Below are 115,343 nucleotides of genomic sequence, written 5' to 3'. Positions count from 1 at the left end.
GACGAGAGATCATGTATAACGACTTCGTGCTGATCGGCCCGCTGAGCGATCCTGCCTCCGTGGCCCTTGCGGGGTCGGTCCGTGATGCCCTGGGGCGGATCGCCAGAGAAGAGCCCGCCTTTGTCAGCCGCGGCGATGACAGCGGCACCCACAAGAGGGAACTGGCCCTGTGGCAGGAGGCTGACTTTGACGCAGCCGGGTTCGGAAGCTGGTACAGAGAGGTCGGCGCGGGCATGGGCGCGAGCCTTAACACTGCCGCCGGTCTGGACGCCTATATCCTCGCGGATCGGGCCAGCTGGCTCAACTTCGGCAACAAGGCGGGTCTGACGCTTCTCTACGCGGGCGATCCCGCGCTCTTCAACCAATACGCCTTCCTGCCCGTGAACCCAGAGCGCCACGACCACGTGCGAGCCGACCTCTCCGCGCAACTGGAAGACTGGCTCACCGGACCCCGGGCGAAGGAGCTGATCGACGGGTACATGATCGACGGCGAGACGCTGTTTACCTTCAACGCGGAGGTGGAGTGATGGATGCGGGTGGCGGGTGGATCTCCTTGGACGATACCCAAAGGATGCTTTTCATCATAGTGATCTGATGTCAGTTTCGAATTCTAAATGTAGGAGCATGCACGCATGTCATGGGAGGAGACTTCGATCGAAGACTGGACCGAGATTATATCTGACGCTTTTGATCAATTAGACGATCCTGTCGGTCTGAGCCTTGCTCGGTTCAACCTAATTCCGCTCGGATTTGAGGGCAGTTGCTTGACGCATAGTGGATCGCTTCGCGTTGATGGTGACTTTACCCCATCTAGTCGAGCAACCGCTATTTTTGGTGATCTTGAGGTGAGCGGACGTATCTCCACCGAGGAGGTCGACGGTGGAGATGGCAATGCAACCCTCCTGGTGTTGGGTAGACTAACTTGCAAGACGCTGGTTAACGACTGGGCAAGCCTTATTCTGGTTTCTCAAGATGTCGTTGTTAGTGAGTGGGCACTGGCCAGCCGTGAGGATTCGTCGTTCGTAGTAGGGGGTGATTTCAGCACACCGCTTTTTGTTGGCTATGATATCCCTGTTACCGTTAGGGGTGATGCCAACATCAAGGCTGGGATCGGGTATGCTATGAAGATGGATGCAAAGGGGGACGACGATTTTGACCGCCGTACCCTGCCAGAACTTGACAGCGAAGCAACCGAGCGAGTGCTTAAACTGGGTCCCGACGATTGGCTCGATGATCGGTTTTACGAAACTGGGACAATTCTTCCTCAAGACTGACGGTCTGCATGGTGAAGTCAGCGACATTGGCGGTTTGAATTAGAAAAAACCCGCTGTCATGAAATCTCAAAGATCGCTTTGTCCGCAAAACAAGCCTCTACACAACTAGCAATCAAGTAAAATGCAGCGGGACACCCCCTAGAGCTCAGTGCCCCGGTTCGTCGTCCAGTGATCCATGGATGGCGAATTGCTCGATCCCGGCCTCCTGTGGCGCGATCACTCGGTAGCTTTCCTTGACACCGGCCTCCGTCAGCTCTCGTGTCACCGTGAGCAGGGTGTTGGTGTCCTGATCTTCGCAAAGCGCCATCATCTGCGCGATCTCTTCCCGGGCCACGCTGGTGGCCGCGTCAAGTGACGGGGCGCCGTAGACCTCTACGAAATGCTGCGCCAGCGCCTCTGCCAGTGCATCACGCTCGACAGGCTCGATCGCGGTCACGGCGACGCAGCTTGCGCGGCCAAAGGTCTCAACCCCCAGCCAGCCGTTGGTGAAGGCCTGTTTGGCCTTCCCGGTCAGATCGCCGTCCGTCCAGTTGGAGAACTCGAACCCGCCCGAGATGCACCATTCCCCGGTGCGCGCCGGGCTGTGAAAGACGCGGGTGTCGCTGTCGTCGAAATGAATGGCGCGGGCGAGCTTCACGAGGTCTCCTCCAGTATATCCGTCAGCGGGATGATCTGCGCATCCCCGTCTTGCTGCAACAGCAAACCGAAGTCTTCGTCAATGCCGCGGAAGGTGCCGCTGTAGGCCGACAGCGACAGCATATCACCCAGCCCATGGGCGAGACCCGTCCAGGTGTCATGGACCGGGCGCACGCCTTCCGCCTCCCAACGGTTGATCCACACCAGCGTGTGGCGCAGCCAGGCCCCGAGCAGATCGCCCGGGTCAAGATCGCCGCATCCTTCCGCAGCCAGCGTGGTCTCATCCGGTGTCAGCCCGGTCTCCTCCGTGTCGGAGCGCATATGCAGGTCCAGAGCCACGACAAGCCAGCTGGGCAGGGCGTCGGGATCGCGGGAGGCGGCGGCAGAGCGCAGCGCACCGCAGCGTGCGCCATTCAGGCGCAACCCGCCCTGCCATTCCAGATGCAGTGATACCTCGGGAGGCGCCACTGCACCGAGCGCGTTCTGAAAGCCGATCCCGCAAATGGGCTGCATGATCATCGCCTGCCGAAGCGGCACCTCGGGCGCAAAGACGATGGCCGCGCGCAGTGTGTCGGGGCCAATATCGTAAAGCACCAGCCCCGCATCACAGCCCGCTGCGGCCTCGGTGCAGGCCGCGGCAAAGGGATCGGCACCCGCCGTTGCCCGACCGTCAAAGAGCGGCGGAAACAGCGGTGTCATCATGCCTTGTCATCGGCCAGCAGCGCCCGGGCCACCGCGCGAAAAGCGCCTGCCTGCGGGCTGTCGGGCTTGGAGACGACGATGGGCGCGCCGCCGTCTGCGGCGAGCCGGATATCCAGATGCAGCGGGATTTCCGCAAGCAGCGGCACGCCCAGCTTTTCCGCCTCCGCCGCGACGCCACCATGGCCAAAGACGTGTTCCTCGTGACCGCAGTTGGAGCAGATGTGGGTGGACATATTCTCGATCATCCCAAGGATCGGCGTGCCCAGCTGGTTAAACATGTCGATGCCCTTGCGCGCGTCCAACAAGGCCACGTCCTGCGGGGTAGAGACGACGATGGCGCCATCCACCTGCGCCTTTTGCGCCAGTGTCATCTGTACGTCGCCCGTGCCGGGCGGCAGATCCACGATCAGCACGTCGAGCGCGCCCCATTGTACCTGGGTCAGCATCTGTTGCAGCGCGCCCATCAACATCGGACCGCGCCAGACGACGGCCTGATCATCATTGGTCATCAGACCGATAGACATCATGGTCACACCATAATTGCGCATCGGCAGGATGATCTTGCCATCGGGGGAGGCGGGCCGCCCGGAGACGCCCAGCATCCGCGGCTGGCTTGGCCCGTAAACATCCGCATCGAGCAGGCCGACCCGGCGCCCTTCGGCGGCCAGCGCGCAGGCCAGATTGGCCGCAACCGTGGATTTGCCCACGCCGCCCTTGCCCGAGGCGACGGCAAGGATCCGGTCGATGCCGGGGACCTTTTGCGGACCTTTGGGGGCCGCGCGCTGCGGCTTGAGGTCGGGCGGTGCGGCAGGCGTGCTGTGCGCTGTCATTACGACAGAGACGGTTCCCACCCCGTCAAGCGCTTTGACGGCGGTTTCGGCCTCAGCCTGCACCGGCGTGTAGAGATCGGCTTGGGAGGGCGGTACTTCCAGCACGAAACGCACCGCGCCCTCATCCCCGACGGTCAGCGCCTTGATCAGCCCGGCGGCCATGATGTCGCTGCCCGAAATCGGGTCGCTGACCGTCTTGAGCACAGTCAGCACGTCTTCTCGTGTCGGATGCATTCAGCCAGCCTCGTCGCTGCGACCGGTGATGTGTCCTGTCACCACATGCTCCAGATCCAGCCCGTCTATGCTCAGCACGACCTTTGCCTCGTAGGTCTGACCGGCGGTGTCGCCCGCGGTGCGCATCGCCTCTTCAATGGCCTGCTGCGAGGTCACGCCGACCTGCTTGAGAAACTTGCGCATGGACATGTTGAAATCATCGCTCATGGGATGGCTCCTTTGGGTTGGGGATCTGTCGGGCGGCCGAACCGCTCAGTGATCCTTGCGTTTGGTGAAATAGTCATCCGAGGTGCGCACCCGGGGGCGCGGCGCACCGGCAAAGGGCGAGTTTTCCGAATGGGCCTGTGCCTGGATGCGGCAAGTGTCGCACATCTGGATCATTCGCGCGGCCTCGCCGCTGGCGAACATCGCGTGTTTGCCGGCAAGTTTTTCCATGATCCGCTCCACCGTCGATTTCGACCCAAAGAGCTTGCCGCAATCGACGCAGGCAAAGGGCTCTTCTTCATGCACCACCCGCTGCGTAAAGGCGGCATCGGTCAGGTCCAGTTGCGGTGCGAGCGTGATCGCGTCCTCCGGGCAGATGGTGGCGCAGATGCCGCATTGCAGACAGGCATCCTCCTGAAAGCGCAGCTGCGGTTTGTCGGAATTGTCGCCGAGCGCGCCCGCAGGGCACAAAGACACGCAGGACAGGCACAGCGTACAGGCATCTTTGTCCACCAGGATGGCGCCGTAGGGTGCCGCATCGGGCAGGGCAATCTGCTCCGCCTCTGGTCTGAGCGCCTTCGCCGCGAGACGGGTCACCTGACGGCGGTTTCCCAGCGGCAGGATTGGCTCGGTCGTGGCCACGGCGGAGGTCTGTGCATAAAGCGCGTCGCTCAGCGCATCGGGATTTGCCACATCCAGTAGCCGCAGCGTCTCGTCACCGGCGATGGCGCAGGCCAGTGCGGCTTCGCGGGCGAGCGTCTCGCGGTCGCTCTTGGGGGCTAGCAACACCTGCACCTCCGTAAAACCGCTGGCGCGTGCGGCCAGCATCTCCGCATGACCGAAACTCGCCAGCGCAGGCAGAGACAACGGCACCACGTCGGCGGGCAGCCCGCGTCCGTGACGCGCGGCCAGCGCGATCATCTCGCGACCAAATACGTCATCGTGGACGAGCAGCCGCGGGGCTTCTCCGCCCGCCGCCCGGAAGGTGCTGGCCAATGTGTGCAAACGGGCAAACACCGACGCCACCGGTGGCGCGTCATAGCTGATTGCACCGGAGGGGCAGAGCGCCGAACACGCACCGCAGCCAGCGCAAATGAGCGGGTCCACCGACACGTGGTCGCCCGCTGATGTAATCGCGCCCGTCGGACACACATCGAGACAGTTGGAGCAGCCCGTTTGCTCGGCCCGTGAATGGGCGCAGAGCGTCTCTTCCAACCGGACATAGAGCGGTTTTTCAAACGTGCCCACCATCTGTGAGGCCTCGAGCACGGCGGCAGCCACTGCAGGTTGGCTGCCGGGGTCTGCGCGCAGATAGCCGTCGCGTTTCTCATGTGCGGGGAACAACGGTGCACCGCCGCTGAGATCGAGGATCAGATCACACGCGCTTTGGGCGCCGTCGCGGGGTTCCGTCCAGCTTGCCTGTCGCCCGCCTGCGACCTGTTGACGAAAGCCGTCGATGCGCAGCGCAAACTGACCCAGTGTTCCCTGCGCGCGGGCGAGCGTCCCCGACACCACATCAAAGGGCTGGCCCGGGTCATTTTCGGGGAGCGTCGTCGACAGCAGGGTCACCGCCAGCACGCCGCTGAGGTCGCGCGCCGCTTTTTGCGCCACCTCGCCGGACCCGATGATCAGACACACGCCTTCGGACACGATATCAATCGTGCGCTCCGGGGGAGAAGTGATCAGTGCTTCCGCGGCGAGTGCTGCCATCTTGGGCGCGCTGTCGTCACCTTCATCACTCCAGCCCGCGCGGTCGCGCAGATCGACGAACCTGGGAGCTGGCGCATCTGCATCAACCGCCAGTTCCTCGAAAAACCGCGCCTCCTGCTGGCAGGCCATCACCACCGGCCCCTCGATCATCATCTCAGCGACGTGGGCGGCATCGGCACCGCAGGCATGGGTCAGGATCCGGCTGCAGGACACACCTGCGGCCTCTGCGATCGTCTCGCCGTCCACAGGCTGGCTGCTCAAACAGTCGCACAGGATCAGTTTCGGCGTCATTGGTTTCCCCCCGGCGATATGCTCGTTTTGGCATACCGCTCACATTCGGCACACAGAAAGGCAGGAAATCCCGCCATGGTAAACCGGAAAAGCCACGCGAACCGTCATATCAACGCGCATGAGACGCCAGCGCGACCCCAGGTCGCGGCCACGTCCCCCGAAAATCGATAAAATTCAACCGTGTCGCGTCGTTAAAGCAGGTGCTGCGGGTGCATCTACTACTAAAGATGTAGAGCGGTGAAAATGATTTTGGTGAATACTGCTGCATACCCGCCAATGCGCGGTCACAGTGCGAATTCTCCAGAGGTGTAATGCCTGCAATCGTTTATCCAGATGCGCAATCTATCGCGCTCGGTGTTGTAATGCGCCGCGCACCCGGCGTCACCGCCTGGGTCAAGTGGGTCTGGCGGGCTTCCGCGGTCCTGCCAGGGGCCGCGCAGGCCGACTGGAAGCTGTTGCGTGAAGAGGGCAAGGCCGCAGAATACCACGCGACGACGCGTGACGTCTGGCTTTATGTTTCTGATACCGAGGCCTACGCGCATGAACTGCAAGCGGCGGTCCCGTCGGTTTACGTGATCCTGCGGCCCGATACTGCGGGCCGGGCGTCCGGCAAACCGGATATCCTGACCGTCACGGCCTCACCCTACGAGGCGCAGGATTACTCGGACAGTGGCGAAGAACAGGTGGAACGGGTGGCCATGCCGCCTGCCGTTCTTGGCTGGGTTCAGGCGTTTGTCGCTCAACACCATGCGGAGGAGTCCTTCGTCAAACGCCGCCGCGACAAGCTGCGGACGGACAAGTGGCAGGCCGGGATCGGTGATGCGAGGATCTCGCAAACGGCGGATGTCTACCGGGCACCAATGTCACGGCTGCCGGGGGGCGATACATGACCGCCGCTGGATCCTTCTGGACACGCCGCCGCGAGGCGGTTGCCGCGGAAGCCGCCGCCGACGCTCAGGCCGAGCGGACAGCCGCGGCGGAAGCCGAGCGTGCGACACTGGCCGAGCGGGACGATGCGGAGGTTCTGGCGGAGATGGGCCTGCCTGACCCAGCAGAAATGGCAGCGGGCGATGATTTTGCGGCCTTCATGACCGAGACGGTGCCGCGGCATCTGCAGAACAGGGCGCTGCGTCAGCTCTGGCGCAGCAATCCGGTGCTGGCCTGTGTCGACGGTCTTAATGAATACGACGACGACTACCGCGCCGCGATGCTGGCAGGGGGACCGATCCAGACTGCTTACCAGGTCGGCAAGGGCATGAAGGCACATCTGGAGAAAATGGCGGAGGAGGCGCGCGAGGCGGAACGCGCCGCTGAGAATGAGGTAGCGGAGGAAGAGATGGAAACGACGGAGCTTTCGCCTGTCGTGGCCGAGACATCGGATACCCAGGACCCACCCGAGGCAACTGTCGCTGTTGAGCCGGTTGAGGACCCAGTTGCGGCGGCACCAGATGAGGCCGCACCGCCCCCGATGCCGCGCCGAATGCAATTTCATTTTCAAGGAGATGAAGCATGAATGTCGCCGCGCAACCCATTGAGATCGCAGAAGAAGATCGTCTCCGGGCAGATATCTACAACTATCTGGGACTGCTCTTGGCGCGCCCCGCAGATCAAATGCTGCTCGACCAGACAGCGCATCTGCAAGGTGATGACAGCGCTCTTGGTCAAGCGATCAGTGGCCTTGCGCGGGTGGCAAAGGTCTCCAAGCCTGCTGCGGTGGAGCGCGAGTTCACAGCGCTTTTCATCGGACTGGGGCGGGGGGAGCTTTTGCCCTATGCCAGCTATTACCTCACCGGGTTTCTCAACGAGAAGCCGCTGGCGCAGTTGCGCCGGGACATGGCAGCGCACCAGATGACCCGTTCCGAGACCTGTTTTGAGCCCGAAGACAGTATGGCGGCCCTGATGGAGATGATGGGGGGCATGATTGTCGGCCGGTTCGGCGCTGCGGCATCGCTGGCGCACCAGCGAAACTTCTACAATAGCCATATCGCCCCCTGGGCCACGCATTTCTACAGCGATCTGGAGGCGGCGAAATCGTCGATCTTCTACGCCAGTGTCGGTGCCGTGGGTAAGGCCTTTATGGAGGTCGAGAAGGAAGCCTTCCGAATGACCACATCGTAGATCACATGATGACCGCGGGACGCCGCGTATCAGAGATAAAAGGAGACTGAGAATGAGCAAGAAACCACAGGATGAGGCAAGCCGCCGGGACTTTTTGAAGCTGGCGGGCACCGCAGCACCCGCCGCTGCTGCCGTGGCGTTGGCAAGCGGCGCACCGGCAGAGGCCGCAGAGGTCAATCCGGCGTCGGATACCATGCAGGACACGGCTCATACCCGCGCTTATTTCGACAGCGCGCGCTTCTGACAAATTAAGGGCGCGGACACCCGCGCCCTGACTTTTACATTTCACGACCCAGCCACCTGATGAGGGGCAGCAAGGGAGGATACAATGCTTAGAAAAAAGACCAATTCGGTCACTCAACGCGCGGGCCGGACATCCGTTCTGGATAAAGCGGCGAGCACATCGGTAGACCGGCGGGCATTTCTGCGCGGTTCCGGCCTTGCCATCGGTGGACTGGCGGCGATTTCGGCCACGGGCGGCGCGGTCACACAGGCCTCTGCCGCGACGGCGGCGGCGGCAGGTACGGTTGAGACGATCAAATCGGTCTGCACGCATTGCTCCGTTGGCTGCACCGTGGTGGCAGAGGTGTCCAACGGCGTTTGGACGGGGCAGGAGCCCGGCTGGGACAGCCCATTCAACCTGGGCGCCCATTGCGCCAAAGGGGCCGCGGTTCGGGAGCACGCGCACGGCGAGCGCCGCCTCAAGTACCCGATGAAGAAAGAGGGCGGTGAGTGGAAGCGCATCTCCTGGGAACAGGCCATCGACGAGATCGGCGACCGGATGATGAAGGTGCGGGAGGAAAGTGGCCCGGACAGCGTCTATCTGCTGGGCTCGGCCAAATCGAATAACGAGCAGGCCTATCTCTTCCGCAAATTCGCGGCTTACTGGGGCACCAACAACGTCGACCACCAGGCGCGCATCTGCCACTCGACCACCGTTGCGGGCGTTGCGAACACGTGGGGCTACGGCGCCATGACCAACAGCTACAACGACATGCACAATTCCAAGGCGATGTTCCTGATCGGCGGCAACCCCGCCGAGGCGCACCCTGTGTCGCTGCTGCATATGCTGAAGGCGAAGGAGCAGAATAACGCCCCGCTGATCGTCTGCGATCCGCGGTTCACCCGCACGGCGGCCCATGCCGACGAATATGTCCGTTTCCGTCCGGGCACAGACGTTGCCCTGGTTTGGGGGATCCTGTGGCACATCTTTGAGAACGGTTGGGAAGACCAGGAATTTATCCGGACCCGCGTCTGGGGCATGGATCAGATCAAGACCGAGGTGGCCAAATGGACACCCGAAGAGGTCGAGCGGGTCTCAGGCGCACCCGGCAGCCAGTTGAAACGGGTTGCGCGGACACTGGTGAACAACCGGCCGGGCACCGTCATCTGGTGCATGGGTGGCACGCAGCACACCAACGGCAATAACAATACGCGCGCGTATTGCGTGCTGCAGCTGGCGCTCGGCAACATGGGCACGGCAGGTGGCGGCACCAACATCTTTCGCGGCCACGACAATGTGCAGGGTGCTACGGACCTCGGCGTTCTGGCGAACACATTGCCCGGGTACTACGGCCTCAAACCAGGCTCCTGGGCGCATTGGGCGCGGGTCTGGGAAGAGGATCTTGACTGGCTCAAGACCCGCTTCTCCGTCATGGAAGGCGCTGGCAAGGACGGCGGCGACCGTCTGATGATGAACGAGACGGGCATCCCCGTCAGCCGCTGGATCGACGGCGTGCTGGAAGATAAGGAGAACATCGACCAGCCTGACAATACCCGGATCATGTTCCTCTGGGGGCACGCGCCAAACTCGCAGACCCGTCAGAAGGAAATGAAGACGGCGATGGAGAAGCTCGACACCATGGTGGTGGTTGATCCCTATCCAACCGTTTCCGCCGTGATGCAGGACCGTGAGGATGGTGTCTATCTGCTGCCCGCCTGCACCCAGTTTGAAACACGCGGATCGGTGACGGCCTCGAACCGGTCGCTGCAATGGCGCGATCAGGTGGTGGAGCCGCTGTTTGAATCGCTGCCCGATCACACGATCATGTCCATGTTCGCCAAAAAGCTGGGCTTTCATGACAAGCTCTTCCGCAATATCGCGGTTGAAGGCGACGAGCCGGTGATCGAGGACATAACCCGCGAATTCAACAGGGGCATGTGGACCATCGGCTACACCGGGCAGAGCCCGGAGCGCTTGAAGACGCACATGGCCAACCAGCATACCTTTGACCGTACCACGCTGCGGGCCAATGGCGGGCCGGCGGACGGGGACTTCTATGGGATGCCATGGCCTGCCTGGGGCACTCCGGAGATGAAACACCCCGGCACCGCGAACCTCTATGATATGTCGCTGCCCGTGGCCGAGGGCGGTCTTGCCTTCCGCGCGCGCTTTGGTGTGGAGCGGGACGGAGAGAACCTGCTGGCCGAGGGTGTCTCCAACCCTGGTGCGGAGATCCAGGACGGTTACCCCGAGTTCACCATGCAGATGCTGCAGGACCTTGGCTGGGACGGGGATCTGACGGCGGAGGAGCGTCGGTCGATTGAACGTGTCGCCGGGTATCTGGAAGAGGAGCAGCCCACGGCAGAGGTTGGCGAGAACTCGCAACAGGGTCCATACCCGTCCGACTATCAGGACCGCGTTGGCGGTGTGAACTGGAAGACAGATCTCTCGGGCGGTATTCAAAGGGTCGCGATCAAGCACGGTTGTGCGCCCTTCGGCAACGCCAAGGCCCGCGCCGTGGTCTGGACGTTCCCGGATCCTGTACCGGTACACCGCGAGCCGCTTTACACCAACCGCCGCGATCTGGTGGCCGATTACCCGACCTACGAAGACAAGAAGTTCTGGCGCTTGCCGACGATGTACGCGTCGATCCAGCAGCAGGACTTCTCGGCTGACTATCCCATCGTGCTGACCTCCGGGCGGCTCGTGGAATACGAGGGCGGCGGGGATGAGACACGCTCCAACCCCTGGCTGGCTGAATTGCAGCAGGACATGTTCATCGAGGTCAATACGCGCGATGCCAACAACCTTGGCGTGCGGGACGGTGATGACGTCTGGGTCGAAGGGCCCGAGGGCGGAAAGGTCAAGGTGAAAGCGATGATCACCGAGCGGGTCGAAGCAGGCGTGGCCTTCATGCCCTTCCACTTTGGCGGGCATATGGAGGGGCGCGATCTTCGGGACAAATATCCCGAAGGCGCCGATCCCTATGTCTTGGGGGAGTCCACCAACACCGCCCAGACCTACGGCTATGACAGCGTCACCCAGATGCAGGAGACCAAAGCCACTCTCTGCAAAATCTGGGTCGCATAAGGGAGCATTGAACAATGGCCGCAAGAGCTAAATTTCTCGTCGACGCCGAGCGCTGTATTGAATGCAACGCCTGTGTCACCGCCTGTAAAAACGAGCATGAGGTGCCCTGGGGCATCAACCGCCGCAAGGTCGTCACGATCAACGACGGCTCTCCGGGCGAACGGTCGATCTCGGTCGCCTGCATGCACTGCTCGGACGCGCCCTGCATGGCCGTCTGTCCGGTGGATTGTTTCTACCAGAACGAAGAAGGCGTCGTGCTGCACTCCAAGGATCTGTGCATCGGCTGCGGATACTGCTTTTACGCATGCCCCTTCGGCGCGCCGCAGTTCCCGCAGGCGGGCAACTTCGGATCGCGCGGCAAGATGGACAAGTGTACGTTCTGCGCCGGTGGCCCGGAGGAGAACAACTCCTCCGCCGAGTTCGCCAAATACGGGCGCAACCGGATCGCCGAAGGCAAACTGCCCATCTGTGCGGAGATGTGCGCGACCAAAGCACTGCTGGCGGGCGATGGCGACACCGTCGCCAATATCTACCGCGAGCGTGTCGTGGCGCGCGGCTTCGGCTCCGGCGCCTGGGGCTGGGGAACCGCCTACGACCAGAAAGGCGGTTGACGCCGATCCCCGGGGCAGTGGAGAACCGCTGCCCCGATCATCCTTACCATTCAGGAAGCTTCGATGCTGCGTTTTCTAAGTGTTTTGGTGTTGTCGCTGTGTCTGCCACTGCTCGCGCAGGCACAGGAGGCAGGCGCTCCGCCGGTGGACAGAACGGCCACGGGTGGGGCGCAAACGCTGGAGGACATCCTGCGTCGTCAGGAAGGCATCCAGGTTGATGACAGCTTTCGCTCCGACCTGACGGGCGATCCGGCGGCGGCTGCCGCCACGACAGAGCAGTTGGGCACCCGTGGCGGGGCGTCCGACCCTGATCTGTGGCGCGGGCTGCGCTTTGATACCGCCGATGTCACAACGCAGGTGCGCGGCCCCGCGGCGGAGGTGCTGATCCAGGATGGCGGCATGTCCTGGCTTCTCTTTAGGGAGGGGCCGCTGCTGACCTACGGCGGCGCGCTGTTGGGCGGTATGATCTTGCTGCTGGCGATCTTCTACCTGATCCGCGGTCGGATCCGCATCGACGGAGAGAAGACGGGCAAGACGATTCTGCGGTTCAAGTCCATTGAACGCTTTGGTCATTGGCTGCTTGCGGGGTCCTTCATTCTGCTGGGGATCACCGGGCTGATTTCGCTGGCGGGGCGCAAGCTGCTGATACCGGCTTTTGGACATGAGGCCTTTGCCACTGTCGCGGTGGCGTCGAAATGGGTTCATAACAACGTCTCTTGGGCATTCATGCTGGCGCTGGTGCTCGTGTTCATCTTCTGGGTCGTGCACAATCTGCCTGACCGGACCGACATCAACTGGATCCTCAAGGGCGGCGGCATCTTCGGTGGCGGCCACCCGCCCGCCAAAAAGTTCAATGCCGGGCAAAAGCTGATCTTCTGGTCCGTGATCATCCTGGGTGCGTCGATTTCCGCCTCTGGTCTTTCGCTGCTGTTCCCCTTCGAGCTACCGATGTTCGCGGCGACTTTCGAAAAGCTGAACGCCCTCGGACTGCCGCAATTGATCGGGCTGGGAGAGTTGAACACGGCGTTGGCCCCGCATGAGGAAATGCAGCTGGCGCAGCTGTGGCATGCCATCGTCAGCTTTGTGCTGATGGCGATCATCATCGCGCATATCTACATCGGCTCGGTCGGTATGGAGGGCGCCTATGCGGCCATGGGCGACGGCGAGGTTGAGCTGCAGTGGGCCCGCGAGCATCACAGCATCTGGGCTGAGGAAGCCGAGCAGGAACAGACGAAGGCAGCTCGCACATGAGAGAGATGGTATTGGCAGCCCTTGCCATGGCGGTGATCTCCGTGGGTGCCTTTTACGGGCTGCATGAAGCGGGCTTTTCCGCAGCAGACCGTACCGCAGGCCAGGCCGTTCGGCTGAGCGACTAGCATCTCTCCAGATGTTCTGAGCGGCCAAAGCCCGGTTCGGGCAGCGGCGATGGGCCCCGGCATTGGGCGGGACAGCCATTGCGGTTGTCGGCTCGGGCCGCTCTGTCAGGTGAGGGGTTTGCGCGGCCCGTCGATGACCTTTCGATGATCACAAGAATGTTGACAGAACCCGGGTTGCGCTAAATGTTCGTGATATCGCCGGGCCTTACATCACCGGCAGTCTGGGAGGACATCATGAAAAAAACCCTGCTTTCCGCAGCGCTGGCTGCGGGCCTTGCATCCGTGTCGGTCACGGCTGAAGCGACCGAACTGCGCCTGTCGCATCAGTGGTCGGCACAGGACGTGCGTCATCAGGTGGCGCAGATGATCGCCGATGACGTCGGCGCGGCGGATGTGGATCTCGACATCCGCATCTTTGGCTCGCAGTCCCTCTTTAAGGCGCGTGAGCAGTATAAACCGCTCAGCCGCGGTCAGCTCGACATGACGGTGCTGCCGCTCAGCTACGCGGGCGGTCAGCAGCCTGCCTTCAACCTCACGCTGATGCCGGGGCTGGTGAAGAACCACGACCATGCGGCACGCCTCTCCGACAGTCCCTTCATGGAGGCGCTGGAGGCCAAGATGGCCGAGGATGACGTGATGGTGCTGGTGCACGGCTATCTGGCGGGCGGTTTCGTCGGCAAGGAAAGCTGCATCACCAGCCCCGATGACGTGGCGGGCCAGCAGACCCGCGCCGCTGGCAAAGCGTTTGAGCAGATGCTTGCAGGGGCAGGGGCCTCGATCGCGTCCATGGCCTCGTCCGAGATCTACAACGCCATGCAGACAGGCGTGCTGACGGCGGCGAATACCTCTTCGGCGTCTTTCGTCTCCTACCGCATTTATGAGCAGGTCGCCTGCTACACGCCTGCCTCCGACATCGCACTGTGGTTCATGTATCAGCCCTTGCTGATGAACAAATCCACTTTCGATGGGCTCAGCGAGGCGCAGCAGACCGCTTTGCTGGAAGCGTCTGCCAAGGCGGAGGCCTTCTATCTCGAAGAGGCCAAGAAGCAGGATGCGGAATCGGTCAAGGTGTTCGAGGATGCCGGGGTCGAAATTGCCCAGATGACGGCTGAGGATTTTGCCGCCTGGCAAGCGGTCGCGCAGGAGACATCCTTCAAGGCCTTCGTCGAGGAAGTCCCAGACGGGCAAAAGCTGCTCGACATGGCGCTTGCTGTAGATTGACCCAAGAGCGGGGCTGTCCGATGACCGCCCCGCCATCCTTTTGAGCATCAGGACATCCTCATGGCAGGTCATGACACCGCGGCACCCCCGCAGGTCGGCAACCATCCCTTTGTGCGCGCTGTCGCAGCCCTTTCCACGGTCGCCGGTTGGTGCTCTGCGGCGATGATCGTCGCGGCCGTTGGCATAACCTGCCAGATGATCTTTGTCCGGTTCGTGCTGAACGGCTCGACCGTCTGGCAGACGGAGATGGTTGTCTATCTGGTGATCGCCGCGACGCTGGTGGGGCTGCCGTACGTGCAGCGGTTGCGGGGCCATGTGAATGTGGATCTGATCCCGCTGGCACTGCCGATGGTCGCACGGCGAGCGCTTGCGGTGCTGACCCTGTCGCTCTCCATCATCATTATCGGGGTGATGCTGTGGTACGGCTATGACTACTGGCATTTTGCGTGGGACCGCGGCTGGCGCTCCGACACGGTCTGGGGCGTGCGGCTGTGGATCCCTTATCTGGCGCTGCCCGTGGGCTTTGGCCTGCTGTTGCTGCAGCTGATCGCGGATCTGGTGGGCGTGCTGACCCGCGCCGAGGCGCCCTTCGGTCTGGAGGACAGCTGATGGATCCGCTCGTCCTTGGGGTCTTTGTCGCGCTCGCCACCATCATCGTCCTTTTCTCCGGCGTCTCTGTCGCCATCGGCTTGCTCATCGTCTCGGCAGGGTTTCTGATGGTCTTTGACGGGATGCGCAGTCTGGAGCTGATGCCGGAGATCCTGTTTGGCAAGCTCAACAATTTCGCGCTTCTGTCGATCCCGATGTTCATCATCATGGGAGCCTCCATCGCGTCGACGCGGGCGGGGGCGGACCTCTACGAGGCGCTGGAGCGCTGGCTGACGCGGGTGCCTGGCGGGCTCGTGATCTCCAACCTCGGGGCCTGCGCGCTCTTTGCGGCCATGTCCGGCTCCAGCCCTGCGACCTGTGCAGCCATTGGCAAGATGGGCATCCCCGAGATGCGCAAGCGCGGCTACCCGGACGGGGTCGCCGCAGGCTCCATCGCAGCCGGCGGTACGCTGGGCATCCTGATCCCACCGTCCGTCACCATGATCGTTTACGGGATCGCGACGGAGACGTCGATTGGCCGCCTGTTTCTCGCAGGCGTCATCCCGGGGTTATTGCTGGTGGCGCTTTTCATGGTGTGGTCGCTCTATTCCACATGGGCGTCCGGCAACACCAGCGTACTGTCCTCTGGCAGCTATAGCTGGCGTCAGCGACTGGAGATCCTGCCCCGCGTGCTGCCGTTCATCGGGATCATCATCGGGGTGCTCTATGCCATGTACGGCGGCATCGCCACGCCATCGGAGACGGCGGCGGTAGGTGCGCTCCTGTGTCTGCTGATCGCCATGGTGATCTACCGGCTGTGGAGCCCGCGTGCGCTTTGGCACGTCTTGCGCGACAGCACCAAGGAAAGCGTGATGATCCTCTTCATCATCGGGGCGGCCGGCGTCTTTTCCTACATGCTGTCGAGCCTCTTCATCACCCAATCCATCGCCGAATGGATCGGCACGCTGGAGGTCAACCGCTGGGTGCTAATGGGCACGGTGAATGTGTTCCTGCTGGTGGCGGGGTTCTTTCTGCCACCCGTCGCGGTGATCCTGATGGCGGCCCCCATCCTGCTGCCGATCATCACCACCGCGGGGTTCGATCCCATCTGGTTCGCCGTGGTGCTGACCATCAATATGGAGATCGGGTTGATCAGCCCGCCCGTCGGCCTCAACCTCTATGTCATCAACGGGATCGCGCCCGACATCTCGCTGCGCACGATCCTGATGGGGTCGCTGCCTTTCGTGGCCTGCATGGTGATCGCGATTTTGCTGCTGTGCCTCTTTCCGGGGTTGGCCACATGGTTGCCCGATGCGGTCATGGGACCATCTTTCTAGGGCAGTCTGTGACAGGAAAGGACGAACGATGGCAAACCCGCTTTATGATGCGCTTTTTGCTCCGCACGCGGCGAGCGATGCGCCTTTTCTGATTGACGCAGAGGGGTCTATCCTGACCTACGGCGCTTTTCTCCAGATGGCGGGACGATACGCCGCCGCGTTTCACCGGATGGGGCTCGCGCCCGGGGATCGCCTGGCATTGCAGGCGGAAAAGTCGCCTGAGGCGCTGGCGCTCTATGCCGCGGCGGTTCAGACGGGCGTGGTCTTTCTGCCTCTGAATACCGGATACACGGTGGCGGAGCTTGAATACTTCGTAAGCAACAGCGGTGCGCGGCTGCTGATCTGCGATCCGGCCAAGTCGGAGGCTTTGGGCGCGGTAGCCGAAGCGGCTGGCGCGCGGTTGGAAACGCTTGACGCGCGGGGGCAAGGGTCGTTGACCGACAGGGCTGCGACCTTGAAGTCGTCAACAGAGACGGCAGCGCGCGCACCGGATGACCTTGCTGCTTTGCTCTACACCTCGGGGACAACCGGGCGCTCCAAGGGTGCGATGATGAGCCAGGACAACCTGTTGTCCAACGCCCGGACGCTGACCGACCTGTGGCAGTTTACAGCAGAGGACGTGCTGCTCCACGCCCTGCCGATCTTTCACACACACGGGCTTTTCGTGGCGAGCAACGTCACGCTGATGGCGGGCGGATCCATGATCTTTCTGCCGCGGTTCGATCTGGATCAGGTGATCGCGCTGCTGCCGCAGGCCACGACCATGATGGGCGTGCCGACCTTCTACACCCGTCTGCTCGACGACGACTGCTTCACCGGCGATCTGACGGCGCGGATGCGGCTCTTTACCTCCGGCAGCGCGCCGTTGCTGGCCGAGACGCACAACCGCTTTGAAGCGCGCACCGGTCACCGCATCCTTGAACGCTACGGTATGACAGAGACGAATATGATCACCTCCAACCCCTACGATGGCGCGCGCCGGGCGGGCACGGTGGGGGTTCCGCTTCCGGGGGTCGAGGCAAAGATCACCGACCCTGAGACGGGCGAGACATTGCCCGATGGTGAGATCGGCCAGATCGAGGTGCGCGGCCCTAACGTCTTTCAGGGGTACTGGCAGATGCCCGAGAAGACCCGGGAAGAGCTGCGCGAGGATGGCTTCTTTATCACCGGTGATCTCGCACTCGTGGATGATCAGGGCTACTTTCAGATCGTCGGTCGCAACAAGGATCTGATCATCTCCGGCGGCTACAATATCTACCCCAAGGAGGTCGAGGCGGTGCTCGATGCGCAACCCGGCGTCAAGGAAAGCGCCGTGGTTGGTGTGGCGCATCCGGATTTTGGGGAGACGGTCGTGGGCTTCATCGTGGCCGAGGGAGCGGCGGAGCCGGAGCTGGACGCCATCGCGGCAGAGGTCGCCGAGGCCTTGGCGCGTTTCAAGCATCCCCGCAAACTGATCGTGCTACCAGAGCTGCCGCGCAACACCATGGGCAAGGTGCAAAAAAACGTGCTGCGCGAGGAATACGCAGATCTCTTCACTGGCCGAGAGGCGCCGCGCCCCCAATCAAACGGGTGATCTGGGTGGCGGCATCCGCCACCATCCCCCCCAGTTCGGGTACACGCAGCGCATCAAACCGCGTGCTGGGCCCCGAGATCGACACACCCGCGCAGGGCTCGCCGTGCTCGTCGTAGATCACGGCACCGATGCAGGACATCCCACCATGCCGTTCTTCCCCGTCAAATGACCAGCCCCGCGCCCGGCTGACGGCGAGATCGGCAAAGAGCGCCTCGGCGCTCACCAGCGTCCGGTCGGTGAAGCGCGTGAGACCAGCCGACATCAAGAGCTTGCGCGCACGCGTCTCCGGCAGGGCCGACAGAATGGCCTTGCCGGTGCCGGAGGCGTGCATCGCCGTTCGAGTGCCGCGGGCAAAGAAGGCGCGGATGGGGTTGGCGGTTTCCACCTGCCCGACAAAGACCACCTCCGCCCCGTCCGGAATGGCGAGGTTTGCGGTCTCGCCCGTCTTTTCCATCAAGCTGCGCATGACAGGGCGGCTGACCGTGCTCAGGCCGGTGCGGTTCATGAAGGACGCACCGGTGCGATAGGCCTCGATCCCGATGGCCCAGGCCTGCTCCTCTTCATCGAAGGTCACAAAGCCGTGTTTCTGCAAGGTGGTGAGGATCCGGTGCGTCGTCGCGGTGGGTATGCCCAAAATCATCGCCGCATCGCTCAGCGTCAGGCTGCCCGCCTCTGCGACCGCGGTCAGGACGCCGAGGGCACGGTCGAGCGACTGCAGGGTTCCCGCGCTGCTCTCGCGAAAGACAGATTTGGGGCGCCCGCGGGGGCGTTTCTTTGGGGTCACGGCAAGCTCCTCATCGGCTTTTACAAACGATGACGCGATGAAAAATAATTTCAAGAGCGCTGATGAGACCGAAAATGAAAAAGGGATATGTCATCCAAAGCAAGGACATAGGTATTTTCGAACTATAGTGAAAAATATTTTCGAGAAAATTGCGACCCGGACGCTATCTGATATTCTACCGCTGGCTGAGGAGGAGATCGTGATGTCAGAGCAGAACCCCGTATTTATCCCAGGACCGACCAACATCCCCGACCGGTTGCGTGCTGCGATGAATATGCAGACCCGCGATCACCGCGCACCGGACTTTGTCGAAACGCTGGCGCCCGTGCTGGAGGATACCAAACGCGTTTTCGGAACGTCTGAAGGTCAGATCATCACCTTTCCGGCGAGCGGGACGGGCGGTTGGGAGGCGGCGATCTGTAACACGCTCAGCCCCGGCGACCGCGTTCTGGTGGGGCGATACGGGATGTTCAGTCACCGCTGGATTGATCTGTGTCAGCGTCACGGGCTCCAGGTTGACATCATCGACTGTCCTTGGGGCATGGGCGCGCCAGCGGATCAGTTCGAGCAGGCTCTCAGCGCCGATAAATCGCATCAGATCAAGGCGGTGCTTGTCACTCATAATGAAACAGCGACCGGCGTTGTGTCTGACATCGCGGCAGTGCGTGCGGCCATGGATGCGGCAAGCCACCCCGCGATGCTGTTTGCGGATTGCGTCAGTTCGCTGGCGTCCATGCCGTTCGAGATGGATGCCTGGGGGGTGGATATTGCCGTCTCCGGCTCGCAAAAAGGGTTCATGCTGGCGACCGGGATGGCGATCCTCGGCGTCAGTCCAAAGGCAATCGCGGCGATGGAGACCGCGCAGCTGCCACGGACGTTTTTTGACTTTCGCGACATGCTGACGTCGAACAAGGCCGGGGGCTATCCCTATACGCCGCCGCTGCAACTCATTTACGGGCTGCGGGAAAGCCTCTCGATGCTGTTCGAAGAAGGTCTGGAGAATGTCTACGCACGGCACTTTCGCCTCGCCGAAGGGGTCCGGCGGGCCGTTGATGCTTGGGGGATGCGCCTCGTGGCCAAGGACCGGTCGCTCTACTCGAATACGGTCAGCGCGATCTATGTGCCCGACGGGTTCGACAGCAATCAGCTGACCGATCAGGCCTTCAACGCCTATGGCGTGTCCTTTGGCGTGGGCCTTGGAGAGATGAATGGCAAGGCGTTCCGGATCGGGCATCTGGGCAGTCTGACGGATGTCATGACTCTGTCCGGGCTGGCCACAATCGAGATGGCGATGGCCGATCTGGACTATTCCGTTGAGCTCGGAAGCGGGGTTGCGGCAGCGCAGGGGTACTTCCGCCAGCACCGTAGCGCCTTTGTTCAAACTGCAGCCTGAAGGGAGCCCACATGCTTGATGTTTTGACCGGACCGGATCTGACGATTGCGCATGTGAAGGCGGCGCATCAGCGGATCAAGCCGCATATTCACTGCACACCGATCCTAACCTCGTCCTATATGAACGAGCTGACCGGAGCGGAGCTGTTCTTCAAATGCGAGAACTTCCAGAAGGCCGGGGCGTTCAAGGTGCGGGGCGCATCCAACGCTGTCTTCGGTCTGAGCGACGCCATGGCGGAGAAAGGGGTTGCCACCCATTCGTCGGGCAATCACGCCTTGTCGCTCAGCTACGCCGCTGGGCGCCGCGGCATCCCCTGTCATGTGGTCATGCCGCGCACCGCACCCGAGGCCAAGAAGGCGGCGGTACGCGGGTATGGCGGCATCATCACCGAATGCGAGCCTTCTACCACCTCACGCGAAGCTGTTTTTGCGGAGGTTCACGAAGCAACGGGTGCTGATTTCGTACATCCATACAATGATCCGCGCGTGATTGCCGGCCAGGCCACCTGTTCGCTGGAAATGCTGGATCAGATCGATACAATGGATGCGGTTATCGCGCCCATCGGCGGTGGCGGCATGATCTCGGGGACGTGTCTGACGCTCTCCAACCTCGCGCCGGGGATAGAGATCTACGCCGCTGAACCTGATCAGGCCGACGATGCCGCACGGTCCTTTCGTGCGGGACACATCATTGCGGATGATGCGCCGAATACGATCGCCGACGGGTTGAAGGTGCCACTGAAAGAGAACACATGGCACTTTGTATCGCAGTTCGTTACCGATGTGCTGACCGCCAGTGAGCAGGAAATCATCGACGCGATGAAGCTCACCTGGGAGCGCATGAAGATCGTGATGGAGCCGAGCTGTGCCGTGCCACTGGCCACGATCCTGCGCAACCCGGAGGTATTCCGTGGCAAGCGCGTGGGCGTGATCGTCACCGGCGGCAATGTGGATTTGGATAAACTGCCCTGGACCCTGGGCTAAGGAGGAGATGACATGAACAAGCAGGTCAATTTCGACGACTATGAGGTCGGCTACGATATTCCCGCCGCCATCGGCATGGACGAGGCCGACATTCAGACACCGTGCCTCGTGCTTGACCTTGATGCGCTGGAGCGCAATATCAAGAAGATGGGCGACTATGCGCGGAGCCATGGTATGCGGCACCGGGTGCACGGCAAGATGCACAAATCGGTGGATGTGGCGCTGTTGCAGGAACGTCTTGGCGGCTCGGTCGGTGTATGCTGCCAGAAGGTGTCGGAGGCGGAAGTGTTCGCCCGCGGTGGTATCAAGGACGTGCTGGTCTCCAACCAAGTGCGCGATCCGGCCAAGATCGACCGGCTGGCCCGGTTGCCCAAGCTGGGTGCGCGGGCGATCTGCTGTGTGGATGATCTCGACAACGTGGCCGATTTGTCTGAGGCGGCGTTACGCCACGGGACGGAGATCGAGTGTCTGGTCGAAATCGACGTCGGCGCGGGTCGTTGCGGCGTGCAATACGGTCAGCCCGTGGTCGATCTGGCCAAGGCCATTGACGCGGCCGAGGGTTTGAAATTTGCCGGTCTGCAAGCCTATCAGGGCGCGATGCAGCATATGGACAGCTATGCCGACCGGCAGGAAAAGACCCAGATTGCCATTGATCAGGTGCGCGAAAGCATCGAGATGCTGAAGGCCGAGGGGCTGGAGTGCGACATCGTCGGCGGTGGCGGCACTGGGTCCTATTATTTCGAGAGCAACTCGGGCGTCTTCAACGAGCTGCAATGCGGCTCCTACGCCTTCATGGATGCGGATTATGGCCGCATTCTGGACAAGGACGGCAATCGCATCGACGAGGGAGAGTGGGAGAACGCCCTATTTATCCTGACATCGGTGATGAGCCACGCCAAGGCCGACAAGGCGATCGTGGATGCCGGGCTCAAGGCGCAATCCGTGGACAGTGGTCTGCCGACGATCTACGGTCGTTCGGATGTGGAATACGTCAAATGCTCTGATGAGCACGGCGTTGTTGCCGACCCTGATGGCGTACTCAAGGTCAATGACAAGCTGAAACTCGTGCCAGGGCACTGCGACCCGACCTGCAATGTGCACGACTGGTACGTGGGGGTGCGCGGTGGCAAGGTCGAGACGCTCTGGCCTGTGTCGGCGCGCGGCAAGGCATACTGATCAAGTTTTCGGCATTGCCGGGCCGGGTACCGCCCGGCACGGCCCATAATATCACAAAAGACGAGGGGTAGAGCATGGCAGACGGGTTGTTGATCGTGACAGAGGAGGTCTGCGCGGAGGTCGTCAGCCGGGCGGAGGCCTTCACGGCTGTGGAAGCCGTGTTTGGTGCCATGGCCTCGGGCGACGCCTACAACTTCCCCGTGATCCGTGAGGCCATCGGCTACGCGGATGCGCTTTATGGCTTTAAATCAGGGTTCGACAGGGCCGGGAAGTCACTGGGTCTGAAATCCGGTGGCTATTGGCCCGGGAACGCCGACAAAGGGCTGACGAACCATCAGTCGACGATTTTCCTGTTCGATCCCGATACCGGAAAACTGCGGGCACTGGTGGGCGGGAACTATTTGACCGCTGTGCGCACGGCGGCGTCTTCCTCGGTCTCCATCGCGCATCTGGCGCGTGAGGATGCCAAGGTCCTGGGCATGGTAGGCGCAGGGCATCAATCCACCTTTCAACTGCGCGCCGCAGCAGAGCAGCGCAGCTTTGACCGGGTCGTTGCATGGAACCCGCACCCCGAGATGTTGCCAAAACTGGGTGCTGTGGCCGAAGAGTTGGGGCTGGGGTTCGAGGCGGTCAGCGCCGAAGAACTGGGTGCGCAGGCGGATGTCATTATTACGATCACCTCGGCGTTTGAGCCGCTGCTGATGGCAGAGTGGATCAAACCGGGCACGCATATCGCCTGCATGGGAACGGACACCAAGGGCAAGCAGGAGGTGGACCCGATGCTGCTCAGCCGCGCCACAGTTTTCACCGATGAGGTTGCGCAATCCGTCAGCATCGGCGAGGCGCAGCACGCGGTGGCGGCCGGTCACCTCAAGGAAGACGCGATAACGCCCATCGGCGCGGTGATCAACGGCGATCATCGTGGGCGGTCCACCGCAGAAGAGATTACGCTCTTTGACGGAACGGGTGTCGGGCTTCAGGATCTGGCTGTGGCGGCGGTGGCCGCGAAGATGGCCGAGGAAACCGGTCGGGCAACCACGGTCGCGCTCTAACGCAATCCGCGCGCACCGGATAGGGCCCGGGGCGCCGCATTCGAATGCGGCGAGGACCTCCGCCGTTTTGCCTAGGATCGCACATCATCGCGCCCGCGGCCAGCAGGTCTGACCGTCATTTGAAATGCGATCGCTCCCTTCAGATTTGGCGCGTAGGCGGTGTAAACCTTGGCTCTCCAAGCTGTTGCATCCGCCCGTGCGCGCGGTGTGGGCAGGCACACCGCATTCGAATGCGGTGGGGCCAGCGGGTAACCGCATTGAGAGGGATCACAGCCAAGGCCCGATGAAACTTTGGACAGAATCGTTTCGGTTGCCCAAAATGAGGGCAACTATTCGACGCAACGTCCCTGACACACGGCAACACGCTTCCCTTTGTGCCACCGGCTTCGGAGCATCGCGCAAACAAAGATAATGGAGATCACCATGACCCTTTCCCCCGTTACCACGCTGGCGTGCGCCCTCAGCCTCGGCGCGACCGCCGCCCTGGCAGACACCGACCTCACACCCGTCGTTTTCGGGACAAACTGGCTGGCGCAGGCAGAGCACGGTGGCTTTTATCAATCTGTCGCGGACGGCACCTACGCGGACTGCGGGCTGGAGGTCGAAATTATCTCGGGCGGGCCGCAGGTGAACAACCGTGCGCTGATGCTGGCGGGCCGCATTGATTTCCACATGGGTGGCGACATGCTGCAGGCCTTCAACGCGGTTAAGGAAGGGATCCCCGTTGTCTCGGTCGCGGCGATCTTTCAGAAGCATCCGCAGGTGATCCTGGCCCATCCCGGTGAGGCCGAGAGCTGGGATGACCTCAAAGACCTGACCTTGTTGATCGGCGACAACGGCTTCACCTCCTACTACCAGTGGATGATTGCGGAACACGGCTTCACGGTCGAGCAGCGCGAACCTTATACCTTCAACCCCGCACCTTTCATTGCCGATACTCAAAAGGGCATGCAGGGCTATCTCAGCTCCGAACCCTATGCCGTCGAGAAGGAAGCCGGGATCAAACCGGACGTTTTCCTGATCGCGGATGCGGGCTATTCCTCTTACGCAACCACGATTGAGACGATGGCGGACACCATCGCCGAAGATCCCGAAAAGGTCACCTGTTTCGTCGACGGATCGCTGACCGGTTGGTACAACTACCTTTACGGTGACAGCAGCGCTGCGGATGAGATGATCATGGCCGCCAATCCGGACATGAGCCAGGACAAGATCGACTTTGCCAAGAACATGATGCTGCAAGAGGGCATCGTGGACAGCGGCTCAGCGCTGGAGATGGGAATCGGCTCGATGACTGATGAGGTGATCGGCGATTTTTACGCCAAGATGGTTGCCGCGGGCGTGCTGGAAGACGGGTTGGATTGGCAGTCCGCCTACACGCTGGAGTTCACGAACAAATCCGTTGGCATGGACATCAAGCCCTGAGCGGGCGAGGCTGCACCCGCAGCCCGGCGCGGGATAGCTGTTTGGGGGATGTATGACAGCAGCGGACAGGCCGGGAACCGCCCGGCCCACGCTATTGCGAATGGAGCGGGTCGACAAAACCTTCGGCGGCGACGTGGTCGCGCTCAAGGGGATGTCGCTTGAGGTGCGGACAGGAGATTTCATCTCCTTGCTCGGCCCCTCGGGCTGCGGGAAATCGACTGCCCTGCGGCTTATCTCTGACCTGCTGCATCCCACCGCGGGGCGCATCACCTGGACCGAAGGGCAGGGTGTGGGCGATCTGGGCGTTGTTTTTCAGGAACCAACGCTTATGCCCTGGGCCACGGTTGCGCAAAACGTCTGGCTCCCTTTCCGTTTGCGCGGCCAACCCTACTCGTCGGTGCGGGACGAGGTGCTCGAAGCGCTCAAGCTCGTGGGGCTCGAGCGCTTCCAGTCGAGCTATCCGCGCGAGCTGTCGGGGGGCATGAAGATGCGGGTCTCTATCGCGCGCGCCATGGTCACGCGACCACGGCTTATCCTGATGGACGAGCCTTTTGCGGCGCTGGACGAGATCACGCGCTTTCGGCTCAACAATGATCTGTTGCGTCTCAAGGAAGCTATTGGCTGCACGGTCATCTTCGTCACCCACTCCGTGTTTGAATCCGTTTTCTTGTCGGATCGCATCGTTGTGATGGCCGCGCGGCCGGGTCGCGTGATCACGGAACTGAGCGTCGATGCCGCCTATCCGCGCGACGATGCCTTTCGCACCTCCAGCGAATATGCAGGCTACACCCGCCGCGCGACAGATGCGCTGCACGAAGCCATGGGAGAGGCCGCATGAGCATCGCAGAGCCCACGGAGCAGGTCACGGCGGTAGATCCCGACGAGGTCGCCCGGCTGCGCGCGCGTCGGCTGGAACGGTTTGGCAAGTGGATCCTGCCTGCCGTTGTGCTGGTGCTGATGCTGGGCCTCTGGGACCGCATTGTCGTCTGGAATGAGATCCCCCATTACATCCTGCCAGGTCCCGGGCTTGTACTGCAGACGTTGATCGATGATTGGGCGATGCTGTTCGAGGCGCTTCTGGTCACGGTGCAGATCACCCTGATGGCGCTTGCCGTTGCGGTGATCGGCGGGGTGGGGCTCGCGGTGCTTTTCACCCAGTCGCGACTGGTGGAGATGAGTTTCTACCCCTACGCGGTCATCCTGCAGGTGACGCCCATCGTGGCCATCGCACCCTTGATCTTCATTTATGTGGACAGCCGCATTGCGGGGCTGTTGCTCTGTGCCTGGCTGGTGGCGTTTTTTCCTGTGTTGAGCAACACGACGCTGGGTCTGAACTCGGCCGATCATAACCTGCGCGACCTTTTCCGCATCTACGGTGCCTCGCGCTGGCAGACGCTGCGGTTTCTGCAACTGCCCTCGGCGCTGCCGTATTTCCTCGGCGGCTTGCGCATAGCGGGCGGGCTATCGCTGATCGGCGCTGTGGTTGCGGAGTATGTGGCGGGCACGGGCGGGCTCAAATCGGGGCTGGCCTTTCGAATATTGGAGGCGGGTTACAGGCTCAACATCCCGCGGATGTTCGCGGCGCTGATCCTGATCGCTGTGACGGGCGTGATCATCTTTGCCGGGCTCAGCTTTCTCAGCCACATGCTGCTGCGCAAGTGGCACGAAAGCGCGCTGAGCCGGGATCGCTGATGGATTTCAAGGTCCTTCCCGCAGGTCACGTGACGCTGCAAAACCTCACTGTGCCGGGGTGTCTGATGGGCGATGGACGGGATCTGATACAGACCGATTTGAGCCTTTGCGATGGGCAGATCACCGATGCGCCCGGCCAACCGGTGGACATGAAGGGGGCGATGGTCTTTCCCGCCTTTGTGGACATGCACACGCATCTCGACAAGGGTCATATCTGGCCGCGCAGCCCCAACCCCGACGGCAGCTTTCCCGGTGCGTTGGACACGGTGGGGGCCGATCGGCAAGCCAACTGGACGGCGGAGGATGTGGCCACTCGGATGGATTTCGCCCTGCGCTGCGCCTACGCCCATGGCACCCGCGCCATTCGCACGCATATCGACAGTATCCCGCCGCAGGACGCGATTTCCTGGCCTGTCTTTGCGGAGATGCGGGACCGCTGGCGAGACAAGATCGCGTTGCAGGCCGCCTGCCTTCTGGGATGCGAAGGCGTGGGGCCCGGGACGGAGTTCAACCGGACGGCAAAGATCGTGGCAGAGACAGGCGGTGTGCTGGGCATGGTGGCCTACCCCGTGCCGGATCTGGCCGACCGGCTGCGCTATTTCTTCGATCTGGCAGGCAAGCACGGGCTTGCCGCGGACTTTCACGTGGATGAGACGCTCGATCCCAGCTCGGAGACGCTGCGGCTGATCGCCGAGACGGTGATCGAAACGGGCTTTGATGCGCCGGTGGTCGTTGGCCATTTATGTTCGCTCAGCACGCAGGAAGACGCCCGCGCCGGCGACACGATGGATCTGGTGGCGCGCGCGGGGCTGCATGCCGTCTCTCTGCCCATGTGCAATCTCTACCTGCAGGACAGGCAGGAGGGCACGCCACGGATGCGGGGCATCACCCTGGTGCACGAGTTGAAGGCGCGGGGCGTGCCGGTGAGTTTCGCCTCCGACAATACCCGCGATCCCTTCTACGCCTACGGCGATCTCGACATGATCGAGGTGATGCGGGAGGCAACGCGGATCGGGCATCTGGATCATTCGGACGGGGACTGGGCGCAGGCATTCACGACCAACCCGGCGGCGGCCTGTGGGCTGGAGGCGCCGGGTCTGACGCCCGGCGCACCGGCCGATCTGGTGATCTGCCGCGCGCGCAGCTGGACGGAGCTTTTCGCCCGTCCTCAGTCCGACCGGATCGTCCTGCGCGGGGGCCGCCAGATCGACCGGACGCTGCCCGATTATGCCGAACTTGACCATCTCATGAGGACGCCATGACCGCGAACATTGAAGCTGCCAAAGCCGCCCTTGCGCATCTGGATCTGGAAGACAGTGGCGCCGGGCTCAAGGCCAAGAGCCGGGATTTCTTTTGGTACTCGCCCGTGCTCAAGGCGCGGCTTGATGGGGTGTCGGCGGATTTCGTCGTGGCCCCTCGCACCGAGGCCGAGGTGATCGAGGTGCTGCGGGTCTGCTACGTCCATGACGTGCCAGTCACCACCCGCGGTGCGGGGACGGGCAACTACGGTCAGGCGATGCCGCTGGCAGGCGGCTGTGTGATGCACCTGCGCCACATGGCGGCCGTGAAGGAGATCCACCCGGGTCGCGTGGTCGTGGAACCGGGATGTTTGCTCAAGGATCTGGATGCCGCCTGCAAGGAGCACTCGGGCCAGGAAATTCGCATGTTTTCCTCCACCTGGGCCACGGCGACAATCGGCGGGTTTATCGCGGGCGGCTCGGGCGGGGTCGGTTCCTGCACCTGGGGATCCTTGCGCGATCTGGGCAACATCATTCGCCTGCGGGTGGTCACCATGGAGGAAGAACCCCGCGTGCTGGAGTTCCGCGGCGAGGAGCTTGCCCGCGTCAGCCATGCCTATGGCACGAACGGCATCATCACGGAGATCGAGATCCCGCTGGCACCGGCTTACGACTGGGTGGAGATGTTCGTTGCCACCGAGGACTTCATGCAGGCAGCTCAGTTTGCCGAGGAGCTGGCCAATGAAGACGGCATCCTGATCAAGCTCGCCACCGTGTTCGAGGCGCCCATTGCCAAGGACTACTTTCAGCGCGTCGCCCCGCATGTGGAAGCGGGCACCAGCCTGATCGCGCTGATGGTCGCACCTCAGTCCATGGACGGTTTCGAGACGTTCCTGGATCGGCGACCCGACGCGCGGCTGATCTATCGCAGCGACGCTTCCGACTGGGAGCGTGGACCGGGCACCATCTTTGAGTACGGCTGGAACCATACAACGCTGCGCGCGCTCAAGGTGGACCCCAGCATCACCTATCTGCAGGTCCGATACGGCGCGCCAGACCATCTGGACCTTGTGAAACAGCTGCGCGATGCCCTCAGCCCCGAAGTGCTGCAACATCTCGAAGTGCTGCGCGAGGGCGGCAAGGTGATCTTTGCCGGGCTCAGCCTTGTGAAGTTCACCACCGAGGCGCGCCTCGACGAGATTGTGAAGATGCATGAGGACGCAGGTGCGATGATCTTCAACCCCCACCGCTACACGCTGGAGGAAGGCGGGCGGCAGACCGTGGATGACCGCCAGCTGGCCTTCAAGCGCGAGGCAGATCCCAAGGGGTTGCTGAACCCCGGCAAGATGATCGCCTGGGACGATCCCGATTGGGCCTATGACCGGATGTATGCCTACCCGAACCTGCGCGCTGCAGAATGACCGCAGCGCTCGTCCTTTTTGCGCACCCCTGCGAGGAGAGTTTTTCTGCCGCGCTGCACACCCGCGTCGTGGATGGCTTGCTGGCGCGGGGCTGGGATGTGGACGATTGCGATCTGAACGCCGAAGGGTTTTCGCCCGTGCTGACCGCCGAGGAGCGGCGGGGCTATCACGATGCGCCGGGCAATACCGGTGCGGTGGACGAATACGTGGATCGCTTGCGCCGGGCCGAGGCGCTGGTGATGGTGTTTCCCGTGTGGAATTTCGGCTATCCGGCGATCCTGAAGGGCTTTTTTGACCGTGTTTTTCTACCGGGTGTGTCCTTTACCCTGGATCAGGGCCGCGTTCGCCCGAACCTGCGCAATATCCGCAAGCTGGCGGCTGTAACGACCTATGGCGGCAGCCGCATGCGGGCACTGCTGGTGGGAGATCCGCCACGGCGTGTGGTCACCCGCGCTGTGCGGCACGTGTGTCGCCCGGACAAGATGCGGTATCTTGCGCTCTATGACATGAATCGCGCGACGGATGCACAACGCGCCGGGTTTCTGGCCCGGATCGACGCTGAAATGGAGAGATTTTGAATGCGGGCCCTGATTGTGTACTGCCACCCGAAAGAGACCAGTTTCACCGCTGCGGTGCGCGACAGGGTGATGGATAAGCTGCGCGAGGCAGGTGCGGAGACGCGGCTCATTGATCTGTATCGCGGCGACTTCTCTCCGGTGCTGAGCTCTGGGGAGCTCGACATCTACGAGGATACCACCTGCAACCGTGCGCCGGTTGCGCAGGACGTGGAGCACATCCTGTGGTGCGATACGCTGATCTTTGTTTACCCGACGTGGTGGTACGGGCTGCCCGCCATGCTGAAAGGGTGGCTGGACCGGGTGTTGCTGCCCGATGTGGCCTTTCTGATGCCGGATGGTCAGAACGACAACATCCGGCCGGGATTGACCCACATCACCCGGCTGGGTGTCTTTACGACCTGTGGTGCCAGCTGGTGGCTGACGCAGATGATCGGTGCGCCGGGAAAACGGACGATCCTGCGCGGGGTGCGAGCCATCTGTTCGCGGCGCTGCCGGACGGTTTTTGCCGCGCATTACCTGATGGACAGCTCCACCCCCGCCAGCCGGGCAGCGCATCTCGACAGGGTCAGTGCGCGGATGGGCAGCTTCCTCGGCCTTCCCGGCGGGCGTGGCAAGGAGGTGCGCGCATGATCCCGGTTCTCGACTGGCGGCGGTTTGAGCACGACCGCGCAGGATTTCTGCGGGATCTGGGGGCGGCGGTCCGGGGGCCTGGGTTTTTCCTGCTGCAGCACCATACGGTGCCGGAGGCTCTGCGCGACCGCGTCTTTGAGATGGCGGCGGCGTTCTTCGCGCTTTCCGTGGCGGACAAGGAGGCGCTGTCCATCCTGAAGACGCCGCACTATCGCGGTTGGGCAGCACAGGGAGACGAATCCCTCGATGACACATCCGGTCAGGTGGACCGCAAGGAGAGCTTCAACATCGGGCTCGATCTGGAACCGGGAGATCCCCGCGTCAGGCGCGGGGATCCGTTCCGTGGGGTGAACGTCTGGCCTGAAATTGATGGGTTCCGGCAGACGATGCTGGATTACTATGACGCCGCACTTGCTCTGGGCGTGGACATTCACCGCGCCTTTGCCGCCGATCTGGGGCTGGAACCGGAGCATTTCACGTCCGCTTTTCAGGATCCGCTCGCCGCACTTCGCCTGCTGCACTATCCGCCCTCCACCGGGGCTACAGACGAGATCGGCGCTGGCGCACACACGGACTACGGGGCCATCACGCTGCTGATGACGGATGGCGAGGGCGGGCTGCAAGTGCGTCCGCGCGGAGGTGACTGGACGGATGTGCCGCATGTGCCGGGGGCTTATGTGGTCAACATCGGTGACTGCCTCATGCGCTGGACCAACGATATTTACGTCTCCACACCCCACCGGGTGCTGCCCCCCAAAAAACAACGGCGGTCCGTGGCCTTCTTTGTCGAGGCGAACCCCGATACGGTTGTGGCCGCTCTGCCCGGGACGGGGCAGGCAAAGTATCCGCCGGTTCGCGCGGCCGATTATCTGCAGTCGCGTCTTGATGCCACCTATCCGCCCAAGGCCCACGCATGAGCGGCGCGCGCGACTGGGCCGATTATCGCGCCCCGGATTTCGTGGATCTTGATCCCATGAAGACGATCGCGATCCTCCCCACGGCGGCGATCGAGCAGCACGGGCCGCATCTGCCGGTGGGCACCGATACGCTGATCGGGCAGGGGATGTTGGCCGAACTGCGGGTGCAGGCCCCGGCAGATCTGGATCTGCGTATCCTGCCGCTGCAAGCGGTGGGCAAATCGAACGAACATCTCTGGGCCGCTGGCACCCTGACGCTGAGTGCTGCCACGGCTCTGTCTGCCTGGACGGAGATCGGCCTCAGCGTGGCGCGCGCGGGCATTCGCAAGATTGCCATCATCAACTCCCACGGGGGCAACCTGGATCTGGTCTCTATTCTGACACGGGAGTTGCGGGTCCAGGCGGGCATGCTCGCCGTCAAATGCCAATGGGGCGCCTTCGGTGCACCCGCGCATCTCTACTCCGAGCGGGAGCAACGCTTTGGCATCCATGGCGGCGATGTGGAGACCTCACTAATGCTGCACTTTCGGCCCGAAACGGTTGATATGAGCAAGGCGCAGGATTTCCGCTCTACCGCGGAGGAGACGGCAATTTCACCCATTGGTCCGGTGTCCTACGGCTGGATTGCCAGCGATCTCAATCCCGAGGGCACCGTGGGGGAGGCCCATCTCGCCACGGCCGAAAAAGGGGCGGAGACGGCGCGGCATCAGGTGGCCGGGTTCGTGGATCTGCTGCGAAAGATGGAAAAGACGCCGCTGCCGCAGCATCCCTGAGCTCACGCGGCGACCACGACCCGCGTATCCCAGTCGGCGCACCGGCGCGCCAGATCCTGAGGCAACGGGTGGTCGGTAAAGACAGCCGACAGGACCTGCATGGAAGCGATGCGCGCCGGGGCGGTTCGGCTGAACTTGGACTGATCCGCCACCAGAAAAGCGTGGCGCGCTTGCGCGATGATGGTCTGGCTGACGCCGACCTCCTGAATATCGAAATCCAGCAAATCGCCGTCCGCGTCCATGGCGGAGCATCCAATGACTGCAAAGTCGAATTTGAACTGACGGATCGTCTCGGTCGTGAGCGGCCCTACGAGTCCGCCGTCGGAGCGCCGCAACGCGCCGCCTGTGACAATGATCTGGCATTCGGAATTGTCGGCGAGGATATTGGCCACGTTCATATTGTTGGTCACGACGAGCAGGTCGCGATGCTCCAGCAACTCCCGGGCGACCGCCTCGGTGCCCGTCCCGATGTTGAGGAAGATCGAACACCCCTCGGGGATCTCGCTGGCGCAGGCACGCGCGATGGCGCGTTTGGAATCCTGGTTCAACAACCGGCGCTCTTCGTATTCGATGTTGGTCGTGCCGGATGGTAGAATCGCGCCGCCGTGCACACGTTCGAGTTTGTTCGCTTCTGCGAGTTCGGTCAGGTCCCTGCGGATGGTTTGCAGCGTCACGCCAAAGCGCGTTGCCAGTTCTTCGACCGTGACCTTACCCTCTCGTTGGGCGATCTTCAGAATATCTGGCTGACGAAAACTCTGCGACATGACGACCCTCCCTATGTGTGAATAGTCGCATTGCCGATTATTTTCAAAGAAAAATATCCGTTGTCTTGCACGCAACTGCTGACGAGCGCAGCCGAGCCGACGGGCAGAGATCGTTGGCTCTGCTCAACGTCAAGCACCGCGACGTTCGAAAATGTTCGCCGCGAAAGTCGAACGCAAAAATCGAACATAAACGAAAAAGGCACTTGAACGGCATCAGGCGGTGCGCTACCCATTGCTCCAGCAGGAAATCGCTGGGTCAGGGGGGCCAGGTGACGTCATCGCAAACGCAATCCGAAACCTATGATCTGTTCATCATCGGTGGTGGCATCAACGGATGCGGCATCGCCCGGGATGCGGCGGGGCGCGGTCTTAGCGTGGCGCTTGCGGAGATGAACGATCTGGCCTCTGCCACATCCTCCGCCTCAACCAAGCTCTTTCACGGTGGTCTGCGATATCTGGAGTATTTCGAGATCAATCTGGTGCGTCATGCGCTGGCTGAACGTGAGGTGTTGCTGAAGGCCATGCCGCATATCAGCTGGCCGATGCGGTTTGTGCTGCCGTATCACAAGGACATGCGCTTTGAGGGGTCGACGCCCACGTCCAAGATCCTCAACACGGTCATGCCGTGGATGAAGGGGCGGCGCCCGGCCTGGCTGATCCGGTTTGGCCTGCTGCTCTATGACAATCTGGGCGGGCGCAAGATCCTGCCTGCCACCCGCACGCTCGACCTCACGCAGGGGCCCGAAGGTGCGCCGCTCGAGGACCGCTTGGCTAAGGCCTACGAGTATTCAGACTGCTGGATCGAGGATTCACGGCTGGTCGTGCTGAACGCGCGGGATGCCGAACAGCGGGGCGCCGATATCATGGTCCGCACGAAAGTCGTCAGCGCCGCGCGCGTTGATGACGTCTGGGAGGTCACGGTTGAGGATACCTACGCGGGCGAACAGCGCACGCTGCGCGCCAGGATGCTGGTCAACGCGGGTGGTCCTTGGGTCGGGGATATCATCCAGCAAAAGGTACGGATCAATTCCACCGAAGGGGTGCGGCTCGTGCGTGGCAGCCATATCGTGACGCGCAAGCTCTATGATCATGACAAATGCTACTTCTTTCAGGGGACAGACGGGCGGATCATCTTTGCCATTCCATATGAGACGGATTTCACGCTGATCGGGACCACCGACGCGGAACATGACGACCCCAGTAAAAAGCCTGAATGCAGCGATGGCGAACGTGACTATCTGCTGGACTTCGTGAACCAGTATCTCAAGCGTGATATCTCTGTTGACGATGTGGTATGGAGCTATTCCGGCGTGCGCCCTCTCTATGATGACGGTGCGAGCAGCGCGACAGCAGCCACACGCGATTACACCTTGAAGGTCGAGAATACCGGTGGCGCGCCGATTTTGAACGTCTTTGGTGGCAAGATCACCACCTACCGCAAGCTGGCAGAGGACGCGATGGACAAGATCGTGCCATTCTTTCCCGGCACGTCCGGTCACTGGACGGCGGAGGTCGCGCTGCCAGGCGGCGATTTTCCCGTCGATGGGTTCGACGCTCTGGTCGCGCGGTTGCAAAATGACTTCGCGTTTCTGGGCGATTTCTGGGCGCGCCGTCTGGTTCGGGCCTATGGCACCGATGCCTGGCATGTGCTGGGAGACGCGAAGGCAGCATCGGATCTCGGCCAGGACTTTGGCGCCAGCCTGACAGCGCGCGAAGTGCTGTGGCTGATGGAGGAGGAATATGCCTGCACCGCCGAAGATATCGTCTGGCGGCGCAACAAGCTTGGGTTGAGACTGACAAAAGAAGAAATTGCGGGACTGGAGACCTTCATGCAATCGCAGCAGAGCGAGCGCATGGCCAAAGCCGCAGAATAAACGTGGGGGAACGGACATGACCTTGATCTTGGAAGGGGTGTCTAAGACTGTCGGGGGGCAGACGCATATCTACCCCACCGACATTGCGCTCGAAAAAGGGACGATGAACGTCCTTCTTGGCCCGACGCTGTCGGGCAAGACAACGCTCATGCGTCTGATGGCCGGGCTTGATGTGCCTGCGACGGGGCGTGTGATCTGGAACGGCGAAGACGTCACTGGCATGCGGGTGCAGGATCGTAAGGTGGCCATGGTCTACCAGCAGTTCATCAACTACCCGTCCATGACGGTCTATGACAATATCGCCTCCCCGATGAAGCTGATGGGGCAGACCCGCAAGGAGATCGACGCCCGGGTGCGTGAAACGGCGGAACTGATGCAGCTGACACCCATGCTGCAGCGCAAGCCATTGGAACTCTCGGGCGGGCAGCAGCAACGCTGCGCGCTGGCGCGGGCGCTGGTCAAGAACGCAGGATTGGTGCTGCTCGACGAACCGCTGGCCAACCTGGATTACAAGCTGCGCGAGGAATTGCGCGCCGAGATCCCCCGGATCTTTGAGGAATCCGGTGCGATTTTCGTCTATGCCACCACTGAGCCGGAGGAGGCGCTGCTGCTGGGCGGCAATACTGCGGCGCTTTGGGAGGGTCGGGTGACGCAGTTTGGTCCGACACCCCAAGTATATCGCAAGCCGGTGAACGCGACCACGGCACGGGTGTTTTCCGACCCACCGATGAACTTTCTCAAGATCACCAAGCGAGGCGACCAACTGTCTTTTGGCGACGGTCAGTCTGTTTTGGCACCTGCGGGGGCATCGCAGCTGTCGGACGGTGACTACACCGCCGGGTTCCGCCCCAACCATCTGGAGCTGACGCCCCATGGCGCCGGGGCGATGCGCTTTTCCACACGGCTTTCCGTGACGGAGATCACGGGCTCCGAAACCTTCATCCATCTGGATCACCACGGTGAACGCTGGGTCGGGCTTGTGCACGGAATCCAGAGCCTGACACCCGGTCAGGAACTGGATGTGTTCCTTGATCCCGCCCATGTCTACCTCTTTGCGCAGGATGGCGATCTCGTTGCTGCGGCGCCCTATGCGGAGGCCGCCTGATGGCCAAGATCACGCTGGATAATCTGGCGCATTCCTATCTCAGCAACCCGACATCCGAAGACGACTTTGCGCTGAAAGAGCTCAACCACGACTGGGTCGATGGTGAGGCCTACGCGCTCTTGGGTGCGTCTGGCTGCGGAAAATCCACGCTTCTCAACATTATATCGGGACTTCTTCATCCAAGTCAGGGGCGCATCCTTTTCAATGACGAGGACGTCACCGGCGCGCCAACGGCGGAGCGCAACATTGCGCAGGTCTTCCAGTTCCCGGTGGTCTACGACACCATGACGGTGCGGGATAACCTGGCCTTTCCGCTGCGCAACCGTGGGGCGGATGCTGCCTATATCGCCGAGCGTGTGCAGCAGATCGGTGCCATGATCGGGATGGAAGCGGAGCTTGACCGCAAGGCCCGTGGGTTGACCGCGGATGCCAAGCAAAAGATCAGCCTGGGCCGCGGCATGGTGCGGGAGGATGTCAATGCGCTTCTCTTTGACGAGCCGTTGACCGTGATCGACCCGCATATGAAGTGGGAGTTGCGCACCCAGCTGAAATCGCTGCACCACGAGTTCGGTCACACCATGATCTACGTGACCCACGACCAGACGGAGGCGCTGACCTTCGCCGATAAGGTCGTGGTCATGTACGACGGTCGTGTGGTGCAGATCGGCACACCGCAGGAGCTGTTCGAGCGGCCCGCGCATACCTTTGTGGGTTACTTCATCGGCTCGCCCGGCATGAACCTGTTCGACGCGACCCTCGACGGCAGCAGCGCGCAGGTTGCAGGCAGCACGGTTTCGCTGGGCGCGGGCTATGCGGCACAGACGGGGCGCGTGCAACTGGGGGTGCGGCCAGAGTTCATTCAGCTAACCGCGGACGCTGGCATTCCCGCGCGGGTCAAGCGCGTGGAGGACGTGGGCCGGCACAAGATCGTCCGGCTGGAGGTGGACGGCCATGAGGTCAGCGCCATCGCGGGCGAGGGCGATACCATTGCCGCTGGCACCCAGCACATCCGGTTCGTGCCCGAGGGCATCAACGTCTACGCCGACGACTGGCGCGTCGCACCCTCAGAAAAGGCCGCGTGATGAACAAGACAGTCAATCAAAAGGCGTGGTTTCTGGTGCTGCCGGTGCTGGTGCTGGTGGCTTTTTCGGCGGTGATCCCGCTGATGACGGTTGTGAATTATTCGGTCCAGGACACCTTCGGCAACAACCAGTTCTTCTGGGCGGGGCTCGAATGGTTCCGCGAGATGCTTCAAGACGACCGAATGTGGGACGCGCTCTGGCGGCAGCTGATGTTCTCGGGCATCATTCTGGCGATCGAGATTCCGCTTGGCATATTTATTGCGCTGAACATGCCGAAATCCGGGTTCTGGGCGTCTTTCTGTCTGGTGGTCATGTCGCTGCCGCTACTGATCCCCTGGAACGTGGTGGGCACGATCTGGCAGATCTTTGGCCGCGTCGACATTGGCCTGCTGGGCTACACGCTGAACGAGCTGGGGATCTCCTATAACTACACCCAGGACGTCTTTGCGGCGTGGGTCACTGTAATCGTCATGGATGTCTGGCACTGGACCTCGCTCGTGGCTTTGCTGGCCTACGCCGGGCTGCAGTCCATTCCCAACGCGTATTATCAGGCTGCCAAGATCGATCAGGCAAGCCGCTGGGCCGTGTTCCGCTACATCGAGTTGCCCAAGATGGCAGGGGTCCTCATGATCGCGATCCTGCTCAGGTTCATGGACAGTTTCATGATCTATACCGAGCCCTTCGTGGTCACTGGCGGCGGGCCGGGCTCTGCCACGACCTTCCTGTCGATTGATCTGGTCAAGATGGCTTTGGGTCAGTTCGATCTTGGACCGGCAGCAGCCTTCTCCATCATGTATTTCCTGGTGATCCTGCTAATTTCCTGGGTGTTCTACACCGTGATGACAAACCTCGACAAACGGGATGGGGTGTGATGTCCGATACCGCTGCACAATCCGCAATACCCGGCAAACTGGTCCAAGGCGAGGTCAAGGTGGCACGACGCAAGACGCCGCGCGTCAATCGCTCGGCCATCGTGATGGGGCTCTATCTGCTGTTTTTGATGTTGCCGATCTATTGGCTGCTGAACATGAGCCTCAAGACCAACACGGAAATCCTGGGCCAGTTTTCGCTCTTCCCGCGGGAGTTGACGTTGCAGAACTACGTCAAGATCCTCACGGATGAGAGCTGGTACATCGGCTACATCAACTCGTTGATCTACGTGGTCATGAATACGGTGATCAGCCTCGCGGTGGCGTTGCCCGCGGCCTATGCATTCTCGCGCTACAGCTTCATGGGCGACAAGCACCTGTTCTTCTGGCTGCTGACGAACCGGATGGCGCCACCTGCGGTTTTTGCGCTGCCGTTCTTTCAGCTCTATTCATCTGTGGGGCTGTTCGACACACACATCGCCGTGGCGCTGGCGCATTGTCTCTTCAACGTGCCTCTGGCGGTGTGGATCCTCGAGGGGTTCATGCGCGGTGTCCCGAAGGAGATCGACGAGACGGCCTATCTCGATGGCTACTCCTTCCCGCGGTTCTTCATCCGCATCTTCACGCCCTTGATCGCGAGCGGTATCGGCGTGGCGGCCTTCTTCTGCTTCATGTTCTCTTGGGTGGAGCTGCTGCTCAGCCGGACGCTGACCACCGTGGACGCCAAACCCATCGCCGCGATCATGACCCGCACCCAAGGGGCGGCGGGCATCGACTGGGGTGTGCTGGCCGCAGCAGGTGTGCTGACCATCGTGCCGGGCGCGCTCGTGATCTATTTCGTCCGCAACTACATCGCGAAGGGCTTTGCCCTCGGGAGGGTGTGATGCAACGGTTTGTTAACCAGGACGCGGTCATCCTCGGGCTCGACCCGAGGATCTCCTGCCCAACAGATCCTCGGGTCGAGCCCGAGGATGACGTGAGGCACGCGGATGCCGAGAGAGATAGCTGTCTACATGGTGACCAATCGCCCCGGCGGGACCCTGTATATCGGCGTCACCAGCAATCTGCAGCACCGCATCTGGCAACATCGCACGCACGCCGCCACGGGTTTCACGGACAGGTACAATCTGGAACGGTTGGTTTGGTTCGAACTGCACTCCGACATGTCGGTCGCGATCCAGAGGGAAAAATCGCTGAAGCGGTGGCGGCGATCGTGGAAGGTGGCCCTTATCCAAAAGACCAACCCCGGTTGGCGAGACCTTTGGTCGGATATTGCGGCGGCCTGACAGTGAGAGATCCTCGGGTCAAGCCCGAGGATGACAGCCGCTTTTTGATTGGAGGACCTGATTAATGGCTTGGATGGCATGGACATGGCCGACAGCGATTTTCTTCATGGTGATCGCAAGCCTGCTGATCATCTTCACAATTCTCGCCATCAGATACCCGGAGACGCCCCGCGTGGGTATTCTGAGGATTGAAACAACGCGGGGGGATCGGCTTTTCATCACTCTGCTCGGCTCAGCCTTTATCAATCTGATCTGGCTGGGTCTGGAGATCGCGCCGCAGCCCTATGCGATGCTGGCGTGTCTTGTCTATGCTGCCGCGGTGTTCCGCTGGGTGTAGCACAAGGAGAATGAGGCATCCGGGCACGCATCGGGTGGCTCACCCTAAAAACAGTTCAATAATGTCTCGGGAGGACTCACATGAACTTTAGATTGAAATCAACCACAGCCGTGGGCGCGATGGTCGCGTCTTTGGCGTTGCCGGCCTGGGCCGACATGGATGCGGCGATGGCGTTTCTCGACAATGAGATCGCTGGCCTCTCCGTGCTGGACCGCGCCGCTCAGGAGGCGGAGATGCAGTTCTTCGTCGATGCCGCTCAGCCTTTCCAGGGGATGGAGATCAAGGTCGTCTCCGAGACGATCACCACCCATGAATATGAAAGCCAGGTGCTGGCCCCGGCCTTCACTGCCATAACCGGTATTCAGGTAACGCACGATCTGATCGGCGAAGGCGACGTCGTCGAGAAGCTGCAAACACAGATGCAGTCCGGCGAGAACATCTATGATGCCTACGTCAATGACAGCGATCTGATCGGCACCCACTGGCGCTACCAGCAGGTGCGCAACCTGACTGACTGGATGGCGGGTGAGGGCGCGGATGTGACCCTGCCGACGCTTGATATGGAAGACTTCATCGGCCTCAGCTTTACCACCGGCCCTGATGGCAAAGTGTACCAGATGCCAACCCAGCAGTTCGCGAACCTCTACTGGTTCCGCTACGACTGGTTCAATGACGACAAGAACAAGGCCGATTTCCAGGAAGCCTTTGGCTATGAGCTCGGTGTGCCGGTCAACTGGTCTGCCTATGAGGACATCGCAGAGTTCTTCACGGGCCGGGATCTGAGCCACATGGGTGTGGACGGCGAGGTCTTTGGCAACATGGACTACGGCAAGAAAGATCCATCCTTGGGTTGGCGCTACACCGATGCGTGGATGTCCATGGCAGGCATGGGCGACGTGGGTGAGCCGAACGGTCTGCCCGTCGACGAATGGGGCATCCGGGTGAACGAGAACTCGCAGCCGACCGGGTCCTGTGTGGCACGCGGCGGTGCGACCAACGCGCCTGCGGCGGTCTATGCGGTGACAAAGGCCATTGAATGGCTGCAGAAGTACTCGCCACCTGCCGCGGCCGGTATGACCTTCTCCGAGGCGGGTCCGATCCCGGCGCAGGGGAACGTCGCGCAGCAGATGTTCTGGTACACTGCCTTCACTGCCGCCACGGTTGAGCCCGGCCTGCCGGTGATGAACGAGGACGGCACGCCCAAGTGGCGCATGGCCCCCAGCCCGCACGGCGTCTACTGGAAAGAAGGTCAGAAGATCGGCTACCAGGATGCAGGCAGCTGGACGCTGATGGAGAGCACGCCGGTGGATCGCGCCAAGGCCGCATGGCTCTACGCGCAGTTCGTGGTCTCCAAGACGGTGGATCTGAAGAAGTCCGACGTAGGGCTGACCTTCATTCGCGAGTCCACCATCGACGCTGATCACTTCACCGAGCGTGCGGACAAGCTGGGCGGTCTGGTCGAGTTCTACCGCTCGCCCGCGCGCGTCGCATGGTCACCAACCGGAACCAACGTGCCCGATTACCCCAAGCTGGCGCAGCTGTGGTGGCAGAACATCGGCGATGCCATGTCCGGCTCCAAGACACCTCAGGAAGCGCTGGATGCGCTTTGCGCCGATCAGGAGCGGGTGCTGGAGCGTCTGGAGCGTGCGGGTGTCCAAGGTGATCTTGGTCCGGTCATGAACGAGGAAGAAGACCCCCAGGTCTGGTTTGATCGCGAAGGCGCGCCCTTCGCCAAGCTGGAAAATGAGGACGAAGAACCTCAGACCGTCAGCTACGACGAGCTGATCAAATCCTGGCAGTAAGCCAGTGATCCTTGGCCGGGGCGTGCAGAGATGCTGCGCCCCGGCCGTGCTCATTTGCCATCGTCATCCTCGGGCTTGACCCGAGGATCTTATGCCAACAGGTCCTCGGGTCAGGCCCGAGGACAGCGCAGATCAGAGGCTCGCCGCATGACACATATTCTCGCCATTGATCAGGGGACGACATCCTCACGTGCGATCGTCTTTGACGCGGAAATGCGGATTGTCACCAGCGCGCAAGAGGAATTCCCGCAGCACTTCCCCGACAGTGGCTGGGTCGAGCATGACCCGGGTGATCTGTGGTCCACCACCGCAGGGACCTGCCGGGCTGCGATTGAAAAAGCCGGTCTTGGGCCGGATGATATCGCCGCCATCGGCATCACCAACCAACGCGAAACTGTCGTGGTCTGGGACAAGGATACGGGCAGGCCGATCCACAATGCGATTGTCTGGCAGGACCGGCGCACGGCGGACTATTGCCGCCAGTTGCGCGCCGCCGGGCACGACCGGATGATTACCGAAAAGACCGGCCTGCTGGCCGATCCGTATTTCTCCGGCACCAAGTTGAAATGGATCCTTGACCACGTAAAGGGCGCGCGAGACCGGGCCGCGCAGGGTGAGCTGCTTTTTGGGACGGTCGACAGCTTTCTGATCTGGAAGCTGACGGGTGGGGCGGCCCATGTCACGGACGCCACCAATGCCGCGCGCACATCGCTCTATGACATCCACAAGGGACGCTGGAGCACCACCATTTGCGACCTCTTTGGCATCCCGCTGGAGATGCTGCCAGAGGTGCGCGATTGCGCGGCAGATTTCGGCATGACCCGGCCCGATCTGTTTGGTCGTGAGATCCCCATCCTCGGCGTCGCGGGCGATCAGCAGGCGGCCACCATCGGTCAGGCCTGTTTTGAGCCCGGCATGCTGAAATCGACCTACGGTACGGGCTGCTTTGCGCTGTTGAACACGGGCGACACGGCGGTGACCTCGCAGAACAAGCTGCTGACGACCATCGCCTATCAGTTCGATGGCACGCCGACATACGCCCTTGAGGGATCTATCTTCGTGGCGGGCGCCGTGGTGCAGTGGCTGCGCGACGGGCTCAAGATCATCCGCGAGGCTGCCGAGACTCAGCCCCTGGCGGAACAAGCCGACCCCAATCAGAACGTGGTGCTGGTCCCCGCCTTCGTGGGTCTGGGCGCACCTTACTGGAATGCGGAATGCCGGGGGGCTGTCTTTGGTCTGACACGCAACTCGGGGCCGGAGGAATACGCAAAGGCGGCGCTGGAAAGTGTGGGGTACCAGACCCGCGATCTGTTGGAAGCGATGCAGGCGGACTGGCCCAGCGACGAGGCAGGTGCGACCCTGCGCGTGGACGGTGGCATGTCGGCCTCCGACTGGGCGATGCAGTTTCTCTCCGACATCATCGGCGCGCCGGTGGACCGGCCCAGGGTGCTGGAGACAACAGCGCTCGGCGCGGCGTGGCTCGCCGGGCAGCGGGCCGGGATCTATCCGGATCAGGCGGGCTTTGCCAATAGCTGGGCGCTGGAACAGCAGTTCACGCCGCAGTTGGAAGAGGACAGCCGCGCCCGGAAGTACGCCGCCTGGAAACGCGCGGTTGAAGCCACCATGACGTTTTGAGCCTGACAGATTTCAGCTTTCTGACCGCGGGCCGGATCGTCTTTGGCCGCGGGGTCGCAGAGCAGGCGATCCCGCGTGCGCTGCAGTTCGGACACCGCGTCTTGCTGGTCCGGGGCCGGTCGGTCGTCTGGGTGGATCACGTGACCGAGCGCCTCGTGGCGCAGGGGGCGGACGTCGTTCCCATCTTCAGCAGCGGCGAACCCGATTTGCCCGCGCTGGAGACCGCGCTGGCCACGGGACGCGCCGCGGCCTGTGATGTCGTGATCGCCGTGGGCGGGGGAGCGGTGATTGATCTGGGCAAGGCGCTCGCAGCGCTGCTGCCGGGTGAGGGCAGCGTGCTCGACCATCTCGAAGGCGTCGGCCATGCAAAACCCCTGACAGCCGCACCGTTGCCTTTCATCGCCGTACCCACGACCGCCGGCACCGGGGCGGAGGTCACCAAGAACGCCGTTATCACCGTGCCCGATGCGGGCCGTAAGGTCAGCCTGCGCGATGACCGGATGCTGCCGGATCTGGCGCTGATTGATCCCGCGCTCACCGACCATGCGCCGCGAGCGCAGACGCTGGCATCGGGCCTCGACGCGCTGACGCAGGTGATCGAACCCTATCTCAGCCGACGGGCCAATCCGTTGACGGATGCGCTTTGCACGGCGGCGATCCCGCAAGGGGCCGCCGCCCTTGCCCGGCTGGCGGCCCAGGAAGACCGCGCGGCGCGGGACGCCATGGCTTTTGTCAGCCTTTCTGGCGGGCTGACGCTTGCCAATGCGGGACTTGGCGCGGTGCACGGGTTGGCGGGGGTGCTCGGCGGTCGGCTCGGGGCACCGCACGGGCTCATTTGCGGCCGGCTGCTGGGGCCGGTCATGGTGGCCAATCGTGCCGCACTGTCGCACTTGGGCATGGAGGTCAGCCGCTTTGATGCGGTGGCGCGCTGGATGGCAGAAGGGATGGAGCATGATCCGAACCGCCTGTTTCACGACTGGTCAGCCTTGCTCGACGGATGGCAGGTGCCGGGGTTGTCGGATTGGGTGGCTTCTGATGTGTGCCTTGAGAGCATCGCGGAAGAAGCCGCCACTTCGTCTTCCATGAAAGGCAACCCCTGCGCGTTATCCACAGCGACGCTGGTCGAGGTGCTGCAAGCGGCGCTTTGACCGCTCAGACCGCAGCGAGACCAGCGTTCATGTTCAGGAAAAACTGCGCAAAGATCGGCCCGCTTGCCGCGCCGATGGCTCGGGCGTGAAAGCCGATGGCACCTGCCTCGATCTTTGGCGGCAGCAGCCCACGGGTGTCCTGTGTCGCCAGATAGCGGCGCACGCGGTCGACCAGTTCGGCGCGGACCGGGTCCGGGAAGGCACCGTCGATCAGGATCGCTTCGAAGTCCACAACGGAGCAGATCGAGAGCGACGCCTTGGCAAGTTCCTGCGCGGTCTCGCCGATCCACGGATCCACATAGCGGCTGATCGCGGTCCAGTCCTGCGGCAGATGCCACAGCTGCTTGGGGTCGAGCCCAACCTCTATCAATCGCGCTTCCAGCAGATGCAGCGAGGCCACATCAATCAGCTGCTGGCTTTCGCCCAGCGGCCCCGTGGTGCGCAGCGAGCCCAGAGCGCCCGCGTTGCCCTGATTGCCTTCGAAAACGGTATGGTTCAACACGACGCCGCCCCCGATGAAGGACCCGATGTAGAAATAGGCGTGATCGCGGAATTTCTTGCCCAGTCCGTAAAGATGCTCGGCCCGGCAGGCGGCGGTGGCATCGTTGCACATGAAAAGCGGCAGCGGGCTGAAACGCGCGATCTCGGCCGCGAAATCCACATTCTGCCACTGGCTGAAATCATCCGTCGCCGGACCCGATTGGGTCCGCCACTTCCACAGCTCAAAGGGGCTGGCCAGCCCGATCCCGCACAGGCGCGCCTGTTGCGCCGGGCTAAGCGCGTTCAACAGCTGCGACATGCCATCGGCGAGAAAGCCGAACACCTCCGCCGGATCAGGCGCGCGGTAGGACAGATGTAACTGCCCGATCACAGTGCCGCTCAACGACAGCAGCAAAAGCTCCGCACTGCGCCGCCCGATCTTGAGGCCGAAGGAGAACACGCCCTCGGGTGCCAGATCCATCGGCACCGACGGCTTGCCGACCCGTCCGCGCTGTGGCGCGCCGCGCACCAGCAGCCCGTCACGTTCCAGTTTGCGCAAGATCACCGACACGGTCTGGGGGGATAGCCCGGCCTTGCGCGCCAGATCACTTCCCGGCATCGGCCCGTGCCGCATGAACATCGACAGCAGCAGACGTTCGTTATAATTGCGCACGCCGCGCTGGTTAACACCGCTGCTCAGCCCCGCAAGCTCTTGTCCGTCCATTTGGCGATCTATGCTTTTGTCCACGCGCGCAGTCTGTCCTGCCGTAATTAATAAATCAAGTTTACTTATTTATTGACACCCGGGAGTAAATATTGTGTGTTCGCCATGACCGGCGGCGCTAGACCGCGGGTCAGAACGCGACACGCGTCCTGAAAATAATGACCAAAAGACTTTCCTTGGGAGGAAAAACATGAAGAGACTTCTTGCCAGCACCATCCTGGGCCTCAGCGCAATGGGCGCTGTCAGTACCGTCGCGCTCGCGGACGGGCACAGCACCAGCGCGTGCCTCATCACCAAGACCGACACGAACCCGTTCTTCGTCAAGATGAAAGAGGGCGCAGAGGCCAAGGCCGAAGAGCTGGGCATGACCTTGAAGTCCTTTGCCGGCAAGGTGGACGGCGACCATGAGACACAGGTTCAGGCGATTGAGACCTGCATTCTGGACGGCGCCAAGGGCATCCTGATCGCGGCTTCCGATACGTCGTCCATCGTGTCAGCGGTCGAACAGGCGCGGAACGCCGGGTTGCTGGTGATCGCGCTGGACACGCCGCTAAGCCCGATTGACGCGGCTGACGCGACCTTTGCCACGGATAACTACAAGGCCGGTGTGCTGATCGGCCAGTGGGCGCGCGCGCAGATGGGTGATGATGCCGAAACAGCCAAGATCGCCACGCTGGATCTGAACGTGAGCCAGCCGACGGTGGACGTACTGCGCAATCAGGGCTTTCTCGACGGGTTCGGGATTGAGCTGGCGGATCCGAATGTGATCGGTGATGAGGACGATCCGCGGCTCGTGGGCAGCGACGTCACCGACGGCAACGAAGAAGGCGGCCGCCGGGCGATGGAAAACCTGCTTGCCCGTGATCCGGGTATCAACGTGGTGCACACCATTAACGAGCCCGCCGCCGCTGGCGCCTATGAGGCGCTCAAGGCCATCGGGCGCGAGAACGAGGTGTTGATCGTCTCCGTGGACGGTGGCTGCCCCGGCGTGCAGAACGTGGCCGACGGTGTGATCGGGGCAACGTCGCAGCAATACCCGCTGCAGATGGCCGCTCTGGGTGTCGAGGCAATCAAGGCCTGGGCAGAGGATGGCACAAAACCAGAGCCAACACCCGGCAAGGAGTTTTTCGACACCGGTGTCGCGCTGGTGACGGATGCCCCCGCGGACGGGGTTGAATCGATCTCTGTCAGCGAGGGCAAGGATCTTTGCTGGGGCTGATCCCCGCAATCTGACGTCAGGGTGGTGCGGAGACGTGCTGCCCTGATGCCTGGCGGGTTCTGGACCCGCCATGGCCCATTTATGAAACGTGGCAGGTGCCCGGGCGCCTGCACTGGGGGAGGGAACCACCATGTCCGAGGCATCGGAGCCGTCCGGCGACCAATCAAGATCAGAAACCGTCGCCGCCTTTGAGCATTCAAACCGCGGGTTTGTCGGGACCGCTCAGCATCTGCTGCATCTCAATCCATCGCTGGTACCGCTCATCGTGCTGATCGCCTCCGTCGTGATCTTCGGGATCCTGCTTGGCAGCAAGTTCTTCTCACCCTTTGCGCTGACCCTCATCCTGCAGCAAGTCCAGATCGTGGGGATTGTCGCCGCGGCGCAGAGCCTGATCATTCTGACCGCCGGGATCGACCTCAGCGTGGGTGCGATCATGGTGATGTCATCGGTAGTGATGGGGCAGTTCACCTTTCGCTACGGCATCCCGGTTGAGGTCTCGGTGGCCTGTGGTCTGATGTGCGGGGCGCTCATTGGCTTTATCAACGGCTGGCTGGTTGCAAAGGTCAAACTGCCACCGTTCATCGTGACACTGGGCATGTGGCAGATCGTGCTGGCCACCAATTTCCTCTACTCCGCTAACGAGACGATCCGAAGTCAGGAGATCGAGGCGCAGGCGCCGCTGTTGCAGTTCTTCGGAACGACGATCCAGCTTGGCGGGGCGCGGTTGACCTACGGGGTTGTCTTCATGTTGGTGCTGATCTTCGTTCTGGCCTATGCGCTCAAACACACGGCCTGGGGGCGACACGTCTATGCCGTAGGTGATGATCCCGAAGCGGCGGAGCTGTCGGGCGTCAACGTCAAGGCCACGCTTATCTCCGTCTATATGCTGGCGGGTCTGATCTGCGCCTTCGCGGGCTGGGCTCTGATCGGGCGCATTGGCTCTGTCTCGCCCACCTCCGGCCAACTGGCCAATATCGAGAGCATTACGGCGGTGGTGATCGGCGGGATCTCTCTGTTCGGCGGGCGCGGCTCGATCATGGGGACGCTCTTTGGCGCGCTGATCGTGGGCGTCTTTACCCTTGGCCTCCGGCTTCTCGGTGCAGATGCACAGTGGACCTACCTGCTGATCGGCTTGCTGATCATCGCGGCCGTGGGCGTGGACCAATGGATCAGAAAGGTATCGGTGTAATGGAACCCATCCTCAAAGGCCGCAATCTGGTCAAGCGCTACGGGCGCGTCACCGCGCTGGATCATTGTGATTTCGATCTGATGCCGGGCGAGATCCTGGCGGTGATCGGCGACAATGGTGCGGGTAAATCCTCTCTCATCAAGGCGGTATCTGGGGCGGTGATCCCTGACGACGGCGAGGTCTACCTCGAAGGCAAGAAGGTCAACTTCACCTCGCCCATAGATGCGCGTAACGAGGGCATCGAGACGGTGTACCAGACGCTGGCCATGTCGCCCGCTTTGTCCATCGCTGACAACATGTTCATGGGGCGGGAGATCCGCAAACCGGGTTTTCGGGGCAAATGGCTGCGCCAGCTGGACCGGGCAGAGATGGAGCGCATCGCGCGCGACAAGCTGTCCGAACTGGGGTTGATGACCATCCAGAACATCAATCAGGCGGTAGAGACGCTCTCGGGCGGGCAGCGTCAGGGTGTGGCGGTCGCGCGGGCCGCGGCTTTCGGCTCCAAGGTGATCATCCTGGACGAGCCCACGGCGGCCCTCGGCGTCAAGGAATCGCGCCGCGTGCTGGAGTTGATCGCCGACGTGAAATCGCGCGGTATCCCGATCATCCTGATCAGTCACAATATGCCGCATGTGTTTGAAGTGGCGGACCGCATCCATGTGCACCGTCTGGGTAAGCGCCTGTGCCTCATTGATCCCAAGGACTACACGATGTCGGACGCAGTGGCCTTCATGACCGGTGCTAAGGAGCCGCCCTCCGACGCCGCCGCCGCGTGAGCGAACGGATGCGGGATCTGTCTGACTTGGCCGACGCGGTGCTTGCCGCGCCGCGCGCGCATCGGCGGAGGCTGGTGGCACTGGCCGGGCCACCCGGTAGTGGTAAATCGACCCTCGCTGCCCGACTGGCCGAGGCCCTTGTTGACCGCGGATGCGCGGCGCGGGTTGTGCCGATGGACGGATTTCATCTGGACAACGCTCTTCTGGAGCACGCGGGGCTGCTGCCGCGCAAGGGCGCGCCGGAAACCTTCGACGTGGGCGGTTTCTCACGGCTGATGCCCGCGCTGGCCAATGAGGAGGTGGTTTACTACCCGCTTTTTGACCGGTCGCGCGATCTGGCTATTGCCGGGGCAGGGCAGCTCGATCCGGCCTGTGATACGGTGATTGTCGAAGGTAACTATTTGCTGCTGGACGAGGCACCCTGGCGAGGACTGTCCACTCACTGGGATCTCAGCGTGGGCCTTGAGGTCGCGTGGGAGGTCTTGCGCGCGCGGCTTTTGCAGCGGTGGCGGGATGCGGGTCTGGACGAAACAGCGGCTCAGATGCGCGCCGAAGGCAACGATCTGCCCAACGCGAACCGTGTGCAAAAGGCGATGTTGCCTGTGGACGTGTTTTTCGCGAACGAGGGGTCACAAAGCTGAAATAGCGTGCTTTTATGCAAGTTGAGCGTGTGTGCCCGCTGCAATGGCGTGTCGCGGCAACATGCCATGGCCCGGTTTGGGCCTGAAAGCTGCGCTAAGGACCGTTGATCTTTTCGCTCAACTGTGGTCGTTAGCGCTAACGAGCGAATAAGGCCGCGTCGCGGCGGAAACAGGTCTGGAGAAAGAAGATGTCTCACGCAATTGCAATCAACGGGTTTGGCCGCATCGGTCGCGGTGTCCTGCGGGCGATGATCGAGAATGAGGTGACGGACCTTGAGGTTGTGGCAATCAACGATCTGTCCTCGCCGGAGACACTGGCGCATCTGCTGAAATACGACAGCGTGCACGGCCGTCTGAAGGCCGATGTGAGTGTCAAGGGAGACGCGCTGGTGGTCAATGGCCGCGAGATTGCCGTCACCGCGATCCGCAACCCTGCGGAATTGCCGTGGGATGGGATCGATGTGGCAATGGAATGCACGGGCTTTTTCACCGCGCGCGACAAGGCAGCCGAGCACCTGAAGAATGGATCAAAGCGGGTTCTGATTTCCGCCCCGGGTGCCGGTGCAGACCGCACGATCGTGTTCGGTGTCAATGACAAGGAGATGACAAAGGACGATATCGTCATCTCCAACGCGTCCTGCACCACCAACTGCCTCGCTCCCGTGGCCTATGTGCTCGACAAGGCCTTCGGGATCAAAACCGGCTACATGACGACCGTGCACGCCTACACGGGTGACCAGCCGTCCCATGACGCACCGCACAAGGATCTTTACCGCGGGCGCGCGGCGGCCGTGTCGATGGTGCCCACATCCACCGGAGCGGCCAAGGCGATCTCGCTGGTGCTGCCGCATCTGGAAGGCAAGCTCGAAGGCTCTGCGATCCGTGTGCCCACGCCGAACGTATCCTTGGTGGATCTGACCTGCATCACCGAAAAGCCCGCCACCGCCGACGCAATCAACGCCGCGATGAAGGAGGCGGCCGAGGGCGAGCTCAAAGGGGTACTCTCCTATGAGACCGACCCGACCGTATCGATCGACTACAACCACGATGCGCATTCATCCAGCTTTGCCGCGCCCCAGACCAGCGTCACCAAGGACGGGCTGGTGCGGATCGTCAGCTGGTATGACAATGAATGGGGCTTTGCCAACCGGATGATCGACACCGGGCGCAAGCTTGCGGCGCTGTCCAAAACCTGAGGGGCAGCGCTTTCAGACGTCCAGGGACCGGAGGGAACCGAGATGAAACTGAACGACACCATCACCCGCGTCACGGACCGGATCATCACCCGCAGTGAAGGACCGCGGGGCGATTATCTGGCCCGCATGCAGGCGGCGCGCGTCAAAGGACCGGCGCGCGGCCATCTGAGCTGCAGCGGGCAGGCGCATGCCTATGCGGGCGCGGGCCCGGATCAGGACAAACTCGCGACCGAGCAGGCACCCAATCTTGCCATCGTGACGACCTATAATGACATGCTCTCGGCCCATCAGCCGTTTGAGCGCTACCCGGAGGTCATTCGCGAAGCGGCGCGCGAGGTGGGGGCGACGGCGCAGGTTGCAGGCGGCGTTCCCGCGATGTGCGACGGTGTCACGCAAGGGGAGCCGGGCATGGAGCTCAGCCTCTTCTCCCGCGATCTCATTGCCATGGCGACGGGCATCGCCATGACCCACAACACCTTCGATGCAGCGGTCTATCTGGGCGTCTGCGACAAGATCGTGCCGGGCCTGATCATCGCCGCCCAGACCTTCGGTCACATTCCAACGGTCTTCCTGCCCGCGGGGCCCATGACCTCCGGCCTCTCGAATGAGGAGAAATCCCAGGTCCGCCAGAAGTTCGCCGCTGGAGAAGTGGACCGCGCCGCCCTTATGGAGGCGGAGATGGGCGCCTATCACGGACCCGGCACCTGTACCTTCTACGGCACGGCCAACACCAACCAGATGCTCATGGAATTCATGGGCATGCATCTGCCAGGGACCAGCTTCGTCACGCCCAATACCGGCTTGCGAGATGCGCTGACCAAGGCGGGTGCACAAGCTGCAATTGCCCACAGCGACCTTGGCGACAATTATCTTCCCGTCTGCGATGTGTTGGACGAAAAAGCCTTTGTGAACGGGATTATCGGGCTCAACGCGACCGGAGGCTCCACCAACCTGCTCATTCACCTCGTTGCCATGGCACGCGCGGGCGGGATCATCCTCGACTGGCAGGATTTTTCGGATCTGTCCGAGGTCACGCCTTTGCTTGCGCGGGTCTATCCCAACGGTCTTGCGGATGTGAACCACTTCCACGCCGCGGGCGGTCTGGGCTTCATGATCGGTCAGCTGCTGGAGGCGGGGCTGTTGCACGGCGATACCAAGACGGTCGCGGGCGGCGGTCTGGAGCTTTACACCCAGGAGCCCAAGCTGAAGGACGGCAAGGCGGTGTGGGAACCCGGAACGACCCACAGCCTCAACGAGAAGATCCTGCGCCCTGCAACGGATCCTTTCCAGTCGACGGGCGGGCTGAAACGCATGAGCGGGACGCTTGGCAACGCGGTCATGAAGGTCTCGGCCGTCAAACCCGAGCACAGAATCGTCGAAGCACCGGTGCGCATCTTCAACGATCAGGAAGAAGTGAAAGCCGCCTGCAAGGCCCGCGAGATCGAGGACGACACCGTTGTCGTCGTGCGCTTTCAGGGGCCCAAGGCCAACGGCATGCCGGAGTTGCACAGCCTCACGCCGCTTTTGAAAAACCTGCAAGCGCGCGGGATCAACGTAGCGCTGGTTACGGACGGGCGCATGTCAGGCGCTTCCGGTTCCGTGCCCGCCGCGATCCACGTCAGCCCCGAGGCGTTGGACGGTGGCGCCATCGCCAAGCTGCAGGATGGCGACATCCTGCGGGTGGACGCCGTTGCAGGCGATCTGAACATCCTGACGCCCGGTGTGCTCGACCGGGCGCCTGTCACGATCAATCTGGGCGCCAATGAATACGGGCTGGGCCGTGAGCTTTTTGCGCAATTCCGCCGGTCCGTCGGCACGGCGGATACTGGCGCCAGCGTTCTGTTCTAGGAAAGGACTTTCTCCATGACCCCCTTAGAGGCGAGCAAACGCGCGCGTGAGATCTGCATGCTGGCGCCCATCGTACCCGTGCTGGTCGTCGAGGATGGCGCCACCGCCCAGCCCTTGGCCGAAGCGCTCGTCGCAGGCGGTCTGCCCGCGCTAGAGGTGACGCTGCGCACGCCCGCAGCTCTCGATGCAATTGCGGCCATGGCCAAGGTGCCGGGTGGCGTTGTGGGAGCCGGCACGCTGGTCACACCCGAGGATGTCAAGAACGCCAAGGCCGCAGGCGCCACCTTTGGTGTCTCGCCGGGGGCCACGGACAAGCTGATCGCGGCCTGCGAGGCCGAAGGCTTGCCGTTGCTGGCGGGTGCCGCCACCGCGTCGGAGGCAATGCGGCTGCTGGAACGCGGCTATGACATGCTCAAGTTTTTCCCTGCAGAGGCCTCGGGTGGCGCGCCTGCGCTCAAGGCGATCGGCGCGCCCTTGCCCCAGATCTCCTTTTGCCCGACTGGGGGTGTCAGCCCGCAGAACGCGCAGAGCTATCTTGATCTGCCCAATGTCCTCTGCGCTGGTGGCAGCTGGGTTGCCCCCGCGGCGATGGTCAATGCGGGCAACTGGTCCGGGATCGAGGCGCTGGCCCGCGATGCGGCCACGCTCAAGGCCTGAGACCGGTGCGCGCGCACCGGAAGGAGTAAGAATATGATCTTATGTTGCGGTGAAGCGCTGATCGACATGATCCCGACAACGGATGCAAACGGCCGTGCGGGGTTCACGCCGCACGTGGGCGGTGCGATCTTCAACACGGCCATTGCCCTCGGTCGTCTCGGCCAACCCGCGGGGTTTCTGACGGGCGTGTCGGAGGATCTCTTTGGGGTTCAGCTGATGCAGGGTCTGGCCGACAGCCATGTGGATTGTAGCCATGTTTTGCGCTCTCATCTGCCGACGACACTGGCCTTTGTGGAGCTGACCAACGGTCAGGCGCGCTATACGTTCTATGACGAAAACACCGCGGGGCGGATGTTGGACCCGGAGGCTTTGCCCGATCTCGATGAGGCGGTGCAGGCGCTCTACTTCGGCGGTATCAGCCTGATCAGTGAGCCCTGTGCGGAGTTCTACGCAGCGCTGGCCGCTCGCGAGGCGGAGCGGCGGCTCATCGTACTGGACCCGAACATCCGCGCGGCGTTCATCCGGGACGAGAGCCGGTACCGCGCGCGGCTGGAGCGGATGATCGCGCTCGCGGATATGGTCAAAGTGTCGGACGAGGATCTGGACTGGATCGTGCCTGGGCAGGACGATCTGGCTGCAAAGGCCGCAAACCTGCGCGCTTCCGGACCGTCGATTGTCGTGGTGACCCGCGGGGCAGAGGGTGCTACGGCCTTTGCGGCAGGGGGCGTGAGCGTCGAGGTGCCGGCGCGTAAGGCCACGGTGGTCGACACCGTGGGCGCGGGCGATACCTTTAACGCAGGCTTGATGGCCCAGTTGAACCAGATGGGCCTGTTAAACAAGCAGAACGCCTCTGACATCAGCGCGGAGGCCCTTAAGTCAGCCTTGTCACTAGGCGCACAGGTGGCAGCGATTACCGTGTCCCGCGCGGGAGCGAACCCGCCCTGGGCAAAGGAGCTATGACCATAAAACGGGTATTTTTCGAGGTCGAAACCCGATAAACGGTCCCAAATTTCATCGACGGGTATCCTCCCCAACCCGTAAACTGTAAAAAGAGATCATATGTCCGTACCCCAGTCTCCTCTCGTGTCGGTCGAGCAATTCAGCGCCGATCTTCTGCGTCATCTGAAACACTCGCTCGGCAAGGATCCCGAGCATGCTGCAACCTACGACTGGCGCATGTCGCTGTCGCTGACCCTGCGCGATCACGTCGTCGATCCGTGGTTCGAGAGCACCCGCAAGACCTATGAGGCCAAGGGCAAGCGCGTCTATTACCTGTCGATGGAGTTTCTGATCGGTCGGCTGGTGGAGGATGTGGCCGTGAACCTCGGTCTGGACGAAGTAGCTGAACAAGCGCTCGAAGGTCTGGGCCAGAGCTATGGCACCGTCGTCGCCAATGAACCCGATGCGGCCCTCGGTAACGGCGGTCTGGGGCGTCTGGCGGCCTGCTTCATGGATTCGCTCTCCACCCTCGGGATCCCGGCCTATGGCTATGGCATCCGGTACGAGCACGGGCTTTTCGAGCAACATTTCGAAAACGGCGCACAGATGGAAACGGCTGAGACATGGCTTTCCCAGCGTCACGCATGGGAGTTCGAGCGGCCCGAGGTCAGCTATCCGATTGACTTCGGCGGGCATGTGAGCAGCGAGAGCGGTAAAATCGTCTGGCATCCGGCGGAAACGGTGATGGCGTCGGCCTATGATACGCCGGTCATCGGCTGGCAGGGTCGCTGGGCCAATACGCTGCGGCTGTGGTCTGCCAAGCCCACCACCGCCTTTGATCTCGCGAGCTTCAACCGCGGCGACTACATGGCCGCGAGCGCGCCCGAAGCGCTGGCCCGCACCATCAGCCGCGTGCTTTACCCCGATGACACCACCGAGGTCGGCAAGGAGCTGCGCCTGAAGCAAGAGTATTTCTTTACCGCGGCTTCCATCCATGACTTGCTGCGGCGCTTTCTCAGTGAAGGCGGCGATCTGCAGGAGCTGCATGACCATGTGGCGATCCAGCTGAACGACACGCATCCTGCGATCGCGGGACCGGAACTGGTGCGTCAGCTGATCGACCTGCACGGGATGGAGACGGCGCAGGCCATTCGCATCGCGCGCGCGTCGCTGGCCTATACCAACCACACCCTGCTGCCCGAAGCGCTGGAGCGGTGGCCAGAGGATCTCTTTATCCGGACCCTGCCGCGTCACCATCAGCTTATCCAATTGATCGAAGCCGGGCACCTTGCGGAGTCCGGCAGCGAGGTGCGCATTCTGGAGCATGGTGAGGTCAAGATGGGCGAGCTTGCTTTCGTGATGGCGCACCGGGTCAACGGTGTCTCCGCGCTCCACTCCGATCTGGTGAAAGAGACGGTCTTTGCCGATCTCAATCGCGACTATCCGGGACGGATAATCAACCAGACCAACGGCATCACGCCGCGCCGCTGGCTTTATACCTGCAACCCGCCTTTGCGCACTCTGATCAACGATACCATCGGCACCAGCTGGCCGGACGATCTGCAGCAGCTTGAAGGGCTGACCGCTCATGTGAACGACGCTGGGTTCCTCGACGCATTCCAGACGGCCAAAGATCTCAACAAGGCGCGGCTGGCCAAATGGCTCAAGGACCGTGACGGGGTCACGCTGAACACCGACGCGATGTTCGACGTGCAGATCAAGCGGATTCACGAATACAAGCGCCAGTTGATGAATCTGCTGGAAACTGTCGCGCTGTGGAACGAGATCCGAGAGAATCCGAACGGGGACTGGACCCCGCGGGTCAAGATCTTTGGCGGCAAGGCGGCCCCCGGCTACGTGGTTGCCAAGGAGATCATCCACCTGATCAACGATGTGGCCAAACACATCAACGCCGATCCGGCGACCAAGGAGTTGCTGCAGGTTGTCTATCCGGAGAATTACAACGTCTCCATGGCGGAAGTTCTGATCCCTGCCACGGATCTCTCCGAGCAGATCTCGACTGCCGGAAAGGAGGCCTCCGGCACCGGGAATATGAAGTTTGCCCTGAATGGCGCGCCGACGATTGGCACGCTGGATGGCGCAAACGTGGAAATCCGCGACTGTGTCGGGGCCGAAAACTTCTTTCTTTTCGGGCTGACAGCCGCGGAGGTGACCGCCCGGCGGGCGGAGCCCAACTACGCCCGCCGGGCAGTGGAGGCGAGCCTGCGTCTGACCCGTGTTCTGCAGCAAATCGAAAGCGGCGTCTTCTCAGCCGAGGACAAGAACCGCTATACCGGATTGGTGCAAGGGTTAATGGATCACGATTATTTCCTCGTGACTTGTGATTTCGACAGCTACTTTGACACACAGCGGCAGGTGGACCGAGCCTTTGCAGACGCACAGGCCTGGACAAAGATGGCCGCGCTCAACACGGCGCGTGTGGGCTGGTTCTCGTCTGACCGGACGATTGCGGGCTACGCGCGTGACATCTGGAACGCACCCAGCCTGATCGGGCCCCGGGGCGCTGCAAAGGATGTCGCCTGAAGAAGGGAGAGGGGCTTGGGACTATCACCTCAGGATGCGGGCGCGATCACAGCCGCGCGCCACAGCGATCCGTTTTCGGTACTCGGTCTGCATGAAGAGGATGGCAAATGGGTCATCCGCGCGCATGTTCCGGACGCCGACAGTATCGAGGCGGTAGACCCCAAGACCGGACGCCGGATCCTGGCGCTCAAACCCGTTTCAGACGGGCTTTTCGAGGGGGTCGCCAGTCGCCGCAAGAACCGCTTTGCCTATCATCTGAAGATCAGCCAAGGCGATCACAGCTGGGTGGCGGATGATCCCTATCGCTTTGGTCCCGTGATGGGCGACTGGGACGAATACCTGCTGGGTGAAGGAACCCATCGGAAGCTCTGGAAGGCCCTCGGTGCTCATGTAATGACGCACGAAGGTATCCGGGGTACGCATTTCGCGGTCTGGGCACCCAATGCGCAGCGGATCTCCGTTGTGGGGGATTTCAACACCTGGGACGGACGGCGGCACCTGATGCGCCGCCGGGGCGCCACCGGGTGCTGGGAGATCTTCATTCCCGGCATCGGGGATGGCGAGATCTACAAATACGAGGTGGTGGGCCAGGACGGGCAGGTGATGCCGCTTAAGGCCGATCCGGTGGGCTTCGGCGCAGAGCATCCGCCGCGCACCGGTTCGGTCGTGCGTGATCTGTCGGTGCATGACTGGCAGGATGCCGACTGGATGGACCGGCGCGGCGCGATGCAGCGGGTGGATCAGCCGATCTCCATCTATGAGGTGCATCTGAGCTCCTGGCGCCGGGTGCCGGAGGAGGGTCACCGCCCACTCAGCTACCATGAGCATGCCGATCAACTGGTAAGCTACGCCAAGGATATGGGCTTTACCCATCTGGAACTGATGCCCGTGTCGGAGTTTCCGTTCGACGGCTCCTGGGGGTACCAGCCCGTGGGCCTTTATGCGCCGACCATCCGGCACGGCACGCTGGCGGAGTTCCGCGCCTTTATCGATGCTGCCCACCGTGCAGGGCTCGGCGTGATCCTCGACTGGGTGCCGGGGCACTTCCCAGAAGACCCGCATGGTCTGGCGAAATTCGACGGCACCGCACTTTACGAACACGCCGACCCAAAGGAAGGGTTCCATCCTGACTGGAACACCATGGTCTACAACTACGGGCGGGCCGAGGTGTCCAACTACCTGATCGCCAACGCGCTCTACTGGCTGCAGGAACATCACGTGGACGGGCTGCGCGTGGATGCGGTGGCCTCCATGCTCTACCGGGATTACAGCCGCAAGGACGGCGAGTGGATCCCCAACAAAGACGGCGGGCGCGAGAACTACGAGGCCATAGATTTTCTGCGCGCCATGAACACCGCGGCCTATGGCGAGACCGACGGCATCATGACCGTGGCAGAGGAAAGCACCGCCTTCCCGGGCGTCAGTGCGCCAGCGGACACAGGTGGGCTCGGTTTCGGGTTCAAATGGAACATGGGCTGGATGAACGATACCCTGCGCTACATGGCCGAAGACCCGGTTCACCGTAAATATCACCATTCCAAGGTGACCTTCGGCTTGCACTACGCCTTTTCGGAGAATTTCATTCTGCCGATCAGCCACGATGAGGTGGTGCACGGCAAAGGCTCGCTGCTCGATAAGATGGCGGGGCAGGGTTCGGACAAATTCGCCAACCTGCGCGCGTATTATGGCTTCATGTGGGGACATCCGGGCAAGAAGCTGCTCTTTATGGGCTGCGAGTTCGCGCAAGGCATCGAATGGAACCACGATGGCAGCCTCGACTGGCATTTGCTGGACGCGCCCGAGCATCGCGGGATCCAGACGCTGGTGCGGGATCTCAACACGCTTTATCGCGACACCCCCGCGCTCTATGCCCGCGACGCCAGCCCCGATGGGTTCGACTGGGTGGAGGAGAACAACAGCGATCAGTCCGTCTTTGCCTGGGTGCGCAAGGGGACAGAGGCCGATGCGCCGATGCTTGTGGTCTCGAACTTCACCCCCGTCGCGCGGGAGGCGCGGCGCATCGGGGTACCGGAGGCGGGCCATTGGGTAGAACGGCTCAACACCAACTCGGAGTTTTACGGAGGTGACGGTCGCGGCAACATGGGAGGTGTTGACAGCGACGAGGTGGCGGCGTCCGGGCGGGCGCAGTCCATCGAGATCACGCTACCGCCGCTCTCGACGCTCTTTTTTGAGCTCAGGCGCGGCTGACCAATGGCGTGAAAGATCAATAAACGGGGGAGAGACACAAAATGGACCGAGAAACACAACGCCTTGCGCAGCAGACAATGGCCTATGTCCTGGCGGGCGGGCGTGGCAGCAGGCTCTACGAGCTGACTGACAGGCGCGCCAAACCGGCGATGTATTTCGGCGGTAAAAGCCGGATCATCGACTTTCCCCTGTCCAATGCCGTCAACTCCGGCATCCGGCGCATCGGCGTGGCCACGCAGTACAAGGCCCATTCGCTCATCCGTCATTGCCAGCGGGGCTGGAGCTTTTTCCGTGCCGAGCGCAACGAGAGCCTCGATATCCTGCCAGCGTCCCAGCAGATGGACAATGAAAACTGGTACAAGGGCACGGCGGATGCGGTGGCCCAGAACCGCGACATCATCGAAGGCTACGGGCCCAAGTATATCGTGATCCTCGCGGGCGATCACATCTACAAGCAGGATTATTCGCTGATGATCCGCCACCACGTGGAGAGCGGCGCCGATGTGACTGTCGGCTGCATCGAAGTGCCGCGCATGGACGCCACCGCCTTTGGTGTGATGAAGGTCGATACTGAGGACCGCATCCTTGATTTCGTCGAAAAGCCCGCCGATCCGCCCGCCATGCCCGGTGATCCGGATCAGGCGCTGGTCAGCATGGGCATTTATGTCTTCAAGACGGACTACATGTTCGAACTGCTCGATGAATGTGCCACCGACCCGGACTACAATCACGACTTCGGTGGCGACGTCATTCCCCGGATCGTGCGCGAGGGCAAGGCGATCGCCCATCCCTTCAGCCGCTCCTGCGTGCGCTCGGGCAACGAGGAAAAGGCCTACTGGCGCGATGTGGGCACGGTCGATGCCTTTTGGCAGGCCAACGTCGATCTGACGGATTTCACGCCCGAACTGGATCTCTTCGACACGGAATGGCCCATCTGGACCTATTCGGAACTGACAGCACCCGCCAAGTTCATTCACAACGAAGAAGGGCGGCGGGGTCAGGCGGTCTCCTCCATGGTTTCGGGAGGCTGCATCATCTCCGGCTCCAGCCTGGAGCAGTGCCTGCTCTTTACCGGTGTCCGAACCCGGTCGTTCTCTCAGCTCAACGGTGTTGTGGCGCTGCCCTACGTGGAGATTGAGCGCAACGCCCGGCTGACCAACGTGGTGATTGACCGCGGCGTGGTGATCCCGCAAGGACTTGTGGTTGGCGAGGACGCCGAAGAGGACGCGCGCCGCTTCAGACGCACCGCCAACGGCGTCTGCCTGATCACCCAGCCCATGATCGACAAACTGGATCTATGACTTGAAAGTTCTCAGCGTTGCTTCGGAATGCGCGCCCTTCGTCAAGACGGGCGGGCTGGCGGATGTGGTGGGCGCACTGCCCAAGGCGCTGGCACCGCTGGGTGTGTCCATGCGCGTGTTGCTGCCCGGCTACCCCGCGCTCGGTCCCTTGCTGAAAGAGGGGAAAACGCTTTGGGAGGCGGAGCATCTGCCGGGCGGACCCGCGCGGCTGGTGAGCGTGGAAAGCGGCGGTATTGATTTGCTCTTGCTCGATGCGCCGGATCTCTACGACCGGCCGGGCAATATCTATCTGAATGGCGACGGGCAGGACTGGTCCGATAACGCGCAGCGTTTCGCAGCCCTCTCCATGGTTGCCGCCAAGGTGGCGACAGGCGCGCTGGCCGACTGGCAACCCGATCTGGTGCATCTGCACGACTGGCAGGCGGGTCTCACCGCCGCCTATCTGCACCAGTCGGAAAACCCACCGCCCTGCATTACGACAATCCACAACATCGCCTTTCAGGGTCTCTTCGATCCGATCCTGATGACCGATCTGTCGCTCTCCTCCGCCCTCTATACATCCGAGGGCATCGAGTATTTCGGCCGTATCAGCTTCCTCAAGGCCGGGCTCGTCTACGCCGACCGGATCACGACCGTCAGCCCGACATACGCAGCCGAGCTGATGCAGCCGGAGTTCGGCATGGGGCTGGAAGGGCTTTTGAGCGCGCGTAGCGCGGATCTCTCCGGCATCCTGAACGGGATCGATCTGGACGTCTGGGATCCGGAAAATGACCCTGCGCTGGCAGCTCCCTATTCGGTGAAACGGCTCAAACCCAAGGCTGAGAATAAGGCCGCTGTCTTGCGCCGCTTCGGGTTGCAGCCCGGGGGTGACGGCCCGCTCTTTTGCGTGATCAGCAGGCTGACGACGCAAAAGGGGCTCGACTTGCTGCTAGACGCCCTGCCTGCCCTGGTGTCACGTGGTGCGCGTCTGGCGGTGCTGGGCAGCGGCGATGCGGGACTGGAGGCAGGCTTTGTCTCCGCAGCGCACCGCTATCCGGGCTCTGTCGGGGTGATCATCGGTTATGACGAGCCGCTGTCGCATCTGATGCAGGGCGGCAGCGATGCCATCGTGATCCCCTCGCGGTTCGAGCCCTGTGGGCTGACGCAGCTTTATGGTCTGCGCTATGGCACCTTGCCGGTGGTGGCGCGAACGGGCGGGCTGGCCGATACGGTGATCGACGCCAATGAGGCGGCACGCGTCGCAGGCTGTGCCACCGGGGTGCAATTCGCGCCGGTCACTGCAGACGCGCTGGAACAGGCGCTGATGCGCACCTGCGATCTTTATGCCCAACCGCGGGAGTGGGCGGGGATGATGCGCCGCGCCATGCGTCATCCGGTGGGGTGGGACACGTCTGCCGCGGCATACCACCAGATCTACGCGGACGTTTTGAGCACGCGCGCGGCGCAGGAGTAACCCTGGCATGGGCCACAAGATCACCTCGGGCACACCTTTCAGGATGGGAGCCCATCATGACGGCGAGGGTGTCAACTTTGCCGTCTTTTCCGCCCATGCCACCCGGATGGACCTTTGTCTGTTCAGCCCCGATGGCCGGACAGAGACCGCCCGGCTGCGCCTGCCCGAGCGCACGGGCGATGTCTGGCACGGATATGTCCCGGGGTTGGCAACTGGCACGCTATATGGCTACCGGGCCCACGGCACCTATGCGCCCGAGCGCGGGCACCGGTTCAATGCCAATAAACTGCTGCTGGATCCCTATACCCGCGAACTCAGGGGCCGCTGGATCAACGACACCGCAACGCTGGGCTATGATCTGACCTCCAGCGCGCAGGATTTGTCCTTTGACAGTCGGGATTCCGCAGCATACGTTCCGAAATCCGTGGTGTCCGATCCCGCACTTTTCGAGAACGCAAGCCCACCGCTGCGCCGCGGGTGGGACAGCGCGCTGATCTACGAGGCCCATGTCAAAGGGTTGACGCAACAGCACCCGGATGTGCCCGAGGCGCAGCGGGGTACCTACGAAGGTCTGGCCAGTGACGCCATTATTGAGCATTTGCAACGGCTTGGTGTGACCGCGATCGAGCTGTTGCCGGTGCATGCCTTCCTCAACGACGGCTTTCTGCTCAACAAGGGTCTGTCGAACTACTGGGGCTACAACACCATAGGGTTTTTCGTACCCGAGCCGCGCTACTACGGCGCATCGGGACTGGCGGGCTTCCGCGAGATGGTAGCGCGGTTTCACGCCGCGGGCATCGAGGTGCTGCTCGATGTGGTCTACAACCACACCGCTGAAGGCGATCAGCGCGGCCCGACACTGTCGTTTCGCGGTCTGGACAACGCGTCTTACTACCGGCTGATCAGCGGTCAGCCGCGCTATTACGTCAATGACACCGGGACGGGCAACACGCTCAACGTGGCCCACCCGCATGTGCTGCGCATGGTGATGGACAGCCTGCGGTTCTGGGTGGAGTGCATGGGCGTGGACGGGTTCCGCTTTGATCTGGCCACGACACTCGGACGGGAACTGCACGGATTTGACGTGGGCAGTGGGTTTTTCGATGCGCTCCGGCAGGACCCGGTGCTGGCCGGTATCAAGCTGATTGCGGAGCCGTGGGACATCGGCCCCGGCGGCTACCGCCTGGGAGAGTTCCCGCCGAAATTCGCCGAATGGAACGATGCCTATCGCGACACGCTGCGCAGGTTCTGGCGCGGCGATGCGCACAGCGCTCAGGAGCTTGGCGCGCGGTTGCTGGGATCCGCGGGAGAGTTCGATCACGGTGGGCGCCGCGCGTCCTCCTCGATCAATTTCATTGCGGCCCACGACGGGTTTACGCTGGCGGACATGACCCGCTACAGCAAGCGCCACAATGAGGCCAATCTCGAAGACAACCAGGACGGTCACAACGCCAACTACTCCGACAACTGCGGGGTGGAGGGGCCCAGTGACGATCCCGAGATTACCGCCCGCCGCCGGATGCGCGCGCGCAACATGCTGGCCACGCTCTTTCTGTCGCAGGGCACACCGATGCTGCTGGCGGGCGATGAGATGGGCAATTCCCAGGCTGGCAACAACAACGCCTATTGTCAGGACAATGAGATCGCCTGGCTTGACTGGGTTGCCGGCGATGCGGAACTGACCGATTTCGTAGCAGAGCTTTCAGCGCTGCGGCGCGACCATCCCGCCTTGCGTCAGACACGGTTTTTGCACGCGGCGCTGCGCCCGGCAGATGGATTGCCGGATGTGGCATGGTCCGATTTCGAGGGCCATCCGCTCAATTGGCGCGATCCCGGTCTGTCCAGCCTCTGTGTGACGTTTCGATGCTCTGCCGAGGCAATCGTGCAGGAGCGGGACGACGACGTGGTCTTTGTGATCTTCAACCGCGGTGGCGCGCGCGCGGCCGTCGTGGTGCCGGAGGCCCCGGTGGGCAAACGCTGGGTCTACGGGATGGACAGCACGGGCAACGCCACGCGCGGTCATCCCGTGACAACTGACCGGATCGCCGTGACGGGACCATCCGTGATGGCGCTGACCCTCGCGCCGCTGGGAGGCTGAGGAGATGTCCGCCGACGATACCCTGTCAGCGCTGGCCGCGCGCTGCGGTGTCTTTGACCAGTTCCGTGACCTGAGCGGCGAGGATCGTGCAACAAGTCCGGACACGCAGCGCGCGCTGCTGCGCGCCGAAGGGCTGGAGGTGGACACCCCCGCGGCCGTAGCAGAGACGCTCGCGCTGCTGCGCGCCGAGGACGACGCCCGGCTCCTGCCCCGCGAACGGATCATTCCGGCAGAGCAGCCCTGCTGTTTGGAGATCGCCCGACCGGGCATCTGGCAGCTGACTTTGGAAGGCGCGACAGAAGCCTTTGCGGAAGGCAATGCAGAGGCGCGCATTGATCTGCCCGCCTTGCCCGCGGGCCTACACAGTCTGCAGCTGCAGGGCAAAGGTGCGCCGCAGGTCTGTCTGCTGATCGCGACCCCACAGCGAGCGCCGTTGCTCCCGCAAAAGACGGGTGTAGCGCAGGTCTGGGGCATGACCGCCGCCCTTTACGGCTTGCCGTCGCCCCGTAATCACGGGCTGGGTGACTTCGAGGATCTGGCCGTATTGGCCGAGGCGCTCGGGGCAGAGGGCGCGGATTTTCTAGGTATAAATCCCGTCCACGCGCTTGGTTGGGCGGCGGCGGACACCATCAGCCCCTATTCGCCGACACACCGCGGTTTTCTGAACACCGCCCATGTCGCCCTCGACGCGCTGCCGGGCGGTGGGAGTGCCAGAGCAACCGCTGGCGATCTGATAGACTATCCCGCGACCACCGCATTGCACCGCGCAGCCCTGGAGGCCGCTTTCGAGTGGTTTGAGACCAACGCGACCCGGAAGGAGCAGAGCAGTTTCGACGCGTTTGTCGCGGAGGGCGGTGAGGCGCTGGCCGATTTTGCACGGTTTGAGACCCTCAGTGCCGAGCACGGTGCGGATTGGCGACACTGGCCCGACCCCGACCGCCTGCCATCGCAGGCACCGGGCGATCCCGCGCGGTTGCATCTGTGGCTTCAGTGGCAGGCCCACGGGCAGTTGGCGACCGCCCATGAGCGCGCGCGAGGGGGTGGTATGGCGCTCGGGCTCTATCTGGATCTGGCCGTGGGCGCGCGGCTCGATGGGGCGGAAGCCTGGGCCGCCGGGGATACGCTGGCGCAGGGCGTCGCGCTCGGTGCGCCGCCCGATCATCTCAGCCCCGCCGGTCAGAACTGGCAACTGGCCGCCTATTCCCCGCGCAAGCTGGCGGCGGCAGGCTACGGGCCGTTACGTCAGGTCCTGCGTCAGGCGATGCGCCATTGCGGCGTGCTGCGGATCGACCACGCTCTGGGCCTCAATCGCAGCTACTGGATCCCCGAGGACGGCAGCCCGGGCGGCTATATCCGTCAGCCGTTCGACGCGCTGACGGCCATCATCCTGATCGAGGCGCAGCGTGCGGGCACACTTATCGTCGGCGAGGATCTGGGGCTGGTCCCCGATGGATTTCGCGACACAATGGCGGAAAAGGGCTTTTACGGCTACACGGTGCTGCAATACGAAAAAACGGCCAACGGCGCCTTTCGCGGACCGGATGCGGTGCGCCCGCGGTCGCTGGCCTGCTTCGGCACCCACGACACCCCGACCATCCGCGGCTTCTGGGAGGGGGCCGACATTGGCTGGTGGCGACGTCTGGACTGGATCGACAGCGACGGTGAGGCAGAGGCGACCCGCGTGCGCGCGGCGGAAAAGGCCGATCTGCTGGGCCAGGGGGTGGCCAAACTCGCGCGATACGGCCCCCAAGATCTGGCGGACCGGGTGCACGTCGATCTGGCCTCTTGTCCTGCGGCATTGGTGGCTGTGCAACTCGATGACGTGCTCGGCGTGCGCGAGGCCCAGAACCTGCCGGGCACCGTGGACGTCCATCCGAACTGGCGGCGGCGCAGCCCTGTCAGCACAGCAGATATCGCCACCCACCCCGCGACACAAAAAATTGCCCGTATCATGGCCAAGGCCGGACGCGGCGCCAGTGACAACTGAAAGGAGCACAGATGGACATTCAGACCATTTCCAAGGGGCCCTTCGAGGGGCAGAAACCCGGCACCTCGGGCCTGCGCAAAAAGACCCGCGTCTTTATGGAGCCGGGGTATCTGGAGTGCTTCGTTCAGGCCACGTTCAACGCCATCGGTGGTGCCGAGGGAAAGACTTTCGTCATGGGCGGGGACGGGCGATATTTCAACCGGCCCGCGATCCAGACGATGTTGCGCATGGCGGCGGCCAACGGGGCGGCAAAGGTCATTGTGGGGCAGGGCGGCTTGCTCTCGACGCCTGCGGTGTCGAACCTGATCCGGCAGCGCAGCACCGACGGTGGCTTTGTGCTGTCGGCCAGCCATAACCCAGGCGGGATCGATGCGGATTTCGGCGTCAAGTACAACGTCGCCAACGGTGGCCCTGCGCCCGAAAACATCACTCAGGCGATGTTCGAGCAGACGCAGAGCATCGCGGCCTATTACACCCTTGATACCGCCGACATCGACCTGAGCGCCGTCGGCACTGCGACGGTCGGCCCCATGACAGTGGAGATCGTGGATCCGGTCACGGACTACCAGGCGCTGATGGAAACGCTCTTTGACTTTGGCAAGATCCGGGCGCTTTTCGAAGGCGGCTTCACCATGCGGTTCGACGCCATGCACGCGGTGACCGGACCTTATGCCACCGCGATCCTCGAAGAGACGCTCGGCGCGCCTGCGGGCACGGTGATCAATGCGGTACCCAGCGAGGATTTCGGCAAGGGTCACCCCGACCCCAACCCGGTCTGGGCCAAGACCCTGATGGACGAGATGATGTCGGACACAGCCCCCGATTTCGGGGCGGCTTCCGACGGCGATGGCGACCGCAACATGATCGTCGGGCGCGGCATCTATGTGACCCCCTCAGACAGTCTCGCAGTTCTGGCAGCGAACGCCCAGCTGGCGCCGGGGTACACGGGTGGCCTGTCCGGCGTGGCGCGCTCCATGCCCACGAGTGCTGCGGCGGACAAGGTTGCCGAGCATCTGGGCCTTGCCGCTTTTGAAACGCCCACCGGCTGGAAATTTTTCGGCAATCTGCTCGATGCGGGCAAGGTCACGCTCTGTGGTGAAGAAAGTGCCGGCACCGGCTCCGATCACGTGCGCGAGAAAGACGGCCTCTGGGCCGTACTGCTATGGCTCAACGTCCTGGCAGAGCGGGATCAGTCGGTCGCGGAGATTCTGACCGATCACTGGGGGCGGTACGGGCGCAACTACTACTCGCGTCATGATTACGAGGCGGTCCCGACCGAGGCCGCGAATGCACTGATGGACGGGCTGCGGGGAAGGCTTGACGCGCTGGCCGGGACGGCTGCTGGTGGGCTGGATATCACCGGGGCGGATGAGTTCTCCTACCATGACCCCGTGGATGGCTCTGTCAGTCACAATCAGGGCCTGCGGATCTGGTTCGCGGGCGAAGCGCGCGCCGTGTTGCGCCTGTCGGGCACAGGCACCGAGGGGGCGACGTTGCGCGTTTATCTGGAGCAATACGCGGCACCGGGCGCCGACCATGGGTTATCGCCCGATGTGGCGCTGGAAAAGGTCCGCGACGCGGTGGTAGAACTGACGGAGATGCAGGCGCACATCGGCCGGACAGAGCCGGATGTAAAGACCTGAGCGGCACAAGCTGCTGGACGAAAGACGAAGCTGGCCGGTGGGCCAGTGCAGGGAGTTTGGTACAGGTGAGACGTTTTTTATGGGGCGCGATCCTTGGCGCTGGCAGTGCCGTGGCAGCCATGGCGCAGATGCCCGACCCGGTGACGGATGCGGATTATATGCCACTCGACCCGGCGCAGGTGCGGCTGGGGCAAATGCTGTTCTACGATCCGATCCTGTCGGGCAACCGCAATATCTCCTGCGCGACGTGCCACCACCCGAAATTTGCCACCGCCGATGGGGTCGCGCTGTCGCTGGGTGAGGGTGGCGTGGGGCTCGGCCCCGAGCGCCACGCCACCGCGCAAAACACGCCGGAGCAGCGCATCCCGCGCCATGCGCCCGCGTTGTTCAATCTGGGCGCACGGGAGTTCACGCGGCTCTTTCACGATGGCCGGATCGAGGTGGACCCGGACAAGCCTGGCGGCTTGCGCACACCGATGGGCGCGGAGATGACGGCGGGCTTTGCAAACCTGCTCTCCGCCCAGACGATGTTTCCGGTGCTGAGCGCGGATGAAATGGCGGGCCACTACAGCGAAAATGACGTATCGCAAGCAGTGCGCCAGGGCAGGATCACGGGCCCGGGCGGCGCGTGGGATCTTCTCTCGGCCCGGGTGGTAGAGACGCCCGGGTACGCGCCTCTGCTTGCGGCGGCTTTTCCCGGGCAGGAGCGGGTGGATTTCACCGATATTTCCGATGCCATCGCCGCCTTCGTGGCCTTTGAATGGCGCTCGGACACCAGCGCATTCGATGCCTATCTGCGCGGGCAGGGGGACCTGTCGCCGCAAGCGACGCGTGGCATGACCCTTTTCTACGGGTCCGCAGGCTGTGCGGCCTGTCACAGCGGGCCGTTTCAGACCGACCACGGCTATCACGCGATGGGCGTGCCCCAATTCGGACCGGGCAAGGCGGCGCGGTTCGAGGATCACGCGCGCGACACGGGCCGGATGCGGGTGACGGGCAAGGCAGAGGACGCTTATGCCTTCCGCACGCCGTCTCTGCGCAATGTTGCGGACACGGCCCCCTATGGGCATACGGGAAGCCACGCGGATCTGGCCGGGTTTATCGTGGCGCATCTGGATCCGCAGCGAGCCCTCGACCTGTTCGAACCGAGCACTGTCACGCTGCCCGTGATGGCCGGTCTTGACGACTGGCGATACATAGGTGACCCGGCGGAGCAAGCCCGCCTGCGCGCGGCCGTTTCCGTCCAGCCCAGAGAATTGGCCGAGGATGATGTGGCAGCGCTGGTGGCATTTCTGGGCAGCCTGAGCGATCCCGAAGCGCTTGGCGATCGGCTGGGCGTGCCCGATGCGGTGCCCAGTGGTCTGCCGGTTGACCGCTGAACCATCCCGCCTAAACCAGAGATACCCGACAGTTATACTGAAGCGCCGTTCCGAGGGGTGGCGCAATCGCGCCGCCCCGTGGGGGCGGAACGGCGCGGCGCAACAGTGCCTGTTGCGCGGGCGCTCTGAGCGAAGAGGGGTGTCTCAGGTTTGGACGGCATCCTTTAGGGGCGCATCTCCAGCCGCTGATCTGCCCGCACATCACGCACCACGCTCACGCGACCGTCAGGCCACGTGATGCGAATATCCGCGCGCGCTGCCGGGCCGAGACCAAAGTGCAGCGGGCCTGCCTGTCCACCGGCGTGCCCGCCGCCGACAGTCTGCTCCTGCACCTGAGTGATCTCGCCTGCCGTCACCTCCACCAGCGCGCCTACGGCGCGGGTGTTCGCCCCCTCCATCCGCAATTCCAGCGATAGCCAATGGCCGGTCGCTTCCGTCACATTGCGGTAAAGCTCCATCGGAGCGCGGCGGTTCATCACCACCAGATCAAGCCGACCGTCCAGATCGAGATCGGCCAGTGCCGCGCCGCGCGACCGCGCCACGGTCGCCACACCAGCGGAGACGGAGCGTTCCTCAAAACGTCCATCTGGTCCCTGGATCAGCAGGCTGTTGGGATCCTCCATCGCCAGCCCGGGCATCTGGTCCACGTTGCCCTTGGCGATAAAGAGATCGGGGCGTGCGTCGTTGTTCACATCCGCAAAACCCGCGTGCCACCCGGTCGAGGGGCGTCCGTCATCGCCCACATGCGGCCGCTGGGCGTAGGTGCCCTGCGAAAAAGGTGCCGCCTCGTACCTACCATCGGCTCGGGCGATTTGCAGCAGCTGATCCCCCATGGAGGTCAGCATCACCTCGGCCCGGCCGTCGCCGGTGATGTCCCGACTGGCAATGCCCATGCCCCAGAGCTGTGTCTCGGCCCAGCCATCCTCCGGCCCCAGAAAGCGCTGCTCCGTCAGGTCATACATCTGCTCCGATCCACCGCGCACGTAGTAGTGCCGGTCATTGGACAACCGCAGCCGTTTTACCCCACCGGCGTCCCGGGCAAACAGGATGGACAGCGCGCAGAACCCCGGCGAGAGCGTTTCCGCCCGAAAGGCTGCGCCCTCCCAGTAGTGCAGGCGGTTGTCGTCGCAGGCTTCGAACGGGCCTTCGGGATCGTCACGATCCACATAGTTGCCCACGGCCAACACCGGGCCTGTGGCCTCCCATGTCGCGGAGAAAGCCGTGGACCATGCGGTACCGCCGTCAAAGCCCAACGCCTCGTTGGCGGGGGTGAACCCGCATGACCCATCGCCGCGCAACAGCTGGTTTTCACCCACGCGCAGCAGCACCACATCGAGGTGCCCGTCGCCATCGACGTCGAGCGGATAGGCCCCGGTGACGCCGGTAAAGCGGGGTAGGGGGGCGGTGGAAAACCGCATCTCGCCGGCATTCACCATCAACATTGCCGCATTCTCACCACCCGCCGCCAGCAGATCGGGCAGCGTATCACCGTTGCAATCAAAGACGGCCACCCCGCCGCCCACAAAATGCTCCCACCCGCCGGTATAGCGGTGCTCGGGCAGGGTGGCCGACAGATCCTCAAAGCGGACCTCGGCCTGAACCCCATGCGCCAGCAGGCACAGCAGGAGTGCCGCTCTCATCGGCCTTCCGCCATGGCATCCGCAATCTCCGACAAGGCCAGTGCCGCAGCACCATGCGCCCACATGAGATCTCCCCAGGCGTGGGTTTCGACCTGCTGCGGCGCCGTCTGACGGTTAAGCGCGAGCCCCTGCATTTCGCGCATGACCTCATCGGCGTAGAGATAGTGATACTGCATCCGCGCACCCGCCAGAATGATCAACGGCGGATCAAAGAGGTTGACCACATTCGCCAGACCAAGGGCGAGAAACCGCCCGGCGCGGCGAAAGATCACGCGGGCCGCCTCGTTTCCCGCCTTGGCCTGCTCATAGAGCTGTTGCAGCATGACATCTGAGGCGGCGACCTCGGTACTGGCGGGGTCGAGCGCGGTAGAGGCCTCCCGCACCAGCGCATAATCGGCGATATAGGCCTCGAGACAGCCGCGCTGGCCGCATTGGCAAAGCGCGCCGTCCAGCTGCACCTTGGTGTGGCCCAGCTCCATGCCCAGCGATCCTGCGCCCCGGTAGAGCCGGTGGTTGATCACCAGCCCCATGCCGACGCCTTCCTCGACTGTGACCACGGCAAAATCTGCCATGGCGCGACCCTTGCCGAACCACAGTTCCGCCAAGGTGACGAGGTTGGCGTCGTTGTCTACGGCCACGGGCACGCCAAAGGCATCCTCCGCAATCCGGCGCAAGGGTTTGGCCCGGCAGGTCAGCAGCGGGGACCAGACCATCTGCCCACTGGCGTGATCAACGATCCCGGGCAGGCCAAGGCCAATGCATGCGATGTCTCCGCGTGCGAGATCGGCTTTTCGCAGCAGCATGTCCAGCACCTCCGCCGTCTCGGTCAGCACCTGATCAAGGCTGCGGCGCCTGGGCAGGCAGGGCAGGCTCGCCTCCGCCAGGGGCTGACCTGCGGCGTCGACCAGCAGCGCGGTATGCTGGAACCGCGACAGCTTGATCCCCACCACGTAGCCCGCATCGGGTTGCACCGAGAGCGCCACGGGCGGGCGCCCGCGGGTTGTGCTGCGGCTTGTATCGCTGTTTTCTTGTAACAGCCCGAGGTCCAGCAGTTCGCTCACCAGCGTGGTGATCGACGCAGGGCTGACCTTCAGTTGCTTTGCCAGATCGATCCGCGAGATCTGGCCAGCGGAGCGCACAGTCTCGAAAACACGGTGTCGCAGGTTGCTGCCCGGCGCATCCGGATCGGGTCGAATCGGACCGGCGCCGCCGCGGCTCTCGGCAAGATTGAGGTCCTGCAGATCGAGATCCATTTATTCACCCCTCTGAATATTAATGTACGATCTCCGCCCGTTTCCGGGAATTTATAGACCCATTTCAGCTGTTCGCCCGAAATAATAGCACAAATAGGACAGTTTTATTTTGACAGCTGAATTAAAACAGTCAATCCTTTGCGCCATGCCAGATCAAACAAAGGCATGAACAGTCAACAGAACTGTCCCACTGGGAGGATACAATGAAGAAGATGATGATTATGGGCGTTGCCGTGTCGGCAGCCCTGAGCACAGCCACCTATGCCCAAGACCTGACCGTCGGCGTGAGCTGGTCCAACTTTCAGGAAGAACGCTGGAAAACCGATGAGGCTGCGATCAAGGCAGCCCTCGATGCAGCCGGTGCCGAATACGTGTCGTCGGATGCGCAAAGCTCCTCGGCCAAGCAGTTGTCGGACGTGGAAAGCCTGATCGCACAGGGGGTGGATGCGCTGATCATCCTCGCACAGGACAGTGCGGCCATCGGTCCGGCTGTTCAAGCTGCCGCGGATGAGGGGATTCCGGTCGTTGGCTATGACCGCCTGATCGAGGATCCGCGCGCGTTCTATCTGACCTTCGACAACGTCGAAGTGGGCCGGATGCAGGCGCGGGCTGTCTTTGAGGCGCTGCCCGAGGGCAACTACGTGATGATCAAGGGCTCGCCCACCGACCCCAACGCGGATTTCCTGCGCGGTGGTCAGCAGGAAGTGCTGCAGGAAGCCATTGATGCGGGCAAGATCAACATCGTGGCCGAGGCCTACACCGATGGCTGGCTGCCCGCGAATGCGCAGCGCAACATGGAGCAGATCCTGACCGCCAATGACAACAACGTCGACGCGGTCGTGGCCTCCAACGACGGCACCGCGGGTGGTGTGGTCGCGGCGCTGACGGCGCAGGGCATGGAAGGTATCCCCGTCTCCGGTCAGGACGGCGATCACGCAGCCCTGAACCGGGTGGCCAAGGGCACGCAGACCGTCTCCGTCTGGAAGGACGCGCGCGATCTGGGCAAGGCCGCGGCAGAGATTGCCGTGTCGCTCGCCGGTGGCACCGAGATGGCGGATGTTGTCGACGCGCAGGAATGGACATCGCCCGGCGGCACCAAGATGATCGCGCGCTTCCTGACACCTGTTCCGGTGACAGCGGACAACCTGTCGGCCGTGGTGGACGCGGGCTGGATTGAAAAGGACGCGCTCTGCCAGGGTGTGTCCGGCGGTCCGGCACCCTGTAACTAAGCCCGACTGATGTGACGGGGTCCCTCTGCCGGAGGGGCCCCTGACCCTGGCTGCGCCCCGGCGCATGCTGTCCCTTGCCGTTCCGCAGGAGCCTTCCGAATGACCGATGTGTCCGCCCCGCAAACCAAGAAACGCACCGGATTTCAGGCGCTTGAAATCGATACCCGGCTGCTGGGCATGATCGGGGCCTTTCTGGTCATCTGCATTGCCTTCAATGTGCTGACCGAGGGGCGATTTCTGACGCCCCGCAACATCTTTAACCTGACCATCCAGACCGTGAGCGTGGCGATCATGGCCACCGGCATGGTCTTCGTGATCGTCACCCGCCACATTGATTTGGCCGTGGGTGCGCTGCTTGCAACCTGCTCGGCCTTTATGGCGATGCTGCAGACGCGATATCTGCCGGATCTCTTCGGGCTGGGTCTTGGCCATCCGCTGACGCCCTGGATCACCATTGCCGCGGGGCTGGCGCTCGGCACACTGATCGGGGCGTTTCAGGGCTGGCTGGTGGGATATCTGACGATCCCCGCTTTTATCGTGACACTCGGGGGTCTGCTCGTCTGGCGCAATGTCGCCTGGTATCAGACCAGCGGCCAGACCATTGGCCCGCTTGATCCCACCTTCATGAAGTTCGGCGGCATCAACGGCACGCTCGGTGAGACCTGGAGCTGGATCTTCGGCATACTCGCTGTGGTCTGGGCCATCTACGCGCTCTGGTCCGCACGCCGCGCCAAGATTGCCCATGACTTCCCCGTCAAACCCGCCTGGGCGGAGGCAACCATCGGCGCCATCATCGCCGCAGGTATCCTCGGGTTCATCGCGGTGCTGAACGCCTATGAGATCCCCTCGCGCCGGCTGGAACGCCTGTTTGAAGCGCGGGGCGAGGTCATGCCCGAAGGCTTCACCGCCTCTTACGGGCTGCCCATTTCGGTGCTGCTGCTGATCGGCGTGGCGATCGTGATGACGCTGGTTGCACAGCGCACCCGGCTAGGGCGCTATATCTTTGCGACTGGTGGCAACCCGGATGCGGCGGAACTGTCGGGGGTAAACACGCGGCTTCTGACGGTGAAGGTCTTCGCCATCATGGGTGCGCTCTGTGCGCTGTCGGCAGTGGTGGCCTCGGCCCGGCTGACCAACCACTCCAACGACATCGGCACGCTGGACGAGCTGCGCGTGATCGCCGCCGCGGTGATCGGCGGCACAGCACTCGCTGGCGGGATCGGTACGATCTACGGTGCCATCCTCGGCGCGCTGATCATGCAGTCGCTGCAATCCGGCATGGCGATGGTCGGCGTGGATGCGCCCTTGCAAAACATCGTGGTGGGCACCGTCCTGGTCGCCGCCGTGCTGATCGACACCATCTACCGTAAAAAGACCGGAGGCCGCTGATGACCCCCCTTTGCGAAATGCGTGATATCTCGATTTCCTTCGGCGGTGTGCGCGCGGTCGATGGCGTGTCTATCCAGGTGAACCCGGGCGAGGTCGTGGGCCTGCTGGGCCACAACGGCGCGGGAAAATCCACGCTGATCAAGATCCTGTCGGGCGCCTACAATGCCGATAGCGGCGAGATCTTCGTGGAAGGCCAGAAGGCCACCATCACCAGCCCGCGCGACGCGCGCCGGTACAACATTGAGACGATTTACCAGACGCTGGCGCTGGCCGATAACCTAGATGCCGCGTCGAACCTCTTTCTGGGGCGAGAGCTGACCAACTGGATGGGGTTTGTCGATGACGACCGGATGGAGGCGGAAACGCGCAAGATCATGGCGCGGCTCAACCCCAACTTTCGCAAGATCAAGGAGCCGGTCTCCGCGCTTTCGGGAGGACAACGGCAGTCGGTTGCCATCGCGCGGGCGGTCTATTTCAACGCCAAGATCCTGATCATGGACGAGCCTACCGCCGCACTCGGGGTGCATGAGACACAGATGGTGGCGGAGCTGATCCAGGAGTTGAAGAAACAGGGTTTGGGCATCTTTCTGATCAGCCATGACACGCGTGAAATGCTGGAGCTGTGCGACCGGGTGTCCGTGATGAAAAACGGCCGAATGATCGGCACGGAGCGCGTCGAGGATGTAACAGAAGACGATATCCTCAGCATGATCATCATGGGCAAAAAACCCGAAAAGGCGGCTTGAACCATGTATATCGGTCTTGATCTGGGGACCTCGGGCCTCAAGGCAATTCTCATTGATGCAGAGCAGCGCATTGTGGCGGAGGCGACTGCACCGCTGACAGTGCAGCGCCCGCACCCTGGCTGGTCAGAGCAGAACCCGGCAGAATGGCTTCAGGCCTCCGAGACGGTGTTCGCGGCTCTCGCGGCCGAGCAATCGCTTGATGCGGTGCGGGGCATCGGGCTCAGCGGACAGATGCATGGGGCGACGCTGCTGGATGTGGCGGGTGACGTGCTGCGGCCCTGCATGCTCTGGAACGACACGCGCAGCCATGCGGAGGCCGCCGCCTTCGATGCGGATCCGCAGTGGCGCGATGTGACAGGCAACATCGTGTTTCCGGGGTTCACCGCGCCCAAGGTCGCTTGGGTCCGCGCCAATGAGCCTGAGATCTGGGAAAAAACCGCCAGGATTTTGCTGCCCAAGGACTACCTGCGGCTCTGGCTGATAGGCGAGGCCGTCTCGGAGATGTCGGACGCGGCTGGTACCAGCTGGCTCGATACCGGCGCACGCGACTGGTCGGATGCGCTGCTGAGCGCCAGCGGGCTCAGCCGGGATCACATGCCGCGCCTTGTAGAGGGTGCGGCCCCCTCGGGCCAGTTGCGCGATGCGCTGGCCAGCCGTTGGGGGCTGCCCAAAGGCGTGGTTGTCGCCGGTGGCGCCGGGGACAATGCTGCGGCAGCCGTGGGGATGGGGATTGTCACGCCGGGGCAGGCCTTCGTGTCGCTGGGCACGTCGGGTGTGCTCTTTGCGGCAAGCGCCGCTTACCAGCCCGATGCCCCCTCTGCCGTGCATACCTTTTGCCACGCGCTGCCCGATACATGGCACCAGATGGGCGTGATCCTCGCCTGCACCGACGCGCTGAACTGGTACGCCGGTCTTGTCGGATCGGATGCCGCGACGCTCACCGCAGATCTGGGCCTATTGCAAGCGCCGGGCGAGCCGCTGTTCCTGCCTTATCTGGGCGGTGAGCGCACACCCCACAACGATGCGGCGGCTCGCGGCGCGCTGTTGGGACTGGGCCACGCGACCGACGCGACGGCGGGCGCGCGCGCGGTGCTGGAAGGCGTGAGTTTCGCCTTCCGCGACAGCTATGACGCGCTGACAGGGACAGGCACGCAGATCGACAGCCTCGTGGCCGTGGGGGGCGGCAGCAACTCCGACTATTGGCTGCAGATCCTCGCGACCCTGCTCGATATGCCAATCGATCTGCCCGAAGCCGGTGACTTTGGTGGTGCCTTTGGCGCAGCACGGCTTGGGATGATGGCGGCAACTGGCGCGGGTGCCGAGATTGCAACGCCACCGGTCAGCGCGCGCAGCATCATGCCACAGCCAGCACTGAGCGACGCATTCATGGCCAAACACGCAAAATACCGCGCCGCCTATGCCGCGCTGAAGGAGACACTATGACCGATTTCTTTGCTGGCATCCCGACCGTCACCTACGATCCGTCGGCGCCCATGGATGCGCTGGTCTATCGCCATTATGACGCGGATGAGATGATCAACGGCAAGCGGATGGAGGATCATCTGCGCTTTGCCGTGGCGTGGTGGCACAGCTTTGCCTGGCCGGGCGGCGACCCGTTTGGCGGACAAACATTCGAGCGTCCGTGGTTCGGCGACACCATGGGGCTGGCGCGGATGAAGACGGATGTCGCGTTCGAGATGTTTGCCATCCTCGGTCAGCCGTTTTTCTGCTGGCATGACGCGGACATCCGTCCTGAAGGGGCGAGCTTTGCCGAAAGCAAGCGCAACTTCGAGGAAATCATCGACTACATCGGCGAGAAGATGACCGGCCAAGGGACCAGACTGCTCTGGGGGACGGCGAACCTCTTTTCGCACCGGCGTTTCATGTCGGGTGCGGCCACTAACCCAGACCCGGAGGTCTTTGCCTGGTCGGCGGCGACGGTAAAGAACTGCCTTGATGCCACGCATAAGCTGGGGGGCGAGAACTACGTGCTCTGGGGCGGGCGCGAAGGATACGAGACGCTGCTCAACACCGATCTTAAGCGCGAGCGCGCGCAGGCAGGACGCTTTTTGCAGATGGTGGTGGAGCACAAGCACAAGATCGGTTTCAAGGGCGCGCTGCTGATCGAGCCCAAACCGCAGGAGCCCACCAAGCACCAGTATGACTATGACGTCGCCACGGTTTACGGTTTTCTCAAGGAGTTCGGGCTGGAGGGCGAGGTTCAGATGAACATCGAACAGGGGCACGCTATTCTGGCCGGGCACAGTTTCGAGCACGAGCTGGCGCTGGCCACGTCGCTGGGCATCTTTGGCTCCATCGACATGAACCGCAACGATTACCAGTCCGGGTGGGATACGGATCAGTTTCCCAACAACGTGCCCGAGACGGCGCTCGCCTATTATGAGGTTCTGCGCGCAGGGGGCTTCACCACCGGTGGGACCAATTTCGATGCCAAGTTGCGGCGGCAGAGCCTTGATCCACAGGATCTCATCGCAGCCCATGTGGGTGCCATGGACATCTGTGCCCGCAGCTTCAAGGCGGCTGCGGCGATGCATGCAGACGGCGGTCTTGAAGCGGCTCGGGCGGCACGGTATGCCGGATGGGACGGGGAGGCTGCCAAGACATGGCTGCAGGGCAGTACGCTTGACGAGATCGAAGCACAGGTTGCAGCGGGCGGCATTGACCCGCAGCCCAGATCCGGACGGCAGGAGATCCTTGAGAATTACGTCAGCCGATTTGTCTGAGGACCGCGCGACATGGCATTGATTCTGGCGGATGTAGGGGGAACCAACGTGCGGTTCGCCTGCGCGCGCGGTGGCAAGATCGACGCCACACTGACCAAGCGCTACCAGAATGACGACTATGCGGACTTTGACACCGCCCTGACGGCCTATCTGGCGCATTCGGATGTTCATCAACTGGAGGCGCTATCGGTCGCTGTTGCCGGTCCGGTTACGGCACAGGCCGCGCGGCTGACCAACCGGGGCTGGGAATTTGATGCGCGAAAGCTGGCGGGCCGGCATGGGGCAGGGCGCGTCGATCTGCTCAATGATCTGAGCGCTTTGGGCTATGCGCTCGACAGTCTGGGACCAGAGGGCACGCAGGTCGTTGTGGAGGCCCTTACCGGCGACGGTGATCAGCGGTTGGTTATCGGTGCGGGCACCGGGTTCAACGTCAGCCCGGTCTTGCGCTTTGCGGGACATACCGTGTGCCTGCGGGCCGAGGCGGGTCTTGGCAGTCTGCCGACCCGGGTCGCCGAGATCATGACCGCCTATGTGGGTGGTGCGACGCCCTGGGTGCGCTGCGCCGAGGATGCGGTGCGCGGCCCGGGTCTCGCAGAGCTGCACGCCGCCGCGACCGGCGGTCCAAAGATGGACGCCCGCGACGTGATCGACGCTGCCAATCAGGGCGACAGTGACGCCCGCGCCTCGGTCGAGACCTACGCACGGATGCTGGGCGCCTTCATTCAGGATCTGCGGTTGCTCTACATGCCCTCGGGCGGGATCTTTCTGGCGGGATCCGTCGTGCGCGGTCTGCTCGGCAGTCCGGCGCGCGAGACCTTCGTCGAGATGCTGCAGGCCCAACCCGCGGTCAAACAGCAGATGCCACCGGTGCAGGTGTCGGTCATCACGCAGGACGAAGCCGCTTTGCTGGGCTGTCTGGCCTACGCGCAGGCGCACGGCTGACGGGTTTCGGAGCCGCCGGGCACGGTGGTGGAAGACGGCTGTTCTTGCGCGCCTGTGGAACGCCTTCTTGTGTCGACCGCATTAACGTTGCATGGGTTTGAAAAGCTGAGAGGTGTCGAAGAGACCTAAGCTATTCTCATGAAAATAATACAGATCAAAGTGTTGCGTCCTAAACCTCAAGTTCTTTGGCACTTCCAACCCGGGAGGTTTCCCGGCGCACGACAACGCGGCTGTCGGGCCTTGCAGGCAGACCTATCTCTTTAGCAAGACGCGTGTGGCCACCACACGACATCGGCGGGTTCAACCACTTGATCCTTGTAGGCAACCGGCTTTGATCCGTAGTTGAACACGAACCGGTGGCTGGGGGTGTCACGCAGGCGCAGCCCTTCGGGAAGGTCTTCGACGTCCAGATCCGCCTTCGCGGCAAGCGCACGAATGATCCTGTCCCAAAGCGCCGCATCTGGCCAGGATCCAAGGTAGTGCAGGGTGCCATCGCCAATGAGAACCGGCGCGCCTGCCTCCGTCTCAAAGAGGCACTCCGCCGTCCCTTCCAGCGTCTCGCACCACAGACCGACGCTGCCACCCCCTTTGACGGGTCGCTCGTGGGTGGGCGGCAGGCTCTCAACCCGGGTGGCTGTCACATCAAGGCCGGGCAGGGAAGGACCCATGGGATCAGGGATGCAAAGCTCGTCCGTCACCGCGTTGCTGCGCGGGCCGACCAGAGCGGTGCGTCCCGCCAGCGCCGCACAAAGGGCATCGGGCATTGATGCCAGCCCGGGTGCCAGCGCCAACGCGTAACCCGACAGATCGCTCGTAGAGGACGGCACGATATCAACCGACAGCCCGCGGCGCCGGAGCGCGCGATAGGCGTCAAGCATCAGACGGAAGTAGCTGAAGCCGGTACCTTGCGGAAGCACGTCCCACGCCCAGGCGGAGGGGTAGTCAAAGATCAGCGCGACACGGGCCGCGGCAGTGCCCGCATCCGGCATCTGTGCGATCTCCCGCGCCACCCGGGCAACTTCGGCCAGACCGGGGGCGGCGGCGTTGTCGGGCCGCTTGAGCCCCGCGTGCATCTGCTCCTGCGCGAAAGGAGCCTGACGCCAGCGGAAATAGCTCACGACCTCGGCCCCGTGGGCAAAAGCCTCCCAGCTCCACAGCCGGACCATGCCGGGCAGCGGCGCAGGATTATGCGGCGCCCAGTTTACCGGCCCTGGCTGCTGCTCCATCACCCACCAGCGGCCGTCGCGCCCGACCGCGCGGTAGAGATCGTGATGAAAGGCCTGCATGTCCGGGTCGCCCTGCTGAAGAAAGCGGGCCTTGTGCTCTGCCGTGCCTTCCAGCCGGTCAGAGAGGAACCCGATGGGATAGCTGTCCCATGTGGCAATATCGAGGCTGGCACCCACGTCGAAGTGATCGAACTCCAGCACCCTGCCCATGTAGTTGTGCAGCAGGGGTGCGTCGGTCCGTGCGCGCAGCACGTCGGCCTGCGCGGTGTGATAGGCCACCACCTGATCTGAACTGAAGCGGCGAAAGGCCATGTCGTGGCTTGGGTTGGCCTGAGTTACGGTCAGGTTGGGCAACTCGATCTCGTCGAAATCGCGGTATTCCATCGACCAGAAGACATTGCCCCAGGCTTCGTTCAGCGCTGTGATCTCGCCGTACCGGTCGCGCAGCCAGAGGCGAAACGCGTCGCGCGCGGCCTCGGAGTAGGACAGGATGGTGTCGTGACAGCCGTATTCATTGTCGATCTGCCAGGCGTGGATGCGCGCATCGCGCCCGTAGCGGTCGCCCAGAACCGCAGCGATGTCAGCGCTGGCGGCGCGGTAGCCCGCGTGGCTGAAGCAGTAGTGCCTGCGCGACCCGAACTTGCGCAGCTGACCGGAGGCATCCCGTGCCAGCATGTCGGGGAAGCGCTCCAGCATCCAGCGCGGCGGCGTGCAGGTCGGCGTGCCGAGCACGATCTTGAGGCCCGCAGACGACAGGACATCGATGGCCCGGTCCAGCCAGTCAAAGGTGAAACGGCCCGGGTCCGGCTCCAGCCTGCTCCAGGCAAACTCACCGATCCGGACCCAGGTGATACCCGTGGCGACCATCTCTGCGGCGTCCCGGGCCCACATGTCCTCCGGCCAGTGTTCTGGGTAGTAGCAAACGCCAAGCGCGCGCTGCAAAGGTCCTGTCACGCAGATGCCGCAGTGTAGGCGGCCACGATGGTCCGCGCGCGGTCTGCCACATCCGCCACGCTCATGCCGGGTTTGTAGATGGCAGATCCGATGCCGAACCCATCCGCGCCAGCCGCGATCCAATCGGCGAAATTCTCGGGACCCGCGCCGCCGACGGCAAAGACCCGTGTGCCTTCGGGCAATATCGCGCGCATGGCTGCTAGACCTGCAGGCCCCGCCATGGTGCCGGGAAAGAGCTTGAGCCCGTCGGCACCCGCCTGCAGCGCCGCGAGCGCCTCTGTCGGGGTAAAGACACCGGGCCAGCTGTGCAGTCCCAGCGACTTGCTGACGCGGATCACCGCCGTGTCACAATTCGGAGAGACGATAAGCTTGCCACCCGCCTTTGCCACTGCTTCAACCTCTGGAACGGTCAGGACGGTGCCTGCGCCGACCAGCGCCCGCTGGCCAAAGGTTGCAGCAAGTGTGCCGATGCTCCGCAAGGGATCGGGCGAGTTCAGCGGCACCTCGATCTGGGTGATCCCGGCGGCGATGAGTGCGGCGCCGATGGCTTCGGCTTCCGCGGGCGTGATCCCCCGCAGAATGGCGATGATGGGCAATGTCATGCGCGTTCTTTCTGGGTGCGATAGGCGGCGGTCAGGCCTGCCAGAGTGGCTCTTTCGGTATCGACCAGCATCGCCTCGATCCCCTGCGGGCGCAATGCGCGCTGGTAGGCCTGCGCCTGATCACCCATGCCGAGAATGGCGATGTTCTGGCCCAGCCAATAGTGCCGCGCGGCGGCGAGCTCCGCCCCGATCAGCACCCCCGACAGCGCGCCCCGGATGGCTGCGTCCTGCGTGCCGTGCAGCAGATGACCCGCGCGCAGGCTAAAGAGTTTCGCGGCAAACCGTTCGGGGTGACCCATGGCGTCGCTGACTGCGGTATCGAAAGCCTCCGCGTCAAATCCATCGGTCGTCAGCGAATGACGCAGCACAGAGTGACCGCTCAGCAAGGCAAAGATCTCGCCGGTCATGAAGGTCTGAAAGCTGACGACCTCACCCGCGCTCAGATGGACCCATTTAGTGTGGGTCCCGGGCAAGCACAGCACACCGTCCCAGCCGGGGTTGAGCGCGAGGAACCCCGCGATCTGCGTCTCCTCCCCGCGCATGACGTCCGCGGGCCGCCTTTGCGACAGACCGCCCAGCACATGCACCGCAAGATCGCCCGTGACCGGGGCAGGGGTGAGAGTCGGATCCAGCGGGACACAAGGAACCTCGCGGTAGGGCGCCTCTACCCATCCCTGACGAGAGCCGACCATGCCGCAGGCGATCACCGGAACCGGGCCGGCGCTCAGCCATGGGCCGACCAGCGCCATCAGCGCAGGTTCGAACCCTGTTCGGTCAAGCCTGCCCATACCGTCCTGGGAGACCGATCGCGCAAGCACCGTCGCATCCCGCATCGCAAACGCGCGCAGGTGCGTCGTGCCCCAGTCGACGGCAATCCACTCCGGTGTGGGGGTGTCGCTCATCCGGTGGTTACCACACCGCCGTCGACCACCATGCACTGGCCCGTCATCATGCGGCTGGTCCTGGAGGCCAGAAACAGCACCGCCTCCACGATGTCCTGCGGCGCGAGATGCGTCTTGAGGCACTGGCGGTCCAGATGCGCTGCCAGCCCTTCGGGCGTGGCCCATTTGTCCAACTGCTTGTCGGTCAACACCCAGCCGGGCGCCAGCGCATTGACGCGAATGCCATCGGGTCCAAGCTCGCGCGCCAGGCTGCGGGTCAGTGCGGTGATACCGCCATTCGCTGCCGTATAGGCTGGGTAGCCCGCATTGCCCATCATGTAGCTGATGGAGCTGAAGTTGATGATGGACCCTGACCCACGCGCCTGCATTGCGGGGGCCACAGCCTGGGCCGCAAAGAAGTAGGCCTTGAGGTTGACGGCCATCAACTGGTCCCATTCGTCGGGACTGATCTCCGCCCAGCTGTGCCGTTTATCATTGGCCGCGTTGGACACGAGCGCATCCACCGGGCCATGTGCCTCCGCCGCTGCCGCGATGCTTCGGTGCAGCGCCTCGGTATCGGTGATATCCCCCTGAAAGAAGAGCGGTTTGACCCCGTGCTTCTCGCCCATCTCCTCGACAAATCCGCTGGCGTCGGACCGCCCGATAAAGGCGACCTTGGCCCCTTGTGCCAGAAACCCGTCGGTCAGGTCCGCCCCGATGCCGGAGCCGCCGCCCGTAATGTAGACAGAAGCTCCGTCGAGGTCGTTAAAAGTCGCATTGCGTGTCATATCGGACCTTTGCCGAAGAGAGGAAATCTCAAAACCGTCAGGCCGCGCGCGACCGGCGGGCCCAGCCGGGCAACCAGTCACCATGCGCCACCAACAGATCATCCACCAGCGATTTGATCTGGCTCAGATCCAGCTCGGCAGCCGTGCGGGGATCCATGTAGGCGGCGTGATAGATGTGTTCCACGTTCTCGGTCAACAGCGCCTCGACGGTGAGCTGCTGGACGTTCACGGAGGTGTTCATCACTGCCAGCAGATGCGGCGGAATATCGTCCACGACCGTGGGCTGCAGCCCGTTTGTATCCACCAGACAGGGCACCTCGACGGCAGCCCCTGTAGGCAGCTGCGGGATCAGTCCGGTGTTCGCCACATTGCCATAGACCACCGACGGCGTGCCCGTCACGATGCTGTCCATGATGGTCGCAGCATATTCGTTGGAGACAGTGTGCTCGATCCGCTCGGCCTGCTGCAAATCGCGGTATTGCCTTTCCCATGCGCTGACCTGCTCGGCACAGCGGGTCGGGTATTCGTCGAGCGGGATGCGGAAGCGTTCGATCAGATCGGGCCGGTGCGATTTAATGAACCAGGGCACGTATTCGGCAAAATGCTCGGAGGACTCGGTGCCAAAGTATCCCAGATGCATGAAGGTCTCGTAGCGGACCAGATTGGGGCAGCGTGGGTTCCAGCGGCTCTCCAGCGGGATCTTGCCCGCGCGGTAGCCGGCCCGCATCGCAGGATAAAGATCGTTGCCATCCCGGTCGGTCAGCTCCAGCAGGAATGCCACGTGATTGATGCCACCCACCCGATAGCGCAGCGATGCCTCGTCCATCTCCAGATCCAGCGCCAGCTCCTCGACGGTGTTTTGCACGGAATGGCACAGGCCCACCTGCTTGAGCCGAGGGTAACGCGAGGTCAATGCCCAGGTATTGATGGCCATCGGGTTCACGTATTGCAGCATCAGCGCATCGGGGCAGACCGCGGCCATGTCGTCGGCGATAGACCACAGATGCGGTACCGTCCGTAAACCGCGCATGATGCCGCCGATACCCAGCGTATCTGCAATGGTCTGGCGCAGACCGTAGCGGTTGGGGATGTCGAAATCGATCCGTGTCGCAGGCTCGAACCCGCCGATCTGGAACGCCACGATCACGAAATCCGCCCTCTCCAGCGCCTCGCGCTGGTTGGTATGTGTCGTGACACTGGCGCTCGCGCCCAAGCTCATCACCAGCTTTCGCGCCACCAGCTCGGACTGCGCGAGCCGCTGCGCATCAATATCCATCAACGCGATATGCGCTTCTCGCAGCGCGGGCTTGCTCAGCGCATCGCCAATGAGGTTCTTCATGAAGACGGTGGATCCCGCCCCGATCATCGTGATCTTTGTCATGTCTTGTCTTGTCTCGTGATTGAGGGTTACTTGACGGCCCCGAGGGTCAGTCCCGCGATGAAGTGTTTTTGCATGGCAAAGAACATCAGCACCGGCGGCAGGGCGGCAACAATGGAGCCCGCGCTCATCAGGTGATACGCGGCCCGGAACTGCGCATTGAAAGAGGTGATCCCGGCTGTGACAGGCTGGCTTTCTGGGCCCTGGGTCAGAACCACAGCCCAGAAGTAATCATTCCAGATGAAGGTAAAGATCAGCACGCTGAGTGCCGCAATCGCGGGTTTCATCAGCGGAATGACCACATACCAGAAGATCTTCCACTCCGCGATCCCCTCGACCCGCGCCGCCTCGATCAACTGGAACGGCAGCGCCCGGATGAAATTGCGCATGAATAGCGTGCAAAACCCCGTCTGGAACGCCACATGGAACAAGACCAACCCCGTCTTGGTGTTGTAAAGCCCCATGTCGAGCGTCAGGTCGCGCACGGGCACCATCAGGATCTGGAATGGAACGAAGTTACCCGCCACGAACATGAAGAAAACCCAAATGTTCGACTTGAACTTGTAAATGCCGAGCGCAAATCCCGCCAGACAGGAAAGCGTGACCGCCCCGATGACCGTCGGCACGGTGATCAGCATGGAATTCAGCATGTACCGCGGCATGTCGGAGTTGAAAAACACCTGACCGTAGTTGTTCACCAGCTCGAAAGACGATGGCATCCCCCAGTAGTTGCCTTGGGTGAAATCCACCGCAGGCTTGACGGAGAAGATCGCAACCGCAATCAGCGGCAACAACCACAGGATCAATGCCATGGGCAACAGCGACTGATAGGTCAGCTGCCAGGTCCGGGAGCCTTTCTCGATGGGTGTTGGAAACATCTCAGATCTCCTGGCGTTGGGGCAGGGCGGCTTGGGCCTTCTTGGTCAATCCGGCCCGGACGGCATCGTAGGATACGGCCACGCGGTGGCGGGCCTCGTCGGCAGGCAGGCTCGGCAAATCCAGCCGCACCCAGGCACCGCGAAAATACGCGGGCTTTCCTGCGACACCGCTGTCAATCAGCACACGGGCCATCTCCGCATCGGCACAGCGCACCACCACATGATCGTCATTTTCGGCGCGATTATCCGTATGTCCGAAACAGGCAAACATCTTGCCGCCCACTTTCCACGCGTCGAGCTCGCCCGGGCCCGACAGAACCGCCCCGGGATGCACGGCACAGAGCGCGTCAAATGCCTCCCTGGTCATGATCGCTCCCCCGTCATCTTGCCGGATAAACTCCCACCGGAGGTATAAAATCTCTTTTGATGGCTCACCGGCCCCGCTCCTCGGACCACATGGACCATAGGAAATAGGCGATAAAGACCAGCATGATCAGGAACAGCACCACTGCGATGGCCGCGCCATACCCCATGCGGAAGCCGTATTCCGACAGCGCCTTCTCAAACATGTAGAAACTCAGGACCCGGGTCTGACCAAAGGGCCCCCCGTTGGTCATCACGGAGATCAGATCAAAGGAGCGCAACGCGCCGATGATGGTCACCACAAAGGCGATGAAGGTTGCAGGCTTCAGCTGCGGGATAATGATAAACCACAGCATCCGCCAGCCCTTGGCACCATCGAGCCGCCCGGCCTCGATCTGTTCGGGATCAACCGCGTTTAGGCCCGTGAGATAGAGGATCATGCAATAGGCCGTCTGCGGCCAGAGCCCGGCCGCAATGATGCCGTAGGTGGCAAGTGTCGGATCGCCCAGCACGTTGATAGGTCCCATGCCGAAAACCCCAAGCACGGTGTTCAACAGCCCCTCGTTGGGCAGGTAGAACCATGAAAAGACCAGCCCCACGACGACCTGGCTCAACACGAAGGGAAAGAAGAATAGCGATTTGTAGATCCGGATCCCCGTGACCGTCTGGTTCAGAAAGAGCGCGATAAAGAGCCCTCCGGGGATCGCCAGAAGGTAGAACAGCAACCACTTGAGGTTGTTCCACAACGACACCTCAAAGGCGCTGTCGTCCATCAGCTCCGCATAGTTGTCCATGCCGACAAAGCGCGCCTCGCCCAGCCCATCCCAGTCGTAGAAGGAAATCGCGATCGACTGATAGATCGGCCAGACAACGTAGAAGACAAAAAACAGGATGGCAGGTGCCAGGAACAACCATGGCGTGACCGCAATCTCGTTGCGCTTGTACCAGCCGCGCTGCGATTTCGCGGCGGCAATCGTGGGATCTATGGCGGTCATCGGCGCATCTCCTCCGTCGTGCGATGGGATAGTCGCGGCGCATTCGTCAACGGCTCTGTCTCGCTGGCGGATGGGTCGCGGAGGGGGCGACTGGCCGGGCGTCTGAGCGCCGCCCGGCCAGCCGATTGTTTATTGGTAGACGCGCTCCTGCACCTTATCCAGGCGGTTCAGGATATCGTCGAGGTTGTCCGGAAATACCATGAATTCCTGCAGACCCTGCATCGCTTCATTGGCCATTTCCGCCGGGAAGTCGCGGTCGAAAAACTGCGCCACACCACCGGGGCTGTTCTCCGACAGCATGGTGAACCCTTCGTTCAGGAACTTGTCGTCATCCACGGATGCCTTGGAGTTCACCGGCAACTGCCCGAGATTTTCGCCGTTGTTGATCTCGGTCTGAACATTGGCCGACACCAGATAGCGCAGGAATTCGCGGGCCGCTTCCTTGTTCTGAGCCTTGGCCGGAATGTGGAACGTATCGGTCGGCGCATCCTCGGCCAGTGCGATCCCGTCGGTGATCGTGGGGAACTGGTAGAAGTCGAGCTTGTCGTCGTCCAAACCAGCCTCGCGCAGCGGTGCCACGGCGAAGTTGCCTTTGAGGATCGACGCCGCCTCGCCGTTGACAAGGAAGGGCAGGGATTCCTGCCAGCTGTAGTTCTGGTGGTTTTCGACAAAGGCGCCCATGTCGATCAGCTCACGCCAGTTGGCAAAGGTCTCGCGCACCCGGTCGTCGGTCCACTTCACGTTGCCCTGCGCCAAATCCATATGGAAATCAAAGCCGTGGGTCCGCATATTCAGGTAGTCGAACCAGCCGCCAGCCGTCCACAGGAACTTTGTGCCGATGGTATAGCACTTGCGGCCGGAGTCGATCACAGCCTGACAGTTCGACTTCATCTCTTCGAAGTTCGCGGGCTCGCTCAGCCCCAATTCGTCGTAGATGTCTTTGCGGTAGTAGATTCCCCACTGGTAGTAGGTATAGGGTACGCCCCACTGCTTGTCGTCGATGGTCATCGCCCCCTTGGTGGAGGCAAGCGCCTCGGCGATTTCGGGCTCTTCCCACAAATCAGAGACGTCCTCGAACAGACCGGCCTCGACAAAGGGGGTCATGCGGTTCGCAGCATACCAGGTTGCCACATCCGGTGCATCTGCCGTCAGGAAGTTCCGGATCTGCGTCTTGTAGGCATCACGGTCGATGATCGTTGTCTCGATGTTCAGATCCGGGTGCAGCCCTTGGAAATCGCTGATCATCTGTTCCATCGTCGCCCGCGGCGCGGGGTTCGATGTGTCCAGAAAGATCTTCAGATCGCCTGTCAGCTCCGCCGTTGCGGTGCCGGCAAGCAGGGTCGATCCCGCCAATGCCATGAGCATTGTCTTGGTGGTGAAACGCATGGTGTCCTCCCTCAGGTACGTGTGCGAGTCGCATCAGCCGGGTGGCTCACATGAAGTTTCATTATGTGGAACCCGGTTTTATATATTGAAAACTACAGCGCAATCTGCTTACCCTGTCAACAGTGTTCTTCGCCAAGGGCTGAGCAATACGCCAGGGGAGAGGCGGAAGATACTCGGGTCAGGCCCGAGTATGACGGGGTGTCGGGGGCGCGAGCGCGTCGGCGCCATGAGGGAGGAGATAGCCATGTCCGGCGACGGCACGGTGGGAAAAGCGTTGGATGTGTTGGAGCAGGTGGCCGCCTATGGCAAGCCCGTCCGGTTCGCGACGCTGCTCGCCGAGAGCCAGTTCCCCAAAGCCACGCTTTACCGCTTTCTGCAGACCCTGACCTCCCAGGGCATGCTGGCTTATGACCCGCATCACCAGACCTATACACTGGGCGTGCGTCTGCTGCGATTGGCCCACGCCGCCTGGACCCAAAGCTCACTCGCGCCCATCGCGCGCCCCTTCATCGACCGGTTGAGCGCGGAGACAGGGCAGACCGTGCATCTGGCGCAGCTGGATCATGCCCAGGTGCTCTACGTGGACAAGCGCAACGCAGCCAAACCGGTCGAGATGTTCTCAGCCGCTGGCAAGGTGGGGCCTGCCTACTGCACGGGTGTCGGCAAGGCGATGCTGGCTTTCCTGCCGGAACCAGAGTTGGCCAAGGCGCTTGCGCAGCAGTCGTTTCACCGTTTCACCGACAACACCTACACGACGCCCGAGACGCTCTGTGCCGAGCTCGAAGAGATCCGCAAGCGCGGCTACGCCTTTGACCGTGAAGAACACGAGCCGGGCATTGTTTGCATTGCACAACCGATATTGACCGAGCGGCGGCGGCTTCTGGGCGCGATGTCGGTGACCGGCGCGCTAAGCAGCACCACGCTTGAAGAGCTGGAGCACCTTGTCCCCCGGCTCGCCCGCACGGCGCAGGCCATCGCCGATGAGGCGCAGGCCTGGCGGTTCCCCGATACGCATTTTCAACATATGAGGGCATGACAACATGACAGGCGTTACCTTGAACGGAGCCATCAAGCGCTACGGAGACGTACAGGTGATCCACGGCATCGACCTGGCCATCGAGGATGGCGAATTCTGCGTCTTTGTCGGCCCTTCCGGTTGCGGCAAATCCACCCTGCTGCGGATGATCGCGGGGCTGGAGGAGACGACCGAGGGCGCCATGCACATCGGCACGCGGGATGTGACCCGGATGGATCCGTCGGAGCGTGGTGTCGCCATGGTGTTCCAGACCTACGCGCTCTATCCGCATATGACGGTCGAGGACAACATGGGCTTCGGGCTCAAGATGAACGGCGTGCCGAAGGGGGAGATTTCGCAGAAGGTCAAGGCGGCTTCCGACATCCTCAAGCTGGACGACTACCTCAAGCGCAAGCCCAAGGCGCTATCCGGCGGGCAGCGTCAGCGCGTGGCCATCGGGCGCGCGATCGTGCGCGGACCGGAGGTTTTTCTCTTTGACGAGCCACTCTCCAACCTCGATGCGGAGTTGCGCGTCGAGATGCGGGTGGAGATCGCGCGGCTGCACAAGGAAATCGGGGCCACGATGATCTACGTGACCCATGATCAGGTCGAGGCGATGACCTTGGCCGACAAGATTGTGGTGCTGCGCGCCGGTGTGATCGAGCAGGTCGGCGCGCCGCTGCAACTCTACCGCGATCCAGACAACAAGTTCGTGGCGGGGTTCATCGGATCTCCCGCGATGAACTTTCTCAACGGCACCGTGGCGGAGGGTGGTGTCGAGGTGCCGGGTCTGGGGCGGACGGTGCCCGTTGACGTAACGTTGCCACCGGTCGGAACAGCGGTCACCCTCGGGGTGCGGCCGGAGCACCTGGAGGTGCGGCGCGGCACGGGTGCGCTGAATGCCGAACTGTCGGAAGCCCTGGGCGGGGTCAGCTATCTTCACCTCGACACACCCAACGGCGAGCGGATCATCGTCGAAGAGCGCGGCGATGACCGCGCCGCCGAAGGCGAGACGGTGGATGTAACCTTTGAAAGCCGCCGTGCCATGGTGTTCGATGTCAAGACGGAACAGCGCATTCGCTAGTCACCGCTCGTTTGCAGTGCCTACCGACGCGCAGCGGGGATAGGGTCTGATCGCTGATGCGGTCGGACCAGCAATGCGATCTTGTGAAAACCGAATTTTAGGACTTCTGCGGCATGTTCCCGGTCTGTGCTTTGGGAAGTCCGTGTGATCGGTATCATTGAAAAAGTGGTCGTCGAATGCTTGCTTGAGGCTGGTGGTGATGAACTGCGGCTTGATGCGTTTCTGAAGGCCGGGATCCCAAATGATCGTGTCTACCGAATCGACAGCCACTACCCGGATGAAGAGACACAGCGTCTGATCGCGGCAACGCTGGAGGTCACGGGCCTGTCCGAAGATGCCTTGTTCAAGCTGTTCTCTGCCCGGTTCTTTGAGGTGATCGCGCAGGTCTTCCCCAAGTTTATCGAAATGGCAGAGAGCTCCGAAGATCTTGTTCGCATGCAGGCAAAGATCCACGCCTTGATGGCGTCCGGCACCCGCACGCCCGAGGGCAGCAGCGAGACGGAAGACAAGTTCACCGTCGAGGAGCAGAGCGACCACCATCTGATCGTGCGGTACCGATCGCATCTCCAGTTATGCGGCCTCTATATCAAGCTGGTGGAGGCTTGCGCGCACCGCTTCGGAGATGAGGTCGTGCTGGAGGAACTGACCTGTCGCAACAGGGGCGACGATGCCTGCCGCATCCGTGTGAAGTGGACGGCCATTGACGGTGTTCCGACACAGTATGCCTCGAAAGATCCGAGCGCTGTCTCGGACCGGCGGGCGTGAGGCGCACTGCGATGCCGAAAAAAGCACAAAAGGCAATTAGCGCCAACGACGTGACGATGCCTGCACCGGTCCCGGACATCCCGGCGCCGGTCCGGGTAGAGGACAGCGCTGTCGCCAAATCCAGCACGGACCGGATGGTGGAGGCGATTGCCGACCAGCTTTGTATGATCGTCGCAGACAACTACGACATTCGAATTGCCGTCGACGCTGATGAGGAGAACCTCCAGGTTCAGAAGCTGACAGTTCTCATCAACTCGCTGTTGGAGAACGTCCGGCGCAATATCGGGTCGCTGTCCGAACTGGCGGGGGATCTCGAAAGCAAGGTGCAGGAACGCACGCTTAAGCTGGATCTTGTGGTGCAAGGCTCAAACGACGGCGTCTGGTTCTGGAATCTCGACAACAACACAGTCGAATATTCGAAAAGATGGGCGGAACTCGTCGGGCTTGATGCGGAGGAGCTGACCAGTATCGAAGACTGGCTGACGCGCGTTCACCCCGACGATGAGGAGCGGCTGCGTGCAGCGCTGCGCGAACATTTGCAGGGCGTGAAACCACATTTGCGCGAAGACTACCGGATCCGTCACTCGGACGGGACCTACCGGTGGATGTGGTGCCGCGGGCGCTGCCATCGGGGCGAAAACGGCCGCGCCACATTTATGGCCGGAACGCAGACCGATGTGCATCGGATGCGCTCCATCGACAGCCTGACGGGCCTGCCCAACGAACTGGCGCTGATGGCCGCGCTGGATGATATGATCACGGCGGGCCTCAGCTTTTATGCCTTCGTTATCGCCGTGCCGCGCATTGATGCCGTCAACGATGAAGTCGACAGCGAGGAGCTGTCATCGCTGCGGCGTGCGATTGCGCAGCGATTGTCGTCACGCCTGCCGTTCGGTGCGGATCTGGCGCATCTTTCGGGGGATTTCTACGCTGCCGTCGTGCCACGGGAGGTGCTCTTCGGCGATCTGGAAGAGATCGTCATCTCACCCCTTCTGAGCGCGTTCGAAAAACCTGTTCTGACCAAGCGGCAACGGGTCTGGCTGGACATCACCATCGGTGCGACGATGCCCATCGGCAAGACCGGCCATACGGCTGCGGATGTGATGCGCGACGCCTGGACGTCCTATCGCGCGGCGCGGCTGCGGCGGGTGCGCTCCAACATGCTGTCAGCCGATCAGATCGACGCGGCACGCAGCCATGCCAATATGGAGCAGCTGGTCCGCATGGCGTTGGAGCGGGACTGGTTCGTTCCGCATTTCCAGCCGATCGTCGATATCAGCGCGGCGACCATTCGCGGGTTTGAGACACTCTGCCGGCTGGAGCACCCCGATCAAGGTATCATCATGCCCGGTGACTTCATTTCCGTGGCCGAACGGTTGAGTGTCATGGATCAAATCAGTGTGCGGATGCTGGACCGTGCGCTGGATCTGCTGGGCGAGTGGTCGACCCGAGCAGCACCTTACGACGGATTGTTCCTGACCGTGAACCTTGAGCCGCAACAAATCCTGCAAACGGACCTGCCTCTGCGTCTCGAAAAGGCGCTCAAGCAGCGGAAAATCCGGCCCGAACTGCTCAAGATCGAGATCGTTGAAAGCTCTGTCATCGGTAATTTTGAGACAGCGGCCCGCCAGATCGCCACGATCCGCGCGATGGGGATCCAGATCGCGCTGGATGACTTCGGGACAGGGTACTCTTCGCTGGAATACCTCAACCAGCTGTCTTTCGACCTGATCAAGATCGACAAGACCTTTGTGGACGGCATTGAGACTGACGGGCGCAAGCGCTCCATGATCAAGATGATGAGTGTTTTGGCAAATGCGCTTGGTGCCGATGTCTGTGTTGAAGGGATCGAAAGCGATCCGCAAGCCCGGGTCGCTGAGGAGCTCGGCATAAAATTCGCGCAGGGTTTTCTGTATTCGCGGCCGGTCGCACAATCACAGATCGACGAACTTCTGGGCGGTACCACGGGCGTCAAAAGACGGCTGGCCTGATCCTGCCAGGTCCGGGTCGCCGGACGGCGGCACGCTGCACATTCTGATGTCTGTATTGGATCTTATTTTCGCTCCGAGGTTCCTTCTTCATGATCAGCTCATGACGCTAGGGCCTCGCTGCTACACCAAAACCGGGGGCAGGTCGGGGATGCAGCTCTCGAAGACGCCCGCGTTGGTAAGAAATCCCTTAGGGCTTGTCAGACTGACTTGTGCCTACGCCATTGCCGCACACCGGGTCGTCTTCATCGAGCGCTGAACGTGACGTTTCCTTTTTGAGCGAGACGAAGCTATTGGCCCCCTGTCATGGCGAGATACCGAGGCGCTGCCGGGCGGTGGTCGGGCCGACCCCTCGAGTAGGATTTTAGATACACATAAATATCGGCATGGAAACATCGGAGTTTGGGGCGACTGAGGTCATCACCGGCTATGTTGGACCATCTCTGTAATTGCCAGCCAGGCAACGAAGGCACCGATGTTACCCGATTTGTCCGATGAAGTCTCATCCGCTCAAGACATGGCGTCAGTAACCGTAGGCGGCGTCCTTGATAGCTGCAGGTGTCATGATGCGAGTGTCAAAAGAGGATAGCCTTGGTCCCATTCCGCCACGCAGGCCCATCATCGCCCGGACCGAAGCAACAAACGCACCGCCAGATCTTGGCCGGATTTTCGGGAACGGTGCGGCGGATACCACCGCCAAAGCCGCGTAGATGTGAAACCTCGGGGAACCATGTTTTTCATATCTCTGCGCGATAACAGAGGCGCTGCGTGACATTGCTGAGCCAAAGCTTCGTGGCCAAGAATGCCGATAGGCAAATCGCAGACATCCAAACTCGCAGTGCCGCCATGGACCGCTATATCGCGCTTGGCATAGCTCTTACAGGGCAGCTCCGCCCAAAGGAAAAAGGAAGCACCACCGTCATCAGGTGTGCGCAACAAAACCGTGCCGGGCCAGGAGACGCGATACCAAAGCTCTCACAAGACGGGTATGAAACAGCCCACCGGATCGGCGCCAATGGCTCAGAACGTCGTCAGTTTGGGAAAAAAGATCATGAGCTAATACACAGCAGTCGCGACCAGATCTTTCACCGCAAGATCAAACGTCAGCGCAGCGCGATCCGTCGCGCATCGCCAGAAGTCGATGCAAGGCTCTCTTTTCGCGAAGACCAGCAACGACCCCTGCGGCAATGGCAACTCCGCAACCAAGGCTGTCACCGACTGCAGAATGACCGGCCTCAAGGACAAAAGACATGCGCCTATTCTGGCACGACAGAGACCACGGGCGAAAGGCCTTCGAAGGCCTTTCCACCGCCGCGTCACAAGTCGCGCTTTTCCTCCAGCAGGGCGCGCATCTGATCATAAGGCAGATAGCCGCGAAGCATCTCGTCCTGCATCACGAAGGTCGGGGTTCCGGTGATGCGCAGGTTCTGTGCCAGCGCGCGGGTGGCGGCGATCTCTTCGGTCACTTCCCGCGCGTCCATCCGCGCCTCGATGGCGTCCGTATCCAGCGAATAGGTGCCCGCCAACCGGCGCAACACGGGCATGGTGATGTCGCCGTTCAGCGCCATCAACGCATCATGCACGGACTTGTAGGCGTCATCGCCTTCGATCTGCCGTGTCGCGATGGCAAAACGCGAGGCCAGCACAGATTGCTCGCCCAGTATCGGGAACTCCTTGACCACAAAGCGAATGTTGCCGTCTGTCTCCAGCAGCTTCTCCACCTCGCCGAAGGCGCGTTTGCAAAAGCCGCAGCGGTAGTCCATGAACTCCACCAGCGTGATGTCGCCATCGGGGTTGCCACCCACGTAAGAAAAGCCGTCGTTGAAAAGAGCCTCGGCGTGATCCTGAACCAGGCTGACGTCTGCCTGGGCCTGCGCCTGGGCCTGTTGATCTTCGAGCGCCTGAACCGCTTCCATGATCACCTGTGGATTCTCCATCAGGTAGCTGCGAACGGCGTCACCAAAGGCCGCGCGTTCTGCGTCGCTCATGCTTTCGAGATCCAGGGCCGCGGCGGGGACGGTGAGGCAGCCGAGGGCGAGCGCAGCCGGTAGGGCCAGGCGTTTCATCATGTGTTATCTCCGTTTTTCGGCGCGTTCGGATGCAATCAACACATCCTGCGCGCGTTGCCAAGGGGCGGTGCCGGCAGCAAGCAGACCCACCGCGCGTTTTGCGTGAATGCCGGCGTCCTCCAGCCGACCCCGGAGCGCGTAGCGTTCCGCTGTAATCAGGGCCGCCATGCCCGTCTGACCGGACTTTGCATAAGCCACCGACAGATCCCGCAGCATGGAGCCATCGCGAAAATCGATCCCCCGCGCTTTTTCCAGCACTTGCCGCGCCCGGCTGATCTCGCCCACGGCCAGCAGCGCACCGCCGTAGCCCGACAGTACCAGCGCGTCATTGGGCGCCAGTTTGACCGCCCGCCCATAGGCGGCAGCGGCGGCCTGAAAGTTCCGGGTTTCTAGCAGGATTTGCCCGCGCTGGTCGTGCAGAAAGGGATCATTCGGGCGGCCGGCGATGGCCCTGTCGATGGCATCAAGCGCGCGTTTGGTGCGCGACTGACGATGCTCGGCGATGGCCTCGCGCAGCAGCCGCACGTCCTGGTAGGGGCTGTCTTTCAACCTGCCGAGGGTCCACTTGGGGCTGCGGGTATAGGCGCTCAGCTTGCCCTGCACCCGTTCGAACCAATAGGCCGCCGTGGCATCGGCGGGTACATCCGTACCATAGGCGGCAACATAGCCTTCTACCGCGCGCAACCGGTCGCGCGTCAGCGGATGGCTGCGCAGATAGCTGTCCTGCCGCCGCTCCGCCAGCACCTCTTGCCCCCGAAAGAGCGCCAGCACATCGGCCATACCCTGCGGGTTTACACCGCTCGACTTCATGAAGCGGATGGCGGATTGGTCGGCGGAGGATTCTTCGGCCCTCGTGTGCTTGAAAAAACGTGCCTGGGCCGAGCTTTGGGTGCCAAGAGCGATGCCGCCCGCAGCCCGTCCCGCCCCCGAGGCGGCCGCGACCGCCGCCAGCGCCAGGCCAAACCCCGCGGCAGAACGCGCGCTGGCCATATTCGTCATGCGCCGCGTGATATGACCGTTGGCGATATGGGCGGCCTCATGGGCGATCACCGCCTGCAGCATGGGGGCGTTGTTCATGCGATTGATCAGACCGTAGTTGATGAAAATCGCGTCATTGCTGACCACGAAGGCGTTGAGCCCGCTGTCGTTGACCACCAGCACCTTGACGCGGCTCGGGCTGAGCCCCGCGGCATTCAAGACCGGGGTCGCCAGTTGTTTCAGCCCATATTCGATATCCGCATCGCGCAGCAGACTTTGTGCCGCAACAGGCAGGCTGAGCAGCCAGATCAGCAGGGCCGGGATTGACGCTGCCCGAAAGAACAGGTGAAAACGCATGAAACGGAGACTGGAACGGAATGATGCGTACTTCAAGACGATCCGTCGTCGATCCCTTCATTGTGATGGATGTGATGGCCGCCGCTGCCCGGGCCGAAGCGGAAGGCCGCCGTATTATCCATATGGAGGTGGGCCAGCCCGGCGTCGGCGCGCCGGCCGCCGCGACCGCGGCGCTCGCGCAGGCAATGGAGAAGGGTGCGCTCGGCTACACCGTGGCCTTGGGATTGCCAGCGCTGCGCGCCCGCATCGCACGGCTCTATGGCGAGTGGTATGATGTGGATCTGAGCCCTGACCGGGTGGTGATCACGCCGGGGTCTTCGGGCGGCTTTCTGCTCAGCTTCACGACGTTGTTCGACACCGGGGACCGGGTCGGCATCGGCGCGCCGGGCTATCCCAGCTACCGCCAGATCCTGCGCGCGCTGGACCTCACCGCCGTCGATCTGCCTACCAGTGCCGCGCATCGCTATCAGCCCGCGCCGGGGGATCTGGAAGATCAGGATCTGGCCGGTCTGCTGGTGGCATCGCCCGCCAATCCGACAGGCACCATGCTGGACAAGCCCGCGCTTTGTGCGCTGATCGACGCCATGCAAGGGGCAGGGGCCGCGTTTATCTCGGACGAGATCTACCACGGCATCGAATATGAGGCCAAGGCCGTCACCGCTCTGCAGATCAGCGACGATGTGCATGTGATCAACTCGTTTTCCAAGTATTTCTCCATGACCGGGTGGCGTGTGGGCTGGATGGTGGTGCCGGAGGATCACATCCGCGTGGTCGAGCGGATCGCCCAGAACATGTTCATCTGCGCGCCCCACGCCAGCCAGGTTGCAGCCCTCGCGGCCATGGACGCGACAGAAGAGCTACAGGCCAATCTGAAGGTCTACCGCGAGAACCGCGCGCGCATGCTGGCGGGGCTGCCGGAGGCGGGCTTTACCCGGATCGCGCCGCCCGATGGTGCCTTCTATGTTTACGCGGATGTGTCGGAGCTCACCGACGACAGCCGCGCGTTTGCCGCCGAGATCCTCGAACAGGCGGGCGTTGCCGTTACCCCCGGGCTCGATTTCGATCCGTCCCGCGGCCATACCACCTTGCGTTTCTCCTACGCCCGCAGCACCGCGGATATCGACGAGGGGCTGGCGCGGCTGAAGGATTTCATGGCGCTGCGCTGATCGGGGGATTCCCCTCACCGGGCCTTTTTGCTAAGACAGTGGCAAAACAACCGGGCAGAGCAGACATGATCCGGACATTCCTGACAGGCGCGGTCCTTCTATGGGCCGTTGCAAGCCCTGCCGCGGCGCAGGGCATCGCCCGCGTCGATCCGCAGGCCAGCGGCGTCGTGGACGGGTGGTTTTCCGCACCCAGCGTGCAGCTGTACCTGAGCCAGGGGGTGCCCTTCCGCGTTTTCACGCTGGACAGCCCGCCAAGGCTGGTGATCGATCTGAGCGAGGCGGACTGGACCGGCGTCACCCCGACCGATCTGCTGCCAGCGCCGGGTGCTATCACCGCCATCCGCTTTGGTGCGCATGGGCCCGGCTGGTCCCGCCTGGTGGCCGAGCTTGCCGAACCGATGGCGTTCGAGGCGGGTATGACCCTGGATCAAAGTGCAGGAACCGCGCGGCTTCAGGTCGATCTGTCAGCGGTCTCTGCAACCGAATTCGCGGCCCGCGCGGGTCCGCCCGATGGTGCGCTCTGGGCGCGGCAGACCCCGACCGAGGTCGCACCGATCGTCGACGACCGCTTTGTCGTCGTGATCGACCCCGGCCATGGCGGCAAGGATCCAGGTGCCGAGCGGGAGGGCCTCAACGAAAAGGGTTTGATGTTGCAGATGGCGCGCGCCTTGCGCGAGGCCCTTCTGCGGGCGGGCGATCTGGAGGTCGTGCTGACCCGCGATGCGGATCTCTTCGTGCCGCTTGAGACCCGCGCCGCCATAGCGCACCGGGCGGGCGCGGATCTTTTCGTGTCGCTGCACGCGGATGCGCTGAGCGCGGGAGATGCGGAGGGGGCTGCCGTCTATATCCTGTCCGATCAGGCACAGAGCAGCGCAAGCGCTTATCTGGCCTCGCGCCAGAACCGCGACGAGATCCTCGCTGGCAGCGATTTACGCAAGACCGATGACACGGTGACGGGCGTGCTGCTGGATCTTGCCCGACAGGAAACGCAGCCACGCAGCCGCACGCTAGCCACTTCGCTGATCCGTGGCATGGCGGCGGCGGGCGGGCCAATGAACGGCCACCCGCTGCGTCATGCGGGGTTTTCGGTGCTGAAATCCGCCGACATCCCCTCCGTGCTGATCGAGGTCGGCTTTTTGTCCAGCGCGCGGGACCTGACCAATCTGCGCGATCCGACCTGGCGCGCGGCCATGGTCGGCGGCATTGCGCGTGGCATTCTTGAGTGGCGCGACGACGATGCGGCCCGGCGCGCGCTCGTCCGGCAATGATCCACCGACCGGACCCAGGCACCCCGGGTTTCGTGTTTTGACGCGAGAGGTCCGCGTGCCTATATAGGCCACAACCCAGTTACCGAAAGGCGTACCGCCCCTTGTTCCGTTTCATCCTGTCTTTCTTCGGTGGCATCTTCACCATGATCACCCTGGCCATCGCCATGGTCGCGCTCTCGGTGGGGGCGGTTTTCTGGATGTATGGCCGCGACCTGCCCAGCCACGAGTCGCTGGCGCAATACGCACCGCCCACCATCAGCCGGATCTATTCCGGTCAGGGCCAGATCATCGATGAGTTCGCCAAGGAGCGCAGGCTCTTTGCACCAGCGGAGACGATCCCCGATTTGGTCAAGCAGGCGTTCATCTCGGCTGAGGACAAGAATTTCTACACCCATGACGGCTATGATCTGCGCGGCATCGCGGCAGCCGCATATGATGCGGTGGCCTCTCGCGGGCAGGACGTGCGCGGCGCCTCGACCATCACTCAGCAGGTCATGAAGAATTTCCTTTTGTCCGGGGATCGCCGGGCCGAGCGCAAGATCAAGGAGCTGATCCTTGCCGCACGGATCGAGGAAACGCTCACCAAGGAAGAAATTCTGGAGCTCTATCTCAACGAGATTTTCCTGGGCCAGAACTCCTATGGTGTGGCGGCGGCCAGCCAGACCTATTTCAACAAGACGCTCGCCGATCTCGCCCCGCATGAGGCCGCGTTTCTGGCGTCCCTGCCCAAGGCCCCCAGTGATTATCATCCGGTGCGGCAGAAAGAGCGCCTGCTCGCCCGGCGCAATTTCGTGCTCAAGGAGATGATGGAAAACGGCTACATTTCGCAAGTCGCGTTCCGCGAGGAGGTCAATGCGCCGCTGCGTTCCGTTCAGAACGGCGATTTCGAAGGGTTCCGGCAGGAGCTGCCACCGCGGGACTACTTCACCGACGAGATCCGCCGCCAGCTCACGGATGATTTCGGTGAGGGAGAGTTCTTTACCGGTGGTCTTACCGTCCGCGCGACCATCGATCAGGAACTGCAACCAGTCGCCGCCGAGGCCCTGCGCGCGGAGCTTGAGCGCTACGACCGGGCGCGCGGCGTCTGGCGTGCGGCGCGGACCAAGATCGACCCGGAACGGCTAGGAGATGAGGAAAGCTGGCGCGACGCGCTCTCCGGCACCCCGTTCCCGCGTGACATCGAGTTGAACGGTCCGTGGTATCCTGCGGTAGTTCTGACAGTGGGCGAGAGCTCGGCCCGCATCGGCATCGAAGGTGTCGTTGAAGACGAGGACGGTCACTATATCGCCGCCGAAGACGTCACCTGGGCGCGCAAACGCGACGAGGACGGCACGCTCGGGCCGCGCGCACGCGTGGCCGGTGATTTGCTGGAGGTTGGCGATGTGGTTCATGTGCGCGCCATGACCTCGGATGAAGACGGCACGTTTCAGCGCTGGTCCCTGCGACAAGTGCCCGACGTGCAGGGTGGTTTCGTCGCCATGGACGTCAACACCGGTCGCGTGCTCGCGATGCAGGGTGGCTTCTCTTACCAGTCCAGCGTTTTCAACCGTGCGACGCAGGCGCTGCGGCAGCCCGGTTCCAGCTTCAAGCCCTTTGTCTACGCCGCAGCACTCGACAGCGGCTATTCTCCTGCCACCATCGTGGTGGACGCGCCGATTGAGATCAACACACCGCAGGGTCTGTGGCGGCCGCGCAACTCCACCCGGCAGTTCTATGGTCCGACGCCTCTGCGCACCGGCATCGAACGGTCGCGCAACCTGATGACGATCCGGCTGGCGCAGGAGATCGGCATGGATGTGGTAGCGGATTACGCTGAGCGCTTTGGCGTCTATGACAACATGGGCACCTTCCTTGCCAACTCGCTCGGCTCCGAAGAAACGACGCTTTACCAGATGGTTGCTGCCTACGCGATGTTCGCTAACGGTGGTGAGCGGGTGGAGCCAACGCTGGTGGACCGGGTGCAGGACCGCTACGGCAATACCATCTACCGGCACGACCAGCGGACCTGCCGCGATTGCGCGCAGCCCCGGCTGCCTGAGGGCATGGCGCCACGTGTCGTATCGAACCGTGAGCAGATCATGGACCCCATCACCGCCTACCAGCTCACCTCCATGATGCGTGGCGTCGTGGAACGGGGCACGGCAGCGCGCACGGTCAACCTCTCGGTGCCGACCGCTGGCAAGACCGGCACCACCAATGACGCGAAGGACGTGTGGTTCGTGGGCTTCACCAGCAACATCGTGGCCGGCTGTTACATCGGCTACGATCAGCCGCGCAGTCTGGGCCGGGGTGCTGCCGGTGGCAGCATGTGTGGTCCGGTCTTCCAGAACTTCATGCAGGAGGCCACCCGCAAATACGGTGGCGGCCCGTTTGAGGTGCCCACCGGTGGGCGCTTTATCAAGATTGACCGTTTCACCGGCGCACGGCTCAGCGATGATGCCACGGGCGAAGCGGTTGTGGCAGAGTACTTCCGCGATGGGGAGGCTCCGATTTTCGGGATCGCCTTTGACGGCGGCTTTGCTATGGGTCAGAACCTGCCGCTCTTTGAGGAGGTCGGCGCGAGCCAGGGCAGCGAGGTGACCACCTCCACCGGCGAAAGCGTGACCGTGGCCCCGAAAGCGGATTTCGGTACCATAAGCTCAGGCGGGCTCTACTGATACCCGTCGCAACGGGGTTCAATCGTTTGAGCCGCTGACACCGTCGGTTTTTCCTGACGCGGCTATGACCGTCTCCCGCTGCTCCCTTGCCGCTGGCAAGCCGCTGGTTTATCACGCCATCAGACCCAACCCCCGAGGCCCGTTCATGCGCGCAGACGCCCAGAATTCCGTTGAAAAGATCGAAAAGTCACTGGAGCTTCTGGCCCAGCGTCTCGACGTGGAAACGGCTCCCCACCGGTTGGAGGAATTCAACGCCCGCGTCGAGGATCCAAACCTCTGGGATGATCCGGAGGCGGCGCAAAAGCTGATGCGCGATCGTCAGTCACTGGTGGATGCGATCGACGTTTATGAACGCATCCGGCAGGAGATGACCGACAACGTCGAGCTTATTGAACTGGGCGAGATGGAGGAGGATGCCGACGTCGTGAGCGAGGCCGAAGCAGCGCTCAAGGCGCTGGAGACGACCGCCGCGCAAAAAGAACTCGAAGCGCTGCTCGACGGCGAGGCCGATAGCAACGACACCTTTCTGGAGGTCAACGCCGGGGCAGGGGGCACGGAAAGCTGCGACTGGGCGGCGATGCTGGCGCGCATGTACGTTCGCTGGGCGGAGAAGAAAGGCTATAAGGTCGAGCTGCAGTCAGAGACCGGCGGCGAGGAGGCGGGCATCAAATCGGCCACCTACAAGATCAGCGGTCTGAATGCTTATGGCTGGCTCAAATCCGAAAGCGGCGTGCACCGGCTGGTGCGGATTTCACCTTTTGACAGCGCCGCCAAACGGCACACGTCCTTCACCTCCGTCTGGGTCTATCCGGTGGTTGATGACAACATCGACATCGAGGTGAACCCCGCCGATATCCGCATCGATACCTACCGCTCGTCCGGCGCGGGGGGCCAGCACGTGAACACTACAGACTCCGCCGTCCGCATCACCCATGCGCCCACCGGGATCGTGGTCACAAGCTCGGAGAAGTCCCAACACCAGAACCGCGATATCGCGATGAAGGCACTGAAATCCCGGCTCTACCAGTTGGAGCTCGACCGTCGCAACGCCGCCATCAACGAAGCGCATGAGAACAAGGGCGATGCGGGCTGGGGCAACCAGATCCGCTCCTATGTCCTGCAGCCCTACCAGATGGTGAAGGATCTGCGCACGAACTTTGAGACCTCCGATACCAAGGGGGTGCTTGACGGGGACCTTGACGGGCTGATGGCGGCGACTCTGGCGCTCGATGTGTCGGGCAAGAGCCGCGCTGAGGCCCAGGGCGGCTAAGGTCGAAAAGTCCGCGGACGTCATCACTCCCGTGGGGGCCTCAAGTGCAGCAGTCATGACGTGCGCCGGAATGGCTTTCGAAAGCCATTCGCCCAGCCATGCCGTGGCGCTTGTTTAAGACCATCGTCCCAGCAACAGCCTTCCGCTCCCCCCGGCCCGAAGGCCGGGCAGCCGCCGACCCTCCTCGATGGAGGGGAGGCGGCTTGCCCCCGATACCCACGCAGAGCGACCCCCCGGCCCGACCAAAGGATGAGGGGACGCTGTTCGAAAGAACTGGCCATCTTCGGCCCGCCTTGTGTTAGGCTCTGCTCAGCCGCGACAAGAGGAGGAGCGACCCGATGAGCAGCACCACCACAGCACCGCCCCAGCAACAGGCGCTTGGCGCGCCCGAGCTGCGCAGCCCCCGGATGGGCGATCTTGCCGCCGCTCTGCGCCTTGGTGCTGCGGATTTTCGCAAACACCCTTTCTACGGGCTCATTTTCGCCAGTTTCTACATCCTCGCAGGATGGGTCATGGTCGGGGTGACCATGGCCACTGGGCACAGCTTTTGGCTGGTCCTCGCCGCCATTGGCTTTCCTCTGCTCGGACCATTTGCTGCCGTGGGGCTCTATGAGGTGTCGCGCCGACTGCAGGCCGGCTTGCCGGTTCCAGCCAGCGCCGTTTTCGGCGTCATCTGGCAACAGCGTCTGCGTCAGCTGCCGTCGCTTTGTACCATGATGGTGGTGATCTTCATGTTCTGGTTTTTCCTGGGCCACATGATCTTTGCGCTTTTTCTCGGGCTGACCACCATGACCAATATCTCCACGTCCTATGAGGTGTTCTTCACGCTCAACGGCCTCAGCATGCTGGCCTTTGGCTCAGCGGTGGGCGGGGTCTTCGCGCTGCTCATCTACAGCATCTCCGTCATCGGGCTGCCGCTGCTGCTCGATCGAGAGATTGACTTCATTACCGCCATGATCACCAGCATCGGCATGGTCCGCCAGACCCCGGGCGTCATGTTGATCTGGGGTGCGCTGATCGCGGGTCTCAGCTTTGCGGCGATGCTACCGGGGTTTCTGGGTCTGTGGATCGTGCTGCCGCTCTTGGGGCATGCGTCCTGGCATCTCTACCGCCTGCTGTTGGAACCCGGCTGACTGCAGCCTAGCCGCGCAGTGCCTGAACGGTCTGGGTCAGCGCAAAGACCCCCGCGGCGAGGCTGACGATGGTGGGCCCGGTGGGCGTGTCCAGCAAAAGCGACAGCCACACCCCGCCCAGGGCCGCAAATGCACCAACCCCAATGGCCATCAGCGCCATGATCTCCGGTGTCCGGGCCAGGGGGCGCGCCGCGGCAGCCGGGATGATCAGAAGTGCAGCGATCAGCAGCGCCCCTACCACTTTGATCGCCGCTGCCACGGTGATCGCCAGCGCCAGCGTCAGGACAAGCTGCTCGCGCTTGGGATCAACACCGCTGGCGCGCGCCATGTCGGGGCTCAGCGTCGTGGCCAGGAGGGCAGACCACCGCCAGACCACCAGCGCCAGCACCGCGGCAGCCCCTGCCCAGACCAGTCCGAGATCAGCCCGCGAGACCGCAAGGATATCGCCCACCAGGTAGCTCATCAGATCAACCCGCACCTGCGGCAGGAAGGAGACCGCCACCAGCCCGAGCGCCAGGGCCCCATGTGCCATCACACCCAGCAGCGCGTCACTGCCCACGCGCCGCCCGCTCATCGCCGTCAGCAACAGCGCCATGGCCAGCGCCACTGCCAACACCCCGGCAAAGATCGGCAGATCGCTTGCCAGTGCCAGCGCCACGCCCAAGAGGGCCGCGTGCGAGGTCGCATCCCCGAAGTAGGCCATGCGCCGCCAGACCACGAAACACCCAAGCGGCGCGGCGGCGGTCGCCACGCCAAGCCCGGCAAGGGCGGCGCGCACCAGAAAATCATCCAAGTTCAATGTAGGGATCCATCCGCCGTGTCGTGATTGCACTCCGGCCCGTGGCTGTGGCTGTGCTCATGCCGGTAGAGGGCGAGTGCGCCCTGAGTACCCGTGCCGAAAAGCGCGCGATACTCCGGCGCGCTCGCGACGATGTCGGGCGTCCCTTCACAGCAGATATGACCGTTAAAGCACAACACCCGGTCAGAGGCCGCCATTACCACATGCAGATCGTGGCTCACCATCAGGACCGCGCAGCCCTGACGCTGCCGCACCGCCTCGATCTGCCGGTAAAAGCTTGCCGCCCCGGGCTGGTCGAGACCTTGCGTCGCCTCGTCGAGGATCAATAGGTCCGGCTTCGCCAGCAATGCCCGCGCCAGCATCACGCGCTGCATCTGCCCGCCCGAAAGCGACGCCATCTGGTGATCCGCGATCTCTCCTACCCCCGCCTCAGTCAGGGCCGCCCTGACCCGCGCGCGTGTGATCCGGCGCGGCAACCCCAGAAACCGCGCAACGGTCAGCGGCAGCGTCGCGTCGATCACCAGCTTTTGCGGCACATACCCCACGCGCAGCCCCGGCTTGCGGTGGATCGTGCCTTTGACCGGGGGCAGGGCGCCGATCAGCGCGCGCAGCAAGCTTGATTTCCCCGATCCATTTGGGCCGACAATGGTGACGATCTCTCCGGGAGCCAACTGCAAGGACACATCCCGCAACACCTCGCGCCCGTGGTAGGCCAGCGCCAGATCCTTGACGGTAATCAGCGCGCTCACGCAGGATGCGCCTGACAATCCGGGCAGAGCCCGCGCGCCTCTACCACCATATGCTCGATGGTGAAACCGGCTGCCCTTGCAGCGTCGTTCAATCGCCCTTGCCGCGCGCCGGTATCGGTCTCTGCCACCGCATTGCAGGCGCGGCAGATCAGAAAGCCCGGCGTATGTGCCGCGCCCGAATGGGCGCAGGCCACATAGGCATTGAGCGCCTCGATCTTATGCGCCAGCCCTGCCTTCACCAGAAAATCCAGTGCCCGGTAGGCAACGGGCGGCTGAGAGCCCATGCCATCCTCCGCCAGCTGTGCCAGCAGTTCATAGGCCCCCATCGCGCGATGTTCCCGCAGCAGGATCTCAAGCGCGCGCAGCCGTACGGGCGTCAGGTTGAGCCCCTCCGCCGCGCAATGGGCACGCGCGTGGGCCAGCGTCTCTGCCACGCAGGCGGCATGATCATGGGCGCGGAACCCGGTGTGAGACATTTTTCAGCACCTCGGCAGAAAGCGGATTGATATAATATAACATGACTGCTAGCAGGGCTCGTCTTTTACCACAAGGTCTTCCCATGCGCTCTCTTGCTTTCCTTTGCCTTTTGTTTGCCGCCCCAACCCTTGCCGAGACGCCGCGCGTTGCGGCGGATATCGGTCCTGTCCACAGCCTTGTCCGGTCGGTCATGGCGGGTGCGGGAGAGCCGGATCTGATCCTGCCACCCGGTGCGTCGCCTCATGGGTATGCCATGCGCCCGTCCGAAGCGCGTGCGCTGTCGGCAGCGGATCTGGTGGTCTGGGTTGGTCCCGCATTGAGCCCGTGGCTGGCCGAGCCGGTGGAAACATTGGCGCCCGAGGCGGTGCATCTCGAGGTCATGGATCTGCCCGGGCTGACGCTGTTGCCGTTCCGCACAGGCGAAATGTTCGCCGGCGGGCATGACGGGCACGATCACGGGGCGCATGATGGTCATGGGGATGAGGCGCACGGTCACGAAGATCATGCAGAACATGGCCATGATGAGCATGATCACGGGGAAAAGGCTCACAAGGATCACGCGCACCATGAGGGCGCAGAAGACGCGCAGGGACACGATGACCACGCCGAGGACGTGCATGAGGCAGCGTCGCATGATCACGATGATCACGGCCATGATGATCACGCCCATGACGAACATGCGGACTTGCACGATGATGACCACGCCGATCACGCAAGCGGGGTGGATCCGCACGTTTGGCTCGATCCCCGGAACGGCATCTTGATCCTGGAGGCGGTTGCTGAAGCGCTGGCTGCCCTGGATCCCGAGAACGCAGCACTCTACCGCGAAAACGCAGCCGCCGAGGCCGCGCGGATTGAGACCTTGGAGTTGCAGATCGCAGCACAGCTGCGTGAGAGCGCACCGGTGCCCTTTGTGGTCGCCCATGATGCCTATCACTACTTTGAGGCGCGTTTTGACCGCTTGGCCAGTGGCGCCATCAGCTTTGCCGATGATGCCGAAGCACGTCCGGCCCATCTGGCCGAGTTGCGCGACCGCGTGACCGAGCTGGATATTGCCTGTGTGCTGGCGGAGCCGCAGAGCCAGTTGGGCCTGATCAGCGCGGTGTTCGAGGGCGGCGCAGTGCGGGTCGAGACGATCGACATGATGGGGGTCGACCTAGGTACCGGTCCGGACCTCTATACCCAGATCCTGTCGCAAACGGCAGAAGCCTTGACCGCTTGTGGGCGTGAGTGATCAGGCCGGGTCGGTTTCCCAGAGGTTGTACCGGGCGCTGGCAAGACCGTTGCAACGGTCTTGGCGTTGCACCAAGACCAACCGCTTCACTGCGAAAACGGAGCGGATCTCCAACTGGAATGCTGATTTCAATCCCGCGGCGCATCGAAACCATATCTTCGGCGCACCATCCTCTCATCGTCAGCCAGTAGAGGTCAGACGTGTCACAGCTCCGTCATCCGAGACATAAGAGACGCCGAGCGGAGACAATAAATGCATCCTGACCTTTTTCTGTATCTCTGCTTTTTTATGTTCGGTCCGTCATCCGCCTCGGCCGAGGTGGTTGAGGGTACGGGGTATGGCGCATGAGCCTTATGACCTGACCATGTTTGCTAGCCAGCCGTCTCTCCGCATCATCCGGAACAGTTGCGTGTGGCTATGGAGGACCACGGCTCAGACGGATTGAGTGCATGAGCGGTTGAGCGAGATGGCTCTCTCAAAAGGTACATGAGTGTGTTTTGAGAGCCGCGAGGGTGACAAAGAGATCCGGGGGAAGGTTCTACCGAGTGGTGCTGGCCAGGAATGTAGACTGCGGGCTTTACTGGATCACGCAGGGATTATGATGCGGCACTTGCAACCAGCTCGGGGCGAGCCATTGGTGCGCCCTTGCTTCGAGCGCAATGGCGAACGCCTTTGTTGCAAGCCGGAGCACACGGGCCAAAACAGATCGGATCGACGCGGAGATCCATCGCGCACTTCATGGCGTTCAAGCCAGATGCAGTGAGCACCCTTCCACACACAAAATTGCGTTTTCTCAGAGCTCTAACCGCAAAACAGGGCCAGTTGGGCGATATCCGCAGACGTCTGCTCGCGCGGATCGAGGCGCACGGGAAGCCCGGATCAGCCGAGATGTTCGCGGTGACCTGAAAGGCGTGCTCGGCTGCCAGAGTGCCGTTCTTGAAGCTCAGATTGAACAGATCATCGCGACAGATAAGCCTGGCCGAGACTGCGGACATCCTGCGCTCCGTCCTTCGGATCGGATCTGTCGCCAGAAGGTAGCCGAGCGTCGACATGCCGGAACTGCAACAAATGACGAGCGAGCAAGCCGCAGCGCTCGTCGGGCCTGCGCCGATTGCACATGACCGTGGTGCCATGCGCGGCAAGCGTTCAATTACAGGCGGGCGATATCTATGGCGACATGTGACCTTTTAAGCGGCACTCGTTGCTGGTCATCGCAATCCAGCCCTGAAGGTCTTCGAGGATCGTCTGCGTGCCGCCGGAAAGCTGCACAAAGTTGTCATGACGGCGGTCGCCCGTCAGCTTGTCACGATCTCACCCCCCTGCAAAACTCGCCAGAAATGGACATGTCAACCGGCATGAGAAATACAGCTGCCAGGGCAGATCGAGATACCGCGGGCCGCCACTCGCGGTAAAACCAGCATGACATTGAGGTTTCGTGACCCCATGCTTGGCGGTCGCTGCCCTCTCACTTGTTTCTCACTTTGATAGGGTTTTTGACGAAGGGGCAGAAGTGCAGACCTTTCCGTGGATCAGAAGCGTCTGCTGGCTGTGCGCGCTGGAGTGGTTCCACCGGCAGTGACGCAGTTCGGCATACCAGACCGGCCCATCCCAACAGCGGCCTTGGACGCCCCTACGGCACTATTTCAAAGCGATTGGCACGCTCGATCAATGTAGCTTCTGTGATGCACTGCCGACGGCGATTAGCTCTTACATGCTCTCAAAGGCACGTCGGGCGACACCTATTTGAAAAGCTTGTCGTCAGGAAAGTCGTGAATGTTTCAGAGCATGTGAAAGCCAACAACGAAGCGTTCGGTGAAATACCCTCGTCGGAACCACCACTGTCAGGCATCCAGCATGCTTCTCCCGAAGCACGGGTCAGGCAGGCGCCCGATGTTGGCGTGCACAACCGATTTTCGAAAGACCCGCCCGTTAAGGCGGGCCTCCCCCTTAGGGATGTTGAGCGCCTTAGTTTGGCAGCAGCACCTTGTCGATCACATGGATCACGCCGTTGGTCGCCAGGATATCCGCGGTGGTGACGTTGGCGTCATTGACCCGAACGGCTGCAGCAAACTTGCCTCCCGTCCCGTCAACCCGCACGGTCTGGCCCTGCACCGTCGCCACATTCGTAACGGAGCCCAGCACATCACCGGATTGCACGGCTCCCGGTAGTACGTGGTACGTCAGGATGCTGACCAACTGGTCCTTGTTCTCGGGCAGCAGAAGGCTGTCGACGGTACCCGGTGGCAGAGCGGCAAACGCAGCATCGGTGGGGGCGAAGACAGTGAAGGGGCCCGGGCTGCGCAGCGTCTCTTCGAGACCCGCAGCCTGAACGGCGGCCACCAGTGTGTTGAAATTACCGTTGGCGGCAGCGATGTCGACGATGTCATCGCCTTGGTCGGCGGGAACACAAGCGGTCAGCGCGGCGAGGCCGGCGGCGGCGAGAGTGGCCTTGAGGGCAAAACGTCTTTTCATGGTCAGTCCTTCTGTGATCTTAAGTAAGCTCGGGCGGGACCTGACTGGCCCCGATGCATACGTAGGGCGATTTTGCGCAGGGTGTGACATCGGATCACATCTTTGGCCAACACCTGGTTTTTTGAGCGGAAAGACGCACATCTTAAGGTGCCTTTAGGAATTTAGACTCATTCCAAGGAAGGTCGTTTTCCGAGGGCCGCCGTGTTGACCATAGAGGGCCGTCAGCGTACACCGAATGCGGGTCCCGGTCAGCCACCGGCCACCCGACACGCAGCGCACCGCGCCACAAAAGGAGCCGAGCCTTGGATGAGCTTTTGCGGGAATATCTTCCCATCCTGATGTTTCTGGCCGTCGCCATCGGATTGGGGCTGGTGCTGATCCTTGCCGCGGTTGTGCTGGCCGTACGGAACCCTGATCCAGAGAAAGTATCGGCCTACGAATGCGGCTTTAACGCCTTTGACGATGCGCGCATGAAATTCGATGTGCGGTTCTATCTCGTCTCAATTCTTTTCATCATCTTCGATCTGGAGATTGCGTTTCTCTTCCCTTGGGCGGTGGCGTTTCAGGACATCTCCATGGTGGGGTTCTGGTCGATGATGGTATTCCTGGCAGTGCTGACGATCGGCTTTGCCTATGAGTGGAAAAAGGGAGCGCTTGAATGGCAGTAGCCACCGGAGCCAACGTCGCGGATTTCGACCGTGATGTCGCCACGCAGGATCTGAACCGAGAATTGCAGGACAAGGGGTTCCTGCTGACCTCCACCGAGGACATCATCAACTGGGCGCGCACAGGATCGCTGCACTGGATGACTTTCGGTCTGGCCTGCTGTGCGGTCGAGATGATGCACACCGCCATGCCGCGCTACGACATGGAACGTTTCGGCACCGCACCCCGCGCCAGCCCGCGCCAGTCGGATCTGATGATCGTCGCAGGCACGCTGACCAACAAGATGGCGCCTGCGCTGCGCAAGGTCTACGACCAGATGCCGGAGCCGCGCTACGTGATCTCCATGGGGTCCTGCGCCAATGGCGGCGGATATTATCACTACAGCTATTCGGTGGTGCGTGGGTGTGACCGCATCGTGCCGGTGGACGTCTACGTGCCGGGCTGCCCGCCCACGGCCGAGGCGCTGCTCTATGGGATCATGCAGTTGCAACGCAAGATCCGCCGGACAGGGACGATTGTAAGATGAGCGATGCGCTGACCGAACTTGGCACCTACATCGAGGCCAAGCGCACAGACTGCGTGCTGGCCTGGGATGTCACCCACGGCGAGCTCAATCTCGATGTGACCCCGTCGAATATCACGGGTCTGATCGAGTTTCTCAAGACCGATCCAAACTGCCTGTTTTCCTCCTTGGTGGACATCACGGCGGTGGATTACACCGGTCGGGCGAAAAGGTTCGACGTGGTCTATCACCTATTGTCCATGTACCAGAACCACCGTATCCGACTGCGCGTGAGCGTACGGCCCGAGACGATGGTGCCCTCCATCACGGGCGTTCACCCGTCGGCGGACTGGTTCGAGCGGGAAGTGTTCGACATGTTTGGCATCCTTTTCTCAGGCCACCCGGATCTGCGGCGGATCCTGACGGACTACGGATTTCGCGGGCACCCGCTGCGCAAGGATTTCCCGACCACCGGTTATACCGAAGTGCGCTATGACGAGGCGCAGAAGCGCGTGGTCTACGAGCCCGTAAGCCTCGTGCAGGAGTACCGGCAGTTCGATTTCATGAGCCCCTGGGAAGGCGCGGAATACATCCTGCCCGGTGACGACAAGGCGGATGACAAACCGGAGGCCAAGTAATGGGTGGCTTTGGCTGGCTCATCCTCTCGGCCCTGACGGCGATCCCGATGGTGAAATTGCTGCCCTTCTTCGGCATCAATAAATACTGGGCGATCGTCTGCCTCATCCCGCTTGGTACCATTGCCCTGCTCTGGTGGATGGGCCTGAAGCTGCAAGAGCTGGAGAAGCTGTGATGTGGTTTGAGATCGTCAATACGCTGATTGCTGCGGCGGGCTTGGGGCTCGCATCGATGCCATTTTTAAAAATACGACCTGAAAATACGAAGCGCTCAAAAGATCAGATGGCTAAAAAGGCCGTTAGTTTTACCGAGGAATTTGGGCTTATACGAAGTACTCACAGGTTCACAAACGAAAGGGTGGGTTCATGATGGACGGCACCAAAGGTTTCGAAGACGCCCTGACGGGCGAACAGAAGATCCGCAACTTCAACATCAACTTCGGGCCCCAACACCCCGCGGCCCACGGCGTGCTGCGCCTAGTGCTGGAGCTTGACGGCGAGATCGTCGAACGCTGCGATCCGCACATCGGTCTGCTGCACCGCGGCACCGAAAAGCTGATGGAGAGCCGGACGTATCTGCAAAACCTGCCCTATTTCGACCGGCTCGACTACGTGTCGCCCATGAATCAGGAACACGCCTGGTGCCTCGCCATCGAAAAGCTGACCGGCGTCGAGGTCCCACGTCGCGCTAGCCTCATCCGTGTGCTCTTCTGCGAGATCGGCCGCATCCTCAACCACATCCTCAACATCACCACCCAGGCCATGGACGTAGGCGCGCTGACCCCACCGCTCTGGGGATTTGAGGAACGTGAAAAGCTGATGGTCTTCTACGAACGAGCCTGCGGTGCACGGCTGCACGCCGCCTATTTCCGCCCCGGCGGGGTGCATCAGGATCTGCCCGACGCGCTGATCGACGACATCGAGACGTGGGCGCACGAATTCCCCCGTGTCATCGCGGATATCGACGGGCTGCTGACCGAAAACCGCATCTTCAAACAGCGCAACGCCGACATTGGCATCGTCACCGAAGAGGACGTGCTCGCCTACGGGTTTTCGGGCGTCATGGTCCGCGGCTCCGGCATGGCCTGGGATCTTCGCCGAGCGCAGCCCTATGAATGCTATGACGAGTTCGACTTTCAGATCCCGGTGGGCAAGAACGGGGATTGCTACGATCGCTACCTCGTCCGGATGGAAGAGATGCGCCAGTCCCTGCACATCATCCACCAGGCGGTCGAGAAACTCCGCGCCCCAGAAGGCCAGGGTGACATTCTCGCCCGCGGCAAGATCACTCCGCCCTCCCGCAAGGATATGAAGCAATCCATGGAGAGCCTGATCCACCATTTCAAGCTCTATACCGAAGGCTTCCACGTGCCCGAGGGCGAGGTTTATTGCGCCGTTGAAGCCCCCAAGGGCGAATTCGGCGTTTACCTCGTGGCTGATGGCACCAACAAACCCTACCGCGCCAAACTGCGCGCACCCGGGTTCCTGCACCTGCAGGCCATGGACTACATGTCGCGCGGTCACCAGTTGGCCGATGTGGCTGCCATCATCGGCACCATGGACGTGGTCTTCGGAGAGATCGACCGCTGATGCGCGACCGCTCTCTCACTTTGCCAGATAAACTCCCGCCGGAGGCTCCCGCCGGCGCCACCAGACCGAAAGTTCGCTAGAATGCTCCGCCGTCTCCACGCCGATCAACCCGCAACCTTTGCCTTCACCGACGCCAATCTGGCGTGGGCCGAAGGGCAGATCACCAAATACCCTGAAGGACGTGAGGCCAGCGCTATCATCCCGCTGTTGTGGCGCGCACAGGAACAGGAAGGCTGGCTGAGTAAACCTGCCATCGAGACGGTGGCCGACATGCTGGGCCTGAGTTATATCCGCGCGCTGGAAGTCGCCACGTTCTACTTCATGTTTCAGCTGCAACCGGTTGGGAAAATTGCGCATATTCAGGTGTGCGGCACCACCTCCTGCATGATCTGCGGGGCCGAGGATCTGGTCGCCGTCTGCCGCGACAAGATCGCACCGGAGGCGCATGCCTTGTCGGATGACGGGAATTTCTCCTGGGAAGAGGTGGAATGCCTCGGGGCCTGTTCGAACGCGCCCATGGCGCAGATCGGCAAGGACTATTACGAGGATCTGACCGCCGATCGGCTGGGAGAGATCATCGACGCGCTGGCCCGCGGCGAAGTCCCGCCACCGGGCCCCCAGAACGGGCGCTACGCGTCCGAGCCGCTGGGTGGGCTGACATCGCTCAAGGAGCACGACAGCGGCAAGACCCAATACAACGCGTCCGCGCAGCTTGCCGTGGATCTGGGTGAGACCGTCAAGCGGATCGACGGCAGCGAAGTGCCCCTGCGGATGCCCTGGCAGGGGGGTGCGAATGTGGATGCCGCGCCTGCCACTACGCCAGTCGACCGGAACCGCGGTGCCTCCTCAGATCGCAGCGGCGAAGCACCCGGCCAGGGCGCTGGCGTCACCGCTGCCGCCAAACCTGCGCAGGGCAGTGTCGCTCCGGAGCCGGGCAACCGGCCCGCCACGCTCACCGAACCGGAGGAGGGCGGTTCCGATGATCTCAAGCGGATAAACGGGATTGGCCCGAAACTGGAGCAGATGCTGAATGAGATGGGGTTCTTCCACTTTCACCAGATCGCCGCATGGTCACCGGCAGAAGTTGCCTGGGTCGATGAGAACCTGGTGACGTTCAAAGGGCGCGCCAGCCGGGACGATTGGGTAGCACAGGCAGCAGCACTTGCCGACGCAAAGACTTGATAACGTTTCCATCAGGATCAAAATCGTTAAGATGATCGTGGTGATGCGGAAACGAAGGAAAGTGAGACAGGGATGGACAACAATCAGGGAATGATCGGCATGGCACTGGGCAGTTGGCTCGTGGGCCTGGCGGGCGGTGTTCTGGCCGCCGTACTGTTGTGGGTATTGGGGGGCTGGAGCTTCTTTCAGGGTGCGTTCATGGGTTTTGTGGCCTTCGTCGTGTTCGGGGCGGTGATCAGTTGGGTCATGACCCGGCCTCTGCCAGGCCCCGCCGACACCAATGTGGCACCACCGGAGACGGCACCCGCTCCCACACCCCAGACCGCCAGAGCGGCCCCCAACAGCGGGATCACCCCCTCCAAATCGCTTGCAGGCCAGGCGGAGCTTGCATCCCGCAAGGGTGAGTGGAAATACGAAGCCGAAAAACCAGCCAAGAAGACAGCTCCAAAAAAACAACCAGCGAAGAAGGCGGCTGCTAAACAACCAGCTGCGAGCAGCAACGCAGAGGACGATCTGAAGCTGATAAGCGGCGTCGGCCCCGCGTTAGAGAAGAAGCTGCACGCGGCGGGCATCTTTCGGTTTGAGCAGATCGCTAATATGAGTGCGGACGACGTTGAACGTATCGAAGAACAGCTGAGCTTCAAAGGTCGCATGGAACGCGATGACTGGATCGGTCAGGCCAAGACCCTCGCGGCGGGCGGCGAGACCGAGTTTTCCAAGAAGAAACGCAAAAGCTAGCACGGAAAGGCACGCGCGATCATGAGTGCGCAGGATCACGCAAAAGCAAACCGAGATCTCGAACTGGCCGCCCGTGGGCGGCTGGTCAGCCTCGTGATTGCGGGGACCATGGTGCTGTGGTTGCTGGCGCTCTGGGTCGCGCCGATGCTGGGGCTGCCCGGACGTTATGCGTTTCTTTTTGATTTTGCGGCATTGGCAGCGCTCGTCTGGGCGCTGGTGGTGGCGCTGCAGATACGGCGCGCGCGCAAATCGCTGCGCGACCAGAAATGAGAGGACACGCCGATGCTTGAGGACAAGGACCGGATCTTTACGAATATCTACGGGATGCACGACCGGACGTTGCGCGGCGCGCAGGCACGCGGTCATTGGGACGGCACAGCCGGGATCATCGAAAAGGGTCGCGATTGGATCGTTGATCAGATGAAGGCGAGCGGATTGCGCGGCCGGGGCGGTGCTGGGTTCCCGACAGGGCTGAAATGGTCCTTCATGCCCAAAGAAAGTGACGGCCGGCCTGCCTATCTAGTGGTCAATGCCGATGAGTCCGAGCCCGGCACCTGTAAGGATCGCGAGATCATGCGCCATGATCCGCATACGCTGGTCGAAGGCTGCCTGATCGCCAGTTTCGCGATGAATGCGCACGCCTGCTACATCTACATCCGCGGTGAATACATCCGCGAGAAAGAGGCGTTGCAGGCCGCCATTGACGAGGCTTATGACGCAGGGCTCGTGGGCAAGAACGCCGCAGACTCGGGCTGGGATTTCGACATCTACCTGCACCACGGGGCAGGCGCCTATATCTGCGGCGAGGAAACCGCCCTGCTGGAAAGCCTCGAAGGCAAGAAGGGCATGCCCCGGATGAAGCCGCCCTTCCCGGCGGGCGCGGGGCTCTAC

The 115,343-nt window shown here is 62.4% G+C and carries 105 protein-coding genes (2 of these 105 running past the window's edge); 80 read left to right on the top strand and 25 right to left on the bottom strand.

Annotated elements, in window-relative coordinates:
• Together Q1A53_RS02515 and Q1A53_RS02510 are read left to right on the top strand one after the other, a co-directional pair.
• Positions 1–527, top strand: partial view of a substrate-binding domain-containing protein gene (locus Q1A53_RS02515; RefSeq protein ID WP_299962580.1) — the 3' portion only. Its footprint begins 280 nt before the window's first position; 527 of the gene's 807 nt are visible here — the last part of the coding sequence; its start codon lies beyond the left edge, outside the window; its stop codon occupies positions 525–527.
• 105 nt (positions 528–632) lie between these two features.
• Positions 633–1,274: a hypothetical protein gene (locus Q1A53_RS02510; protein ID WP_299962578.1), complete on the top strand. Its 642-nt coding sequence runs from the start codon at positions 633–635 to the stop codon at positions 1,272–1,274.
• A 145-nt stretch (positions 1,275–1,419) separates the two neighbouring features.
• On the opposite strand, the gene Q1A53_RS02505 is transcribed toward Q1A53_RS02510, so the two are convergent.
• Genes Q1A53_RS02505 through Q1A53_RS02485 form a run of 5 tightly spaced genes read right to left on the bottom strand, consistent with a single transcriptional unit; the run spans position 1,420 to position 5,881 of the window.
• Complete coding sequence (locus tag Q1A53_RS02505; protein WP_299962576.1) at positions 1,420–1,911, bottom strand: DUF6505 family protein; 492 nt, start codon at positions 1,909–1,911, stop codon at positions 1,420–1,422.
• Positions 1,908–2,609: a biotin/lipoate--protein ligase family protein gene (locus tag Q1A53_RS02500; RefSeq protein WP_299963064.1), complete on the bottom strand. Its 702-nt coding sequence runs from the start codon at positions 2,607–2,609 to the stop codon at positions 1,908–1,910. The genes Q1A53_RS02505 and Q1A53_RS02500 overlap by 4 nt, the downstream gene beginning before the upstream one ends.
• The gene (locus tag Q1A53_RS02495; RefSeq protein WP_299962575.1) at positions 2,609–3,676 is read right to left on the bottom strand and encodes an Mrp/NBP35 family ATP-binding protein; all 1,068 of its coding nucleotides are present in this window, start codon (positions 3,674–3,676) and stop codon (positions 2,609–2,611) included. Before Q1A53_RS02495 ends, Q1A53_RS02500 begins: the two co-directional genes overlap by 1 nt.
• A complete protein-coding gene (locus Q1A53_RS02490) occupies positions 3,677–3,883 on the bottom strand; it encodes a DUF6494 family protein (protein ID WP_299962573.1) in 207 nt (68 codons plus the stop codon).
• Between the two features lie 45 nt (positions 3,884–3,928).
• Positions 3,929–5,881 (bottom strand): 4Fe-4S binding protein, encoded by a 1,953-nt coding sequence (locus tag Q1A53_RS02485; protein WP_299962570.1) that lies wholly within the window; start codon positions 5,879–5,881, stop codon positions 3,929–3,931.
• Between the two features lie 311 nt (positions 5,882–6,192).
• Here Q1A53_RS02485 and Q1A53_RS02480 point away from each other — a divergent pair, with 311 nt between their 5' ends.
• The 12 genes from Q1A53_RS02480 to Q1A53_RS02425 all read left to right on the top strand — a co-directional run bounded on the left by Q1A53_RS02480 (position 6,193) and on the right by Q1A53_RS02425 (position 18,018).
• Positions 6,193–6,771 (top strand): DUF3305 domain-containing protein, encoded by a 579-nt coding sequence (locus Q1A53_RS02480; RefSeq protein WP_299962568.1) that lies wholly within the window; start codon positions 6,193–6,195, stop codon positions 6,769–6,771.
• Positions 6,768–7,394, top strand: coding sequence for a DUF3306 domain-containing protein (locus Q1A53_RS02475; RefSeq protein ID WP_299962566.1), 627 nt, complete (start codon positions 6,768–6,770; stop codon positions 7,392–7,394). Before Q1A53_RS02480 ends, Q1A53_RS02475 begins: the two co-directional genes overlap by 4 nt.
• Entirely contained in the window at positions 7,391–7,999 is a 609-nt protein-coding gene (locus Q1A53_RS02470) for a molecular chaperone (RefSeq protein ID WP_299962564.1), read from the top strand. The genes Q1A53_RS02475 and Q1A53_RS02470 overlap by 4 nt, the downstream gene beginning before the upstream one ends.
• A 52-nt stretch (positions 8,000–8,051) precedes the next feature.
• Positions 8,052–8,243, top strand: coding sequence for a twin-arginine translocation signal domain-containing protein (locus Q1A53_RS02465; protein ID WP_299962562.1), 192 nt, complete (start codon positions 8,052–8,054; stop codon positions 8,241–8,243).
• 84 nt (positions 8,244–8,327) lie between these two features.
• Entirely contained in the window at positions 8,328–11,312 is a 2,985-nt protein-coding gene (locus tag Q1A53_RS02460; protein WP_299962560.1) for a formate dehydrogenase subunit alpha, read from the top strand.
• Between the two features lie 14 nt (positions 11,313–11,326).
• Positions 11,327–11,923: a formate dehydrogenase FDH3 subunit beta gene (gene fdh3B / locus Q1A53_RS02455; protein WP_299962558.1), complete on the top strand. Its 597-nt coding sequence runs from the start codon at positions 11,327–11,329 to the stop codon at positions 11,921–11,923.
• Between the two features lie 63 nt (positions 11,924–11,986).
• Complete coding sequence (locus Q1A53_RS02450) at positions 11,987–13,174, top strand: formate dehydrogenase subunit gamma (protein ID WP_299962557.1); 1,188 nt, start codon at positions 11,987–11,989, stop codon at positions 13,172–13,174.
• On the top strand, positions 13,171–13,299 hold the full coding sequence (locus tag Q1A53_RS02445) for a hypothetical protein (RefSeq protein WP_299962555.1): 129 nt from the start codon (positions 13,171–13,173) through the stop codon (positions 13,297–13,299). The genes Q1A53_RS02450 and Q1A53_RS02445 overlap by 4 nt, the downstream gene beginning before the upstream one ends.
• 234 nt (positions 13,300–13,533) lie before the next feature.
• The gene (gene dctP / locus Q1A53_RS02440; RefSeq protein ID WP_299962553.1) at positions 13,534–14,520 is read left to right on the top strand and encodes a TRAP transporter substrate-binding protein DctP; all 987 of its coding nucleotides are present in this window, start codon (positions 13,534–13,536) and stop codon (positions 14,518–14,520) included.
• Positions 14,521–14,580: 60 nt separating this feature from the next.
• Positions 14,581–15,129: a TRAP transporter small permease gene (locus Q1A53_RS02435; protein WP_299962551.1), complete on the top strand. Its 549-nt coding sequence runs from the start codon at positions 14,581–14,583 to the stop codon at positions 15,127–15,129.
• Positions 15,129–16,445, top strand: coding sequence for a TRAP transporter large permease (locus Q1A53_RS02430; protein WP_299962549.1), 1,317 nt, complete (start codon positions 15,129–15,131; stop codon positions 16,443–16,445). Before Q1A53_RS02435 ends, Q1A53_RS02430 begins: the two co-directional genes overlap by 1 nt.
• Before the next feature lie 28 nt (positions 16,446–16,473).
• A complete protein-coding gene (locus Q1A53_RS02425) occupies positions 16,474–18,018 on the top strand; it encodes a malonyl-CoA synthase (RefSeq protein ID WP_299962547.1) in 1,545 nt (514 codons plus the stop codon).
• On the opposite strand, the gene Q1A53_RS02420 is transcribed toward Q1A53_RS02425, so the two are convergent.
• Positions 17,978–18,802, bottom strand: coding sequence for an IclR family transcriptional regulator (locus Q1A53_RS02420; protein WP_299962545.1), 825 nt, complete (start codon positions 18,800–18,802; stop codon positions 17,978–17,980). The two genes, Q1A53_RS02425 and Q1A53_RS02420, sit on opposite strands and share 41 nt — an antisense overlap.
• Positions 18,803–19,004: 202 nt before the next feature.
• Here Q1A53_RS02420 and bhcA point away from each other — a divergent pair, with 202 nt between their 5' ends.
• The 13 genes from bhcA to Q1A53_RS02355 all read left to right on the top strand — a co-directional run bounded on the left by bhcA (position 19,005) and on the right by Q1A53_RS02355 (position 32,080).
• Entirely contained in the window at positions 19,005–20,195 is a 1,191-nt protein-coding gene (gene bhcA, locus Q1A53_RS02415; RefSeq protein ID WP_299963062.1) for an L-aspartate--glyoxylate aminotransferase BhcA, read from the top strand.
• A gap of 11 nt (positions 20,196–20,206) precedes the next feature.
• On the top strand, positions 20,207–21,178 hold the full coding sequence (gene bhcB / locus Q1A53_RS02410; RefSeq protein ID WP_299962543.1) for a beta-hydroxyaspartate dehydratase BhcB: 972 nt from the start codon (positions 20,207–20,209) through the stop codon (positions 21,176–21,178).
• 12 nt (positions 21,179–21,190) lie between these two features.
• Entirely contained in the window at positions 21,191–22,354 is a 1,164-nt protein-coding gene (gene bhcC, locus Q1A53_RS02405; RefSeq protein WP_299962541.1) for a 3-hydroxy-D-aspartate aldolase BhcC, read from the top strand.
• A 74-nt stretch (positions 22,355–22,428) separates the two neighbouring features.
• Positions 22,429–23,406, top strand: coding sequence for an iminosuccinate reductase BhcD (gene bhcD / locus Q1A53_RS02400; RefSeq protein ID WP_299962539.1), 978 nt, complete (start codon positions 22,429–22,431; stop codon positions 23,404–23,406).
• 423 nt (positions 23,407–23,829) lie between these two features.
• Positions 23,830–24,831, top strand: a complete 1,002-nt coding sequence (locus Q1A53_RS02395) for an ABC transporter substrate-binding protein (protein ID WP_299962537.1) — start codon at positions 23,830–23,832, stop codon at positions 24,829–24,831.
• A 52-nt stretch (positions 24,832–24,883) separates the two neighbouring features.
• A complete protein-coding gene (locus Q1A53_RS02390; RefSeq protein WP_299962535.1) occupies positions 24,884–25,669 on the top strand; it encodes an ABC transporter ATP-binding protein in 786 nt (261 codons plus the stop codon).
• Positions 25,666–26,523, top strand: a complete 858-nt coding sequence (locus Q1A53_RS02385) for an ABC transporter permease (RefSeq protein WP_299962533.1) — start codon at positions 25,666–25,668, stop codon at positions 26,521–26,523. The genes Q1A53_RS02390 and Q1A53_RS02385 overlap by 4 nt, the downstream gene beginning before the upstream one ends.
• Positions 26,523–27,785: a cytosine deaminase gene (locus Q1A53_RS02380; protein WP_299962531.1), complete on the top strand. Its 1,263-nt coding sequence runs from the start codon at positions 26,523–26,525 to the stop codon at positions 27,783–27,785. Before Q1A53_RS02385 ends, Q1A53_RS02380 begins: the two co-directional genes overlap by 1 nt.
• The gene (locus tag Q1A53_RS02375) at positions 27,782–29,182 is read left to right on the top strand and encodes an FAD-binding oxidoreductase (RefSeq protein WP_299962529.1); all 1,401 of its coding nucleotides are present in this window, start codon (positions 27,782–27,784) and stop codon (positions 29,180–29,182) included. The genes Q1A53_RS02380 and Q1A53_RS02375 overlap by 4 nt, the downstream gene beginning before the upstream one ends.
• Positions 29,179–29,760, top strand: a complete 582-nt coding sequence (locus Q1A53_RS02370; RefSeq protein ID WP_299962527.1) for an NAD(P)H-dependent oxidoreductase — start codon at positions 29,179–29,181, stop codon at positions 29,758–29,760. Before Q1A53_RS02375 ends, Q1A53_RS02370 begins: the two co-directional genes overlap by 4 nt.
• On the top strand, positions 29,761–30,390 hold the full coding sequence (locus tag Q1A53_RS02365) for an NAD(P)H-dependent oxidoreductase (RefSeq protein WP_299962525.1): 630 nt from the start codon (positions 29,761–29,763) through the stop codon (positions 30,388–30,390). It begins immediately after the preceding gene.
• Positions 30,387–31,307, top strand: coding sequence for a 2-oxoglutarate and iron-dependent oxygenase domain-containing protein (locus Q1A53_RS02360; protein WP_299962523.1), 921 nt, complete (start codon positions 30,387–30,389; stop codon positions 31,305–31,307). Before Q1A53_RS02365 ends, Q1A53_RS02360 begins: the two co-directional genes overlap by 4 nt.
• The gene (locus Q1A53_RS02355; protein WP_299962521.1) at positions 31,304–32,080 is read left to right on the top strand and encodes a creatininase family protein; all 777 of its coding nucleotides are present in this window, start codon (positions 31,304–31,306) and stop codon (positions 32,078–32,080) included. The genes Q1A53_RS02360 and Q1A53_RS02355 overlap by 4 nt, the downstream gene beginning before the upstream one ends.
• A gap of 2 nt (positions 32,081–32,082) precedes the next feature.
• On the opposite strand, the gene Q1A53_RS02350 is transcribed toward Q1A53_RS02355, so the two are convergent.
• On the bottom strand, positions 32,083–32,844 hold the full coding sequence (locus Q1A53_RS02350; RefSeq protein ID WP_299962518.1) for a DeoR/GlpR family DNA-binding transcription regulator: 762 nt from the start codon (positions 32,842–32,844) through the stop codon (positions 32,083–32,085).
• Between the two features lie 269 nt (positions 32,845–33,113).
• Here Q1A53_RS02350 and glpD point away from each other — a divergent pair, with 269 nt between their 5' ends.
• The 10 genes from glpD (at position 33,114) to Q1A53_RS02300 (ending at position 43,982) form a co-directional block, all read left to right on the top strand.
• A complete protein-coding gene (gene glpD, locus Q1A53_RS02345) occupies positions 33,114–34,718 on the top strand; it encodes a glycerol-3-phosphate dehydrogenase (protein WP_299962516.1) in 1,605 nt (534 codons plus the stop codon).
• Positions 34,719–34,734: 16 nt separating this feature from the next.
• Positions 34,735–35,823, top strand: coding sequence for an ABC transporter ATP-binding protein (locus tag Q1A53_RS02340; protein WP_299962514.1), 1,089 nt, complete (start codon positions 34,735–34,737; stop codon positions 35,821–35,823).
• Positions 35,823–36,905: an ABC transporter ATP-binding protein gene (locus Q1A53_RS02335; protein WP_299962512.1), complete on the top strand. Its 1,083-nt coding sequence runs from the start codon at positions 35,823–35,825 to the stop codon at positions 36,903–36,905. The genes Q1A53_RS02340 and Q1A53_RS02335 overlap by 1 nt, the downstream gene beginning before the upstream one ends.
• Positions 36,905–37,777, top strand: coding sequence for a sugar ABC transporter permease (locus Q1A53_RS02330; RefSeq protein ID WP_299962510.1), 873 nt, complete (start codon positions 36,905–36,907; stop codon positions 37,775–37,777). The genes Q1A53_RS02335 and Q1A53_RS02330 overlap by 1 nt, the downstream gene beginning before the upstream one ends.
• Positions 37,777–38,658, top strand: a complete 882-nt coding sequence (locus tag Q1A53_RS02325; protein ID WP_299962508.1) for a carbohydrate ABC transporter permease — start codon at positions 37,777–37,779, stop codon at positions 38,656–38,658. The genes Q1A53_RS02330 and Q1A53_RS02325 overlap by 1 nt, the downstream gene beginning before the upstream one ends.
• 129 nt (positions 38,659–38,787) lie before the next feature.
• Positions 38,788–39,060 (top strand): GIY-YIG nuclease family protein, encoded by a 273-nt coding sequence (locus Q1A53_RS02320; RefSeq protein WP_299962506.1) that lies wholly within the window; start codon positions 38,788–38,790, stop codon positions 39,058–39,060.
• Positions 39,061–39,124: 64 nt separating this feature from the next.
• Positions 39,125–39,397, top strand: coding sequence for a DUF2160 domain-containing protein (locus Q1A53_RS02315; RefSeq protein WP_299962504.1), 273 nt, complete (start codon positions 39,125–39,127; stop codon positions 39,395–39,397).
• Positions 39,398–39,477: 80 nt separating this feature from the next.
• Positions 39,478–41,199: an ABC transporter substrate-binding protein gene (locus Q1A53_RS02310; RefSeq protein ID WP_299962502.1), complete on the top strand. Its 1,722-nt coding sequence runs from the start codon at positions 39,478–39,480 to the stop codon at positions 41,197–41,199.
• Positions 41,200–41,346: 147 nt separating this feature from the next.
• Positions 41,347–42,834, top strand: coding sequence for a glycerol kinase GlpK (gene glpK, locus Q1A53_RS02305; RefSeq protein WP_299962500.1), 1,488 nt, complete (start codon positions 41,347–41,349; stop codon positions 42,832–42,834).
• Between the two features lie 2 nt (positions 42,835–42,836).
• Positions 42,837–43,982: an iron-containing alcohol dehydrogenase gene (locus Q1A53_RS02300; RefSeq protein ID WP_299963060.1), complete on the top strand. Its 1,146-nt coding sequence runs from the start codon at positions 42,837–42,839 to the stop codon at positions 43,980–43,982.
• Positions 43,983–43,986: 4 nt separating this feature from the next.
• On the opposite strand, the gene Q1A53_RS02295 is transcribed toward Q1A53_RS02300, so the two are convergent.
• Positions 43,987–45,186, bottom strand: coding sequence for an ROK family transcriptional regulator (locus tag Q1A53_RS02295; RefSeq protein WP_299962498.1), 1,200 nt, complete (start codon positions 45,184–45,186; stop codon positions 43,987–43,989).
• Between the two features lie 190 nt (positions 45,187–45,376).
• On the opposite strand from Q1A53_RS02295, the gene Q1A53_RS02290 reads away from it, so the two are divergent.
• The 16 genes from Q1A53_RS02290 (at position 45,377) to Q1A53_RS02215 (ending at position 68,264) form a co-directional block, all read left to right on the top strand.
• Positions 45,377–46,405, top strand: a complete 1,029-nt coding sequence (locus Q1A53_RS02290; RefSeq protein WP_299962497.1) for a sugar ABC transporter substrate-binding protein — start codon at positions 45,377–45,379, stop codon at positions 46,403–46,405.
• A gap of 130 nt (positions 46,406–46,535) precedes the next feature.
• Entirely contained in the window at positions 46,536–47,594 is a 1,059-nt protein-coding gene (locus tag Q1A53_RS02285; protein WP_299962495.1) for an ABC transporter permease, read from the top strand.
• Positions 47,594–48,370, top strand: coding sequence for an ATP-binding cassette domain-containing protein (locus tag Q1A53_RS02280; RefSeq protein ID WP_299962494.1), 777 nt, complete (start codon positions 47,594–47,596; stop codon positions 48,368–48,370). Before Q1A53_RS02285 ends, Q1A53_RS02280 begins: the two co-directional genes overlap by 1 nt.
• An 8-nt stretch (positions 48,371–48,378) precedes the next feature.
• Positions 48,379–49,011: a nucleoside/nucleotide kinase family protein gene (locus tag Q1A53_RS02275; RefSeq protein ID WP_299962492.1), complete on the top strand. Its 633-nt coding sequence runs from the start codon at positions 48,379–48,381 to the stop codon at positions 49,009–49,011.
• A gap of 188 nt (positions 49,012–49,199) precedes the next feature.
• Positions 49,200–50,207: a type I glyceraldehyde-3-phosphate dehydrogenase gene (gene gap, locus Q1A53_RS02270; RefSeq protein ID WP_299962490.1), complete on the top strand. Its 1,008-nt coding sequence runs from the start codon at positions 49,200–49,202 to the stop codon at positions 50,205–50,207.
• Between the two features lie 42 nt (positions 50,208–50,249).
• Complete coding sequence (gene edd, locus Q1A53_RS02265) at positions 50,250–52,055, top strand: phosphogluconate dehydratase (protein WP_299962489.1); 1,806 nt, start codon at positions 50,250–50,252, stop codon at positions 52,053–52,055.
• Positions 52,056–52,070: 15 nt separating this feature from the next.
• Positions 52,071–52,712, top strand: coding sequence for a bifunctional 4-hydroxy-2-oxoglutarate aldolase/2-dehydro-3-deoxy-phosphogluconate aldolase (gene eda / locus Q1A53_RS02260; protein ID WP_299962488.1), 642 nt, complete (start codon positions 52,071–52,073; stop codon positions 52,710–52,712).
• A 33-nt stretch (positions 52,713–52,745) separates the two neighbouring features.
• Positions 52,746–53,672 carry a carbohydrate kinase gene (locus Q1A53_RS02255; RefSeq protein ID WP_299962487.1) on the top strand — a complete coding sequence of 309 codons (927 nt, stop codon included), beginning with the start codon at positions 52,746–52,748 and terminating at the stop codon, positions 53,670–53,672.
• 99 nt (positions 53,673–53,771) lie between these two features.
• Positions 53,772–56,195, top strand: a complete 2,424-nt coding sequence (locus tag Q1A53_RS02250; RefSeq protein ID WP_299962486.1) for a glycogen/starch/alpha-glucan phosphorylase — start codon at positions 53,772–53,774, stop codon at positions 56,193–56,195.
• A gap of 15 nt (positions 56,196–56,210) precedes the next feature.
• On the top strand, positions 56,211–58,403 hold the full coding sequence (gene glgB, locus Q1A53_RS02245) for a 1,4-alpha-glucan branching protein GlgB (protein WP_299962485.1): 2,193 nt from the start codon (positions 56,211–56,213) through the stop codon (positions 58,401–58,403).
• Between the two features lie 41 nt (positions 58,404–58,444).
• Positions 58,445–59,704, top strand: coding sequence for a glucose-1-phosphate adenylyltransferase (glgC, locus tag Q1A53_RS02240; protein ID WP_299962484.1), 1,260 nt, complete (start codon positions 58,445–58,447; stop codon positions 59,702–59,704).
• A gap of 1 nt (position 59,705) precedes the next feature.
• On the top strand, positions 59,706–61,157 hold the full coding sequence (gene glgA, locus Q1A53_RS02235; protein ID WP_299962483.1) for a glycogen synthase GlgA: 1,452 nt from the start codon (positions 59,706–59,708) through the stop codon (positions 61,155–61,157).
• Between the two features lie 7 nt (positions 61,158–61,164).
• Positions 61,165–63,255: a glycogen debranching protein GlgX gene (gene glgX / locus Q1A53_RS02230; RefSeq protein ID WP_299962482.1), complete on the top strand. Its 2,091-nt coding sequence runs from the start codon at positions 61,165–61,167 to the stop codon at positions 63,253–63,255.
• Between the two features lie 4 nt (positions 63,256–63,259).
• On the top strand, positions 63,260–65,242 hold the full coding sequence (gene malQ / locus Q1A53_RS02225) for a 4-alpha-glucanotransferase (protein WP_299962481.1): 1,983 nt from the start codon (positions 63,260–63,262) through the stop codon (positions 65,240–65,242).
• A gap of 11 nt (positions 65,243–65,253) precedes the next feature.
• Positions 65,254–66,885, top strand: coding sequence for an alpha-D-glucose phosphate-specific phosphoglucomutase (locus Q1A53_RS02220; RefSeq protein WP_299962480.1), 1,632 nt, complete (start codon positions 65,254–65,256; stop codon positions 66,883–66,885).
• 119 nt (positions 66,886–67,004) lie between these two features.
• A complete protein-coding gene (locus tag Q1A53_RS02215) occupies positions 67,005–68,264 on the top strand; it encodes a cytochrome c peroxidase (protein ID WP_299963058.1) in 1,260 nt (419 codons plus the stop codon).
• 164 nt (positions 68,265–68,428) lie between these two features.
• On the opposite strand, the gene Q1A53_RS02210 is transcribed toward Q1A53_RS02215, so the two are convergent.
• Both Q1A53_RS02210 and Q1A53_RS02205 read right to left on the bottom strand, forming a co-directional pair.
• Positions 68,429–69,904 (bottom strand): CRTAC1 family protein, encoded by a 1,476-nt coding sequence (locus tag Q1A53_RS02210; RefSeq protein WP_299962479.1) that lies wholly within the window; start codon positions 69,902–69,904, stop codon positions 68,429–68,431.
• Positions 69,901–71,157 (bottom strand): ROK family protein, encoded by a 1,257-nt coding sequence (locus Q1A53_RS02205; protein WP_299962478.1) that lies wholly within the window; start codon positions 71,155–71,157, stop codon positions 69,901–69,903. Before Q1A53_RS02205 ends, Q1A53_RS02210 begins: the two co-directional genes overlap by 4 nt.
• Positions 71,158–71,360: 203 nt before the next feature.
• Here Q1A53_RS02205 and xylF point away from each other — a divergent pair, with 203 nt between their 5' ends.
• The 6 genes from xylF (at position 71,361) to Q1A53_RS02175 (ending at position 78,207) form a co-directional block, all read left to right on the top strand.
• A complete protein-coding gene (gene xylF / locus Q1A53_RS02200) occupies positions 71,361–72,386 on the top strand; it encodes a D-xylose ABC transporter substrate-binding protein (protein ID WP_299962477.1) in 1,026 nt (341 codons plus the stop codon).
• A 99-nt stretch (positions 72,387–72,485) separates the two neighbouring features.
• Positions 72,486–73,775, top strand: coding sequence for a sugar ABC transporter permease (locus tag Q1A53_RS02195; protein ID WP_299962476.1), 1,290 nt, complete (start codon positions 72,486–72,488; stop codon positions 73,773–73,775).
• Positions 73,775–74,521 carry an ATP-binding cassette domain-containing protein gene (locus tag Q1A53_RS02190; protein WP_299962475.1) on the top strand — a complete coding sequence of 249 codons (747 nt, stop codon included), beginning with the start codon at positions 73,775–73,777 and terminating at the stop codon, positions 74,519–74,521. The genes Q1A53_RS02195 and Q1A53_RS02190 overlap by 1 nt, the downstream gene beginning before the upstream one ends.
• A gap of 3 nt (positions 74,522–74,524) precedes the next feature.
• Positions 74,525–75,964 carry a xylulokinase gene (xylB, locus tag Q1A53_RS02185; protein WP_299962474.1) on the top strand — a complete coding sequence of 480 codons (1,440 nt, stop codon included), beginning with the start codon at positions 74,525–74,527 and terminating at the stop codon, positions 75,962–75,964.
• The gene (gene xylA, locus Q1A53_RS02180) at positions 75,961–77,265 is read left to right on the top strand and encodes a xylose isomerase (RefSeq protein ID WP_299962473.1); all 1,305 of its coding nucleotides are present in this window, start codon (positions 75,961–75,963) and stop codon (positions 77,263–77,265) included. Before xylB ends, xylA begins: the two co-directional genes overlap by 4 nt.
• A 12-nt stretch (positions 77,266–77,277) precedes the next feature.
• Positions 77,278–78,207, top strand: a complete 930-nt coding sequence (locus Q1A53_RS02175; RefSeq protein ID WP_299962471.1) for an ROK family protein — start codon at positions 77,278–77,280, stop codon at positions 78,205–78,207.
• Positions 78,208–78,467: 260 nt separating this feature from the next.
• On the opposite strand, the gene Q1A53_RS02170 is transcribed toward Q1A53_RS02175, so the two are convergent.
• The 9 genes from Q1A53_RS02170 to Q1A53_RS02130 form a co-directional block, all read right to left on the bottom strand.
• Positions 78,468–80,387, bottom strand: a complete 1,920-nt coding sequence (locus Q1A53_RS02170) for a beta-galactosidase (protein WP_299962469.1) — start codon at positions 80,385–80,387, stop codon at positions 78,468–78,470.
• Positions 80,384–80,989, bottom strand: coding sequence for a 2-dehydro-3-deoxy-6-phosphogalactonate aldolase (locus tag Q1A53_RS02165; protein WP_299962467.1), 606 nt, complete (start codon positions 80,987–80,989; stop codon positions 80,384–80,386). The genes Q1A53_RS02170 and Q1A53_RS02165 overlap by 4 nt, the downstream gene beginning before the upstream one ends.
• Positions 80,986–81,891 (bottom strand): 2-dehydro-3-deoxygalactonokinase, encoded by a 906-nt coding sequence (locus Q1A53_RS02160; protein WP_299962465.1) that lies wholly within the window; start codon positions 81,889–81,891, stop codon positions 80,986–80,988. Before Q1A53_RS02160 ends, Q1A53_RS02165 begins: the two co-directional genes overlap by 4 nt.
• Entirely contained in the window at positions 81,888–82,658 is a 771-nt protein-coding gene (locus tag Q1A53_RS02155; protein ID WP_299962463.1) for an SDR family oxidoreductase, read from the bottom strand. The genes Q1A53_RS02160 and Q1A53_RS02155 overlap by 4 nt, the downstream gene beginning before the upstream one ends.
• A 37-nt stretch (positions 82,659–82,695) precedes the next feature.
• Positions 82,696–84,039, bottom strand: coding sequence for an alpha-glucosidase/alpha-galactosidase (locus Q1A53_RS02150; protein WP_299962461.1), 1,344 nt, complete (start codon positions 84,037–84,039; stop codon positions 82,696–82,698).
• 26 nt (positions 84,040–84,065) lie between these two features.
• Positions 84,066–84,914: a carbohydrate ABC transporter permease gene (locus tag Q1A53_RS02145; protein ID WP_299962460.1), complete on the bottom strand. Its 849-nt coding sequence runs from the start codon at positions 84,912–84,914 to the stop codon at positions 84,066–84,068.
• 1 nt (position 84,915) lies between these two features.
• Complete coding sequence (locus tag Q1A53_RS02140; RefSeq protein ID WP_299962458.1) at positions 84,916–85,281, bottom strand: MmcQ/YjbR family DNA-binding protein; 366 nt, start codon at positions 85,279–85,281, stop codon at positions 84,916–84,918.
• Positions 85,282–85,345: 64 nt separating this feature from the next.
• Positions 85,346–86,272, bottom strand: a complete 927-nt coding sequence (locus Q1A53_RS02135; protein ID WP_299962456.1) for a sugar ABC transporter permease — start codon at positions 86,270–86,272, stop codon at positions 85,346–85,348.
• Positions 86,273–86,401: 129 nt separating this feature from the next.
• The gene (locus Q1A53_RS02130) at positions 86,402–87,658 is read right to left on the bottom strand and encodes an ABC transporter substrate-binding protein (protein ID WP_299962455.1); all 1,257 of its coding nucleotides are present in this window, start codon (positions 87,656–87,658) and stop codon (positions 86,402–86,404) included.
• A 244-nt stretch (positions 87,659–87,902) separates the two neighbouring features.
• Between Q1A53_RS02130 and Q1A53_RS02125 the strand changes: the two genes are divergently transcribed.
• The 5 genes from Q1A53_RS02125 (at position 87,903) to Q1A53_RS02105 (ending at position 93,866) form a co-directional block, all read left to right on the top strand.
• Complete coding sequence (locus Q1A53_RS02125) at positions 87,903–88,694, top strand: IclR family transcriptional regulator (protein ID WP_299963056.1); 792 nt, start codon at positions 87,903–87,905, stop codon at positions 88,692–88,694.
• A 4-nt stretch (positions 88,695–88,698) separates the two neighbouring features.
• Positions 88,699–89,757 (top strand): sn-glycerol-3-phosphate ABC transporter ATP-binding protein UgpC, encoded by a 1,059-nt coding sequence (gene ugpC, locus Q1A53_RS02120; RefSeq protein WP_299962454.1) that lies wholly within the window; start codon positions 88,699–88,701, stop codon positions 89,755–89,757.
• Positions 89,758–89,901: 144 nt separating this feature from the next.
• Positions 89,902–90,522 (top strand): heme NO-binding domain-containing protein, encoded by a 621-nt coding sequence (locus tag Q1A53_RS02115; RefSeq protein ID WP_299962452.1) that lies wholly within the window; start codon positions 89,902–89,904, stop codon positions 90,520–90,522.
• Between the two features lie 56 nt (positions 90,523–90,578).
• Positions 90,579–92,513, top strand: coding sequence for a bifunctional diguanylate cyclase/phosphodiesterase (locus Q1A53_RS02110; RefSeq protein WP_299962450.1), 1,935 nt, complete (start codon positions 90,579–90,581; stop codon positions 92,511–92,513).
• A 765-nt stretch (positions 92,514–93,278) separates the two neighbouring features.
• Positions 93,279–93,866, top strand: a complete 588-nt coding sequence (locus tag Q1A53_RS02105; protein ID WP_299962448.1) for a hypothetical protein — start codon at positions 93,279–93,281, stop codon at positions 93,864–93,866.
• On the opposite strand, the gene Q1A53_RS02100 is transcribed toward Q1A53_RS02105, so the two are convergent.
• Positions 93,827–94,579, bottom strand: coding sequence for a DsbA family protein (locus Q1A53_RS02100; protein ID WP_299962446.1), 753 nt, complete (start codon positions 94,577–94,579; stop codon positions 93,827–93,829). The genes Q1A53_RS02105 and Q1A53_RS02100 overlap by 40 nt on opposite strands.
• A gap of 3 nt (positions 94,580–94,582) precedes the next feature.
• On the bottom strand, positions 94,583–95,914 hold the full coding sequence (locus Q1A53_RS02095) for a M48 family metalloprotease (protein WP_299962444.1): 1,332 nt from the start codon (positions 95,912–95,914) through the stop codon (positions 94,583–94,585).
• 23 nt (positions 95,915–95,937) lie between these two features.
• On the opposite strand from Q1A53_RS02095, the gene Q1A53_RS02090 reads away from it, so the two are divergent.
• From Q1A53_RS02090 to Q1A53_RS02070, 5 genes are all read left to right on the top strand, one after another.
• Entirely contained in the window at positions 95,938–97,080 is a 1,143-nt protein-coding gene (locus Q1A53_RS02090) for an aminotransferase class I/II-fold pyridoxal phosphate-dependent enzyme (protein ID WP_299963054.1), read from the top strand.
• Between the two features lie 65 nt (positions 97,081–97,145).
• On the top strand, positions 97,146–98,348 hold the full coding sequence (locus Q1A53_RS02085; RefSeq protein WP_299962442.1) for an N-acetylmuramoyl-L-alanine amidase: 1,203 nt from the start codon (positions 97,146–97,148) through the stop codon (positions 98,346–98,348).
• Between the two features lie 101 nt (positions 98,349–98,449).
• Positions 98,450–101,005, top strand: a complete 2,556-nt coding sequence (locus Q1A53_RS02080) for a penicillin-binding protein 1A (RefSeq protein ID WP_299962440.1) — start codon at positions 98,450–98,452, stop codon at positions 101,003–101,005.
• 145 nt (positions 101,006–101,150) lie between these two features.
• Entirely contained in the window at positions 101,151–102,275 is a 1,125-nt protein-coding gene (gene prfB, locus Q1A53_RS02075) for a peptide chain release factor 2 (RefSeq protein WP_299962438.1), read from the top strand.
• A 338-nt stretch (positions 102,276–102,613) separates the two neighbouring features.
• Positions 102,614–103,408: a DUF2189 domain-containing protein gene (locus tag Q1A53_RS02070; protein WP_299962436.1), complete on the top strand. Its 795-nt coding sequence runs from the start codon at positions 102,614–102,616 to the stop codon at positions 103,406–103,408.
• 7 nt (positions 103,409–103,415) lie between these two features.
• On the opposite strand, the gene Q1A53_RS02065 is transcribed toward Q1A53_RS02070, so the two are convergent.
• The 3 genes from Q1A53_RS02065 to Q1A53_RS02055 are packed head-to-tail and all read right to left on the bottom strand — an operon-like array spanning position 103,416 to position 105,432.
• Positions 103,416–104,207, bottom strand: coding sequence for an iron chelate uptake ABC transporter family permease subunit (locus Q1A53_RS02065; protein ID WP_299962434.1), 792 nt, complete (start codon positions 104,205–104,207; stop codon positions 103,416–103,418).
• Positions 104,204–104,956 (bottom strand): metal ABC transporter ATP-binding protein, encoded by a 753-nt coding sequence (locus Q1A53_RS02060; RefSeq protein WP_299962432.1) that lies wholly within the window; start codon positions 104,954–104,956, stop codon positions 104,204–104,206. The genes Q1A53_RS02065 and Q1A53_RS02060 overlap by 4 nt, the downstream gene beginning before the upstream one ends.
• Entirely contained in the window at positions 104,953–105,432 is a 480-nt protein-coding gene (locus Q1A53_RS02055; protein WP_299962430.1) for a transcriptional repressor, read from the bottom strand. The genes Q1A53_RS02060 and Q1A53_RS02055 overlap by 4 nt, the downstream gene beginning before the upstream one ends.
• Before the next feature lie 83 nt (positions 105,433–105,515).
• Between Q1A53_RS02055 and Q1A53_RS02050 the strand changes: the two genes are divergently transcribed.
• Complete coding sequence (locus Q1A53_RS02050; protein WP_299962428.1) at positions 105,516–106,667, top strand: zinc ABC transporter substrate-binding protein; 1,152 nt, start codon at positions 105,516–105,518, stop codon at positions 106,665–106,667.
• Between the two features lie 1,965 nt (positions 106,668–108,632).
• Here the strand turns inward: Q1A53_RS02050 and Q1A53_RS02045 are convergent.
• Positions 108,633–109,139, bottom strand: coding sequence for a fasciclin domain-containing protein (locus Q1A53_RS02045; RefSeq protein WP_299962426.1), 507 nt, complete (start codon positions 109,137–109,139; stop codon positions 108,633–108,635).
• Between the two features lie 302 nt (positions 109,140–109,441).
• On the opposite strand from Q1A53_RS02045, the gene Q1A53_RS02040 reads away from it, so the two are divergent.
• The 10 genes from Q1A53_RS02040 to nuoF all read left to right on the top strand — a co-directional run.
• Positions 109,442–109,807 (top strand): NADH-quinone oxidoreductase subunit A, encoded by a 366-nt coding sequence (locus tag Q1A53_RS02040; protein WP_299962424.1) that lies wholly within the window; start codon positions 109,442–109,444, stop codon positions 109,805–109,807.
• Positions 109,798–110,331 carry an NADH-quinone oxidoreductase subunit B family protein gene (locus Q1A53_RS02035; protein WP_299962422.1) on the top strand — a complete coding sequence of 178 codons (534 nt, stop codon included), beginning with the start codon at positions 109,798–109,800 and terminating at the stop codon, positions 110,329–110,331. The genes Q1A53_RS02040 and Q1A53_RS02035 overlap by 10 nt, the downstream gene beginning before the upstream one ends.
• Positions 110,328–110,945, top strand: a complete 618-nt coding sequence (locus tag Q1A53_RS02030; RefSeq protein WP_299962420.1) for an NADH-quinone oxidoreductase subunit C — start codon at positions 110,328–110,330, stop codon at positions 110,943–110,945. Before Q1A53_RS02035 ends, Q1A53_RS02030 begins: the two co-directional genes overlap by 4 nt.
• Entirely contained in the window at positions 110,945–111,118 is a 174-nt protein-coding gene (locus Q1A53_RS02025) for a hypothetical protein (RefSeq protein ID WP_299962418.1), read from the top strand. Before Q1A53_RS02030 ends, Q1A53_RS02025 begins: the two co-directional genes overlap by 1 nt.
• Positions 111,118–111,312: a hypothetical protein gene (locus Q1A53_RS02020; RefSeq protein WP_299962416.1), complete on the top strand. Its 195-nt coding sequence runs from the start codon at positions 111,118–111,120 to the stop codon at positions 111,310–111,312. The genes Q1A53_RS02025 and Q1A53_RS02020 overlap by 1 nt, the downstream gene beginning before the upstream one ends.
• Entirely contained in the window at positions 111,312–112,532 is a 1,221-nt protein-coding gene (locus tag Q1A53_RS02015) for an NADH-quinone oxidoreductase subunit D (protein WP_299963052.1), read from the top strand. Before Q1A53_RS02020 ends, Q1A53_RS02015 begins: the two co-directional genes overlap by 1 nt.
• Positions 112,533–112,613: 81 nt before the next feature.
• Entirely contained in the window at positions 112,614–113,714 is a 1,101-nt protein-coding gene (gene nuoE / locus Q1A53_RS02010; protein ID WP_299962415.1) for an NADH-quinone oxidoreductase subunit NuoE, read from the top strand.
• A 72-nt stretch (positions 113,715–113,786) separates the two neighbouring features.
• The gene (locus Q1A53_RS02005) at positions 113,787–114,452 is read left to right on the top strand and encodes a helix-hairpin-helix domain-containing protein (protein ID WP_299962413.1); all 666 of its coding nucleotides are present in this window, start codon (positions 113,787–113,789) and stop codon (positions 114,450–114,452) included.
• A 21-nt stretch (positions 114,453–114,473) separates the two neighbouring features.
• Positions 114,474–114,722, top strand: coding sequence for a DUF5337 domain-containing protein (locus Q1A53_RS02000; protein ID WP_299962411.1), 249 nt, complete (start codon positions 114,474–114,476; stop codon positions 114,720–114,722).
• Positions 114,723–114,734: 12 nt separating this feature from the next.
• A protein-coding gene (nuoF, locus tag Q1A53_RS01995) for an NADH-quinone oxidoreductase subunit NuoF (protein WP_299962409.1) crosses the window boundary here: on the top strand, positions 114,735–115,343 show its 5' portion. It continues 687 nt past the right edge of the window; only the first 609 of its 1,296 coding nucleotides appear in the window; its start codon is at positions 114,735–114,737; the stop codon falls past the right edge of the window.

It is taken from the genome of uncultured Roseobacter sp., from assembly GCF_947496515.1.
Lineage (GTDB): Bacteria > Pseudomonadota > Alphaproteobacteria > Rhodobacterales > Rhodobacteraceae > Roseobacter.
Note: the sequence above shows the minus strand (reverse complement) of the source record. Positions and strands in the feature narration are given on the sequence as shown.

Excerpts from the sequence above, each read along its gene's own strand:
- Q1A53_RS02510 (WP_299962578.1), top strand. The coding sequence starts at position 633 with ATGTCATGGGAGGAGACTTCGATCGAAGACTGGACCGAGATTATATCT.
- Q1A53_RS02500 (WP_299963064.1), bottom strand. The coding sequence starts at position 2,609 with ATGACACCGCTGTTTCCGCCGCTCTTTGACGGTCGGGCAACGGCGGGT.
- Q1A53_RS02495 (WP_299962575.1), bottom strand. The coding sequence starts at position 3,676 with ATGCATCCGACACGAGAAGACGTGCTGACTGTGCTCAAGACGGTCAGC.
- Q1A53_RS02490 (WP_299962573.1), bottom strand. The coding sequence starts at position 3,883 with ATGAGCGATGATTTCAACATGTCCATGCGCAAGTTTCTCAAGCAGGTC.
- Q1A53_RS02485 (WP_299962570.1), bottom strand. The coding sequence starts at position 5,881 with ATGACGCCGAAACTGATCCTGTGCGACTGTTTGAGCAGCCAGCCTGTG.
- Q1A53_RS02480 (WP_299962568.1), top strand. The coding sequence starts at position 6,193 with ATGCCTGCAATCGTTTATCCAGATGCGCAATCTATCGCGCTCGGTGTT.
- Q1A53_RS02475 (WP_299962566.1), top strand. The coding sequence starts at position 6,768 with ATGACCGCCGCTGGATCCTTCTGGACACGCCGCCGCGAGGCGGTTGCC.
- Q1A53_RS02470 (WP_299962564.1), top strand. The coding sequence starts at position 7,391 with ATGAATGTCGCCGCGCAACCCATTGAGATCGCAGAAGAAGATCGTCTC.
- Q1A53_RS02465 (WP_299962562.1), top strand. The coding sequence starts at position 8,052 with ATGAGCAAGAAACCACAGGATGAGGCAAGCCGCCGGGACTTTTTGAAG.
- Q1A53_RS02460 (WP_299962560.1), top strand. The coding sequence starts at position 8,328 with ATGCTTAGAAAAAAGACCAATTCGGTCACTCAACGCGCGGGCCGGACA.
- fdh3B (WP_299962558.1), top strand. The coding sequence starts at position 11,327 with ATGGCCGCAAGAGCTAAATTTCTCGTCGACGCCGAGCGCTGTATTGAA.
- Q1A53_RS02450 (WP_299962557.1), top strand. The coding sequence starts at position 11,987 with ATGCTGCGTTTTCTAAGTGTTTTGGTGTTGTCGCTGTGTCTGCCACTG.
- Q1A53_RS02445 (WP_299962555.1), top strand. The coding sequence starts at position 13,171 with ATGAGAGAGATGGTATTGGCAGCCCTTGCCATGGCGGTGATCTCCGTG.
- dctP (WP_299962553.1), top strand. The coding sequence starts at position 13,534 with ATGAAAAAAACCCTGCTTTCCGCAGCGCTGGCTGCGGGCCTTGCATCC.
- Q1A53_RS02435 (WP_299962551.1), top strand. The coding sequence starts at position 14,581 with ATGGCAGGTCATGACACCGCGGCACCCCCGCAGGTCGGCAACCATCCC.
- Q1A53_RS02430 (WP_299962549.1), top strand. The coding sequence starts at position 15,129 with ATGGATCCGCTCGTCCTTGGGGTCTTTGTCGCGCTCGCCACCATCATC.
- Q1A53_RS02425 (WP_299962547.1), top strand. The coding sequence starts at position 16,474 with ATGGCAAACCCGCTTTATGATGCGCTTTTTGCTCCGCACGCGGCGAGC.
- bhcA (WP_299963062.1), top strand. The coding sequence starts at position 19,005 with ATGTCAGAGCAGAACCCCGTATTTATCCCAGGACCGACCAACATCCCC.
- bhcB (WP_299962543.1), top strand. The coding sequence starts at position 20,207 with ATGCTTGATGTTTTGACCGGACCGGATCTGACGATTGCGCATGTGAAG.
- bhcC (WP_299962541.1), top strand. The coding sequence starts at position 21,191 with ATGAACAAGCAGGTCAATTTCGACGACTATGAGGTCGGCTACGATATT.
- bhcD (WP_299962539.1), top strand. The coding sequence starts at position 22,429 with ATGGCAGACGGGTTGTTGATCGTGACAGAGGAGGTCTGCGCGGAGGTC.
- Q1A53_RS02395 (WP_299962537.1), top strand. The coding sequence starts at position 23,830 with ATGACCCTTTCCCCCGTTACCACGCTGGCGTGCGCCCTCAGCCTCGGC.
- Q1A53_RS02390 (WP_299962535.1), top strand. The coding sequence starts at position 24,884 with ATGACAGCAGCGGACAGGCCGGGAACCGCCCGGCCCACGCTATTGCGA.
- Q1A53_RS02385 (WP_299962533.1), top strand. The coding sequence starts at position 25,666 with ATGAGCATCGCAGAGCCCACGGAGCAGGTCACGGCGGTAGATCCCGAC.
- Q1A53_RS02380 (WP_299962531.1), top strand. The coding sequence starts at position 26,523 with ATGGATTTCAAGGTCCTTCCCGCAGGTCACGTGACGCTGCAAAACCTC.
- Q1A53_RS02375 (WP_299962529.1), top strand. The coding sequence starts at position 27,782 with ATGACCGCGAACATTGAAGCTGCCAAAGCCGCCCTTGCGCATCTGGAT.
- Q1A53_RS02370 (WP_299962527.1), top strand. The coding sequence starts at position 29,179 with ATGACCGCAGCGCTCGTCCTTTTTGCGCACCCCTGCGAGGAGAGTTTT.
- Q1A53_RS02365 (WP_299962525.1), top strand. The coding sequence starts at position 29,761 with ATGCGGGCCCTGATTGTGTACTGCCACCCGAAAGAGACCAGTTTCACC.
- Q1A53_RS02360 (WP_299962523.1), top strand. The coding sequence starts at position 30,387 with ATGATCCCGGTTCTCGACTGGCGGCGGTTTGAGCACGACCGCGCAGGA.
- Q1A53_RS02355 (WP_299962521.1), top strand. The coding sequence starts at position 31,304 with ATGAGCGGCGCGCGCGACTGGGCCGATTATCGCGCCCCGGATTTCGTG.
- Q1A53_RS02350 (WP_299962518.1), bottom strand. The coding sequence starts at position 32,844 with ATGTCGCAGAGTTTTCGTCAGCCAGATATTCTGAAGATCGCCCAACGA.
- Q1A53_RS02340 (WP_299962514.1), top strand. The coding sequence starts at position 34,735 with ATGACCTTGATCTTGGAAGGGGTGTCTAAGACTGTCGGGGGGCAGACG.
- Q1A53_RS02335 (WP_299962512.1), top strand. The coding sequence starts at position 35,823 with ATGGCCAAGATCACGCTGGATAATCTGGCGCATTCCTATCTCAGCAAC.
- Q1A53_RS02330 (WP_299962510.1), top strand. The coding sequence starts at position 36,905 with ATGAACAAGACAGTCAATCAAAAGGCGTGGTTTCTGGTGCTGCCGGTG.
- Q1A53_RS02325 (WP_299962508.1), top strand. The coding sequence starts at position 37,777 with ATGTCCGATACCGCTGCACAATCCGCAATACCCGGCAAACTGGTCCAA.
- Q1A53_RS02320 (WP_299962506.1), top strand. The coding sequence starts at position 38,788 with ATGGTGACCAATCGCCCCGGCGGGACCCTGTATATCGGCGTCACCAGC.
- Q1A53_RS02315 (WP_299962504.1), top strand. The coding sequence starts at position 39,125 with ATGGCTTGGATGGCATGGACATGGCCGACAGCGATTTTCTTCATGGTG.
- Q1A53_RS02310 (WP_299962502.1), top strand. The coding sequence starts at position 39,478 with ATGAACTTTAGATTGAAATCAACCACAGCCGTGGGCGCGATGGTCGCG.
- glpK (WP_299962500.1), top strand. The coding sequence starts at position 41,347 with ATGACACATATTCTCGCCATTGATCAGGGGACGACATCCTCACGTGCG.
- Q1A53_RS02295 (WP_299962498.1), bottom strand. The coding sequence starts at position 45,186 with ATGGACGGACAAGAGCTTGCGGGGCTGAGCAGCGGTGTTAACCAGCGC.
- Q1A53_RS02290 (WP_299962497.1), top strand. The coding sequence starts at position 45,377 with ATGAAGAGACTTCTTGCCAGCACCATCCTGGGCCTCAGCGCAATGGGC.
- Q1A53_RS02285 (WP_299962495.1), top strand. The coding sequence starts at position 46,536 with ATGTCCGAGGCATCGGAGCCGTCCGGCGACCAATCAAGATCAGAAACC.
- Q1A53_RS02280 (WP_299962494.1), top strand. The coding sequence starts at position 47,594 with ATGGAACCCATCCTCAAAGGCCGCAATCTGGTCAAGCGCTACGGGCGC.
- Q1A53_RS02275 (WP_299962492.1), top strand. The coding sequence starts at position 48,379 with ATGCGGGATCTGTCTGACTTGGCCGACGCGGTGCTTGCCGCGCCGCGC.
- gap (WP_299962490.1), top strand. The coding sequence starts at position 49,200 with ATGTCTCACGCAATTGCAATCAACGGGTTTGGCCGCATCGGTCGCGGT.
- edd (WP_299962489.1), top strand. The coding sequence starts at position 50,250 with ATGAAACTGAACGACACCATCACCCGCGTCACGGACCGGATCATCACC.
- eda (WP_299962488.1), top strand. The coding sequence starts at position 52,071 with ATGACCCCCTTAGAGGCGAGCAAACGCGCGCGTGAGATCTGCATGCTG.
- Q1A53_RS02255 (WP_299962487.1), top strand. The coding sequence starts at position 52,746 with ATGATCTTATGTTGCGGTGAAGCGCTGATCGACATGATCCCGACAACG.
- Q1A53_RS02250 (WP_299962486.1), top strand. The coding sequence starts at position 53,772 with ATGTCCGTACCCCAGTCTCCTCTCGTGTCGGTCGAGCAATTCAGCGCC.
- glgC (WP_299962484.1), top strand. The coding sequence starts at position 58,445 with ATGGACCGAGAAACACAACGCCTTGCGCAGCAGACAATGGCCTATGTC.
- glgX (WP_299962482.1), top strand. The coding sequence starts at position 61,165 with ATGGGCCACAAGATCACCTCGGGCACACCTTTCAGGATGGGAGCCCAT.
- malQ (WP_299962481.1), top strand. The coding sequence starts at position 63,260 with ATGTCCGCCGACGATACCCTGTCAGCGCTGGCCGCGCGCTGCGGTGTC.
- Q1A53_RS02220 (WP_299962480.1), top strand. The coding sequence starts at position 65,254 with ATGGACATTCAGACCATTTCCAAGGGGCCCTTCGAGGGGCAGAAACCC.
- Q1A53_RS02215 (WP_299963058.1), top strand. The coding sequence starts at position 67,005 with ATGGCGCAGATGCCCGACCCGGTGACGGATGCGGATTATATGCCACTC.
- Q1A53_RS02210 (WP_299962479.1), bottom strand. The coding sequence starts at position 69,904 with ATGAGAGCGGCACTCCTGCTGTGCCTGCTGGCGCATGGGGTTCAGGCC.
- Q1A53_RS02205 (WP_299962478.1), bottom strand. The coding sequence starts at position 71,157 with ATGGATCTCGATCTGCAGGACCTCAATCTTGCCGAGAGCCGCGGCGGC.
- xylF (WP_299962477.1), top strand. The coding sequence starts at position 71,361 with ATGAAGAAGATGATGATTATGGGCGTTGCCGTGTCGGCAGCCCTGAGC.
- Q1A53_RS02195 (WP_299962476.1), top strand. The coding sequence starts at position 72,486 with ATGACCGATGTGTCCGCCCCGCAAACCAAGAAACGCACCGGATTTCAG.
- Q1A53_RS02190 (WP_299962475.1), top strand. The coding sequence starts at position 73,775 with ATGACCCCCCTTTGCGAAATGCGTGATATCTCGATTTCCTTCGGCGGT.
- xylB (WP_299962474.1), top strand. The coding sequence starts at position 74,525 with ATGTATATCGGTCTTGATCTGGGGACCTCGGGCCTCAAGGCAATTCTC.
- xylA (WP_299962473.1), top strand. The coding sequence starts at position 75,961 with ATGACCGATTTCTTTGCTGGCATCCCGACCGTCACCTACGATCCGTCG.
- Q1A53_RS02175 (WP_299962471.1), top strand. The coding sequence starts at position 77,278 with ATGGCATTGATTCTGGCGGATGTAGGGGGAACCAACGTGCGGTTCGCC.
- Q1A53_RS02165 (WP_299962467.1), bottom strand. The coding sequence starts at position 80,989 with ATGACATTGCCCATCATCGCCATTCTGCGGGGGATCACGCCCGCGGAA.
- Q1A53_RS02160 (WP_299962465.1), bottom strand. The coding sequence starts at position 81,891 with ATGAGCGACACCCCCACACCGGAGTGGATTGCCGTCGACTGGGGCACG.
- Q1A53_RS02155 (WP_299962463.1), bottom strand. The coding sequence starts at position 82,658 with ATGACACGCAATGCGACTTTTAACGACCTCGACGGAGCTTCTGTCTAC.
- Q1A53_RS02150 (WP_299962461.1), bottom strand. The coding sequence starts at position 84,039 with ATGACAAAGATCACGATGATCGGGGCGGGATCCACCGTCTTCATGAAG.
- Q1A53_RS02145 (WP_299962460.1), bottom strand. The coding sequence starts at position 84,914 with ATGTTTCCAACACCCATCGAGAAAGGCTCCCGGACCTGGCAGCTGACC.
- Q1A53_RS02140 (WP_299962458.1), bottom strand. The coding sequence starts at position 85,281 with ATGACCAGGGAGGCATTTGACGCGCTCTGTGCCGTGCATCCCGGGGCG.
- Q1A53_RS02135 (WP_299962456.1), bottom strand. The coding sequence starts at position 86,272 with ATGACCGCCATAGATCCCACGATTGCCGCCGCGAAATCGCAGCGCGGC.
- Q1A53_RS02130 (WP_299962455.1), bottom strand. The coding sequence starts at position 87,658 with ATGCGTTTCACCACCAAGACAATGCTCATGGCATTGGCGGGATCGACC.
- Q1A53_RS02125 (WP_299963056.1), top strand. The coding sequence starts at position 87,903 with ATGTCCGGCGACGGCACGGTGGGAAAAGCGTTGGATGTGTTGGAGCAG.
- ugpC (WP_299962454.1), top strand. The coding sequence starts at position 88,699 with ATGACAGGCGTTACCTTGAACGGAGCCATCAAGCGCTACGGAGACGTA.
- Q1A53_RS02110 (WP_299962450.1), top strand. The coding sequence starts at position 90,579 with ATGCCTGCACCGGTCCCGGACATCCCGGCGCCGGTCCGGGTAGAGGAC.
- Q1A53_RS02100 (WP_299962446.1), bottom strand. The coding sequence starts at position 94,579 with ATGATGAAACGCCTGGCCCTACCGGCTGCGCTCGCCCTCGGCTGCCTC.
- Q1A53_RS02095 (WP_299962444.1), bottom strand. The coding sequence starts at position 95,914 with ATGCGTTTTCACCTGTTCTTTCGGGCAGCGTCAATCCCGGCCCTGCTG.
- Q1A53_RS02090 (WP_299963054.1), top strand. The coding sequence starts at position 95,938 with ATGCGTACTTCAAGACGATCCGTCGTCGATCCCTTCATTGTGATGGAT.
- Q1A53_RS02085 (WP_299962442.1), top strand. The coding sequence starts at position 97,146 with ATGATCCGGACATTCCTGACAGGCGCGGTCCTTCTATGGGCCGTTGCA.
- prfB (WP_299962438.1), top strand. The coding sequence starts at position 101,151 with ATGCGCGCAGACGCCCAGAATTCCGTTGAAAAGATCGAAAAGTCACTG.
- Q1A53_RS02070 (WP_299962436.1), top strand. The coding sequence starts at position 102,614 with ATGAGCAGCACCACCACAGCACCGCCCCAGCAACAGGCGCTTGGCGCG.
- Q1A53_RS02055 (WP_299962430.1), bottom strand. The coding sequence starts at position 105,432 with ATGTCTCACACCGGGTTCCGCGCCCATGATCATGCCGCCTGCGTGGCA.
- Q1A53_RS02050 (WP_299962428.1), top strand. The coding sequence starts at position 105,516 with ATGCGCTCTCTTGCTTTCCTTTGCCTTTTGTTTGCCGCCCCAACCCTT.
- Q1A53_RS02045 (WP_299962426.1), bottom strand. The coding sequence starts at position 109,139 with ATGAAAAGACGTTTTGCCCTCAAGGCCACTCTCGCCGCCGCCGGCCTC.
- Q1A53_RS02035 (WP_299962422.1), top strand. The coding sequence starts at position 109,798 with ATGGCAGTAGCCACCGGAGCCAACGTCGCGGATTTCGACCGTGATGTC.
- Q1A53_RS02030 (WP_299962420.1), top strand. The coding sequence starts at position 110,328 with ATGAGCGATGCGCTGACCGAACTTGGCACCTACATCGAGGCCAAGCGC.
- Q1A53_RS02025 (WP_299962418.1), top strand. The coding sequence starts at position 110,945 with ATGGGTGGCTTTGGCTGGCTCATCCTCTCGGCCCTGACGGCGATCCCG.
- Q1A53_RS02020 (WP_299962416.1), top strand. The coding sequence starts at position 111,118 with ATGTGGTTTGAGATCGTCAATACGCTGATTGCTGCGGCGGGCTTGGGG.
- Q1A53_RS02015 (WP_299963052.1), top strand. The coding sequence starts at position 111,312 with ATGGACGGCACCAAAGGTTTCGAAGACGCCCTGACGGGCGAACAGAAG.
- nuoE (WP_299962415.1), top strand. The coding sequence starts at position 112,614 with ATGCTCCGCCGTCTCCACGCCGATCAACCCGCAACCTTTGCCTTCACC.
- Q1A53_RS02005 (WP_299962413.1), top strand. The coding sequence starts at position 113,787 with ATGGACAACAATCAGGGAATGATCGGCATGGCACTGGGCAGTTGGCTC.
- Q1A53_RS02000 (WP_299962411.1), top strand. The coding sequence starts at position 114,474 with ATGAGTGCGCAGGATCACGCAAAAGCAAACCGAGATCTCGAACTGGCC.